This is a genomic window from uncultured Porphyromonas sp. (genome assembly GCF_938046015.1).
Classification (GTDB): Bacteria; Bacteroidota; Bacteroidia; order Bacteroidales; family Porphyromonadaceae; genus Porphyromonas.
This window is the reverse complement of the sequence record NZ_CALIXW010000044.1, coordinates 1-115,343: the sequence shown is the minus strand read 5'-3', so window position 1 is coordinate 115,343 and position 115,343 is coordinate 1. Positions and strand designations below refer to the sequence as shown.

The window sequence follows — 115,343 nt, the reverse complement described above, 5'->3', positions numbered from 1 at the left end:
TGCAGGCGCCGGGGCGCAGACCGACCTCCCAGCCCATACGCTCCTCAGCGCGGCTGATGCCGAAGCCCCCATCAATGTAGAGGTTGAAGGGCTCGCGGTGCATGTAGTAGTAGCGACCGAAGGGGCGAAGGCTCCAGGCCTGCTCCTTCATGCTGTCGTTACGCTCGTAGTGGAAGCCTGCGACCAGACCCACGCCGAAGGTGTCGTTGAAGAGGTAGCCGACCTCGGGGGCAAAGCTGAAGCTGAGCTTCTTCCCCTCGTTTGCTGCCCAAGCCGAGAGGCTACCGCCGAGGATGACGCGTCCCTTGTGATCCCCATCCTCATGGTGGTGTGCCTGCTGAGGGAAGGGCTGCTGAGCATGTGCCTTGGGGCTGCCTAGTAGGAGGGTAGCGCCGAGGCTAAGGAGGCCGAGTGTACGGGTAACACTTGTCTTCATAGTTTAGGGTTTTGAGTTTAGAGATAATGTTTGTCTCCGCAAAGGTACACAATCTCTTGGGCTTAGCCCAGCCCCGCCTCCGTCCTGCCTCTACTCGAGACCCACGCCGACATGGGGCTAAGGAATCAGTTGTGTCGAGGGACGCAGCGAGCGTACAGGCGCATCCCAGCTCGCTGACTGATATCCCTCGTGCCGCTCACTGACGTCCCCCAGCCTCTCCACTGACATCCCTCGAGAGGCTGACTGATATCTCTCAGGATGCCTCCGCCTATGAGGTGCGCGCCCCTGCGCCTTCGCCTTCGCCCTCTTTCCTAGGATAGGGTAGCGCTTATCCTAGGCCTGCGACCCTGGGCGCCAAGGAGGTGGGGCGCCAGCGGATAGGATTATTATGGCTACCTTTGCGAGACAATCTAGTGGGCTTCACTGCGTGAGCATAGCCCTACAGACTAACTATTTAGATTGCCGATACACCTATGGACGCAAGTAACCAAAACCGCATCCCGACCCCCGAGTCCTTCACCAAGCAGCACGATAGGGCTCTCTTGCTCGTGACCTTCGGCAGCACGCTGCCGGGGCCGCACGCTACCTTTGAGCGCCTCAAGGCGAGCTTTGCCGAGCACTTCCCCGACCGAGATATCTTCCTCGCCTTCACCTCCAAGTTCTGCATCCGCAAGTGGGCCGAGCGCTCTGGTGAGCAGTACTACACCACGGACAAGTGGCTGGCGGCCATCGGTGCTGCAGGCTACCGCCAGGTGAGCATCCAGAGCCTGCACGTCATCCCTGGGCTGGAGTACTCCTTCATCGAGGATAGGTACATCCCCCAGTTCCACCGCAACTACCCCGAGATCCCCACTACGGTAGGGGTGCCCCTCCTCTGGAGCAGTCACGACATCGCTCGGGTAGGGGACTGCCTCTACAGCCTCTTCGAGGAGCGCCTAGATCGGGGCGAAGCGGTCGTCCTGATGGGCCATGGTAATCATACGGACAAGTATCCCGAGGCCAATGGGCGCTACGACCGTCTGGCTGAGTACCTGCAGACGCGCTCGCCCCGCTTCTTCGTCGGGACGGTGGACTACGGCTCGCTGCTCTTAGAGCACGTGGCCGAGCAGATCGCCGCTACCTGCCCCCCAGGCTGTGTCATCAACTTCATGGCGCTGATGAGCGTGGCGGGGGATCACGCGCAGAACGATATGGTGGGCGACTACGACCCCGAGGAGCCGCTCGAGGAGCAGAGCTGGCGCGTACGCTTCAGCCAGCTGGGCTACACCATCGAGGATAGCAATTGCCATCTCAAGGGGCTGGGGGACTTCGCCTCCATCCGTCAGATTTGGATCGATCACCTCGTAGAGGCCGAGCGCCAGCAGCACCAGCACTAGTCTTCCCTCTCAGCCTTAGCCTATGCTTAGACGTATCTATCTACTGGCGCTGGCTGCAGTCCTCGCACTGCATCCAGCCTCGGCCATGCATATTATGGAGGGCTTCCTGCCGCTGAGGTGGTGCCTCCTGTGGCTCCTCGTCTCGCTGCCCTTTGTCGTCCTCAGCTACCGCTACGTAGCGCGGCAGATCAAGGCTACGCCCCGCATGCGCAGCACCTTCGCCCTCTCGGCCGCCTTTGTCTTCATCCTCTCGGCGCTCAAGATGCCCTCTGTCGCGGGGAGCAGCTCACACCTGACGGGGACGACCTTCGGCACGCTCGCCGTCGGGCCTATGGCACTGCCGCTGGTGGGGACGATCGTTCTGCTCTTCCAAGCGCTGCTGCTGGCTCATGGCGGTATCAGTACCCTCGGGGCAAATATCTTCTCCCTCTCGATCGCGGGGCCCTTCGTCGCCTACGCCCTCTACCGCGGCCTCGGTCGTCTAGGGCTCGGGCAGCGCCTCACCATCTTCGTCGCTACCTTCTGTGGCTCGATGGCGACCTATATCGCTACCTCCTTCCAGCTCGCCCTAGCCTATCCCGATCCCGTCGGGGGCATCCTCGGGGCGGCGTGGAAGTTCCTCGGCATCTTCGCCATCACGCAGGTCCCGCTCTCCATCCTCGAGGGGGTGATGACGGTGCTGGTCATCGGCCTCCTAGCTCAGAGTGGTCAGTCGCTACTCCTAGAGCAGGTGCCCACGCAGCCTAAGGGCACGCGTGTACGCCGTCCACAGCTGATCCTCCTCGGGATCCTCGGGCTCGTCTGCCTGGCGCTGCCGATCCTGACGAACTTCTTCGATATTGGCACGGGCACGGACGACCAGGCTGGGGCGATGATCGGGCAGATCGCCCCTCACTTCCAGGAGCAGCCCTTCTGGGAGGGCTTCGACCCCGGGGAGGGAGAGGCTTACCTCTTCGCCCTGCAGGTGGCTATCGGCATCGCGCTCTTCGTCTGGGGGCTGAGGAAGTACCTACATAGTCGTAAGCAGGAGGGGGCCTAGCACAGCTACATGAGTCATACACGCTTCTGCTCTTGGCGTCCCAGCCTGAGGCTAGAGCAAGCACTCCTCATCGGGGCGCTTGCTCTCGTCGTGCTGACGCTCTACCTCGAGCACTGGGGGTTACGTTGCCTCCTCCTAGCGGGCTACCTCGTGGCCCTCTATACCTGCTACCGTGGCTCGCTGCTGCAGCTGACGCGGCGCCTCGTGCTTCTGCTGCTGGTCCTCCTGCTCTCCATCCTTCCCATCGCCCTAGAGCGCGGGGATGCGAGCACGCTCTACTGGGACTGGGGCGGCTGGGGGATAGGCTATGCGGGGCTCAGGCAAGCGCTCAGCACGGGGCTGCGTAGCTTTAGCTCCGCCCTCATCCTACTTGTGCTCCTACAGCTCCTGCCCCTCTACCGCCTCTATAGTGTGCTGCGTAGCCTCGGCGTGCCGCAGCTCTTCATCGAGCTGGTCGAGCTGACCTACCGCTACATCTTCGTCCTCGAGGAGACGACGACGCAGATACGGCGCGCACAGCTCAGTCGCCTCGGCTATCAGGGCGGGCTCTCCGCGCAGATCGCCGACAGCACGCTGCTCCTCTCCCGCACCTTCATCCTCTCGCAGGTAGAGGCCGACAAGCTCTACCTAGGCCTGCAGAGCCGAGGCTATGAGGATGAGCCCGCAGCGCCCCCCGCCCCCTCTACGACGCCGCTTGTGCTCGAGCTGCGCGGGCTCGGCTACCGCTATGAGGAGGCCGAGGAGGCACTCAAGAGCCTCGACCTAGAGGTCAAGCGAGGGGCGAGTATCGCCCTCTTGGGGCATAATGGCGCGGGTAAGTCCACGCTCTTCCTCCTGCTCTCGGGACTCCTCGAGGGCTGGTCGGGCGAGCTTCTCCTAGAGGGGCAGCTCGTCCCATCCAAGGAACGCAGCCTCCTGCGCCGACGCATTGCCCTCGTGCTGCAGAACTCCAACTACCAGCTCTTCACCCCCTCCGTGGAGGACGAGCTGCGCTACGGCCTGCGCAAGCTAGGCCTCACCGAAGCTGCTCTCGAGCAGCGCCTTGAGGAGCTCCTAGAGCGCTACGAGCTCCGTCCGCTTCGTCACCGTGCCCCGCACGAGCTCAGCGAGGGTCAGCGCAAGTGGCTCGCACTCGTCGCAGTCCTCTCGACCGATCCCGAGGTCATCCTCCTGGACGAGCCGACGGCCGCCCTCGACGCGGTCTATACACGCCGTGTCCTCGGGCTCCTCGAGGAGCTGAGAGCCGCGGGCAAGACCCTCATCGTCTCCACGCACGACATGGAGCTCGCCTATCAGCTGGCCGAGGAGGTCATCCTCCTCGAGCGCGGCGAGCTACGTACGCACCGCGGGGCCTCGGCCTTCTGGCAGGACGAGCCGCTTCTACGGCAGGTAGGGCTCGCCCAGCCCTGGGCCTTCAAGGCAGCGCAGTCCGCTCCGCGCCCCGCTACCTTTGTCACTGAGTGCGAGCGCAAGGACAGTGAGTACAGCCTGCCCGTATTCCTGCACGCCCCGTCTTATCCTATCTTGGTCGTCGGGGGAGGCAAGGGGGCTTGGCGCAAGGCTCAGAGTCTCCTGGAGCGCCGCATCCCGCTGCGCATCCTTGCCCCGAGCCTCTGCCCTGAGCTGGCAGAGGCCGTCGCCGCGGGGCTATGCCACTGGGAGGAAGGGCGCTACCGAGGGATCGAAGACCTCGGAGGGGCGCAGCTCGTCCTCCTAGCCCTCGGCGATCGAGCGCGTGAGGCGGAGCTGGCACGCGAGCTGGAGGCAGCGGGCAGGCTCTACGCCTGCCTCAGCGATCCGCTCCTCGGATCCGTGCAGCTGGGCGCTACCCTGCAGCGCGAGGGGCTGACCCTCAGCCTGCGTAGCGACTACCGCCTGCCCGAGCTGACGCAGGCGCTCAAGGCGCACTGGGGCGCGCAGCTCCCCGAGGGCCTCGCTACCGAGCTCCAGCAGCTCAGCCAGCTACGCCGCGCCGCACACCGTGTAGAGGAGGGGGAGGCTGCTGCCGAGGCCCGAGCGGCCTACGAGGCTCGTAAAGAGAAACTATTCGCACAGCTAAGGCTACGATGATAGGCTTAATCAGTATCAACCACAAGACCGCCTCGCTCTCGCGCCGTGAGCAGTTCGCCTTCTCGCCCGAGGAGGCGCGCTACCTCATCGACGAGTGGCGGCGGGCGGGCTATATACGCGGGGGACTCGTCCTCTCGACCTGCAATCGCCTCGAGGTCTACTACGACTGCGACGAGGCCATCACACGTGAGCATGAGGAGCGGCTGATCCGCAGCCTCTATGACTTCAAGCGGGTACGCACCCGCGGGGACGAGGGGATCTTCGTCACCCAGCAGCACGAGGCGGCGATCCGCCACCTCTTCCGCCTCTCCTCGGGCCTCGAGTCCATGGTACAGGGCGAGACACAGATCCTCGGGCAGCTCAAGGATGCCTTCCGCCGCGCCAAGGACCAGGAGCAGACGACCTCCTTCCTGACGCGCCTCATGCATAAGGCCTTCGAGACGGCCAAGGGGGTGCGCTCGCAGTACCTCGTCTCGGCGACGCCCATCTCGGCAGGGGCTGCCGCCGTGGACTTCCTCGCCAGGAGGGATCCTGACTACCTGCAGCGCCCCATCCTCATCCTAGGGGCGGGGCAGATGGCCGAGGTCATCACCGAGCGCCTGCAGCAGCTCGGGGCGGTCCACATACACCTCTACAATAGGACGAAGGAGCGTGGGGAGGTCTTCGCGCGGCGCCATGGCCTGGAGCGTCTCTTCTCGGGGGATCAGCTCCGAGAGGCCCTGGCGGGGGCTGCGGTGACCTTCGTCGCGACCTCCTCCCAGAGTCCTATCGTCACGGAGGAGCTCCTCGGAGAGAGCTCGGGACGACGTACCTTCTTCGACATGGCCGTCCCGCGTAATGTCGACCCCGCCGTTGACGAAGATCACTCCATTAGGCTCTACACCATTGACGATCTACGTGGGGCACAGCTCCTAGAGGCGCAGGCCCCCGAGGCGGCCGCTGCCCTCGCTTCCTATATAGATACGATGATCACCGAGTACATCTCCTGGTGCGAAGCCTCCGAGGTGCGTAAGGTCATCGGTCGCATCCAGGAGACCTCGCAGCTGCTCCTTACGCGTGAGCTCAGCCGCCTGCCCAGCGAGCTCCCTGAGGAGCATCGCCAGCTCGTCGCCCACTGGGACGAGCACCTGCGCATCACCTATACTACGGCCATCGTCTCCGCCCTGCGCGAGCTCAGCGAAGAGGCAGGCCACAGCCGCTACGCCTCGGCACTACATCACATCTTTACCCATATACAGGACAAGCTCCATGACGAAGCCTAGAGCACTCATCCTCGGTACACGCGGCAGCCAGCTCGCCCTACGGCAGAGCATGATGGTGCGTGAGGCCCTCCTCGCACAGCACCCCGAGCTGGAGATCGAGCTACGGGTCATCAAGACTAAGGGCGACCGTCTCCAGCAGCTCGCCCTTGACGCCTCGGGCGACAAGGGACTCTTCACCAAGGAGCTGGAGCACGCCCTTCGCTCGGGAGAGATCGACCTGGCGGTACATAGCCTCAAGGATCTGCCCGTCGTCCCAGCCGAGGGCACCTGCATCGGGGCTATCCTACCCCGAGCTGTGACGGTGGACAGCCTGATCGGGGCGCCTTCGCTCGAAGCACTCCCCGAAGGCGCCCTCATCGGGACCTCGAGCCGTCGCCGCACCTACCAGCTGACCGTACACTACCCCCAGCTACGTACGGCGGCCATACGCGGCAACATAGATACGCGCCTGGCGAAGCTCGAGTCTGGACAGTACGATGCTATTCTCCTGGCGGAGGCTGGCCTTAGTCGCCTTGGCCTCGAGGTAGCACGTCAGCCCATCCCCGAGGAGCTCATCGTGCCCGCACCAGGGCAGGCCGCGATCGCCGTGCACGTCAGGCAGTCCGACGAGCGTCTGCTGCAGCTCCTTCGATCCATCCACGATACGGTGACGGCAGAGGAGGTCGGCCTCGAGCGCCGACTGCTCCAGGCGCTGGGCGGAGGCTGCGCGCTGCCGCTGGGCTGCGTCTGTCATATCACGGGCGAGGAGGCGGAGCTGCGCGTCTTCTTTGCCAGTGAGGATGGCCAGCAGCACTACAGCGAGCGCCGTGTCCTGCCCCGCAGCGAGGCCGAGAGCTATGTGCTGGAGCTCGCCGAGCGACTCAAAAAGGACTTTGCCCTATGAAGAAGACCCAAGTACACCTAGTGGGCGCGGGCCCTGGCGACCCGCGTCTCTTGACCCGCCGCGCCTATGAGCTGCTGAGCCGCGCCGATATCGTCGTCTACGACGCCCTCGTCTCGCCCGAGATCCTCGCCCTCATCCCCGAGCGCGCAGAGCGTATCCCCGCGGGGAAGCGTGCCGCGGGGCACTCCATGCACCAGCGTGAGATCAACGCCCTGCTGGTGGAGCTGGCCGAGCAGCGTGGTGGCTGTATCGTGCGCCTCAAGGGGGGGGATCCCTTCGTCTTCGGCCGCGGGGGAGAGGAGATGCTCGCCCTACGCAGTGCGGGCATCCCCTACGAGATCGTCCCTGGGATCAGCTCGGGACTGGCAGCGCCTGCCTACTTCGATATCCCTATTACTCATAGAGGGCTGAGCCAAGCCTTCACCTGCATCACCGCCTATACAGAGGATGAGGGCCTGCCCGAGCTGGACTGGACGAGTCTGGCGAAGCTCCCTGGGACGCTCGTCTTCTACATGGGGATGCGTCAGGTGGCGAAGATCTCCGCGGCACTCCTCGGGGCGGGCATGTCCGCCGAGCGTTCCGCGGCTATCCTCAGCAAGGGCACCAGCCCCGCGCAGCAGCTACGCTCCGAGACGCTGGGAGCCTTTGCTGCCTCGACGGAGGACTATAGCGCCCTCGCTCCGGGGCTCTTCATCGTGGGCGAAGTCCTTAGCCTCGCTGAGGGGCGACAGCCTAAGCCGCTGGAGGGCAAGCGTATCATCGTGACGCGCGCCCAGCAGCAGGCCTCTGGTCTGGCCGATGGCCTTCGAGCTCAGGGGGCTGAGGTGCGTCTGCTGCCGAGCATAGAGATCGTCGAGCGCACGGAGGCATGTCCCCAGCTGGAGGCAGCGCTCTCGGATCTGTCGCGCTATGACTGGCTGCTCTTGACCTCGCCCAACGCGGTGCAGTACTTCTTTGCTGCGCTGGAGCGCACGGGACGCGATGCCCGCACGCTGGCTGGCCTACGGCTGGCCGTCGTCGGGCCGATGACGGCTGAGACGCTAGGCCGTCACGGGCTGCGTGCCGACTTCATGCCGAGCGTCTATACGGCTCAGGGCTTCGCTGCGGACTTCCTCGCGGCCTATCCTGAGGCTGAGGGACGCAGGCGGCTGCTCTTCCCTTGCTCGGAGCTGGCGCAGTACGAGCTCAGCACGAGCCTTGAGGCTGCGGGCAGTCAAGTAGAGCGTGTGGAGCTGTATTCCAATCATCCCATCGCCTACCGCCCCGAGGAGCTGCAGCGCTGCTTCGCGGGCGCCGACTGGCTGACGGCCTGCTCCTCCTCCTCCATTGATCACCTCTACAGCCTGCTGGAGGCCCAGGGGCAGACGGCACTCCTCAGGGAGGTGCGCCTGGCGGTCCTCGGGCCGCAGACGGCTGCGAAGGCGGAGCGCCTGGGGCTCACGACGAGCCTCATCGCCCCCGAGGCGACCATCCCCTCGCTCGTCGAGGCGCTCTGTAAGGCTTCGTCAGCCGACCAAGCCGAGGACTTAGACTAAGGCTTCACTTACCCGCCCTCCTCGTGTGGGCTCTGCTGAGGGATAGCAGTCAGGACGCTGACTGCTATCCCTCAGCTTCTTTATGGACGTCCCTCAGCCTCGTGACTGATATCCTTCAGCGAGGCCTCCACGAGGAGGGTATGACGCTTCGTCTTAGGGAGGCCTCGGCAAGGCTCTGCTTGCCCTGCTCCTTGGCTTGTCGGCTCAGGCATTCCTCTTGGGCTTAAAACTCTTTTACGTACTTTTGTGCCGTCAATAAACTTGTTTAATGTGCCCTCTATGAGACGATTACTTTACCTCTTGATAGTCCTCCTGGCGCCCGTCCAGATGTATGCTCAGATGCTCTTCTCCGAGAATCTGACGATGAGTATCGATAGCAGCAAGACGCTACAAGGGACGATCCTGCCCGTCCTCAACTTCCAGACAGAGAAGGAGAACGTCCTTACGCTAAAGAATACCGCCAATATCAACCTGCTGATCCGACGCAGCCGTGTGCTCAATCTGATCAATAAGCTGGAGTTCTCCACTTACGGCGATCGCATCCTCGTCAGTGGTGGGCATGTGCATGCCGAGTACCGCTATCTGCTGGATCGCGCCTTTGAGCTCTATCCCTACATGGAGTCTCAGTGGGCCGCTAGCCGTGGGATGGACTTCAAGTTCTCCACTGGGCTGCAGTCGCGCTATCGCTTGGTCAATAGCGCGAGCTGCCTGATGTTCGCTACGCTGGGCCTCTTCTACGAGTACGAGGAGTGGAAGCATCCAGCTCCTGCGCCTCATGCTGCGGGCTATGCCTATAGCAATAGGATCAAGAGCCACCTCTAGCTGAGCCTGCGGCATCACCTAGGCGAGCACTGGGAGCTGATGGCCTCGGCGATCCATCAGGCAGCACCTGATAGCTACCTCAAGCAGGCGCGCTTCGGGGGCGCTGTCGACCTCAGATACCGCATTACCCCAGCCATCGGGTTGCGGGGTACCTATCGCCTGATCTATGATACCGCCCCTATCGTACCCATACGGAAGGACTATACGACGGTCGATGCAGGTATTGATCTGACCTTCTAGTGGCTTGCTTGACGCCCTCCGAGGTAAGGGATGAGCGCCGTTCTTCGGCTAGCTTAAGGAAGCTCCCCCTACTTTGTGTCCATAGCTCAGTACCTTTTAGGCGCTGGGCTATACTTTTTCAAGCATATTGCCTATATTTGTATAGATAGCATAACTAAGTACGCGCAGCATATGAACCTCCAGCAACTCGAGTACATCCAGGCACTAGATAAGTACCGTCACTTCGGTAAGGCAGCCGATGCCTGTAAGGTCACGCAGCCTACCCTCAGCACGATGATACAGAAGCTGGAGGATGAGCTCGGGGTGAAGATCTTCGACCGCAGCCATCAGCCCATCGTACCGACCCCCGTGGGACGACGTATCCTCGATCAGGCTGGGGTCATCCTCATGCAGGCAGCCCAGATGCATCAGGTGATCCGTGAGGAGGCCGAGGCTGTGACGGGCACGCTGCGCCTGGCGGTGCTCCCGACCATCGCGCCCTATCTGCTGCCTCGTATCATGCCCCTTCTGGAGCAGGAGGTGCCCGAGCTCAAAATCACCTTCGTCGAGATGAAGACCAGCGAGTGTATCGAGGCACTGACGCTCGGAGAGGTGGACATGGCGCTGATCGCCTCGCGTCCTGGGGTAGAGCAGCTGACCGAGCACATCCTCTACTACGAGGAGTTCATGGGCTATGTGCCGAGGAGCTCGGAGCTCTTCGATCAGGAGCATATACGCAGCTCGGAGCTCGTGGGGAAGCGCCATCTATGGCTGCTGGACGAGGGGCATTGCTTCCGCGACCAGCTGACGAAGTTCTGCCACCTCAAGTACGACCCCAGCCAGCAGCTCAACTATAGCCGCGGTAGCCTCGAGACCTTCATGCACTTCGTCGAGCAGGGGCAGGGCGTGACCTTCATCCCTGAGCTTGCTGTAGAGCAGCTGGACCCTGCGCGCCACGAGCTGGTGCGCAGCTTTGCGCTCCCTCGCCCGACGCGTGGGGTGAGGCTGGTGACGCACCGCGAGTTCGTCCGCCATCGCCTCGTCTCCGCCATCGAGGACATCATCACGCGCTCCGTACCGCAGGCGATGCTGCGCCTGCGCTCGGGGCAGGACTTAGTTTAGCGTCTTGGCTGCGGTCCTTTATGAGATCCGTAGCCTCGGTATTGCATTACTTTTCTTTCACTATAAAAATCGATCAGCTATGCTTAAGGATAAGCAATCACCATTGACCCGCATCGGGATTTTCTATGACGGCAACTACTTCTGGCACGTCAGTACCTTTTATTACCAGCATCACGAGCGTAAGAGCCGCCTAAGTGTGCGGGGCCTGCACCGCTTCATCCGCGAGCAAGTCGCTCGGGAGGAGGGGACGACAGAGCAGCGCTGCAAGATCGTAGACGCCCATTATTTCCGTGGCCGACTCAGCGCCAGCGAGGCAGCCAAGGCCTCGGGCGACGTCCTCTACTACGAGCGCCTCTTTGACGACGTCCTCAATAGCGAAGGCATCCTGATGCACCACCTACCCCTGTCGCGCAATGCTAAGGGGAAGAAGAAGGAGAAGGGCGTGGATGTCCTCTTCGCGCTCGAGACCTACGAGCGTGCCCTGAAGGATGAGCTGGACGTCGTCGTCCTCGTAGCTGCCGACGGGGACTACATCCCGCTGGTGCGCAAGCTGCACACCCTCGGGATACGCGTCATGGTCATCGGCTGGGAACTGGAGCACCTCGGTGAGGGCAAGAAGGATGCGACGACCTACACCTCCTCGGATCTCCTCGACGAGGCTACCTATCCCATCCTGATGAACAACATCATCGATCGCCGCGGCCACCACAATGACATCCGAGTCAACGACCTCTTCGTCTCTAAGGGTGCCCCCGAGGATCGTCCGCAGCGCGAGTCGCGCAGCAAGTCCAGCTACCATGCTCCGCAGGCACGCCAGGTGACGGAGTCGGAGAGTAAGGAGCTGGAGGCGCAGGCCGAGCAGCAGCAGGGTGAGGCTCTGAGCCAGCCCCAGCTAGAGAGCGAGGCTACGGAGCAGACCGAGCTCCTCGTGACGCTAGAGCAGCAGGGCGAAGAGCCCCAGCAGCTGGATACCGAGCTGCAGCCTACGGATACTGAGGCTGCGGAAGCGCCCCTCACCGAAGAGCAGCCTGAGCAGCAGGAGCCTGTCGAGCTCGCCGAGGAGTTCTTCGAGCCCAAGGAACCCGAACTTCCGCTGAGCAGCAGCGTGCAGGAGGAGGCCAAGGGCCTACTACCCACAGAGCTCAAGGTCCTAGGTAAGATCGAGCTCCCCGAGGAGAAGACCGAGCCTCAGGAGCCCGCTGCCGAGTCCCTGCCAGGCTATGCCGAGGGGACGATCCAGGCGCTGAAGAAGGGCTTCGGCTTCATCGATGTCGGGGTAGGGGAGAATGCTTTCTTCCACTACAAGAGTCTTGTGCCCGGCCTGCGCTTCGATCAGCTCATCGAGGGCGACCGTGTGGAGGCTGAGCTCCACCGCTCTGAGGAGGGTAAGCTCGTGGCGAGCAACGTGGCGCTCATCCTCGACTAGAGGCGCCCGCCACACCCGCCCCGCAGGCGACAGCGAGCCTACTACGAGTAAAGGGAAGTCCCCAGGGAGAAGCATCCCGTGCTTCTCCCTGGGGACTTCCCTTTATTGCTCTGCTCCTCGCGAGGTGATTGCGGGCGGGGCTTCTCCGCCTAGTGTCGCTGGGCTAACGGTAGATGAGGCGGTGGAATTGGCTTGTGTCGAAGAGCTCCACAGCGACCTCGTACAGCCCCTCTGTCGTGATCTGCCCGAGGCGCTCCTGCAGCTCGGCGTCCTCGACGTAGCGGTGCAGGTGGAGGAAGCTCTTGCCCATGGCGAGGAAGCTCTGCTCTCTGCTCTCGGCGCTGATGAGCAGCTGCCCGCGCAGCTGACGCAGGGCGGCAGCGAGCTCCTGCTTGCTCAGAGGCTGCTGGCGCATACGCTCCAGCTCCGCTAGCACGAGCTCTATAGCCTCGGCCTCGGCACGGTGTGAAGAGCCGAAGTACACGGTGAAGAGCCCCGTGTCGCTATAGGGCGTATAGTTGCACTCGACATGGTAGACGAGGCCGCGGCGCTCGCGTAGCTCCATGTTGAGCCGTGCGTTCATGCCGTTGCCCCCGAGGATATTCGCCAGTAGGCTCAGCTCGAGACGGCGCGGATGGTAGAGGGAGTAGGCGCTGCGGCCGATGAGGACGTGGCTCTGGGAGGTCTGCTTGCGGCGGATGACCGTCCGTGGGCTGAGCTCGGGGAGCGGCTGGGCTTGCTCGGGACTATTGCGGTAGGGCAGCGCCGTGTCTGGGTAGGCAGCCTCAGCAAAGGCCGTGAGCTCCTCCATCGTGAAGGCCCCTTGAGCGAAGAGCACCATGCGCTCGGGGCGGTAGTAGCGGGCGAAGAAGCTGCGCTGCTGCTCGGTGGTGAGCCGCCCGACCGAGCGCTCCGTCCCGAGGATAGCGTGCCCGAGGGGATGGCCGTGGAAGACCTGGTCCTCGAACTCGTCGAAGATCAGTTCGCTCGGACTATCCTCGTAGGAGTGTAGTTCGTCGATGATGACCTCGCGTTCCTTGACCCACTCCTCGTCGGGGAAGCGGCTGTGGCGAGCGATGTCCAGCAGCACCTGTAGGCTACGCTGGCGGTAGGCCGAGGGGAAGAGGGCGTAGAGCATCGTCTCCTCCTTGGTCGTGTAGGCATTGAGCTCTGCACCCACCGCCTCCATGCGCTGGATGATCTGCGTGGCCGAGCGTAGGCGCGTGCCTTTGAAGAGCATGTGCTCTATGCCGTGCGCCAGGCCGTGCTGCAGACGGGACTCGTGGCGGCTGCCGACGGCGATACCTATCCCGAGGTAGCTGACGGGGCTATCCTCGGCGGCAAGGATGATACGTAGCCCTGAGGCTAGGGTCTTAGTCTGATACTTCATCTGTGCGTCTTGTGGGGAGCTGCTGCCCCCAATGCAGACAGCCTCCCGTGGGCTCCCTAGAGAGCGCTCGGGGCCGTGGGGCCCGAGGCGCGGGGGAGTTGCGGGAGGCTGTCTGTACGGCTCAGCGAGTTGCTGAGTGGGCTTGTCGTGGCACTCGGCTAGTGGTGTCGAGCGCAGCTAATGGCTGCTTGGAGCACAGGTCGGAGGACTACTTCTTGTCCTTGGGGACCTCGAGGCGGCCTGCCTCGCTGCTGGTGGCGATGCGCTCGTAGTAGTCCTTGTCGTAGCCTGGGAAGGAGGGCATGACGATCTGACCGTAGCCGTTCTCCTCGAACTTACCGTCCTTCTCCTTCTTCACGTTACCGTCCATATACTTGACCAGAAGGTACTCGCCGAGCTTCTTCCAGCGCTCCGTCGCACCATTGGCCGTCTTGGCGCAGACCTCGGTGAGGTAGCTGATGGCCTGCTGAGGATTGGCCTTCAGCAGCTCCAGCGCCTTGGCATCCGTCGTCTTGACCAGCTCGTCGAAGCTGTTCTCCAGCTGCTGCTGCACGGGGCGGATATCGGCGATCATGGGCTCATACTTGTGGTAGGCCATGTTCGCGACCCAGTTGTGTATCCAGAAGGCACTCGTCCAGCTGAACTCCGTCATGCTGCCGTTGCCACGGCGATAGCACTCGGGGATGCTGGTGATGGAGGCGTACATAGGCGTCAGGACGGCGGTATTGGCATCGTCCACGCCGAACCACAGGATACCGCCGACAGCGTCGGGCAGCCAGCTACGCAGCTGTGCGATCAGGACGAAGCCCGTCTGCTGCGTGGCGATCGCACGCTCGTTGACGTACTCGCGCCCATCGACGTTGAAGGTCATAGGACGCCAGCGGTAGGGCACGCGGTAGGCACCAGCCCCAGGGTCCTGCGTCATGGAGAGCGGCGTATCCTCGTAGTGATTGCGCATCCCCTTGCGTACGTCGGCCAGCGTCACCTTGCGGTCAGGGATGATGTACAGAGGCATGGGCTCCTCGTTGACGTCGCCCTTGACGAGCTTGGTGTACTTGTCCATGCCCTTGTCGAACTCGCGGAAGAAGCTCCACACACGAGCCTCGCAGGCGCGCAGCCCACTGAAGTCGTAAGGGTTATAGGCCTTCTGGAAGTCGAAGTCCTTATCCTTGCCCTTGAACCAGCCGTACTCGCGAGCGAGGTTGACGACGTCCTTCTCGTACATGCAGTTCTCCTTGTCGCCGAAGGGGATCTTGTGGATGCGGGCCTGATTGGCGTGCGCGCTGATGGCGTCATCGGGGATGCGGATAGCTACCCAGGTGGCGCCCTTCTTCTTGGGGCCCTTGCCGATCATCTCCAGCACCCAGACCTCGTTCTTGTCCGCGATAGTGAAGGATTCGCCCGAGCTGTAGTAGCCGTAGTCTCGTACCAGACCCGTCATGACGCGGATGGCCTCGCGGGCAGACTGGCTACGCTGTAGGGCGATGTAGATCAGGCTGCCGTAGTCCATGATGCCCTTGGGGTCGGAGAGCTCCTTGCGCCCGCCCCAGGTGCTCTCGGTGATGGCCACCTGGTGCTCGTTCATATTGCCTACGACATTGTAGGTGATGGGTGCCTGGGGGATGAAGCCGAGGGGCTTGCCCGTGTCCCACTCGCGTACCTCAAGCATGAGCCCCTTGCCCCAGCTCTTGGCAGGGTAGTGGACGAGGTCGCCATAGAGGGTGTGCGAGTCAGCGGAGTAGCTGACCATGACGGAGCCGTCGGCAGAGGCCTTCTTGCCGACAATCAGGTCGGAGCAGGCTGCGGCGCGCTCGGGCGTGAGTGCTGCCAGCGTCAGCGCACAGGCCCCGAGGATAGCATATTTTCTCATCGGTCTAAAGTATTAGGTGTGTGAGCGTGTTGTCTAATGCACTTATAAAGATAGGGAAAATGCTAAGAACGTCCTCCCCGAAGCGCCTCAGCGGGCTAAGGCGTAGCGGGTGCTCAGCTCGCTGAGGGCAGCGATGAGGAGCTCGCTCTGCTCGGGGCGCTGCGTGGCGATACGCAGCGTCGGGCGCTGGTAGCCGAAGTTGGTGCAGTCCCGGACTAACAGTCCGTACTCTAGGGCGAGGTGCTCCTTGAGCTCTGTGGCTGAGAGGAGGCGCCCTTCGTCCCAGAGCTCCAGCTCGAGGAGGAAGAAGTGGGTGGCCGTCTCCCCAACGCGCAGGCCTGGGAGGGCAGCGAGGGCGGAGCGTAGCCGTGCAGTCTCTGCCCACAGGGTGCTGCGGTCGAGCAGCTCGGGGAAGCCTTCGCCGACGATCCACTGCCCCGCCTGGAGCGCCATAGCCCCAACGCCCCAGGGCTGGCGGTAGCGCGCCAGAGCGGCGATCTCCTCCGTCTGTCCCATCAGGTAGCCGAGTCGTAGGCCAGGCATGGCGAAGCGCTTGGTCAGCGAGGCGATGAAGAGCACGTTAGGATAGCGGGCGAGGATGACCTGCGGCTCGGGGAGCTCGGCCTCGGTGAAGTAGCTGTAGGAGCTGTCGAGGACGAAGAGCAGCGTGGGGTGGGCGGCGAAGAGCTGCTCGAGCCGTTCGAGCGGATAGACCTCGCCCGTGGGGTTATTCGGGTTGCAGAGCCAGTAGATGCCGCTGGCCTTCTGAGGGGGCTCCAGCGTCTCGAGGCGCTCCAGCTCCAGCCCGTAGAGCTGGGAGGCATCGGCATACTCGCTGAAGGTCGGGCTGGGGGGAAGGTAAGCACGTGCCCCACGATGCGCCTGAGCTACGAGATAGATGGCCTCGGTTGCTCCGCTGGTGACCAGCAGCTCGCCCTCGGTGAGGCTATGATGGTCGGCCAAGGCCTTGCCTAGGCTCTGTGCCCTAGGCTCGGGGTAGCTGCCGATGCAGTCGATATGCTCAGCTAGATAGCGCCTCAGGGGCGTCGGGTCGGTGAGGCTGGTGACATTGGAGCTGAAATTAGCCTTGATCCCCGTGTAGCGGTAGAGGTCGTCACCGTGTCCGTCTGTCATCGTCCGAGTATTTGGTAGATACGCTCGAGGTCTACGTGCTGGCGCAGGTGAGCGGCCAGTCGATCGTACTGCTCCTGCTTGAAGGCCTCGTAGTCAAGGGGCTGAGCGCCCGTGGCGATACGCTCGGCGAAGGGGGCGAGCAGGCGCTCGATGAAGACGGCATTATCTAGGATGCCGTGGAGGTAGGTGCCCATGCAGTGCTGGCTAGTCATGCAGCCCTCCTCGCGGCCGTCGGCCATGCGCACCAAGGGCTGAGCCTCGGCCTCGGGCTCGCGTGTGGTGCGTCCCATGTGGATCTCGTAGCCCGTGCAAGGCGTCTCGTCCCCGATGAGGGTGAAGTGCGCCTGGGTCGTGACCTTGTCCCCCGCCATCTCGGTACGTATCGGCAGCAGTCCCAGCCCAGGGAGTCGCACGATGTCGCCCTCCACGCCCTCGGGGTCGGAGACCTCCAGCCCAAGGATCTGGTAGCCGCCGCAGATGCCGAGGATGGTCTTGCCTGCGCGGTGGGTGCGGATGATGGCCTGCGCCACACCGTTGCGACGCAGCTCGTAGAGGTCGGCCAGCGTACTCTTGCTCCCCGGGACGATGATGATGTCGGCCTCCTGCAGCTCCTCTACATTATTGGTGTAGAAGAGGTGCACGCGCTCGTCCTGCTCTAGACGGGCGAAGTCGGTATAGTTCGAGATGTAGCGCAGCAGGACGACGGCGATATTGACCTTGCCCTGCTGGGCCTGTAGGGCGCGCTTGGAGAGGGCTACGGAGTCCTCCTCCTCGATATGGACGTCCGTCAGGTAGGGGACGATCCCGAGGACGGGCAGCCCGCAGAGCTCCTCGATCAGGCGACGCCCCTCCTCGAAGAGGCGGATGTCGCCGCGGAACTTATTGATGATCACCCCCGACAGCAGTGCTCGGTGCTCGGGCCGCTGCAGCATCACTGAGCCATAGACCGAGGCGAAGACCCCCCCGCGGTCGATGTCGGCCACGAGGATCGTCCGCGCCCCAGCGTGCTGCGCCATAGGCATATTCACCAGATCCGAGTCGCGGAGGTTGAGCTCGGAGATGCTCCCAGCGCCCTCGAGGACTATAGGATTGTAGCGTGCGGCTAGGCGGTCATAGGCAGCGCAGACCTCTTGTCGGAGGTGTCCACGCCCTACGGTGCGGAAGTACTGGTAGGCATCCTTGTTCCCTATGGGGCGGCCGTGGAGGACGACCTGGGAGGTCTTGTCGGAGCTGGGCTTGAGCAGCAGGGGGTTCATATCCGTATGGCAGGGGATGCCCGCAGCCTCAGCCTGCACGGCCTGCGCCCGCCCCAGCTCCAGCCCCTCGGGGGTGACGTAGGAGTTGAGGGCCATGTTCTGCGCCTTGAAGGGAGCGGGGTGATAGCCATCCTGGAGGAAGATACGGCAGAAGCCTGCCGCCAGCACGCTCTTGCCGACGTCGCTCCCCGTGCCGACGAGCATTAGGGGGGCTAGGGGGCGCTGCTCAGTCATGGGCGGGCTTCTTCTTACGCTTGTAGCTGAAGGCCTGCCAGCGCTCCTCGGGCCAGTTCTGCTGCTGCATCTCCCACTTGGCGAGGACGAAGAGCCAGTCACTCATGCGATTGACCCAGGGGATGAGCCCCTCGGGCAGCGGGTCCTCACGGTCGAGCGTCCAGAGGCGACGCTCTGCGCGGCGTGCTACGGTACGCGCCAGCTGCATCTGAGCTGAGAGGGGTGTGCCGCCTGGGAGGATGAAGAAGCCGTTCTCACTGAGCTCGCTCATCAGGCGGGCAGTCTCCTCCTCGAGGGCGCTCAGCCAAGCGAGGTCGAAGTTATTGGGGTTCTCGGCTCGGCGCTCGCTGCGGGTGGCCACGAGGCTCATGGCCTGCATGATCTGCATCTGCACCTGGCCGATGAAGCTGTGACGGGGATCCTCGAGGGCGAGGTAGGAGCGTATGAGCCCGAGGTGGGCATTGAGTTCGTCGAGGGTGCCATTAGCCTCGATACGTATATTATCCTTAGGGATGCGTTCGCCACCGAAGATACCTGTCGTACCTTGGTCGCCAGTTTTGGTTACTATTCGTGCCATGAAGGGCAAGGTTTAAGTTAGGTAAAGCGTTGCTGGTACAAAGGTACGGCTTTCCCCCCACGCGCCTTGCCTTAGAGCCCCTTGGTAGCTTGGGGGGAATGTCCCTCTAGAGGAAGACTGTCCGCGGAGCTAGCTCTCGGGGGGCTGATGGATATCCCTCAGCCTCCTGACGGGCGTCCCTCAGCCTCGTGAGGGATAGCCCCCAGTGCCTTGACTGATATCCCTCAGCACAGCTCTCCCTACAGGCAGCGCCCCGCGCTAGGTCTAGCCTCGGGAAGTTGGGAAGAGCGGGAGGGGTAGGGAGCGAGCTAAGGAAACATCCTGCTGCTTCCCCGCGAGAAGGGGGAGCTAAATTTGCTCCGAAGGCGCTCCAGTAGCGTCGTGGAGGCTGCCCTTAGCCCAGTGCCAGGGTATTTTGAGCGTCTTGATAATATCGCTATCTTTGCAGCGAAGTCAATGGAAGGCCCTCTCGGGGCGTCCATTCCTCAGGTCCTATAGCTCAGTCGGTTAGAGCACCTGACTCATAATCAGGGAGTCCTTGGTTCAAGCCCAAGTGGGACCACGCTCCATACAGACACACAGATAGTAGCAGGGACGAGCGCGCCGACGCTCGTCCCTGCTCTTTTTATATTCCTGCCCCGCCTTGGGGCGTGGTGTCGTGCCGTAGCCTAGCGGCGTGCACGTATTGAGAAGCTCGCTGAGTCCAGCTGCCCAGGGAAGGGGGGATTGTCCTTGCGTAGCGAGAGCTCGAGAGCCTTGATCCGCGGGAAGCGATCGAAGAGTGCCGAGGCGATCCTGCCCACGACATACTCCAGCAGCAGTGAGGGCTGGGCCATCTCCTCGGCGATCACCTCGTAGAGCTCGGCGTAGCTGATGGTCTCGCTGAGGGTGTCGTGCTGCATCGCCGCCGACACCTCGGCCTCGACGCGGCACTCTAGGGTGAAGTAGTTGCCCACCTCGCGCTCCTGCGGGGCGACGCCGTGGTAGGCGTAGAAGCGCATACGCTCCAGCCCGATGATCATCTGATCGACTTGCATACGTGTATGGGGTCTTAGTAGCTTGGTATAAGGATAGGGGAGAGTAAGCGAAGAGCATCGCAGGCTAGGAGCTAGGCTCCTCGGGATCCTGCGATGCTCTTCGTATAGGGGGCTGCCTAGGCGAGGCTAGAGGCCAGGCCAGAGGCTGAGGATGGCGGGCGAACTGGGGCTCTCGCGCTCTACCTCGGCCTCAACGCCGTCGGGTAGGCGGTGGAAGAAGTTGAGCCCCGTACGCCGCTCCAGCTCCTCGATCGAGATCGCGAGGCTGCGGAAGGCTGGGCTATTGCTGTACTTCTTGTGCTCGACCCAGAGCCCGATGGCGTGGTAGGTCGAGCCCTGCTGGCGGAGCAGCGCTACCCAGTAGTACTTGGGGATGAGTAGCACATTATTGGCCTTGTAGGACTCTACTTGGTCGGGGCGTATTGTACCGCCCTTGACGACATAGAGCACATCCCGCAGCTTGCTATTGCGCCCCCAGCCTCGTACCAGCTCCTCGATCTTGCTCCAATAGCTTTGGTTGAAGCCTGCGCCTATTTGTGGGCTCATATTGGAGTAGTAGAAGGTCTGTCGGTTAGCCTCACGGCTGGACACTCGGTCCTCCGAGGCCACGAGGTGGCCGCGGTCGTAGCCACTGCCTCTGAAGAGGTGCGCCGTTGAGAACTCGGCTGGGATACGTGGGTCCCAGGCCCAGGCGTCATCCCCGCTGCGGCTGACGGCCTTGCGGGAGCTCTGCTCGTCGAAGGAGAAGGCGACCCAGCGCGCGTGGCGTAGCTGGGTGTCGTACTCTAGGGAGTAGTTGACGCGCCCCTCGGCGTAGTGGGTGACGAAGTAGTTCTCCGCGCCCTTGCTCAGCGCGGGGAGCTCCAGCAGGGTAGGGTCGCCGAGGATGTGGATCCCCGTCGTGCCCCCGGGCTGCGTCGTCTGGGCCTGCTGTACCAGTTGCAGCGTGTCGGCCTCTCCCGCAGCGCGTACGATGAGCAGGGCCGTGCGCTCTGCCCCCGCGTTGCTCTGGGTGGAGACACTGATCCCGAGGCCATTGGGATTGGCCTCGCCCGTAGTCTGGGAGAGGCTCACCCAGCTGCGGGCGCTCTCGGGCTGGAGCTCGAGGCGCCAGGCGGCGGGGCTCTGCAGATGGGCGAAGAAGCTGGAGGCCTCCGACCCTAGGAGCTTGGTGCGTAGGTGCGTGGAGGCGAGGCTGAGCTGCGGAGCAGAGGCTGCGCGGTCACGAGGCTTATCCTGGCGCTCGGTCGTACAGCCCGCGAGTACGCCCCCCAGCACGAGGCTGAGGGGGAGTAGCCCTAGGAGGTGGCGTAGCGTCTTCATTGCTTAGTAAGAGCTTCCTGATTACTTAGTGCAGCGCTGAGCGTCGAATCGGATGTCGCTGAGGCTACGAGGCCAGAGGTTGAACTCCTTGACCTCGCCTGTCTTGGTCGTGCGGAAGGAGCGGCTGAGGATACCGACGATAGTGCCTGCCTTGTCGCTCGTCGTCTCGCCCTTGAAGGAGGCCTTGCCCGAGATGGCTAGGCTCAGACCACTGATGCCAGTGGGCAGGCTCGTGGCGCAGTCCTCGATGCGGGTGGCGAAGTAGCTGGGGATGGAGCCTTTATTGTTGGGCTTATTGGGGTTCAGCGCCTTGCCATGCTGGCTGAATTGCACGCCACTGAGCTCTACGAGGATATTGTCGTAGGAGCCTGCATAGACTTCGGCGAGGGTTAGCTTCTTGGGGCGGATCTGCTGCGTGCGGCCTGTGTCCTCGAGGACAGCCTCTGCGCCCGTGTCCTTGGCGAACTCGAGCTGCAGGGAGCCATTATAGAGGCCGATGCTCGCACCCTTAGCCTTGACCTTATATACCGTCCCAGCCTTGAGGCTCGCGGGGAGGTCCTTCCCTAGGCGTACGATGATCCCCTGGTCGCCACTCTGTAGTGTGAGGTTCAGCGCCGTGCTGTTGCCCTCGCTGAGCTGCGTGATGAGGGTGGCCTCGAAGCTGATGTCCTCGGTGATCTGGTGCTTGGTGCTGGTGGCGGGGTACTTGGCGATGAAGTCCTTGAGGCTAAGCGCCTGCTGCGTCCCCTGCCCAGGATCGGGCGTAGGAGTGGGCTTAGGCTGGGTGCTCGACTCGCTGCAGCGCTTGCCCGTGAGCCCAGCGAGGTCGGCTGCCCTGCGGGGCCAGAGGTTGTAGGCCTTCTTGGGCTGCTCGGCAGGCGTCTGGTTCTTGAGCGTATTGATCTGTAGGATCCCTACGACGCGGCCGTTGCCTTCGGGGCTCGCCTGCGAGCGCAGCGCCTCGGGAGCATAGCCCGAGATGGCGACGGATAGCCCGTCGACGGCCTGGGGTAGCTCGGTGACGCAGTCGCTGAGGTGGTGGTAGTAGCTCGCTGGCGCGCGTGTGCCGCTAGGCTTATTGGGGTTCAGCGCCTTGCCTGTAGCGGCGAACTGTACACCGTCTACGGCTACGAGGATGTTGTCATATTTGCCCGAGTAGATATCGGAGAGGCTGAGCTTGACGGGCTCGACGGTCTCGAGGCTCTCGCTGGCAGTGACTGCGGAGGCGTCGGTGACGGCGCTGAGGTCGAGCTGCAACGAGCCGCCGTTGAAGCGCTGCACCTTACCACCCTTAGCCTTGACGACGAAGACGGTACCAGGCTTCCATGCCTTGTTGGCCGGCTTGGCCAGGCGCACCGTGATGCCCTGGGTGCCTGCCTGCAGGACGATGTTGCGGTTGTTGGTCAGATTGTTGGCCTCGATGTCCGAGACGAGGGCAGCCTTGAGGCTCACGTCCTCGCTCACGGTGACTTCGCTGCCCGTGTCGTACTTCTTGATGAAGGCGGCGAGGCCCGCGGCATCGGACTTGATGGTCTCGCTGCTCGTGCCGCTGCCCGTCTGCGTGATGGTATAGAGCTCGGACTTGCCGCCCAGCTGTAGGGCGACCTGAGCGGAGCGGTTGGCGCCCGTATTGGGCAGCACCTGGATCTTGATCTCTACGCTGCCCGCACCGCCTGCGCTGGGGCTGATGTTGATCCAGTCGGCGGTGGTGACGGCCTTCCAGGAGCGGTTGCTCGTCAGCTGGAGGCTAGCCGTACCGCCAGCCTCGGGGATGGCGAAGGTCTTATCCTGAGCCTTAGGAGCGGTGATGCTGTACTCAGGCTTGGTGTAGGCGTCGTCGTTGTCCTTACAGGAGGAGATCCCAAGGGCAAGGCAAAGGCTGGCTGCGGCGAGGAGCGTCCAGCGACTGTACTTATGCTTAGTCATTAGTTCGAGGTGATGAATGAAGGCTGGGAACTAGAAGCGAGCGTCGGTAAGCTGGACATCCTGCTCGCGGAGGATGATGAGCTGGGGTGTGGTGCGGAAGTAGCTCAGGATACCCGTCACCGAGCCCGAGCCCTTGGGCAGCTGCTTGCCAGCGAAGCGGGCATAGCTACTGGTGCGTACGACGAGCTGCGCCCCCGTGCGGTCGGTCAGCGTACGATTGACCTGTGCGAGCGTAGCGCGCTGCTCGGGGGAGGCGTAGGTCTGCCCTAGCTCCGAGGCGGCGAACTGTACGTCCTTGATGCGGACCAGTGTCCCAGCATAGCTCGTGCTGAGCTCGGATAGGCTCAGCGTACGAGGCTGCAGCTCGCTGCGCCCGACGATGAAGAGATGCTGCTGGACGAACTTCTCAGGGAGGAAGGCCGTCTCGTAGCGCGCGTCCGTACTGCGGTAGCCGAGGCCTATCTGCCCGCCATAGGCGCCGAGCTGTAGGTCCTGGCACAGCAGACGTACACGGGCTCCCTGTGGATAGATGGTGCTGAGGTTGCCGAGGGCAAACTTCAACTCCATGCCGCCCGTGGAGTCCTGGATGTAGCAGCTGCGGTAGACGTTGCCCTCGGTATCGTCCGAGGCGACGATGGCCTCGACGACGATGGGGCGCTGGAGGGTCAGCCCGCCCTGCGTGTAGAGCTCCTTGAGCTGCGCGATGGTGTGCGTCGGGCGTGGGAGCTCGTCCGCGCTGCGCTCGGTGGCAAAGCTCGGCGGGTCGGGCTCGTTGTACTTCGTGCAGCTCACAGCCCCCACGAGGAGCAGTCCCATGAGCGGTAGGCTATATAGATGATGAAGCGTCATGTCGGTAGGATGCTATTAGAACTGGAGCGTGGTGTTGAGGAAGAAGGTCGTCCCATAGACGTAGCTGAGCTTCGGGTCGAAGGGGCGGAAGGGGATCTGCTGGCCACTCTCGTCGCGCTGGGTGCGGACGCGCAGCTGCTCGAAGCCCCCGCTGGGGAGCTGCTTGTTGTTCAGCACGTTGCTCACCGAGAGGTTGAAGCGCAGGAAGGTGCCGTACTTGATCCGCCACGAGTAGCTAGCGAAGAGGTCGACGGTAAAGCCATCACGTAGGCGCTCGGGGTGGATGTAGCCCTGGTCGAGGGCGGCACGAGCTCGGTCGGTACGCAGCGCGGGAGCCATGCTGACGTAGTTGCGCCCGAAGTAGTTGGCGTTGATCCCGAAGTTGGCATACCAGGGGGCATAGTAGGTGAGCCCTACGGTGGCTGCCGTCTGTGGCGTGCCGCCGACCTGTAGCCCCTTCCAGTAGATGACGTCACGGTCTACGATCTTCTCCGAGTTGTCGATGGTCTGCACGTAGCTGGGGTTGCTGGCGTACTGGTACTGGCCGAGGGCGAGGGCGGCATTGGCCGTCAGCGTGGGACTGAGCTTAGCCTCGAGCCCGAGCTCCATCCCGAGGTGGCGCGTGTCGATGCCGGTGAGGATGTAGTTGGAGAAGGAGGCCTGGCTGTCGTCGTAGAAGTTCATCGCCTGCGTGTGGTCAGCGATCTGCGCGTAGAAGCCCGTTAGGCGTCCGCGCAGCCAGGGCAGGCGTACCTGATAGCTGGCCTCAGCGCTGAGGATACGCTCGGACTGGGGGTTCTCCACGTAGCTATTGCGTGTGCGGGGCGAGATGAAGACGTTGCGGAAGGTCGGTGCCTGCTCCACGTAGGCGAGGTTGGCCTGCAGGTAGTGGTGCCCGTTGAGCTTGTATATTGCTCCTGCCTTGGCCGTGAGGTCATTGAACTTCACACGGTCGGAGAGACCGTAGGAGTTGTCGGGGAAGAGCCCGCGGCGCTGCTTCCCGTCACGCTGCATCGCCGTGTGGGTATAGCCCAGAGCACCGTAGACATCCAGCTTGCTCAGCTTATAGGTGGCCTGCCCCCAGGCTACAAAGCGACTCGTCTGCGCCTCGTAGTCGTGCCCGAAGCGATCCCCCCGCTGCACGATGCGGTCGGGGTGATTGAGGTCGACCTGGCTCTTGGAGGCGTCACCGCCGAAGTCGCGCTCGGCGAACTTGTCCACGTCGTAGACGAAGTCCGCCCCGAGGAGATCCCCCACGACGGCGAAGTTCTCCGTGCGGTTGTGTCGGTAGCTGAGGCCGCCGTTGAGCTCCAGCTGCTTGAGCGGCTGCCAAGCCATCGTGCTGGCCCAGGCGAACTCTCGCTGATCGGTGTGCCTATCCTCTACCATGTACAGAGCACGGCGTCCAGTGGCCAATGCCTCACCTGCGGCATTGCGCACGGTCGTCATATTCCCCCTATTGATAGCATACATACGATCCCAGTCGATATAGCGTGTATTGGGATCGCTGTGCCAGAGCTCGGCATAGCGTGCGGCGGCCTCGGGGTCTTGGCTCCCTGGGGTCGCCATGCGTGTGAAGTAGGAGGGGAGGTAGCGGTAGTAGTCGGGTCGTGGGTCGGGAGCGTTGTACCAGTTGAGGGCGCTGTAGCTGTTGTAGCCGAAGCGATAGCTCATCGTGGTCGAGATCTGCAGGCGACGCTGCAGGTCGTTGAAGTAATGGCTGAGCTGCACGATGGGCTCGTGGCTGTCGCGGACGCGGGCATTGCGCCATGCTCCTGCCTGGCGGCCAATGTTGGGGTTGTAGAAGTTCGATCCTGCCAGATCGTAGGCCTCCTGGGTGGAAGCGCTGGCTACCCCGCGTCGGGTGGGAGCACCGAGGGCCATCAGGCTGATGTGGTTCGACTCGTCCAGGCGCTTCTCTATCCCGAGGAAGTAGCTCCACGCGTCGTAGAACTGCCCGCGTACATAGCTGTACTGTCCGTCTCCCGAGCGGCGTACGACGCTCGCCAGGAGCGACCAGCCGCGCTTATTCTCCCCTGTCGACCAAGTGAAGGCAAAGCGGTTGGAATAGGTGCGGTTGCTATTGGAGTAGGTGAGGCGGCGCTGCGCCCCGAGCTGAGAGGGGCGTATCGTCACGTTGTTTGTGATGCCCACGCTGCCTATGCCCGAGACGATGGGCTCGAAGGACTGCGAGGTCTGCTGTAGGCGGGTGACATCGTTGAGCCCACCCCACAGCGACCAAGCGGAGTAGCCGCTATTGAGGTCGTTCATCTCCACGCCATTGAGCATCTGGCTGCTGTAGGGGCTGTCGTAGCCGCGGGCTCTGAAGCGCGCCGTGCTGAAGACATAGCTGGAGGCCGAGAGGAAGGGATCCTTCGAGGAGGTCAGCAGGGCGACACGGTCGCTGCCGCTGACCGCATCGTCGCTATCATCAGCTATCAGGAGCTCGTCGTAGCGCTCGGGCGTGGAGGGTAGAGGTACCAGCTCCAGTAGAGGTAGTGCCTTGCCCAGGCTGTGGATATAGACGAGCTGCTTGGCCTCGTAGCCTGGGGCCGTGACCGTCAGGGTATAGCGTCCCTCGGGGAGCTGGGGTAGCTGATAGAGACCCCGTGCGTCGACTACGATCAGGCGTGTCGTAGGCCCGTGGAGGCTGATTCGTGCCCCAGGGACAGATAGCCCGCTCTTGCTGTCCCGTACGAGGGCGCCGCTGCTGCTATTCTGCGCTACAGCCCCTAGGCTGAGACAGCTGGCTAGGGCGAGGACAGTAATCGTTTTGTTCATAGGATGGCTCTAGGTAAAGGCGGCACGGCGGACGGCCTCCGAGGAGGCTGCTGCGGTACGCGGCATAGTCTCGTTGCGCGCCTCGCCGTACGATAATTATTACTTTTGCATCTTAAAGGTAGGCATTCTCAAGCAATTCATCAAAGTAAGAGTAAGACCCCATGGTACGCAAACTCACACCGCTCCTGCTCGCGCTGCTCCTGCTGGCGCCAGCGCTATCGGCTCAGCGTCAGATACGTCTGACGGTAGCCTTCTACAATCTAGAGAACCTCTTCGACACCATTGACGGGGAGAATAACGACGCTGACTTCCTCCCCGACGGCTCCAATCAGTGGACCATGGAGAAGTATCAGCAGAAGCTCCACAACATGGCCTACGCCATCAGCCAGATCGGCGGGCAGCGTGGCCCCGATATCATCGGCCTGGCGGAGATCGAGAATAGGGGCGTCCTCGAGGACCTGCTGCGTCAGCCCGAGCTGCGGGATGCGGGCTACCAGATCGTGCACTTCGACTCGCCCGATAAGCGTGGGATCGACTGCGCGCTCTTCTACCGCAGCTCAGTCTTCCAGATGACCTCCGCCGAGCCTCACCCCGTGACGCTGGTGGGCGAGGAGCATATCAAGACGCGTGATGTGCTCGAGGTGACAGGTAAGCTCTTGGGGGAGCCCGTGAGCATCCTCGTCGGGCACTGGCCGAGCCGTGTCGGGGGCGAGCAGGCCTCGCTGCGTCGTCGTATGCAGGCTGCCAAGGTCATGCGCTCGGTCACAGACTCCCTGCTGCAGCTGAATCCCCAGACCAAGGTCATCCTCATGGGTGACTTCAACGACGACCCTACCTCCCCTAGCGTGGTGGAGGGACTGCGGAGCAAGAACAGCACCGAGGGCCTGCAGCCAGGCGAACTCTTCAACCCACTGGCCAAGCACTACCTCTCTGGGCGCGGCACGCTGGCCTACCGTGATGTGTGGAACCTCTTCGATAACATCATCGTCAGCCAAGGCCTGCTGACCAGCCCCGCCGATAGTCTACACCTACTGAAGGATGCTAAGACGGGCGACTATGGGCATATCTTCGACGCCGACTTCCTGATTCAGAAGACGGGTCACTTCAAGGGCTACCCCTTCCGCACCTTCTCCTCGGGTCGCTTCCAGGGAGGCTACAGCGACCACTTCCCCACTTACATCTATCTGACGCGTACGGTGAAGTAAAGACCGCGCAGCCGCTAGTACCCGTATTCGAGGGCTAGTCGCAGAGCCAAGCAGCCCCGCTCCGAGGACCAGCATACGGTCCTCGGGGCGGGGCTGTCTCTTTTGTCCTAGCTGCTTCGCTGCTTGGCCACGGCCTCGCCGACTGCGCTCCTCAGCTAGCTTGGGCTGAGGGGCTATTGGGCTGAGCTAGTAGGGGAGGAGCTCGGGACACTTGCTCCTCACTGGGGGCGTAGCAGGCGACGGGCAAGGCGATAGCCTGGGCTGGCCGCTTGTGAGGGATATCCCTCAGCGCTGTGACTGATAGCCCTCAGCCGTCTGACGGACGTCCCTCACGGGGCTGATGGATACCCCTCAGAAGGGCTCCCTTCTAGGCGCGCACTTCGCTGGAGCTTAGCCGTTCGCTCCTTCAACTTATAGGCTGCGTAGGGGGCAAGGTGGGGAGGCGTCGAGCCGCGGACTAGGGCCTAGTGTCGTCCGCTTCGCGGGGCAGCGCAGCGCTTTTAGCTCCTTTCCTTATCTTTGCCCGAGCCCCTTAGGGGGCTGATCCCCAAGTAAAGAATAAGTTTATGTACGATATAGCAGCGATACGTCAGGAGTTTCCCATCCTGAGCCAAGAGGTCTACGGCAAGCCCTTGGTCTATCTAGATAATGCCGCCACGACGCAGAAGCCGCGCTGCGTCCTCGAGGCCATAGAGCGCGCCTATACCTCGGCCAATGCCAACGTGCACCGCGGCGTGCACTACCTCAGTCAGATAGCCACCGAGCACCACGAGGCGGCACGCCGTCGCGTGGCGGACTTCGTCGGTGCGCCCAGCGCTGAGGGCCTGATCTTCACCCGTGGCACGACCGAGGCGATCAACCTCGTGGCCTACTGCGTCGGCGAGCGCTACATCCAGCCCGGCGATGAGATCCTCGTCTCGACGATGGAGCACCATGCCAATATCGTGCCCTGGCAGCTGATGTGTGCACGGCGCGGGGCGGAGCTGCGCGTCGTGCCGCTGACCCCCGAGGGCGAGCTGGATATGGAGGCCTACCGCGCCCTGCTCAGCGAGCGCACGCGTCTGGTAGCTCTCGCGCATGTGAGCAATGTCCTCGGTACGGTCAATCCCGTGGCGGAGTGCGTACGCCTAGCCCACGAGGCTGGGGCGCTGGTCCTGCTGGACGGCGCGCAGGCTGTGGCACACACCTCTGTGGATGTCGCGGCGCTCGGGGCAGACTTCTACGCCTTCAGTGCGCACAAGGTCTACGGGCCTACGGGCATAGGGGCGCTCTACGGGCGGCCCGAGCTGCTGGATGAGCTGCCGCCCTATATGGGAGGCGGCGAGATGATCGAGCGGGTGAGCTGGGAGCGCACGACCTACAACGTGCTGCCCTTCAAGTTCGAGGCCGGCACGCCCGACTACGTCGGCTCGACGGCCTTCGCTGCTGCGCTGGACTTCGTCACGGCCCTCGGGCTGGACGAGATCGCCGCCCATGAGGAGGAGCTGCTGCACTACGCTACGGAGCGCCTCAGGGCGGAGTTCGACGACAGCTACATCCTCGGCACTGCGCGGGAGAAGGGAGGTATCCTCTCCTTCGGCATCGGGCAGATCCATCCCTTCGACCTCGGCACGCTGCTGGATCGCCTCGGTATCGCCATACGCACGGGGCATCACTGCGCCGAGCCGCTGCTCCGCAGTATGGGTCATGAGGCCGTGGCACGCGCCTCCTTCGCCCTCTACAATACGCGTGAGGAGGTCGATCGCTTCTTCGAGGCGCTCCATCGGGTCGTACCCATGCTCCGCTAAGGGCTATGGTTGACCGAGGCAAGGAGCGCCAGGCGCTCCGCGCGCACTTCTCCCCGCTGGGGCTCATGGAGTGCGGCTGCGATGAGGCGGGGCGGGGCTGCCTGGCTGGGCCCGTAGTGGCCGCCGCGGTGATCCTGCCCGATAGCTTCGCCCACCCACTGCTCAACGACTCCAAGCAGCTCACCGAGGCGCAGCGCGAGCTCCTTCGCCCCATCATCGAGGCTGAGGCGCTGAGCTGGGGCATAGGTCTCTGCAGCCCCGAGGAGATCGACCAGCTGAACATCCTGCAGGCCTCCATCACGGCTATGCACCGAGCTGTGGACCAGCTCGTGCTGAGCCCCGAGCTGCTGCTCATCGACGGCAACCGCTTCCGTCCCTATCCTGGGATCCCGCACGAGTGCATCGTCAAGGGCGACGCCACCTACCGCAGCATCGCTGCCGCCTCGATCCTCGCGAAGACGGAGCGCGATCGGCTGATGCTGGAGCTAGCACAGCTGTACCCTGGCTATGGCTTCGCCGAGCATAAGGGCTACCCGACGCCGCAGCATCGTGCCGCCCTCGCTGAGCTTGGCCCGAGCCCCGTGCATCGCCTCAGCTTCCGCCTGCTCTAGCCTTGGGCTCTTCCACTGCTAGCACCTCGTCCGCTGCACCTCGCCCCTAGGGACTAGCCCTAGTTCCCCCTTCCCCCTTGAGCCTCTGTGTCCTACCAATCGTAGGCCCTGGCTCCGTGGCACGCGGATTAGAGCTATATTTGTATAAGTAACGATACCCAGGGCAGGGCTACGAGTGCCTGCCCCTACTCAAGATCTATATGCATAGCGACAGTCTAGTCATCATACCCACCTACAATGAGCGTGAGAACATAGCGCAGATGATCGATACGGTCTTTGCCCTGCCTCAGGCTTTTCATCTCCTCGTCGTCGACGACGGTTCGCCTGACGGCACTGCCGCCATCGTACGCGAGAAGCAAGCCGAATACCCCGAGGCGCTGCATCTGCTGGAGCGCTCGGGCAAGCAAGGTCTCGGTACCGCCTATATCGCGGGCTTCCGCTGGGCGCTGGAGCGCGACTACGCCTACATCATCGAGATGGACTGCGACTTCAGCCATCCGCCGATCAAGCTGCTGGAGCTACGTACAGCCTGCCACGAGCGCGGGGCGGACGTGGCGGTCGGCTCGCGCTACGTGCCTGGCGGCGCAGTGAAGAACTGGCCCCTAGACCGCATCCTGATGAGCCGCGGAGCCTCGCTCTACGTGCGCCTCATCATGGGCATGCCCGTCATGGACCCCACGGCGGGCTTCGTCTGCTACCGCCGCGAGGTGCTGGAGACGATGGAGCTCGGCGAGGTGCACTTCAAGGGCTACGCCTTCCAGATCGAGATGAAGTACACGGCCTACTGCCTCGGCTATAAGATCACGGAGGTGCCCATTACCTTCGAGGACCGCGTGCTGGGCACGTCGAAGATGAATACCTCGATCTTCAAGGAGGCCTTCGTCGGCGTCGTCAAGCTCCGCTACTGGCACAGCCGGGGTATCTTCCCCCAGCGTCGCCGCTGAACCTCGAGGCGCTACGCTAGCGCTCTATCCCTAGGTCTACCCTACACTCTGCCCTATGAAGAAGTTTGCCTCCCTCCTCGCCCTCACGCTCCTGCCCCAGCTGGGGCTAGCGCAGCAGCTGACGAGTGCCGATGAGCTGCAGCGCCTAGTGGCCATGCCGCTCAAGAATATCTTCGTCGAGTACCCCAATAAGACGAGCCACATCCAACTCGACAGCACGGAGCTCTGTCTATCGCCGCGGGATCTGCATCCCGCCTTCTACGGCAGCTTCGACTGGCACAGCTCGGTGCACAGCCACTGGATGCTGGTGGAGGTCCTGGCCACGCAGCCCCAGCTTGGCCTGCGTCGTGAGATCATCGCCGCTCTGGATGCGAACCTGACAGCGGAGAAGATGCGCGGTGAGGCCGCTTACTTCGACCGCAAGCTCGCGGGCACCTTCGAGCGCACCTACGGCTGGGCCTGGCTGCTGCAGCTCTCGCGCCAGCTGCACCTGCTCACACGCTCGGAGGACGCCGAGCTCAGGGACAAGGCCAAGGGCTGGAGTCAGGCGGTAGACATTCTCGCCGATAAGATCGTCGCCAAGTGGAAGGCCTACCTGCCGAAGATGCATTACCCCAATCGTATCGGCACGCACTCCAACTCCGCCTTCGCCCTAGGCTTCGCCCTAGGCTTCGCCCTCGACTACGCCCGTGAGCGAGGAGACCGAGATTTCGAGACCGCCCTCGTCGCCAAGGCCCGGGAGCTCTACCTGGGGGACAAGCGCATCCCAGCGCACCTAGAGCCCAACGCCACGGACTTCATCTCCCCTGCGCTGATGACGGCCGACCTCATGACGCGCGTCCTCGAGCCTGGGGAATATCGCCGCTGGCTGAGCCGCTACTTCACCGCCGAGGGGCTGGACCGCCTCTGCCAGCCGCTGGTGATCACAGACCTGACAGACTACACGATCGTCCACCTCGTTGGGCTCTCCTTCACCCGCGCCTGGACGATGGCGCGTGTGGCGCGTGCCCTGCCTCAGCGTGACAAACTGCGTCAGCGACTGGAGCGTATGGCCCCGACCTTCTACCGCCAGGGGATGGAGCAGATCTTCGCCTCGGGCTACGGCGGTGACCACTGGCTGGCGAGCTTCGCCCGCTATGCCGACGAGGTGCTCCAGGGCAAGCAGTAGCCTCTCGACATCCTTAGTCTGGACGCAAACTCCCCCTTAGGTGAAGCACTCCCTATACCAGCGCGCCCAGCGTCTCCTCGAGAGCTGGCTACGAGGCGGAGGCCTATGGATCAATAGGCATAGCTACATACGCATCGCGCTGATCATCTCCTCCGTCCTCTTCTCCGTCCTCTCGCTCTTCGTCTCCGATCGGCTCGTGGCCAAGATCGCCCTCGAGGAGCATGAGAAGCTGGAGATGTGGACCAACGCCGTGCGCGCCACCAACTCCTACGACCAGGATATGACGATGACCTACCTCTATCGTATCCTGGAGGCTAATACCGCCATCCCCATCATCGTCACCGACCGTGATGGCGTCATCATCAGCTACAACAATATCGACCTGCCCGACGAGGGGGCAGAGCGCTACCTACAGCGCGAGCTGGCCCGCATGCGCGGCGGCTATCCCCCCATCGTTATCTCCGAGACGGCTTCCCCGCAGTACGTCTACTATTCGGATAGCAATGGGCTGCGCTACCTGACGATCTTCCCCTACATTCAGCTGGGGGGCTTCGTCCTCTTCCTGCTGGTGGCACTCGTGGCCATCATCTCCCTCAAGCGCTCCGATCAGAACCGCCTCTGGGAAGGGCTCTCCCGTGAGACGGCGCACCAGCTCGGTACGCCCATCTCCTCCCTCATGGCCTGGAAGGAGTACCTCGAGAGCATGGGCACCGAGCCCATGGTCACCGAGGAGATGGGCAAGGACATCGAGCGCCTCGGCATCATCGCCGACCGCTTCCAGAAGATCGGCTCGGCGACCAAGCTGCAGACCCTGGACCTGCATGAGGTGCTGCTGCGCGCCCTGCACTACATGCAGCCACGTATCTCGCGCAAGGTCGAGCTCGTCCCGCCCGAAGCGCCCGAGGAACCTATCCTCGTCTCACTCAGTGAGCCGCTGATCGCTTGGGTCTTCGAGAATCTGATCAAGAACGCTGTCGACGCCATGCAGGGCAAGGGGACGATCAGCTTCGCTTATCAGCTGGGCTCGGACCGCGTCTTTGTCGACATCACCGATACGGGCAAGGGGATCCCTAAGGGCGAGCTGCGCCGTATCTTCCGCCCTGGGGTGACGACCCGCCAGCGTGGCTGGGGGCTCGGCCTTTCGCTGGCGCTGCGCATCATAGAGGAGTACCACAAGGGGCGTATCTACGTCCTGCGCTCCACGCCTGGCGTTGGCACGACCTTCCGCATCGAGCTGGATCGCCTCCCCAGCTAAAGCCCATCACCATTCCCCTTAATTATATGGCCGAAGAACTCAAGCTAAGCGGCACCGATCGCCGTACGCGCTACGAAGAGCTCTACCCGCAGCTCGCCGCGCTCCTCTCTAGTGAGCCGCTACTCCTCCCGAACCTTGCGAACTTTGCCGCCGCCCTACGTCAGACCTTCGGCTTCTTCTGGGTAGGCTTCTACCTCGTCGAGGGGGAGGAGCTCATCCTAGGCCCCTTCCAGGGAGACATCGCCTGCACGCGCATACGCCGTGGCCGTGGTGTCTGCGGCACGGCTTGGGCGGAGGATAGGACACTCGCCGTCCCTGACGTCGAGGCTTTCCCTGGGCATATCGCCTGCAGCTCGGCCTCTCGTAGCGAGATTGTCGTCCCCGTGCACGACGCCTCGGGCCGTGTCGTCGCCGTCCTCGATATCGACAGCGACGAGCTGGAGGACTTCACTGCGGAGCTCGATGCCCCCGCCCTGGAGCGCTACGTGGCGCTTCTTAGTCCGCTCTTCCCCCCTGTGCGATGACGCTTAGCCTACATCCTCGGGAGCTTACGAGCCCGCAGCACCTTCATTGGAGACTACCCAGCTCCAAGAGCCTCACGGCACGGCGCCTTCTGCTCCATGCGTTGGAGGAGGGTGGGGCGCTGCTACCCCTCGAGCTCGACGCCGATACGCCCGAGGATATACGCGTACTCGTCTCGGCCCTCGAGGCGCATCGCCGCGGAGAACCCGTCATCCATGTAGGCGCCTCGGGTACGGCTATGCGCTTCCTGACGGCCTACCTTGCGGCGACGACACACTACCCGCTACGCCTCGAGGGCGCGGACCGACAGCACGAGCGCCCGATCGCGCCGCTGGTCACGGCCCTCCGTGGAGCGGGTGCAGACATCAGCTACCTCGAGGCGGAGGGCTTCCCGCCCCTTGTGATCGCTCCCTCGCGGCTGGAGGGCGAGCTGCTGGAGCTGGACGCCTCCTCTAGTTCGCAGTATCTTAGTGCTCTCTTGCTCCTCTCCCCTCGACTAAGCCCAGGCTACTGTATCGAGCTGGGGGATAAGCCGCTTGCCTCAGCTCCCTATGCGGCGATGACCCTGCAGCTCCTTGGGGAGGTGGGCTATCGCTGGCAGCAGGAGGGGACGCGTTACCACTACCTTGGTAAAGACCAGAGGAGCAAAGTCCAGCCGCTCCGAGATGAAGCGGACTGGAGTGCTGCCTCCTATGCCTATGTCCTGACGAAGCTCCTCCCCTTGGGTTCGAGCTGCTTCCTCAGCAGGCTGCGCTATCCCTCTCTGCAGGGAGATAGTGAGGCGCTGCTGGGTCGCTTTGCCCTCCTCGGTGTGCGGAGTGAGGTGCAGGAAGAGGGCATCCTGCTGCGGCACGAGGCTGCTCCGAGCATAGGGGAAATGCGTTGGGAGTTCAACAGCTGCCCTGACCTTGTCCCGAGCTTCGCTGTCCTCGGCTGTGCCCTTGGCCTCCCCTTCCACTTTACTGGCGTTGCCCATCTACGGCTCAAGGAGTCCGACCGCCTCACGGCCCTCGTGACCGAACTAGCGAAGCTCGGCTACGGCCTCGAGCTAGGCGTAGATCATCTCAGTTACGCGGGGCGACCGACGAAGCTCACGGCGGGTGATCCCCTGCCTACGCTGGCTACCTATCGCGATCACCGCATGGCTATGGCGCTGGCGTTGCTGGCGCTGAAGCATCCCGGGCTGCAGATCGCGGACACAGAGGTCGTGGCTAAGAGCTTCCCCAGCTACTGGCAGCAGCTCGATTCCGTCCTGCAGCTGCGCTAGCTGTGTTCCCTAAGGCTGCCGTAGTCACTGCTAGCCCAGCCCTGCCTCATCCTTAGACAGCGCGAGGTGACGAAGCTATGCCAGCGAAGCTCAAGGATAAGGGAGGGGCTGCTGAGGGATATCAGTTAGCCCCGTGAGGGACGTCAGTCAGCTCCGTGAGGGCTATCAGTCAGGAGGCTGAGGGATGCCCCTCGCGAGGCTGGCCTTAGCCTTTCCTCTTGCTGCGACGCCCTTCCTTTGCTCTATTAAGCAAGCGCGCCCCCAGTCCTTGAGGCTGGGGGCGCGCTTCTCTTTGTCATGGAAGGCTGCTTGTCCGTCTGGAGGAAGGCTAGGCGCTAGGGAAACGAGCGGAGTAGTAGCGCCTACTAAAAAGACTCAGCCCAAGCACTGCCCGCCACTAAGGCGAGGAGTACTTGGGCTGATGAGGTGTGGGGCTCGGTCGTGACCGAAGCTCGAGGCGGCGCGGCTTAGAAGCCGAAGCGACCGCCGCCAGGCATCTTGGGGAGCTTAGGCATCTTGGGCATCTTGCCGCCCTTGAAGCCCTGCAGGCTCTTCATCATCTTGCGCGTCTGGGTGAACTGCGTGAGAAGCTTGTTGACGTCCTGCACCGAGGTGCCGCTCCCCGCAGCGATACGCTTGCGGCGGTGCCCGTCGAGGATGTGGGGCTTGGTGCGCTCCTCGGGCGTCATCGAGTAGATGATGGCCTCGATACTCTTGAAGGCATCGTCCTTGATGTCGATATCCTTGAGGGCCTTGCCTACGCCAGGGATCATGGCCGCGAGGTCCTTGATGTTGCCCATCTTCTTGATCTGCTGGATCTGGGCTAGGAAGTCGTTGAAGTCGAACTGATCCTTGGCGATGCGCTCCTCCAGACGTCGTGCCTCGCGCTCGTCGTAGATCTGCTGTGCGCGCTCTACGAGCGAGACGATATCACCCATGCCGAGGATGCGGTCGGCCATACGCTCGGGGTGGAAGACATCCAGCGCGTCCATCTTCTCGCCCATCCCGACGAACTTGATGGGCTTATCGACGACGGTACGGATGGAGAGGGCAGCCCCGCCACGTGTGTCCCCGTCGAGCTTGGTGAGGACGACGCCGTCGAAGTTGAGACGGTCGTTGAAGGCCTTGGCTGTGTTCACTGCGTCCTGCCCCGTCATCGAGTCGACGACGAAGAGCGTCTCGCTGGGGCGTACGGCCTCCTTGATCGCCTGGATCTCGCGCATCATCTCCTCGTCTACTGCGAGGCGACCCGCGGTGTCGATGATCACGACATTGCAGCCCTGACTCATGGCCTCAGCGATCCCTCGGCGAGCGATCGCCACGGGGTCCTTGCTCTCGAGGTCGTAGTAGACGGGGACGCCGATCTGCTCCGCCAGCACGCGCAGCTGCTCGATCGCAGCAGGGCGGTAGACGTCGGCCGCCACGAGGAGCGGCTTCTTGGCCTGCTTCGTCTTCAGCAGGGTGGCCAGCTTACCTGAGAAGGTCGTTTTCCCCGAGCCTTGTAGACCCGACATGAGGATGATGGCGGGGGAGCCCTCGAGGCGGATCTCGCTGGCGGCACCACCCATCAGCTTGGCGAGCTCGTCGTGGACGATCTTCACCATCAGTTCGCCTGGGCGGACGGCGGTCAGGACGTCCTGGCCGAGGGCCTTCTCCTTGACGTCCTCGGTGAACTTCTTGGCGACGTTGTAGTTGACGTCGGCCTCGAGGAGGGCGCGTCGTACGTCCTTGAGGGTCTCGGCGACGTTGAGCTCGGTGATCTTGCCCTCACCCTTGAGGAGCTTGAAGGAGCGCTCTAGGCGCTCACTCAGGTTCTCAAACATATCTATCTCTTATTAAGGGGATCCGTGATGACACTAGCGCACGAGCCTATTGGTCGTGCTGTCGGGGAATACTACTGCGGGCTGGAAGGTCTTGGCCTCCTCGGCGTCCATCCAGGCGTAGGCCATGATGATGACGACATCGCCAGGCTGTACGAGGCGTGCTGCTGCTCCATTGAGGCAGACGACGCCCGAGCCACGCTCGCCACGGATGACGTAGGTCTCCAGGCGTGCGCCATTGTTGTTGTTGACGATCTGCACCTTCTCGCCTGGGATCAGGTTAGCCGCCTCGAGGAGCTCCTCGTCAATGGTGATGCTCCCTATATAGTTAAGGTTGGCTTCGGTGACGGTGACTCGGTGTATCTTGGACTTGAGTAGTTCGATGAGCATAATTCAAATTAGAGTTCTTTGATCCACGCGCGGCGGGTCTTGTGGTGCTTGCGCTCGAAATAGTTCCACTGCATCTGTACGGCGGCGTTAGTCTCTAGCTCGGGGTTGCTCTCGGCGTACTTGACCCCATTCTTGTGGAAGATGGGGATGAGGTCATCGAAGAGCAGGGCGTTGACGCCCTTATTCTGGTACTCTGGGATGACGCCGATGAGGTAGAGGTCGACGATAGGGTTCTTCATCTTCAGGGCGCGCAGTAGGTGTATCCAGCCGAAGGGGAAGAGGCTGCCCTTAGCCTTCTGCAGCGCACGGCTGAGGTTGGGCAGCGTGATGCCGAAGCCTACGACCTTGTCGTCCTCCTCGCGGACGATGACCGTGACGAAGTCGTAGCGCAGCATCGGGATATACATACGTACGTAGTAGTCGATCTGGTCACGGGAGAGCTCGGAGACGCCGTAGAGGACGGAGTAGGCTTGGTTCAGCGTGTCGAAGATACGGTGTGCGTAGGGCATGATCTCCGCCTGGTTCTTGAACTTGAGCACCTTGAGGCCGTACTTCTTACGCACGAGCTCGGCGATGCGCTGGTGCTTCTCGGGGATGGCGTCGGGGATGATGATCTTGAACTCGTGCCAGTCCTGATCCTTGACGAAGCCCATACGTACCATGTGCTTGGGGTAGTAGGCGTAGTTGTAGATCGTGGCCATGGTTCCGAGCTGGTCAAAGCCCTCGATGAGCATCCCTTCGTGGTCGAGATCAGAGAAGCCCATGGGACCCTGCAGCATCTCCTTACCGCGAGCGCGGGCCCAGTCCGATACGGCCTTGAAGAGGGCATCGACGACCTCAGCGTCGTTGATGAAGTCGACGAAGCCGAAGCGGGCATTGTTCTGATTCCACGTCTCGTTGGCGCGGTGGTTGATGATCCCTGCGATACGACCGACGATCTTGCCCTCGCGATAGGCGAGGAAGTAGGCCGCCTCGCAGAACTTGAATGCGGGGTTGCGGGCGGGGTCGAGCGTCAGCAGCTCATCCTCGATGAGCCCGGGGACGTGGTAGGGATTGCCACGATATAGCTGGAGGTTGAAGCGCACGAACTTGCGCATATCAGACTTCTCCGTGATCTGTCGTATCTCAACTGACATAGTGTATTGCTAGCTGGGCGCCCACCTGGGGCAGACGCGGATATCCTTCTATTGAGCGACAAAGATACGGCAAAAGGGGCGATGCCCCGCTGCCGCTCACTCGTCCATGACCAGGTTGTCGATGATGAAGCCCTGACGCTCGGGGGTATTCTTACCCATGTAGAACATCAAGAGGTTGCTCAGATTGTCCTCCTTGCGTAGACGTATGGGGTCGAGCTTGATATTCTCCTCCGTGATCCAGTCCTTGAACTGCTCGGGCGAGATCTCCCCGAGTCCCTTAAATCGGGTGACGAGGGCGCGCGGGCCGAGCTGGCGTAGGGCCTCCTGCTTCTGTGCCTCGTTGTAGCAGTAGATGTTGGTCACCTCGGGCTCCTGGCTGGGCTGCTCCTCACCCGCCTTCTTGCGGCTGCGTCCCTTCTTCTTAGCTGAGGCGCTGGCGGCGTGCATGAAGTTGTCGGACTTGCGCTGCTCCTTGGGGAGGAAGACGCGGAAGAGCGGCGTCTCGAGGATGAAGACATGCCCGCGGCGTACCAGCTCTGGGAAGAACTGGAGGAAGAAGGTGATCAGCAACAGACGTATGTGCATCCCGTCGTCGTCGGCATCGGTGGCGATGATCACGCGATTGTAGCGTAGGCCGTCGAGGCCGTCCTCGATGTTGAGCGCCGCCTGCAGAAGGTTGAACTCCTCGTTCTCATACACGACCTTCTTGCCGAGTCCATAGCTGTTCAGCGGCTTCCCACGGAGACTGAAGACGGCCTGATAGTTCGGGTCGCGGCAGGTTGTGATGGAGCCGCTGGCGGAGTCCCCCTCGGTGATGAAGATGCTGGTGCGCTCGGGGTCCTTGGCCTTGGGGTCGTTGAGGTGGACGGTGCAGTCGCGGAGCTTCTTGTTGTGCAGGCTGGCCTTCTTGGCTCGCTCGCGGGCGATCTTCGCCACGCCGCTGAGGCTCTTGCGCTCACGCTCGCTCTCCTGGATCTTCTGCTGCATGACGGCCGCCGTGTCCTCGGGGTGCATGTGCAGGTAGTTGTCCAGCTCCTTGCCGAGGAAGTCGTTGAGGAACTTCTGTATGCTCCGCCCGTCGGGCTCCATGTCCTTGGAGCCGAGCTTGGTCTTGGTCTGGCTCTCGAAGACGGGCTCCTCGATCTTGATGCTGATGGCGGCACTCATGCCGTAGCGGATGTCTCGGTAGTCGTAGTTCTTGCCGAAGAAGTCCTTGATGACGCGGGCTACGGCCTCCTTGAAGGCCGAGAGGTGCGTACCGCCCTGCGTGGTGTTCTGCCCGTTAACGAAGCTGTAGAAGTCCTCGCCCACCTGCGCCGTGTGCGTCAGCACGATCTCGACGTCGTCGTCCTTGAGATGAATGATGGGGTAGAGGGCCTCCTCGGTGAGGTTCTCCTCGAGGAGGTCTGCTAGGCCACGCTTGGATAGGTAGCGGCGCTTATTATATAGGAGGGTAAGCCCGGCGTTGAGGAAGGCATAGTTCTTCACCATGGCCTCGACGTACTCGTCCTTGTAGGCATAGCCCTTGAAAAGCTCGGCGTCGGGGCGGAAGGTGACCTGTGTCCCTGAGGGCTCATCACTCGGTACGGCCTCGGTCTCCTCTAGGAGACGCGCGTGGGAGTAGCGTACGGTCTTGGTCAGGCCGTCACGCCAGACGGTGATCTCGCAGTGGATGGAGAGGGCATTGACGGCCTTGATCCCTACGCCGTTGAGCCCGACGGACTTCTTGAAGGCCTTGGAGTCGATCTTACCCCCAGTGTTCATCTTGCTCGTGGCGTCGATGAGCTTGCCTAGGGGGATGCCGCGGCCGTAGTCGCGCACGGTCACCAGCCCGTCCTGGATGCTGATCTCGATACGCTTCCCCGCACCCATGACGTATTCGTCGATGGAGTTGTCGAGGACCTCCTTGAGGAGCACGTAGATCCCATCATCGGCATGCGAGCCATCGCCCAGCTTGCCTATGTACATCCCTGGACGGCGGCGGATATGCTCGTCCCACTCTAGGGTCTTTATGTCGCTGTCGCTATAGCCCACGGTCGTCCCCGCGGCCAGTAGCTCCGTGTCCTTGGTCTCCTTCATCGTGGCTTAGCGGCGGTAGCGCTTGGTGAGGTCCTCGAAGGCGTCGATACGGCGGTCACGTAGGAAGGGCCACCAGCGGCGTACGCGCTCGCTACGGCTGAGGTCGACCTCGACGACGGCGATGGCCTCCTCCTGCCCGAGCTCTGTGACCAGCTCGCCCTGAGGCCCCGTGACGAAGCTGCGTCCCCAGAACTGTATGCCGCCTGTCTGCCCCGAGGGATCTGCCTCGTGCCCCACGCGATTGACTGTGATGACGGGCAGTCCATTAGCTACGGCGTGCCCGCGCTGTACGAGCTGCCAGGCATCACTCTGACGCTGCTGCTCGCTGGCGACATCGCTGCTCTCCCAGCCGATGGCGGTGGGGTAGATGAGCAGCTCGGCACCTGCCAGAGCCATCAGACGCGCTGCCTCGGGGTACCACTGATCCCAGCAGACCAGCACCCCGAGGGTGCCGACGGAGGTCTCTATGGGCTCGAAGCCGAGGTCGCCAGGGGTGAAGTAGAACTTCTCGTAGTAGGCGGGGTCGTCGGGGATGTGCATCTTGCGGTACTTCCCAGCGATGGAGCCGTCACGCTCCAATACGACGGAGGTATTGTGGTAGAGGCCTGCGGCACGACGCTCGAAGAGCGAGAGAACGAGCACGATCCCCAGCTCGCGCGCTAGGGCGCCGTACTCCTCGGTGCTGGGCCCAGGGATGGGCTCTGCCTGGTCGAAGACGTGGACGTCCTCCGTCTGGCAGAAGTAAAGGCCGTTGTGCAGCTCCTGCAGGACGACGAGCTCGGCGCCCTGGGCTGCGGCCTGACGGATGGAGGCCTGTAGGCGCTCCTTATTCTGCGCGTGATCCGCGCTATTGGCCTGCTGGATGATGCCGACCTTCAGCGTGCGTGCTTCCTGTGCCATGCTTAGTTTTCGCTCCATTTATTCTTGTTGATAAAGCCCTTGGGGAACTGCATCGTAGCGCAGTGTAGGCTACCGTGCTGGTAGATGAGGGCGCGGCAGTTCACCCCTACGATCGTATGCTCGGGCAGGGCGCGGCGCAGAGCCTCCAGTGCGGGCTCGTCGGTGGGCTCGCCGTAGGTAGGCACGAGGAGCGCCTTGCCAGCGAAGAGGAAGTTGGCGTAGGTCGCTGGTAGACGCTGCCCCTCCTCGTCATAGATAGCAGGGGGTAGGGGAAGCTCCACGAGCTCGTAGGGCTGCCCCGCTGGGGTACGCAGCGCCTCCAGCTCCTCACGCATACGACGCAGCGCATGGTAGTGGCTGTCGTGGCCGTCACTGCAGCCTACATAGGCGATCTGGGTAGGGGAGAGGAAGCGGGCTAGGGTGTCGATATGACCATCGGTGTCGTCCCCCTCCAGCTCGCCGTTCTCCAGCGCGATGAGGCGCTCTCCACCGAGTAGGCTCATGAGGTAGTCGCGCAGGACGGCCTCGTCGAGGCCCGAGTTGCGGTTGGGCTCGTAGAGGACGCTCTCCGTGGTCATCAGGGTGCCCTCGCCGTCGGTCTCTATGCCTCCGCCCTCGAAGGTCACGCTCAGCGCATTGCTGTAGCCGACCTCAGGACGGAAGACGCGCGCCAGGTAGAGGGCGCGGCTGATGAGGTTGTCCTTATTGGCGGCGAACTTCATCCCCCAGCCATTGAAGGTAAAGTCAAGGATGCGTGGGTGGCGCTTGCCCTCCTCGTCCTCTACATATAGGGAGAGGGGCGCGTAGTCGCGGCACCAGGTATCGTTGTTCTCCGCCTCCATGAGGAAGAGCTGATGAGGACGACCCTCGGGGGCGACGAGCGCACGTACACGCTCGGGGTCACGCGCTAGGATGAGCACATCGACCCAGTCGAGGAGCGTGCGGGCTATATCGGTATAGCAGCGCTCTACCTCGGGGAGCATGTAGGCCCAGTCCATGTCGTCGTTGGGCCAGGTGAGGAGCACGAGGTCTAGCTCGGCCCACTCGGGGATGAAGTGAATCTTGGCAGGCATCTATTCTGCTTAGTGCTGTAATGCTTGTACTTGGTGAACAAAGTCGTCCCACAGCTCGGGGACGGCGCTCTCGCTGCGTCTGTCCTCGCCTCGGAGGGCGGCAGCCCGCAGCTGGGTGGCCGAGAGGCTGGAGCGCGGGGCATCCTGGCAGAGGATGGGCACGCGGGCGCCCTCGGGCAGCTCGGGCATCAGGAGGGGCTCCTGGCCTCGGGGGTAGACGTAGAGCTGGGTCGAGCGGAGGAGCTCCTCCCAGTGGTACCAGCGGGAGATCCCCTCGAGGTTGTCACCGCCGATGAGCAGAGAGAAGTCCAGCTCGGGGTGTCGCTGGCGTAGCGCCTCTATGGTGCGCAGGGTGTAGTGCGGAGCCCCTAGCTCGGCCTCGATGCAGCAGAGCCGTATGCGCTCCTCGGCCGCTAGAGCGCGCTCGATGTAGGCGGCGCGCCAGTCGAAGGGGAGCAGCGTGCCCGCCTCCTTGTGTGGGTTGAGGGGGCTGAGCACCAGCCAGAGCTCGTCACAGCCTAGGCGCTCCAGCGCGTAGTGGGCGAGCTGGAGGTGGGTCTGGTGGAGCGGGTTGAAGGAGCCGAAGTAGAGGCATACCCACCGAGGCTGAGGCTGTCGCTGCGGCACGAGGGTAGGGCTAGATCAGTCCTAGGGTACGCTGCGCCAGGTCGATCTCCTCGGGCTCGCCCGTGTGCTTGCCATCGACGTCGCTGAGCTTGACACAGGGGTGCCACTTGTCCTTCTCCGTCATCTTGCACTTCCACAGCTTCATGACGATGTTCATCGGCTGTATGCCCGCGCCGACGTCATTGGAGAAGTTCGTCCCGATGCCGAAGCTGGTGCCGATGCGGCCCTTGCAGTGCTTGGCGATCTCGATGGCACGCTCGGCGTCGAGGCTGTCGGAGAAGATGATGTACTTGATCTGCGGGTCGACGCGCAGCTCGCGGTAACGGGCGATGACCTTATCGGCGAAGAGCAGCGGGTCGCCGCTGTCGTGGCGCAGGCTCGTGAAGAGCATCGCGTGCTTCTTGCTGAAGTTCTGCATGAAGACATCCGTCGTATAGGTGTCGGTCAGCACCGTACCCAGGTCGCCATCGTAGACATTGATCCAGTCCTCCATGGCCATGTAGTTGGCCATCTTGTAGCCGAACATCGCACCGTGGAACTGTACCCACTCGTGGGGGTGGGTCCCCGAGACGCGCAGCCCGTGCTTGTAGGCGAAGTACACGTTGCTCGTACCGTAGAAGTTCGTCCCCGAGTATTCCTTGAGGAGGCGTGTCACACGGTCCTCGATGTCGGAGCTGAAGCGGCGGCGCATGCCGAACATTGAGAAGGTGATGCCCTCCTCCTTGAGGCGCTGCGCCTTGGCGATGATGCTCTGCTCAGCATAGGCTAGGTCGGGCTCTACGCCCAGTACCTTGTAGTAGAGCTCGCTCACGAGGGCGAGGATGGGGGTCTCCCAGAGGGTCACGCGGTAGAGCAGACCCTCGGCTACGATGCTGAGTTGCCCCTCCTCATCCTGGCTGATGTGGACCTCGTCGGGGTCAAAGCGGAAGCCGCGGACGAAGTCTATATAGGTAGGGGGAAGGTAAGGAAGCTCGCGGGCGAGGAACTGTGCCTCGTCGCGCGTCAGCTGTAGCTGGGCCATCTGCTGCAGCTCCTCGTGCAGCAGCTCGGCGAAGCCCTCAGGGTAGCGGGTCTTCGCGCGGTCGATGAAGCGGAATTGCCCGTAGGCTCTGGGGTAGAGCTTGGAGTAGGCGTAGCTCGTGGTGAACTTATATAGGTCGGTATCGAGGATGCTACGGATGATCGCCATATCGTGTCTATTGGGTGGAGTATGGGTAAATCTAATTTGAGCACAAAGGTACGCAAAAGGCCGCAGCCGTGCGGCTTGTCTCCCTGTCGGGTGCTTGGCTGGCGCCTCCCGATGACCTAGAGGAAGCGCCCGTCTGCCCCCCTTCGCCCCTTTGCCCGCTGCAGACCAGGGGCTCGCCCCGCCTTGCTCGGGGGCTTCCTCACTGGTATCAGTCAGCACCCTCAGGGACGTCTCTCAGCTCCGTGAGGGATATCCCTCAGCCCCCTTATGGATATCCCTCATACGCCCGCCCCATTCAGAAGCAGCTCCGTGCGCAGAGACTGCGGGTAGCTCTAAGGCAGGACTTCTGATACAGCTCCCCTAGCGTGAGCCCAGCGCTCAGGCAAGGATAAGCGGCTGCGCAAGCCCCAGCGGGGCGACCCCTTCAAAGCCCAGGGGGAGGGAATGCTGTAAGCGTGACGGAACCCTGGGTCACGCGTCCCCATACTTAGAGAGCCCTACCGGGGCGACCCTCAAGGCAAGGTAAGATCGTAGGCAAAGCGGTGCTACTCAGCGCTACGAACGTTTTGAGGGTCGCCCCTGTAGGGCTCTCTACCTATTTACCTAGACTACCCAGGGTTTGGTCGCCCTTGCAGGGCTGCGCACCCTGGGCTTTGAAGGGGTTGCCCCGATGGGGCTTGTCCCTCTTGTCAGAGCAAGGCTAATACAAGCCCAACTCATTCAGTACGGTCTACCCCTTCGTGAAGCGTAGAAGGCTCTATCCCTTTGTTGGCTTTGGAGTATGTGCCGCATCAGCGGCGGTAGGGAGGTGGGGGCACTTTGTCTACCTTATATAAGGGGGGCTATCGGGCTGGGTTGAGGAGCTCGGTCAAAGGCTGGGGTGAGGGCTGGACGGGCTAGGGACTCTGTGCAGCGCTTAGGGGCTGAGGGAGCAGGACGAGGGGTGGGCGATTGCACGTTTCAGGGGTATGTGCGCAATTTTACCTACCTTTGCAATTGGACGCTAAGCTATATCGGAGCGCCATTCGTATCACAGCACAGTATCATTACAGACCTCACTCAAGGAGGGTACATTCAGTTCAGGCATGTCGACTGTCGTTAAGACCAAGGACCTTATGATCGAAGTCGCAAGACAGCTCTTCGCTCGTGTTGGCTTCACCAATACGACGATGAACGATATTGCCGACGCCTCGAACAAGGGTCGCCGCACGCTCTACACCTACTTCCGCAACAAGGACGAGATCTTCCACGCCGTCATCGAGCGCGAGCTCGATCGCCTGTGGCATGACCTTGAGCTGGTGCGTCGCCTGACCCTGAGCCCCGAGGAGAAGATCATGACGATGATGCTGACCCACCTCTATAAGATGAAGGACCTGGTGCTGCGCAACGGCTCGCTCCGCGCTGAGTTCTTCCGCGACATCGAGCTCGTGGAGCAGGTGCGTAGCGACTTCGACCGCAAGGAGGTGCAGCAGTTCGAGGATATCCTCGACGCAGGTAATAGGGTAGGGATCCTGCAGATCCCCAATGCGCGCCTCATGGCCTACCTGCTGCAGAATATGGTCAAGGGTATGGAAGTACCCTTCATCAGCGGGGCCTATCGCACCTATGGTACGATCGAGGAGATACGCGCTGTGGTGCGTCACCTCCTGCTCCACGGGCTCGACCCGCGTCACGAGCTCCAGCCTGCTAGCTCCACAGCACTAGATAACAATCCGTAATACATCATATCCTATGAATCTACTCAAAGACAAGGTGGCCATCGTCACCGGGGCCGGTCGCGGTATCGGTCGTGCCATAGCACTGAAGTACGCCCAGGAGGGTGCCAATGTCGTCATCACTGACCTCAAGATCGACGAGACCGTAGAGGCCTTCATCGAGGAGCTCAAGGGCCTCGGCGTCAAGGCTAAGGCCTATGCCTCCAACGCTGCCAACTTCGACGACGCGCACAAGCTGGTCGAGGAGGTGCTCGCTGACTTCGGCCGTGTCGACGTACTGGTCAATAACGCAGGGATCACGCGCGACGGCCTGATGATGCGTATGACCGAGGAGCAGTGGGACCTGGTGATCAACGTCAACCTCAAGTCTGCCTTCAACCTCATCCACGCCGTCACGCCCGTCATGCTCAAGCAGAAGGCCGGTAGCATCATCAACATGGCCTCCGTCGTTGGGGTCTCGGGCAACGCGGGGCAGACGAACTACTCCGCCTCCAAGGCTGGTATGATCGGTCTGGCGAAGAGCATTGCCAAGGAGCTCGGCTCGCGCGGGGTGCGTGCCAACTCGATCGCTCCAGGCTTCATCATCACCGACATGACGCACGCTCTCAGCGATGAGGTACGCAAGCAGTGGGAGGCTCAGATCCCCCTCCGTCGTGGCGGTACGCCCGAGGATGTGGCCAATGTGGCTACCTTCCTCGCCAGCGATCTCTCCTCCTACGTCACGGGGCAGACGATCCATGTCTGCGGTGGGATGAACATGTAGGCCGCTTGGCTTAGCTTCCCTCCAAGGAAAAGACACAAGGCCCCCGACTGCAACGCTGCAGTCGGGGGCCTTGTGCATTGGTCTCGCTCAGTGCCTGTGTTGCTGCGCCCCTAGGGTGGGACGCCGCGCTCCCTATGCAGCGGATGCGGGGCTTCCTAATGAGGGGAGGTCGAGGTGCCTATTGCTGGAGCAGTGCTGCCCCTAGCTCTAGGCTGCTGGGTTGAGCTAACTCGGAGCGCTGCTGACCCTTTAGGAGGGGCTGTTCTCTGTGTAGTCACTTAGTACACTGCGTCTTTGCTGTCAGTGTATCATTGTGTTGATATAATGATTACCTTTGCTGTGTGATTAGTAAGTGACACACTTAACGCAAACAAAAGATATGATACACGTACAAGGATTAGAGTTCGGCTACACTCGTAGCCGCAAGGTCTTCCGAGGGCTGGGACTCGAGCTCGGGCAGGGCTCGATCATGGGGCTGCTGGGACGCAACGGAGAGGGCAAGACGACGCTGCTCAAGCTCCTCACCGGTCAGCTGCTCCGGCAGTCGGGTCAGCTGGAGGTGCTCGGGTATGACCCCAAGCGCCGTCAGGTCTCCTTCCTGCAGCAGGTCTACCTCCTGCCCGAGGAGGTCGCCGTGCCCTCGATCAGCATCGCCAAGTTCTTCGAGGTCAACGGTGCCTTCTACCCCAGCTATGATGCAGCGCTGGGGCGCGAACTGCTGCAGATCTTCTCCCTCAGCCCTGAGATGAACCTCAAGAAGATCTCGCAGGGGCAGAAGAAGAAGGCGCTGATCGCCTTTGCCCTAGCACTGCGCGTGCCCCTGCTGCTGATGGACGAGCCGACCAATGGGCTGGACATCCCGTCCAAGAGCGAATTCCGCCGCGTCCTCGCCCAGTACACCAGCGAGGAGCAGACGATCATCATCAGCACGCATCAGGTGCGTGACCTGGAGCAGATCATCGATAGCGTCCTGGTGCTGGAGCAGGGAGCGATCATCTGCCAGGCTACGGTCAGCGAGATCGCCTCGCGCCTGCGCTTTGCCCCCGTTCAGCCAGGCGAGACGAGCCAGCCACTCTATACCGAGCAGTCTCCACTGGGCCTACTGGGTGTCTTCGCTCGTGGCGCGGATGAGGAGGCTGAGGACTTCAGCATGGAGCTCTTCTTCAACGCGCTGCTCGCGGCACGTCCTGCCGTGCTCTCCGCCCTCCAGTCCCAGGATCTCACCAAGTAAGTAGCTACGACAATGAATACCTCTTCTCTACACAGCTCGGTCTGTGGGCGCATCTATCTACAGACTCGCCAGAGCATTTACGACACGCTCTCGACCTTCCTCCTCTTCCAGCTGATCATGGCGATCATCTTCATCGCCATCCCGCTGCTGCTCCGTATCGCGACCTCTGGCTTCGACCTAGGGGCGGCCTTTCAGAGTTTCGCCTGGGGCTATGGTGATGGTAGCCTGCTCTTCTTCTATGTCATGGGCTTAGGCCTCTTCAGTCTGGTCTGGGTCAATCGTGTGGTGCACCAGGTACAGCCCACGGCCTACACGCAGATCCCTTCCAGTGCCTTCGAGAAGCTCTGCTCGATGGCTCTGGTGATCCTCTGCTACACGCTCGTCACCTGCCTGGCGGTACTACTGCTGACAGGGCTGCTGCAGCTCTATTATCAGCCCGCGGAGGGCTACATCTTCCTCGGCTCTCTAGGGCTAGAGCGTACCCTTGTAGGACTATATAATGCGCTGCCTGGGCTCCTCTTCATCGCCTTCCTCTCGGCACTCTGTATGATGTACTTCCACAATGTCTTTGTAGGCTTCGCCGTGCTGGGGCTGATCCTCGTCCTGCTCTTCTCGGGGGTGATTATGTATGGGTTCATGGCTATCCATATGTCCTATGTCACGCCGGAGGAATTTGTCCGAAGCTGGGAGCACGATATGCTCGTGCAGCGCATCGTCTTCTCCCTCCTAGACCTCGGCCTCGTGGCTGGGCTCTACTACCGCCTGCGCACCTTGCAGATCAAGTAAATCTAAGGATGAACATGACTAAGAACATAGGCTTCGGCTACATCATCGAGCTGGTGGCTGAGCGCATCCTCGACGGCGAGTACACCGAGGGCCAGCGTATCCCCTCGGTGCGTGAGATGGCCGTGTTGATGCAGGTCGCCCCCAATACCGTGGTGCACGCCTACGAGCGCCTCGGGGCTCAGGGGCTGATCCATACGCAGCGTGGGATCGGCTTCTTCGTCTCCCCAGGAGCGCTGGAGCTGGTGCGCCAGCAGCGTCGTCGTCTCTTCCACGAGGAGACAATCCCACGCCTCAAGCGCATCGTCGCCCAGCTCGGCATCACAGATGAAGAGCTGCGGCAGGAGCTCGGGCTCTAGCCCTACCTTGCCCCTCGACTCATCTAGATGTGGATTGGTAAGCTTAGCGCCAGCATCCTCTGGGGAACGTTATACAACGCCCTCGGGGGAGCTGGCGCTGGCTCTTGGGCTCGCCCTCGTCCCGAGCGTCGCGGGCTGGCCTCCCTGCGCTCTAGGCGAGGCAGCGGGCTGGGGCTAAGGGCTAAAATGACTATCTTTGCACCTACAGACTAGCCCTACCCGAGTGTAGGGCCCCTTTAACTAGACAAGACAGAATATGAGTATGACTGTTGCGCCCAATAAGTTCGTGTCCCTCGGCTACGAACTCTATGTAGGCAACTCCGAGGAACGCGTCCTCATGGAGGAGACGAGCCCCGAACGCCCCTTGACCTATATCCAGGGTATGGGGATGATGCTACCCGAGTTTGAGAAGCATATCTTCGGCCTCAAGGCGGGGGATAAGTTCGACTTCACCCTCACCAGTGAGCAGGCCTACGGCCCTCGCGTGGATGAGGCGGTGCATGAGCTGGCCAAGGAGATGTTCCTCACGCCTGAGGGCGAGCTGGACGCCAATGTACAGGAGGGCGCTACGCTGCCACTCTATACGCCTGATGGCGAGATGATCCGCGGTAGCGTCCTGGAGATCCGTGAGGACATCGTCGTCATGGACTTCAACCACCCTCTAGCGGGCGAGGAGCTCCACTTCATCGGCGAGGTCTACGATGTCCATGAGGCTACGCCCGAGGAGATCGAGGCCTTCTTCGGAGGTCATGATGGTGGCTGCGGTTGCGGCTGTGGTCATGACGACGAAGGGCATGAGCACAAGGAGCACGGCGGCTGCGGTGGTGGCTGTGGCTGCCACTAAGCATACATTGAAATGATAGGACGGATGCCTTGGGAGGAAGACCTCCCCTAGGGCATCCGTCGCTATGTACACAGGAGTGCGTGAATAGTATAGGTAGACTGATCCGACTGACGACCTTCGGCGAGTCGCACGGAGAGGCTGTAGGGGGTGTCCTCGATGGTTTCCCCTCGGGACTTCGTATCGACGAGGAGCTGCTGCAGCGTAGGCTCGCCCAGCGGCGAGGCGGCCAGCGCGGGACGACCCCGCGAGCCGAGGCCGATGAGCTGCGCTTCCTCTCAGGGCTCTATGAGGGACGCACGACGGGTACGCCGCTTGCCTTCGTCATCACCAACGCCGATGTGCGTAGCCGCGACTACGAGGCGCTGGCCGAGCTCTACCGCCCTGGGCACGCCGACTACACCTACGAGTCGAAGTACGGCCTGCGCGATCCCCGTGGCGGCGGACGTGCCTCAGCGCGTGAGACGGTCGTACGTGTCACTGCAGGTGCTCTCTGTGAGCAGTGGCTCGCCAGCCGTGGGGTAGGGATCTACGCCTACCTTAGCGCTGTGGGGGGCGTCGAGCTCCCCGAGACTGAGCCGCCTCGTAGCCTCAGTGAGGCGGAGCGCCTGCAGCTCTCCCAGCAGCTCTCGGGCTCCTTCCCCTGCCCTGACCCCGACTACGCCGAGGCGATGCTCACCGAGATCGAGGCCGCGCGTGCGGCACGCGATAGCGTCGGGGGCGTCGTCAGCTGCCGCATCACGGGCCTACCCGTGGGGCTTGGGGAGCCGCTCTACGACAAGTGCAGCGCGCGCCTAGCGTCGGCGATGATGAGCATCAATGCCGCCAAGGGCTTCGAGATCGGCGGCGGCTTCGCGCTGGCTGCAGCTCGTGGCTCTGCGGTACGGGACGAGTTTGTCCCCAGCTCCGAGGGTATCGCCACACGGACCAATCACTCGGGCGGTCTCCTCGGAGGTATCACTACGGGCGAGGACCTCACGCTGCGCATCGCTTTCAAGCCCACCTCCTCCATCAGTCAGCCACAGCAGACGGTGACCCGCTCGGGGCAGCCCACGAGCTTCACCCTAGAGGGGCGCCACGATCCCTGTGTGGCGCTGCGTGCGGTGCCTGTCGTCGCGGCTATGGCTGCGCTGACTCTGGCTGATCTCTACCTCGAATACCTCGGACGCCAGGCTGCGCGTCCCCTACATATATAGATAGTCCATGCCCAGCTTAGCTGCCAAGGAAAGCATACTCGGTACCCTCGTCACCTACATCGGCGTAGGGATAGGCTTCGTGACGACCTTCTTCATCCTGGCCAAGTACCTTACGCCCGAGGAGATCGGGCTGACACGCCTCCTGCCCGAGCTGGCGACCCAGCTCTCGGGCCTAGGACTCCTCGGGATGACCTATTCGCTGAGTCGTTACTTCCCTTTCTTCAAGGACAGCCCGACCAATCCCTACCGCGCTGAGGATGGGCCCAACCACGGCTTCTTCTACTACGTCACCGTGGTAGGCCTGGTGGGTGCCGCTGTGATGAGCCTCCTCTACGTGCTGCTGCGTCAGCCGCTGGTGGGGCTCTATAGCACCAATAGCCCGCTGCTCATTGACTTCTACTACGCCGTCATCCCCCTCACGCTCTTCACGATGGGCTGGACACTGCTGGAGCTCTACACCTACCAGCTGCTGCGTGTGGCCGTACCTAAGGGGATCAAGGAGGTGCTGCTGCGCGTCCTCCAGCTGGCCTGCTACCTGGCCTACGCCTTTGGCTACATCGACTTCACGACGATGATGTGGGGCTTCATCGGGAGCTTCGGCGTCTGCATGCTCGCCAGCGGGGCTTACCTCGGGCGCATCACGCCCCTGAGCCTAAGGCACAATTCCGCCTACGTCTCCCCCGAGATGCGTCGCGGCTTCTATCGCTACTCGGCGCTCTATACGCTGACCTCGATCGGGATCACGCTCTCGGGGCGTATGGACCTCTTCATGGTTGCCTTCATCGATAAGGGGGGGCTCTCCTCGGCAGGGGTCTATACGATGGCCTTCTATATGGTCTCCATCATCGAGATCCCGATGCGGGCTATCCTCAGCGTCGCCGCGCCTAAGATCGCCGAGGCAGCCAAGGAGGGCGATAAGCAGCGCGTCGAGGATGTGTACCGCCTCGTGGGCTTCTACCAGCTGCTCTCTGGCCTCCTGATCTTCATCATGATCTGGGTGAACATAGACAGCATCTTCGCCATCATGCCCAACGGGGAGCAGTTCGCTGGCGGCAAGTGGATCTTCTTCTTCCTCGGGCTGGCGAAGCTCGTGGAGCTAACCCTGACCTGCAGCCATACGGTGGTGAGCACCTCGCGCTACTACTACTGGAATGTCTACTACACCATCAGTGTGCTGGTGATGTCCTTCGTCTCGACCATCTACCTCATCCCGCACTTCGGTACGATGGGCGCGGCGTTGGCGATGCTCCTGACCAATCTCGTCAGCTACGGCCTACAGCAGGGCCTCGTGAGCCTCAAGATCGGGGTGCATCCCTTCAGCCTCCGTATGCTCTACACGCTGCCCATCGCCTTCCTCGCCTGGGGGGCGGATAGCCTCCTGCCGCGTATGAGCTCGGTCTGGGCGGATCTTTTCGTGCGCTCGGCCCTCATCGGGCTGCTACTCCTGCTGTGCCTCCTCGTGATGCGCATCACCCCCGAGCTGATGAGTATGCTGGAGGGGAGACTCCCTGCCAAGTTCCGCCGCTAGGCCTGTCCCATCATCCTTACCTCCCTTCGCTATGCCTAGTCCAAATCCTCAGCGTCCACTCAAGGTCCTGCTCCTGTGTACTGCAGAGCAGGGTGGGGGAGCTGCCGAGGCTTGCCGTAGGCTCCTCGAGGGGCTCTCTTCCATAGGGCTGGAGGCGCGGCTCTTGGTGCTGCATGGTGGTGAGGGGGATGCAGCAGCCGTTCGCTCCGTCCTCGATGGAAGCGGGGCGCGCATTTGGGCGAAGGTTGCTTTCGTTCTGGAGCGAGCGGAGATCTACCTACGTAATGGACGCGACCGCGGACGCCTCTTCCGCGTCTCGACGGCGCGCTGGGGCTTCGATGTGAGCCGCCATCCCTGGGTGCAATGGGCGGATGTGCTGCACCTGCACTGGATCAATCAGGGCTTCCTCTCGCTGCGTGGACTCCAGCGCCTCAGCCTCCTCGGTAAGCCCGTCTTTGCCACGCTGCACGATCTGTGGATGGCGACGGGCATCTGCCACCTGCCGCTGGAGCTCTCGGCTTCGGGGGCTGAGCTCTGTCCCCGCTACCGTGAGGGCTGCGGCTACTGCCCGTTGCTCTCCAGCCGCTCAGAGCATGACCTCTCTCGTCAGATCTGGCAGCGCAAGGTCTTCCTCAGTTCCCCTGCCTTCCACTATATAGCAGTGAGCACGGCGGAGGCAGCGCTCTTCGGTGAGAGCCCGCTGATGCGCTCGGCGCGCCCTGCCCTTGTCCTCCCCAATCCCATAGACCTAGAGCTCTTCTCCCCGCAGACGGCCGAGGCCATGCCCGTGCCCAGCTGGCACGAGGCGGGACGCTACTACCTCACCCTCGTAGCCGCGCGGCTGGATGATGTGGTGAAGGGTCCCGAACTGCTGAAGGCCATAGCGCGTGCCTTCCGAGCCCAGTCCCCCGAGTTCGCCGCACGCACGACCCTTGTCCTCGTCGGGGAGACCAAGCGGCAGGGCTACTTTGATGACCTTGCCCTCAGCCACATCAGCCTAGGGCGGGTCAGCGATCGCCGCGAACTCGCAGCGATCTACGCGCACAGCGACGCCGTACTCTCGACGAGTGTCTACGAGACCTTCGGGCAGACGCTCTCCGAGGCGCTCGCGGTGGGTACGCCTGTCCTTAGCTTCCGCTGTGGTGGCCCCGAGGACATCATTGAGGACGGGCGTACGGGCTACCTTATTGAGGCCTTTGATCCCAAGCAATACGCGGCGCGCCTCATCGAGCTGCTGGAGCGTCGGGGGCAGGGCCGCTTTGACCGAGAGGCTTGCCGCAGCTCCGTGCAGCGCTTCAGCGCCGACCGTATTGCCTCCGAGCTTGCCCGCCTCTACGCTGCCGCACTCCAGCCTACACCTTAGCTCCAGGCTATACCTTAGTATATATGACTCCACGTATCACGATCATCACCATCTGCTACAATGCCGCCTCTTGCATTGAGCGCACGCTCCGCAGCGTCGCGGCGCAGACCTACCCCCATATAGAGTACCTCATCATCGACGGCGCCTCCAAGGACGCGACCCTACAGCTCGTGGCAGAGCTGGCCCCTCAGGCGAAGGTCTATAGTGAGCCCGACAAGGGGATCTACGACGCGATGAATAAGGGCCGAGCTCGAGCCACGGGGGACTACCTGTGGTACCTCAATGCCGGCGACGCCCTACCAAGTGCCGACACGGTAGCTGAGCTCGTAGCGGCCAGCTGCGCCGACTCCCTCCCCGACATCATCTACGGCGACACGCGCCTCATCGATAGCGAGGACAGAGACTTGGGGCTGCGCCGCCTCCGTCCACCGCGGGAGCTCGGCTGGCAGAGCTTCGAGCGAGGGATGCTAGTCTGTCATCAAGCCTTCATCGTGAGGCGAAGCCTCGCGCCTGAGTACGACCTACGCTACCGCTTCTCGGCCGATGTCGACTGGTGCATACGAGCTATGAAGGAGGCGCGCAGCTACTACTTCTACCCCGAGGTCATAGCCCTCTACCTCAATGAGGGGACGACGACGGCCAACCACCGCGCCTCGCTCCTGGAGCGCTTCGACGTGATGCGCCGCCACTACGGTCTAGGGCGCACGCTGCTGCGACACCTCTCCTTCGTCCTGCAGCGCCAGCGCTAGCAGCTCGCTCTAAGAGCCTTAGCGCGGCCTATGTGGTTCTTTAGGAATTCTCCCTTACATTTGCACCAAGAACTAGATATACACCTATCAACACGATCAACAATGGAATACAGAATTGAGAAGGACACCCTAGGCGAGGTCCAGGTGCCTGCTGACAAGCTCTGGGGCGCACAGACCGAGCGCTCACGCAACAACTTCAAGATCGGTCCCGCGGCCTCCATGCCTCTGGACGTAGTGCGTGGCTTCGCTTACCTCAAGAAGGGCGCAGCCTATGCCAACCATGAGCTCGGGGTACTCTCCCTCGAGAAGCGCGACCTCATCGCCGCTGTCTGTGACGAGATCCTCGCTGGTAAGCTCGACGATCAGTTCCCTCTGGTCATCTGGCAGACGGGCTCGGGGACGCAGAGCAATATGAACGTCAACGAAGTCATCGCTAACCGAGCGCACCAGCTCGCTGGGAAGAAGATCGGCGAGGGTGAGAAGACGCTCCTCCCTAACGACGACGTCAACAAGAGCCAGTCCTCCAACGACACCTTCCCCACAGGCATGCACATCGCCTGCTATAAGAAGGTCGTCGAGGTCACGCTCCCAGGTCTGCGCCAGCTGCACAAGGCACTGGATGCAAAGGCTAAGGAGATGGCCGACGTAGTGAAGATCGGTCGTACGCACCTCATGGACGCTACGCCTCTGACACTGGGGCAGGAGTTCAGCGGCTACGCTGCACAGCTCGAGCACGGCATCAAGGCCATCGAGAACACGCTGCCTCACCTGGCGGAGCTCGCTCTCGGCGGTACGGCTGTAGGTACGGGACTCAATACGCCTAAGGGCTACGATGTCGTGGTAGCACGCCACATCGCCGACTTCACGGGGCTGCCCTTCGTGACGGCTCAGAACAAGTTCGAGGCGCTGGCTGCCCACGACGCTATTGTCGAGACCCACGGCGCCCTGAAGCAGGTGGCTGTCTCGCTGAACAAGATCGCCAACGATATCCGCCTCCTCGCCTCTGGCCCTCGTAGCGGTATCGGTGAGATCATCATCCCTGCCAACGAACCCGGCTCCTCCATCATGCCTGGTAAGGTGAACCCCACGCAGGCTGAGGCTATGACGATGGTCTGTGCTCAGGTTGTAGGGAATGACACGACGATCTCGGTGGCAGGCATGCAGGGCCACTTCGAGCTCAACGTCTTCAAGCCTGTCATGGCTGCAAACTTCCTCCAGAGCGCCGAGCTGCTCGGGGATGCAGCCGTCTCCTTCGATATCCACTGCGTCTCGGGTATCGAGCCTAACCACCCCCGCATCCAGGAGCTGCTCAATAAGTCCCTGATGCTTGTGACGGCGCTGAATACGCACATCGGCTACTACAAGGCCGCTGAGATCGCCAACGCCGCGCACCGCAACGGCACGACGCTCAAGGAAGAGGCGCTGCGCCTCGGCTACGTCTCCGCTGAGGACTTCGACAAGTGGGTACGCCCCGAGGATATGGTACACCCCCTCGACTAAGCGTATCGCTCCCCTCTAAAGGCATCGCCCCCACACTCCGCATACTGGAGTGTGGGGGCGATTTGCTTTGTGCCCTGCTGAGGGACTGCCTAGGGGTGGCAGCCTAGGAGGGGAGGAGGGGAGCGGCGGGCTATTTGTTCCTCAGTCCATTGAGGTAGGCGGAGGCAGCCATAGCCTTCTTGGCTGGGGGCTGGAGTGTCTTGATGACGAGGTGCCCCGAGGCTGTGGCGACCTCCAGGCGCTGCTTGGGGCCGATGACGATGCTTCCCGGTGCCAGGGGCGTGGCGGGCAGCTCGCTCTCGGGGAGTACCTCCGTCTCATGGATCTTGAAGGTGAGGGGCTCATGCCCCTCGATGCTGAGCGTACACCAGGCGCCTGGGTGGGGGGTGAGGCCGCGGACTTGATTGTGTAGCTCGCGGGCCGTGCGCGTCCAGCGGAGCTCGGTATTCTCCTTGTCTAGCTTGGGTGCTGCGCTAGGGGCCTCGTCGTGCTCCTCCTGCGCCTGCCCCTTGGGCTCCTCGTCCTGGAGGAAGAGGTCTACTGTCTGACGGAGCGTCTCGGCGCCGAGGTGCATGAGGCGCTCATAGACCGTGCCCGTGGTATCTTCGGGGGCGATGGGGGTGCGTGCCTGCAGGAGGATGTTGCCCGTATCGAGCTCGTGCTTGAGGCGGAAGGTGGTGACGCCCGTCTCCGTGTCGCCATTGATCACTGCCCAGTGTATGGGGGCGGCACCTCGGTAGCGGGGGAGGAGGGAGCCGTGGAGGTTGATCGTGCCGAAGCGGGGGAGCGACCAGACGACCTCGGGTAGCATGCGGAAGGCGACGACGATCCCGAGGTCGGGGGTGAGCTCACGGAGGCGGCCGACGAAGGTCTCATCCTTGAGCCGTACGGGCTGCAGCACCTCGAGGCCTACACTCTGGGCGTAGGTCTTGATCTTGCTCTGCTGTAGCTTCTGCCCGCGGCCCGCAGGCTTGTCGGGCATCGTGACGACGGCCACGATGTGGTAGCCGCTCTCGACGAGCAGCTGGAGCGAGGGTAGGGCGAAGTCTGCCGTCGCCATATAGACGATACGTAGTTGATCCTTAGTCATAGGGGAGCGATTGCGTTAGACGGAGACAAAAGTACGGCCTTTCGGCTGAAAACGACTTAGCCTACCACGCTCCACGAGGGAGGGTGGTAGGCTAAGTGTCTTAAGAGGCTAGGCTTAGAGCAGCTCCTGCGAGCGGCGGATGAAGCGCGCCAGTGCCTCGCCCTTCAGCAGGCCACTGCCTAGGAGCGCCAGGTCTACGAGCTGCCCCACGAGTGCAGTCTCCTGCCCGAAGCGCTGGAGCTCGCTGTTGATCTTGCCCTCGAGCTCGGCTTGCTTGTAGCTCAGGCTCTCGAGCTCCTCACGCTCGGCTGCCGTGACCTCGTCGGCCTTCTTGGCATTCTGTACGGTGCGGGCTGCCTCGACGAGCTCGGTCTGTGCCTTCAGCTCCTCACGCAGCGTCCCGAGCTTGGGCTCGACGCTCGTCTGCTCCTCACTCAGGAGGCGCTTGATGAGGGCGTGGTCGCTGTTGAGGACGACGTTGTAGCCCTCGGGGAGCTCGCCGTAGAAGTTCATCCCTGGCTGGAGGCGTGCCATCTCCTGCATGCGGCGCATGAATTCGCCCTGCGTGATGAGTACGGCATCGGCGTCCTCACCTAGGGCCTCGAAGGTCACGTGGTAGTTACGCTTCTCCTCGCGGGGGAGGCGTGCCTGGAAGATCTGGCTGAGGGCCTGCTGCTCCTCAGAGGAGAGGGAGACCTCACGCTGCTCGTCCTTGGCGATGAGCTTGTCGATGGAGTCGGAGTCGACGCGTACGAAGCGGGTCTTCTCCAGCTTCTGCTCGAGCTGCGAGATGGCGTGTACATCCAGCGGGCCGTCCATCAGGAGGACAGAGTAGCCCTTGGCGGTGGCGCGCTCGATGGCACTGTACTGCGTCTCCTTGTCATTGGCGTAGAGCCATACCAGCTGCCCGTCCTTGTCCGTTTGGCTGGACTCGGTGAGCGTGCGGTACTCCTCGATGGTGTAGAGCTTGCCCTCGAGGTCGGTCAGGAGGTTGAACTTAGCAGCGCGCTCGTAGAACTTCTCGTCGGAGAGCATCCCATACTGGACGAAGACCTTGAGGCTCTCCCACTTCTCCTCGAAGAGGCTACGCTCGTTGCGGAAGAGTTCGTCCAGCTTGTCGGCGACCTTCTTGGCGATGTGGTTGGAGATCTTCTTGACCTGGGCGTCGCTCTGCAGGTAGGAGCGGGATACGTTCAGCGGGATGTCGGGGGAGTCCAGTACGCCGTGCAGCAGGGTGAGGTACTCGGGGACGATGCCCTCGACCTCCTCGGTGACGAAGACCTGGTTGGCGTAGAGCTGGATCTTATTACGCTGCAGCTCCATCTGGTTCTTGACCTTGGGGAAGTAGAGGATCCCTGTGAGGTTGAAGGGGTAGTCTACGTTGAGGTGGATCCAGAAGAGGGGCTCCTCCATCGTCTGTGGGTAGAGCTGATGGTAGAAGGCGATGTAGTCCTCCTTCGTCAGTTCGCTGGGCTTCTTGGTCCAGGCGGGGTGGATGTCGTTGATCTGATTGTCCTGGTCGGTATCCACGTAGGCGCCGTCCTTCCACTCCTGCTTCTTGCCGAAGATGATGGGGATGGGGAGGAACTTGCAGTACTTATTGAGTAGGGCTGTCAGTCTGTCCTTGCTGAGGAACTCCTCGCTCTCGCTGTCGATATGTAGGATGATGTCCGTACCGCGCTCACTGCGGCTGCCGGGCTCGAGGATGTACTCGGGGTTGCCCTCGCAGCTCCAGTGGACGGCCTCAGCGCCTTCCTTGTAGGACTTCGTCTGTATCTCTACGCGGCTGGAGACCATGAAGGAGGAGTAGAAGCCCAGCCCGAAGTGGCCGATGATGGCTACCTTGTCATCCTTGTACTTGTCGAGGAACTCCTCGGCGCCTGAGAAGGCGATCTGATTGATGTACTTCTCTACCTCCTCGGCTGTCATCCCTATCCCGCTGTCGCTGATGGTGATGGTCTTGGCCTCGGGATCGAAGCTCACGCGTACCTGGAGCTCCCCGAGCTCCCCCTTGTACTCGCCTGCGCTGGCCAGCGCGCGGAGCTTCTGGCTGGCGTCCACAGCGTTGGATACCAGCTCACGGAGGAAGATGTCGTGTTCGCTGTAGAGGAACTTCTTGATGACGGGGAAGATGTTCTCGCTCGTCACTCCGATTTTTCCTTGCTTGCTCATAGATCTATCAATGGATGTATGTCGTTGATTACTTAGTTGCAGTTCTCTAGGCAAAGGGAGTGCCAGGACGGGTAGCGTGACAGAATGGCACAGAGTCCTGTCGCGATGCTGCTCCCTCTGGTCTCGGGGCGTGTGCTAGCCCACGGCTCGGAGAGGTGCGCTGCGGCAGCGAGCAGCGGGGCTCCTGAGGGCTCGTGGGGCTTAGAGGACGCTGTCCCCTTAGATCCCTCTAGCTCTGGGGGTGGCTGACTGATATCCCTCAAGGCTGCTGACTGATACCCCTCGGCTCGCTGATGGACGTCCCTCAGCTCGCTGACTGATACCAGTTAGCTGCCTCAGGGATAGGTCAGAGGAGCGGGGCCCTTTGCTGGGGGTGCTTGCCCCCCTCGAGGAGGCCTCCCGCCGAGCCTATATACTCGGGGCGCGCAGCCCCTCGGCTGGCTTGACTTGCATTATCTTAATTCGTAACTTAGCGGGAGAATATTACACAGCTGCTGAGCACTGCTGCCCTACCTCTAGATGGTAGGGGAGAGGCGCTGGGCACTATACGAACAAGAACCGAATGAGTTACCTCAAGTTTGACCGCCGACTGATGGCTAACTTGGATGAGTCCACGCAGCGTGAGTACATCCGTACGAATCGAAAGGGCGCCTACTGTTGCTCCAGTATCGTCGGCTGTAATACCCGCAAATACCATGGTGTGCTCGTCGTCCCTATCCCTACACTTAGTCCCAATAATCACGTACTCCTCTCCAGCCTAGACCTGACGATCGTGCAGCACGGGGTGCCCTTCAATGTCGGGATCCACGAGTATGAGGGCGATGTCTTCAGCCCCAAGGGACACAAGTATATCCGTGAGTACAATGTCGACGTCGTATCCTCGACGACCTACCGCGTCGGTGGGGTCGTGCTGCGCAAGGAGTTCATCTTCTGCCACTACGTCAATAGGGCGCTCATTCGCTACACCCTCCTAGAGGCGCACAGCCAGACGACGCTCCGCCTGAGTCCCTTCCTTGCCTTCCGCGACGTGAAGATGCTGACGCACCGCAATGATCAGCTCGATGGTAGCTATCAGGAGGCGACGTCTGGCGTCAGCTTCTGCCTCTATCCAGGCTACCCGAGACTCTATCTGCAGCTATCCAAGCAGGGACGCTTCGTCGCCGACGCGCACTGGAATGAGCGCATCGAGTACATCAAGGAGCGCGAGCGCGGCTACGAGTACACCGAGGATCTCTACGTGCCGGGATACTTCGAGCTCGATATCGAGCTCGGCGAGTCCATCTACTTCTCGGCAGGCCTCGATGAGGCGGATCCGCGTAGCTTCGCCCAGCTCTTCGACGAGGAGCTGGCGATGCGTACCGTGCGCGAGGATTTCCGTAGCTGCCTGCTCAACTCGGCACTACAGTTCTACTACCGCCCCGACGCGACCCACGGCTACCTGCTGGCGGGCTACCCTTGGTTCGGGGTGCGTGCCCGTGACCTCTTCGTCGCCCTCCCGGGCTGCTCTATCTATGCCGACGCCCCCGAGCGCTACTATAGGATCATGGATACGGCTATCCCCGAGCTGCGCAACTTCATGAGCCAGGTCAGCATCTCCGAGGAGATACGCGGGATCAACGAGCCCGACGTAGGCCTCTGGGCGGTGTGGGCGCTGCAGCAGTATGCTGCCTGGTCGAGCCCTGCCGATATGGTCAGCCGCTATGGGGACTTCCTCGATGAGCTGATTCACTACTATCTGCGCAATGTGCACCCCAATCTCCGCATCGACGAGACGGGGCTCTGCTACATCCTCGGCGATGGCAAGCCGCTCTCCTGGATGGATGCCAAGATCGACGGGCAGGCCGTCGTACGCCGTGAGGGCTACCTCGTGGAGGTCAACGCCCTGTGGTATAATGCCCTCTGCTTCTACCGCGAGGTGCTGCCTAGCAGGTGGACGCCCGAGCTCGAGGAGCTGGTAGGGCGGGTGCAGACGAGCTTCTGCCGCACCTTCATCAATGAGCATGGCTACCTCTTCGACTACGTCCTGCCTCATCATCCTCAGGACTGGAGCGTGCGGCCGAACATGATCTTCGCCGCCTCGCTGCCGTACTCCCCGCTACCTAAGTCTACACGCCGCTCCGTCGTCGAGATCATCACCCGTGAGCTACGCACGCCCAAGGGGCTGCGCAGCCTCAGCCCCAAGAGCGAGGGCTACCAGCCGCAGTGCCACGGCACCCAGCTGCAGCGTGAGCGCGCCTACTACAACGGCTCGGTATGGCCGTGGCTGCTCGGGGCTTACTTCGAGGCCTACCTCAAGCTCTACGGCCGTGGCGCCTTCTCCTTCATCGAGCGTACGCTCATCGGGATGGAGGAGGAGCTGCAGGAGCACGGCGTAGGGACGATCAGCGAGCTCTTCGACGGCAATCCGCCCTTCAAGGGCAGAGGCGCTATCTCCTTCGCTATGAGCGTCGGGGAGATCCTGCGCTCGCTGCATCTGCTCCAGCAGGCCCAGGCGGCATACGACACACAGACACTCCCCATGATACGATACGAATGAGAGCATTGATGTTCGGCTGGGAGTTCCCCCCTCACATCCTCGGGGGACTCGGCACAGCTAGCTATGGACTGACGAAGGGGATGGCCGCGCAGGGCGATATGGATATTACCTTCGTCATCCCCCGCCCCTCGGGTGATGAGGATACGAGCTTCCTGCGCATTATCGGCGCAGGGGATACACCCGTCGTGTGGCGCGATGTGAGCTACGACTACGTACGCGAGCGCCTGGCGGGCAAGATGACGCCCGAGCTCTACTACCAGCTGCGGGATCATATCTATGCGGACTTCTCGCACTACGGGACCAATGACTTGGGCTGCTTCGAGTTCTCGGGCAAGTACCTGGACAACCTCCTGGAGGAGATCAATAACTACAGCATCGTGGCGGGCGTCATCGCCCGCAGCGAGAGCTACGATGTCATCCACTCGCACGACTGGCTGACCTATCCCGCGGGGATCCATGCCAAGCAGATCACGGGCAAGCCGCTGGTGGTGCACGTCCACGCTACCGACTTCGACCGCAGCCGCGGAAATGTCAACCCCACGGTCTTCGGCATCGAGATGGACGGGATGAACCATGCCGACCACATCATCACCGTGAGCGAGCTGACGCGCCGTACCGTCATCGAGAAGTATCATCAGGATCCTGCCAAGGTGACGACGGTGCACAATGCCGTCACGCCCCTCTCGCCCGCTATCCTCGCCCTACCCGACAAGCGAGGCGTCAAGGACAAGGTCGTGACCTTCCTCGGGCGTATCACGATGCAGAAGGGCTGTGAGTACTTCGTCGAGGCTGCGGCTAAGGTGCTGGAGCGGACGCAGGGCGTGCGCTTCATCATGGCCGGCAGTGGCGATATGATGGATGCGATGATACGTCTGGCGGCGCAGCGCAACATCGCCGACCGCTTCCACTTTACGGGCTTCATGAAGGGCCAGCAGGTCTACGAGGTCTTCAAGGCCAGCGACGTCTACGTCATGCCCTCGGTCTCCGAGCCCTTCGGGATCTCCCCGCTGGAGGCCATGCAGTGCGGCGTCCCCTCCATCATCTCCTATCAGTCGGGCTGCGCCGAGATCCTCGACTACGCCATCAAGGTAGACTACTGGGACATCGACGCCATGGCCGACGCCATCTATGCCCTGATCACTTACCCCGAGATGCATGCCTTCCTCAAGGAGGAGGGGCTGCGCGAGGTGAACAGCATCACCTGGGAGGCCGCCGGGCGCAAGGTACGCGCCATCTACGACCGCTACGTACGCTAAACTCTGACACACGCTATACACTAGAGCTATGAAGAAGATTTGCCTTTGCTTCCAGATACACCAGCCCATCCGACTTCGTCGCTACCGCTTCTTCGATATCGGGAATGTCCATTACTACAGTGATGACTACCTCAATGAGGAGGTCTTCGATCGTATCACCGATAGCTGCTACTTCCCTGCGAACCGCATGCTGCTGGAGCTGCTCAAGACCTACCCCGACTTCCACGTCAGCTTCTCGATCTCAGGGCTAGCGCTGGAGCAGATGGAGTACCGCAAGCCTGAGCTCCTCGAGAGCTTCAGGGAGCTCGTGGCTACGGGGCGTGTGGAGTTCGTCGCAGAGACCTATGCGCACTCTATATCCTCGCTCTACGATCCCGTAGAGTTCCGCAACCAGGTGCGCATGCAGCAGACCAAGCTGCGCGAGCTCTTCGGCGTCGCCCCCTCCCGTGTCTTCTGCAATAGCGAGCTGATCTATTCGGATGAGATCGCCCTAGAGCTCGCCTCCCTAGGCTATGAGGGCGTCATCACCGAGGGCGCCAAGCACGTCCTGGGGTGGAAGAGCCCTAACTACCTCTACGGCTCGGCCGTCTCGCCCGAGACCAAGCTGCTGCTGCGCAACGCTGGTCTGAGCGAGCTGGTGACGAACCACTTCTCCAACTACAGCTCTCACGAATACCCCGTCACGGCAGACAAGCTCCTGGGGCGTGTGCAGCACCTCCCCGAGGGTGAGGACTTCACCCTCCTCTATATGAACTATGAGGTCCTTGGGGAGATGAATCGTGCAGAGACGGGGATCTTCGAGTTCTTCCGTGCCCTGCCCAAGCTCGCCGCAGACTACGGCGTGACCTTCGCTACCCCTTCGCAGCTCCTGGATAGCCAGCGCCCAGTGGGGCTGATCTCCGTAGCCTATCCGATTAGCTGGGCTGGTGAGGAGAAGAGTACCAACGAATGGAACGGCAATATCCTTCAGCAGGGGGTGATCGAGAAACTCCGTCAGTGGGGCGAGCGTGTCCACGCCCTCGAGGACCGCAGCCTCTTGATGGACTGGCTCTGTCTACAGAGTGCCGACCACTTCTACTACATGAATACGATCAACTGGGGGGGGCATCCCTACAGCCCCTACAGCTCGCCCTACGATGCCTTCAATAACTATATGAACGTCCTGAGCGACCTACTCCTCCGCGTCGAGGAGCAGGCGCCCAGTAGTATCGAGACAGAGGAGCTGAACTCCTACCAGCAGATGATCCACGCACAGCAGGAGCGCATCGCCGAGCTTGAGGCCGAGGTCAAGCACCTCGAGGGCCTAGTCAAGCAATGAGCTCGCGCCACTAGAGTCGGCTCCAAACAAAAGGGCCTAGCCCTGCGTTGTAGCTATGTAGACATCTAGTGGACACTTCACCATCAGTAGATAGAAGGGAACGCTATGAGACAACTCAAGATATCGAAGTCCATCACCAATCGCGAGAGTGCCTCGCTCGACCGCTACCTGCAGGAGATAGGTCGCGAGGAGCTCATCAGCATAGAGGAGGAGGTAGAGCTCGCCCAGGCGATCAAGCGGGGCGACCGTCGAGCCCTGGATAAGATGACCCGAGCCAATCTGCGCTTCGTCGTCTCCGTCGCCAAGCAGTACCAGAACCAAGGCCTCAGTCTCCCCGACCTCATCAATGAGGGGAACCTCGGGCTGATCAAGGCTGCCGAGAAGTTCGACGAGACGCGCGGCTTCAAGTTCATCTCCTACGCCGTCTGGTGGATACGCCAGGCGATCCTCCAGGCGCTGGCCGAGCAGGCGCGTATCGTACGCCTGCCCCTCAATCAGGTCGGGACGCTCAACAAGATCTCCAAGGCCTTGGCTAAGTTCGAGCAGGAGAACGAGCGTCGCCCCTCAGCCGAGGAGCTGGCGAAGGAGCTGAACCTCCCCGAGGACAAGATCACCGAGACGCTCAAGGTCGCAGGGCGGCATATCTCCGTCGACGCCCCTTTTGTCGAGGGAGAGGAGAATAGCCTCCTGGACGTACTGACCAGTGACGATACGCCCTCGACGGATAGCGTACTGCTCGATGAGTCGCTCAGCAGCGAGATCAACCAGGTGCTGACGAACCTCACCGAGCGTGAGGCCGAGATCGTCAAGTGCTTCTTCGGCATCTGTGGCTACCCCGAGATGACGCTCGATGAGATAGGGATGAAGTACGACCTGACGCGTGAGCGCGTGCGTCAGATCAAGGAGAAGGCCATACGCAAGCTGCGCAACGACATACACTGCGCCTCCCTCAAGCCCTACCTCGGCTAGCCCCTCCCTAGCCCGCTTCCCCTCGTCTACGCTCATGGCTACGCAGTCCCGACTGCGTGGTCATGAGCGCTCGTGTAGATCCTCTAGGCACCGATAGATAATTACAGAGATGACAAAGCGACAAGCACATCATTGGCTCGGCTGGCTACAGCGCTGCGGGATGCTCCCGCGCCGCCTCGTCCGGCATACCGAGGCCGAGGATCTACTCAAGAGCCTCTACGAGCAGCAGCATCAGCCCGCTGGGGCGCAGGCCAGCTCTAGCCCCATCCTGCGTCACGGCCCCGAGCTCTCGGAGCTGCTCCAGCAGTTGCGGCAGGAGGGCTATCTCGCTGCCGATTCCTTCGCCCTCACCGAGCGTGGAGAGCAGCGTGCCCTCGAGCTCATCCGTGCCCACCGCCTCTACGAGCTGTATCTGGCGGAGCACTCGGGCTACACGCCGAGCGAATGGCACCGCCTAGCGCATACCAAGGAGCACCAGCTCAGCTCCTCCGAGCACCAGCGTATCGCCTCGCTCCTAGGCAACCCCCTCTACGACCCGCATGGCGACCCCATCCCTACGGCAGAGGGAGTACAGGCTGAGCTGCCCGAGGCGCTTCCCCTAGAGGCCCTGCAGTCGGGCTCCTGGTACTACGTCCTCCACATCGAGGATGACCTCGTGGAGGCCTATCATTACCTTACGGATCTGGGGCTGACGCGCGACTCCATCTTCCAGCTGCAGACGCTGGAGTCGGGAATCTGTCGCCTCTACTACGAGGGGGAGGCCTATGAGCTCCCCGCACAGTTCCTCAGCTCGCTCCACCTACGTCTGGCCACCCCGCAGGAGCTCAAGGAGAGTCATGCCGCCGAGGTGCGGCGTCTCTCGACACTCGCTCCCGATGAGTCCAGCACCGTGCTTGGACTCTCGCCCTCTTGCCGCGGGCCCATGCGCCGCCGTCTGATGGACCTCGGCTTCGTACGCGGCAGCCACATCAGCGTCGAGATGCGCAGTCCGCTGGGCAATCCTACGGCCTACATCGTACGCGGGGCCGCCATCGCTCTACGCCGTGACCAAGCCCGCTATATCCTTATCCAAGACCCCAAGCTATGCCTTCAAGAATAAGTCCTGATACCTCCTGTACCTCTGCCTCCGCGCAGGCAGCTGCCCTGCAGCGTCGTGGGGAGCACCTCGCCGAGACGCACTATACCATAGCTCTGGCGGGGAACCCCAATACGGGTAAGAGCACCGTATTCAACGCGCTCACGGGGCTCAAGCAGCACACGGGCAACTGGCCCGGCAAGACGGTCGGCAAGGCCGAGGGAGCCTTCGTCTACGCTGGCGAGGGCTACAAGATCGTAGACCTCCCAGGCACCTACTCCCTCTCCTCGACGAGCGAGGACGAGGAGATCGCCCGCAACTTCATCCTCTTCGACCGTCCCGACGTCACGGTCATCGTTGCCGATGCCACCCGCCTGGAGCGTAACATGAACCTTCTGCTGCAGGTGCTGCAGATCACGGATAAGGTCGTCCTCTGCGTGAACCTCCTTGATGAGGCGCGCCGTAATAAGATCGAGATCAACCTCCAGGCGCTCTCCCGCCGCCTCGGCATCCCCGTCGTAGGGGCCAGTGCCCGCTCGGGCAAGGGCATCCCCGAGCTGCTCGTACAGATACGCGCCGTAGCGCTTGGTGAGTACGTCTGCCGTCCCTACCGAGGGCAGAGCCTGCCGGAGCACACGGCGCAGCTCGTCGCGAAGCTCCAGGCCAAGGTAGAGGAGCTCTATCCCGAGGTTGCTAACAGCTGGTGGATCGCCACGCGCCTTATCGAGGACGACCCCTCGATCACCGCGCGCTTCGATGCCCCTGAGCTCCTCGAGCTGGCGCGTCAGGTGCACCTCGAGATCGGGGAGAACTTCCACGACCAGTGGACGGAGTCGATCTATGCCGACGCCTACCGCATTTGCTCGGAGGTCGTGCTGCAGGCCCATGTCGAGGGACGCCTACCGCTGGACGTGCGGCTCGACCGCATCCTCACCTCGCGCCGTTGGGGCTTCCCCATCATGCTGCTCCTCCTCGGGGTGATCTTCTGGCTCACCATCGTCGGGTCGAACTATCCCTCCTCGCTCCTGAGTGACCTTTTGGTGGGGAAGGTGCACCCGCTCTTCCGCTCGGCGCTAGTCACGCTCGGTAGCCCCTGGTGGCTCACGGGACTGCTGGCGGACGGTATCTATCTCACTACGGCCTGGGTCGTGTCGGTGATGCTGCCGCCGATGGCGATCTTCTTCCCGCTCTTCACCTTACTGGAGGACTTCGGCTATCTGCCGCGTGTGGCCTTCAACCTCGATGAGCTCTTCCGTCGTAGTGGGGCGCATGGTAAGCAAGCGCTGACGATGAGCATGGGCTTCGGCTGCAATGCTGCGGGCGTCGTCTCCACGCGTATCATCGACAGCGAGCGCGAGCGCCTCATCGCCATCATCACCAATAACTTCTCGCTCTGCAATGGGCGCTGGCCTACCATCATCCTCCTGTCCTCGCTCTTCATCGGGGCGGCCGTGCCGCCTGCCTATGCGGGGCTGGCAAGCATCGGCGCGGTGCTAGCGATCGTGCTGCTGGGCGTGCTGGTCATGTTTGGTGCCTCCTGGGCGCTCTCCCATACGGTGCTGCACGGGGAGGTCTCTACCTTCCACCTCGAGCTGCCGCCCTATAGGCCGCCGCAGTTCTGGCGCACGCTCTACACCTCCTTCATCGACCGCACGCTGATCGTCCTCTGGCGTGCCCTGGTCTTCGCAGCCCCTGCGGGGGCCTTCATCTGGCTCTCGTGCAATGTACATATCGGGGGAGCTAGCGTCGCCGCACACCTCATCCAGCTGCTGGACTACCCAGGGATGTTGATGGGGCTCAATGGCGTCATCCTCCTGGCCTACCTCCTGGCGATCCCTGCCAACGAGGTCGTCATACCCACAGTGCTCATGCTCACGACGCTGGTGCTGGGCGGTGGTGATCCTGCTGGAGCGGGCGTCCTGATGGAGGGAGGCGATGCCGAGACCTTCGCCCTCCTGCAGCAAGGAGGCTGGACGCTGATGACGGGCGTCTGCCTTATGCTCTTCTGCCTGCTGCATCACCCCTGTAGCACGACGATCTACACGATCTATAAGGAGACAGGCAGCCTGCGCTGGACGCTACTCTCCGTCTTCCTCCCCCTTGGTCTCGGGATCCTCGTGACCATGATCACGGCGGGCATCTGGCGTCTTGTCGCTTAGCTCGCGCAACATTCTTCGCCCTGTGTCTGTTAGCCTCTTTGGTGGCTATAGCGCAGGGCGATCCTTTTCTCTGACCTCACCCTGCTGAAGACCAACAAGCTATTAGAATCAATGAAGGATAAGATCATCGTAGCCATCGACGGCTACAGCTCCTGTGGCAAGAGCTCCATGGCACGCACGCTGGCCGAGGCCATCGGCTATATCTATGTAGACACGGGGGCCATGTACCGCGGCGTCACCCTCTGGGCCATACGTAAGGGCTTCATCGAGAATGGCCTCATCGACGCCTCGTCGCTGGAGCGTTCGCTGGGTGACCTCGAGCTGGCCTTCCGCCTGGCGGAGCAGAGTCCCCGCCCCGAGCTCTACCTCAATGGCGAGCGTGTCGAGCAGGCCATCCGCTCTATGGAGGTCGCCTCGCAGGTGAGCCCTGTGGCCGCCCTCGGCTTCGTGCGCAGCTTCCTGACCGCACAGCAGCAGGAGATGGGGCGGCATAAGGGCATCGTCATGGATGGCCGTGACATCGGTACGGCCGTCTTCCCTGATGCCGAACTCAAGGTTTTCGTCACGGCCGATCCCCAGGTGCGTGCGGAGCGTCGTCTGGCAGAGCTGCGCAGCAAGGGTGACCATATCATCACCATGGAGGAGGTGCTGGCGAACCTGCAGGAGCGTGACTATATCGACACCCACCGCGAGGTGGCACCGCTCATCCAGGCGCCCGATGCACTGGTACTGGACAACTCCCACCTTACCATCCCCGAGCAGGACGCCCTGCTACATTCCTATTACCAGGCTGCGCTTGCCCGTAGAGGGTAGTCGCTGCCTACATCATCCCATCAACATCTAGATATGACCTACCCCACGATAGAGATAGACCAGCAGTCGGGCTTTTGCTTCGGCGTCATCAACGCTGTCAAGCATGCCGAGCAGCAGCTCGAGAAGGACAAGAAGGAGCTCTACTGCCTCGGCGACATCGTCCACAACAGCCAGGAGGTCGACCGCCTGCAGGCCAAGGGCATGCAGACGATCGACTACGACACCTTCCGCCAGCTAGAGGGCAAGCGCGTCCTCTTCCGTGCGCATGGGGAGGCGCCTGCGATCTATCAGATGGCACGCGAGCGCAATATCGAGCTCGTCGATGCCACCTGCCCTGTGGTGCTGGCGCTGCAGAAGAAGGTGCGCAAGAAGTTCGTCGAGCTGGATCCCATCGGGGGCCAGATCGTCATCTATGGCAAGAAGGGACACGCTGAGGTTAATGGCCTGGTCGGGCAGACGGAGGGCAAGGCCATCATCGTGCAGTACCCCGAGGATGTCGAGCAGATCGACTTCGCGCGTCACGTGGCGCTCTTCTCCCAGACGACGCAGTCGCTGACGGGCTTCCTCGAGCTGATCGACACGCTGCGCGATCGTATGCAGGAGGGGGCTCGCTTCGAGTATCAGGACTCGATCTGTCGCCAGGTGTCCAATCGTATGCCGCATATCCAGGACTTCGCCTCGCAGCACGAGCTAGTCTTCTTCGTCGCTGGGGCGAAGAGCTCCAATGGTAAGGTGCTCTTCAGCTACTGCCTCAAGGGCAACGAGCGCAGCATCTTCGTCTCCTCTCCCGACGAGCTGACGGCTGATATGCTACAGCCTCTGCCCACCAGCATCGGCATCTGTGGTGCCACCTCCACACCTATGTGGCAGATGGAGGAGGTAGCAGCACGCATACGCGAGCTCCTCGGTATGCCTAGCTCCACCACGCAGGCATGACGCTCCTAGAGCAGCGTCTCGAGGACTATATCCTAGCGCATACGACGCCCGAGAGCGAGCTGCGGCAGCGGCTCGCCCGACAGGCGCATGTGCAGCTCCTCAGGGCGCGCATGCTCTCGGGACAGCTGCAGGGAGGCCTCTTGCAGATGCTCTGTCGCATGAAGGGCGCTTGCTATGTCCTCGAGCTCGGTACCTATACGGGCTATGCGGCGCACTGCATGGCCGAGGTGCTACCCCCTGATGGAGAGGTGCACACCATAGAGTCGGACGATGAGATGGAGGACTTCATCCGCGGCTTCATCGCTGAGGCGCCCTGGGGTGAGCGGATTAAGCTGCACCTGGGCGATGCCCTCGAGCTGCTGCCCGAGCTGGTGGAGCGCTACGCCTTCGACCTCGTCTACATCGATGCCAACAAGCGCCAGTACCTCGACTACTACGAGCTCATCCTGCCACACCTACCTAGTGGTGCTATCATCCTAGCCGATAATACGCTCTGGGATGGCAAGGTCATCGCCGACCCACTGCCGACGGATGCCCAGACGCAGAGCATCCTGTCCTTCAACCGCCACGTGCAGGAGGATCCGCGCGTGGAGAACCTCATCCTCCCCCTACGTGATGGGCTGAGCATCATCTACAAGAAGTAGCGCCTTCCCCTCACCGAGCCCCAAGCAGCACGCCCCGCTAAGCATCTAGGCTTAGCGGGGCGTGCTGCTTGGGGCTTTTGCTTAGGTGGGCTAGGCTAGGGGAGGCCTTAGACCAAGGCGCCCAGCTCGGTGCGTCCCGTCAGCGAGCGGTGCATGGCGGTGGCGGCGCGGCGTCCGTCGCCCATGGCAAGGATCACAGTCGCGGGTCCGCGTACGATGTCACCCCCAGCATAGATCGTGGGGATGGAGCTGCGCTGCTCCTCATCGACGACGATGGTCCCCGAGCGGGAGACTGAGAGCTCGGGCAGCGACTGCGGTACGAGCGGGCTGGCGGAGTAGCCTATGCTCACGATGACCTCATCGACCTCGAGCTCCACGATGGCGCCCTCTATGGGCTGGGGGCTGCGGCGTCCACTCGCATCGGGCTCGCCGAGCTGCATCTGCTGCAGGCGCATGCGGGCGACGTGCCCCGAGTCGTCGGCGAGGTAGGCGATGGGATTGTGCAGCGTCAGGAAGCGTGTCCCCTCCTCCTCGGCATGGTGGAGCTCCTCGGCACGGGCGGGCATCTCCTCACGGCTGCGGCGGTAGACGATCATCACCTCCGCGGCACCGAGGCGCAGAGCGGAGCGTACGGCATCGATGGCGGTATTCCCCGCTCCGATGATGGCCACGCGCTTGCCTGCATAGCCTCGCTTCTCCTCGGCGATCTCCTCGGGGCTCATCATGTTCAGGCGCGCCAGATAGTCGCTGGCGGAGTGGATGCCCTTGAGGTCTTCGCCTGGGACGTGCATGAAGTTGGGCACGCCAGCGCCCGTAGCGACGAAGATCCCTGCGAAGCCCTCTTCCTGGAGCTGCTGCACGGTGACGTCCTGCCCGACATAGGTGCTAGTGACGAAGTGCACGCCCAGCTGGCGGAGCTTCGCCAGCTCGTGCTCGATAATGTTATTGGGCAGGACGAACTCTGGGATCCCGTAGCGTAGGACTCCCCCCAGCTCTTCGGCGCCCTCGTAGACCGTCACCTCATAGCCCCACTTGGCCATATCGGTGGCGAAGGAGATTCCCGCGGGCCCGCTGCCGATGACGGCGACACGTAGGCCATTGGGGGGCATAGGCGGGGCTAAGGGCTTAGCCTCCTCGGGGTGCAGGCGCTCGTAGTCGGCGACGAAGCGCTCGAGGTTGCCGATGGAGACGGCAGGCTTCTTGAGACTCAGCGTGTAGATGCACTGGCTCTCGCACTGCTTCTCCTGCGGGCAGACACGCCCACAGACGGCGGGCAGGCTGCTGGTCTCGCGGATGATCCCTAGGGCGTCGACGAACTCCCCCCGCTCGATGAGCTTGATGAAGGAGGGGATATGGATCCCCACGGGGCAGCCCGAGACGCAGCCTGGGTTAGGGCAGTCGAGGCAGCGACGTGCCTCCTCCATGGCCAGCTCGGCCGTATAGCCTAGAGCGACCTCGTGGTGGAAGGAGCTGAGCCGCTCCCCGAGGCCGAGCGTCGGCATAGGGGTGCGGGGTGCGGTGATACGTTCTTTATTGGGACTCGCCTTGCGTAGCTCGGCACGCCAGGGCTGGGCGCGGCGCTCCTTGATCAATTCTTCTCTTGTCATAGTGGGCTGATGCTACTTAGCTCCTCGGCGGGATGGGCTGTGCCAGCTCGCTAGGCCGCCCCTCTCGGGCAGAGCGTAGCGTAGGGGGAGGCGCGCTGGGCCTGCTGAGCCTAGCGTACAGGGAAGTCCCCTCGAGATCTATCGGTAGAATGCGCGATCTACAGAGCTGCATCAAGGTGTATACCATCTAAGTGCTTCGGAGTAGCAAGAACAAATATAAGTAAAGCCGAGCAATCCCCCGAAGCTACCCGCAGCCTAGGCGCGCGGAGCTGCTCCTAGGAGGGAGCCTGCTGACGGATATCCCTCAGCCCGCCGATGGATATCAGTCAGGAGGCTGAGGGGCGTCAGTGGCAGCGCTGAGGGATATCGGTCACGGAGCTTGAGGACTAGGGGGATAGGGTATAGGGGCTGCAGCTCCGCGAGCTGAGTAGCTGCTGGAGCTCCTCTCTGGGGCTCCTTGCTCCGGCTCGCGGCCTAGGAATTGTATGATTCCTCGTATCTTTGGCGTTAAGGAATCAAAGGGGTAGGGGAGACGCCGAGGGCGCTCTGCCCGCCCCGACACTTAGTTAAGCTACCAGTATGAAGCAGTTCATCAGACTTCTCCCACTAGCCTTGGTACTCGGGCTTAGCTCCTGCGGCATCGCGGCGATGCTCGAGCCGCAGCGTGGGATCGAGCGTATAGAGCGTGGTATGAGCCGCGAGCAAGTCACGCAGGTTATGGGACGCCCCGACACCCGCAGCCTCGCCGCGGATGGTAGCGAGCTGTGGGAGTATCGCCGCAGTGATGTAGGGGGCGCGATCTATGTCACGCAGATCACCTTCTACGAGGGGCGAGTCACGCGTATGGACAACCACAGGGAGGTCGATCGCTTCCCCGATCGCACGCCCTATCCGAGCCGTCCCCAGCAGGGTGGTGGCTACCCTGGCAGCGGCTATCCCGAGGGAACTTATCCCGGGGGAGGATACCCAAGGGGAGGCTACGAGGCCGAGCAGGAGCGCCGTGCGGAGGAGGCCTTCTCGCAGTTCATCCGCGATATTCAGAGTAAGCCCTTCGACGAGGATAAGTTCCGCCTCATTCGGGATGTAGCGCAGCGCAACTACTTCACTACAGAGCAGACCATACGCGTCCTGAGACTCTTCTCCTGGGATGACGAAAAGTTTAAGGTACTTAGGATCCTAGCCCCACGCATACGTGATAGCTTCAATGCTCATCGGATCATCGACCTCTTCACCTGGGACGATGATAAGGCTCGTGCACGCAAGATCCTTCAGTCCTGCCCTCCATCAGTTCCGATTCCTCCTGGGGGCGGCTATGGACGGGAGGGATCACAGCGAGCAGAGGAGGGCTTCGATGAGTTCATCCGCGATATCCAGCGCAAGCCCTTCGACGAGGATAAGTTCCGTCTCATTCGGGATGTAGCGCAGCGCAACTACTTCACCACAGAGCAGACCATACGCGTTCTGAGCCTCTTCTCCTGGGACGATGAGAAGTTTAAGGTACTTACGATCCTAGCTCCACGCATACGTGATAGCTTTAATGCTCATCGGATTGTCGACCTCTTCACCTGGGACGATGATAAGGCTCGTGCACGCAAGATCCTTAAGTCCTGCCCTCCATCAGTTCCGATTCCTCCTGGGGGCGACTATGGACGGGAGGAGGCGCAGCGTGCGGAGGAGGCCTTCGCCGAATTCATCCGCGATATCCAGCGCAAGCCCTTCAAGGAAGATAAGATCCGCTTCATTCAGGACGCCGCGCGTCGCAATTACTTCACCACGGATCAGGCTGCACGTGTGCTGAAGCTCTTCACCTGGGACGACGACAAGCTCACGGTGCTGGAGGCCTTGGCTCCGCGCCTGCGTGATGCCTTCAACGCCCATCAGCTCGTCGACCTCTTCACCTTCTCCAGCGCTAAGGAGCGCGCGCGTCAGATCCTCGGCTATCGTAGCCGATAGGAGCACCGCGCCCTAGCCCATCACTACATCATGCTCAAGATTAAGCAATTCACCTTCGGACCCGTACAAGAGAATACCTACGTCCTCTACGATGAGGCGAGCCGTGAGGCCGCTATCGTCGACCCAGGCTGCATGCGTCACTCAGAGGAGGACCAGCTCAAGGACTTCATCGAGGAGCAGGGCCTCGAGCCCAAGCTCCTGCTGTGCACCCATCAGCACTTTGACCACGTGTGGGGCGCTGCCTATGTGCTGCGTACCTGGCCTGGGCTCGCAGCCTACGCCAATCGTATAGACTTCGAGAAGCTCCCGCTGCCCTCCGACCAGCTCAAGGGCTACGGCATCCCACTGCCGCTGGAGGACGTCCCAGAGAGCCGCTATACGCTCGTCGAGCAGGACGATACGATCCAGTTCAGGGGGGAGACGCTACGTGTGCTCTTCGTGCCAGGGCATGCCCCAGGGCATATCGCCTTCTACGCGGCTGACTCGGGGATTCTGCTCTCCGGGGATACGCTGCTGCTCGGCACGATAGGCCGCACGGACTTCTGGTACGGCGACTATGACCAGCTGCTGGCTGCCATCAAGGCGCAGTACATGCCACTACCTGATGAGACCATCGTTTTCAGTGGACATGGCCCCGAGACGACGATCGGGCACGAACGCCGTCATAATAGCTTCCTCCGCTAGGATAGACGGGCGAATATTCGTATCTTTGCAGCGCTGTCACTAGGGGCTCTCTCCTAGTCGCGCATGGCTCAGTAGCTTAGTTGAATAGAGCGTCAGATTCCGGTTCTGAAGGTCGAGGGTTTGAGTCCCTCCTGAGTCACCGAGATTGCCTGCCGAGGCTCCGATGAGGAGCGGCAAGTACCCTAAGTAAAAGGCTATCCCCCTCCCAAGCTGCCCGAGGCAGGCTGGGAGGGGGATAGCCTTTTATATTTGCGCTGCTCGCTGGGCGAGCTCGCGAGGTCTTAGCCCTTAGTGCGGGTGTAGCCGAGGGAGGGGAGGAGGCTGCGGAGCTTGGTACGCTGGTCGCCCTGGATGAGGATCTCGCCGTCCTTAGCCGAGCCACCGACACCACAGCGCTGGCGTAGGAGACGGCCGAGCTCAGCAAGGTCTTCCTCGCGCCCGACAAAGCCCGTGATGAGCGTCACCTCCTTGCCGCCGCGCTGCTTCTTGCTCAGGCTGATGCGCAGCTCTTGGCGTGCAGGCTCGAGTGTATCGGGCTCCTCGACCTGCTCGGTCGTGTATTCGAAGTCGGGGTTCGTGCTGTAGAGCACGCCCAGTCGGTCTTTCCAGTCAGCCATACCTAGACGATGGGATCAAGGACGAAGCCCTCGGGGAGGAAGGCCGAGACGTCGGCCCCGTAGTGGAGGAGCTCGCGGACGACGGAGGAGCTGATATGGGTCAGGCGCTGCGAGGCGGGCAATAGGACGGTCTCCATATCGGCGATATGGCGGTTGAGGTCGGCCAGCGTGCGCTCGTACTCCATATCGGTGCTACTGCGTACGCCCCTCAGCAGGACGTGCGCTCCGAGCTCCTGAGCGAGCGTCACCGTCAGCCCCGTATATACGACGATACGGACGCGGGGCTGGTCAGCATAGTAGCGGCTGATCTGCTGCTGGCGCTGCTCGGCGGTGTAGAGGTTGCGCTTGGCTTCGTTCGTCCCGATGGCGACGATGACCTCATCGAATAGAGCGAGGCCGCGGCTGACGATATCGGCATGACCCCGTGTGAAGGGGTCGAAGGAGCCAGCGTAGAGGGCTATGCGCTTCATAGGACTAGGCGTGGGGGAGACCCGTGCGTAGGTCGATGATCTCCTCGGGGGCAGGCGTGAGGTTCTCGACGCCTGTCTCCGTGACGAGGTAGCTATTCTCTATCCCTACGGCGCCGACCCCAGGGAGGACGAACTTCGGCTCGAAGGCAATGACCATCCCAGGCTCTAGGACGTCGCGGCTGCGTGGAGTGAGCACGGGCAGCTCATTGATCTGAAGTCCAATCCCATGCCCGACGAACTGTGCCTGCAGCTCCGTCCCCATGAAGTAGTCCGCAGCACCTGCGGCCGTGACACGCTCCAGCGAGCGCGTGTAGAGCTCGGCGCAGGAGCTGCCTGGGCCTGCTGTCTGCATGACCTCACGGTGCAGCTGGAGGCTCAGCTCGTGCAGGCGGTAGGCCTCGGCAGGAAGCTGGCCGACGGAATAGGTACGCGTCAGGTCAGAGTAATAGACGCCGTAGTTGCCCGCCATGTCGACCATCACCGCGGTGCCTTCGGTGAGGGGCGTCCCGTTAGCCCCTAGAGGCAGCGCCGTAGTCCCAGCACCTCCGAGGGCGAAGTCATAGGGCGAGGCGGTGCCCGCATTGTCCCCTGCCAGCAGGCTGCCCATGAAGATCTCCATCGCCGAGCCGAAGCAGCGGAAGAGCCCCACCGATCCATGCTGGCGCATCACACGCTCCAGCTCGATCTGCAGGTCTCTGTCCGTCATCCCCTCACGATAGACCTTCGGGACTTCGCGGTAGACCTCGACGTGTCGCGCTGCGCACTGGCGAAGCTGCTCGAGCTCTAGGGGCGTCTTGACCATGCGGGCACGGCGCAGCAGCGGCGTGGCGTTGATAATCTCTGCTCCCTCGAAGATGCGCGCCATGCGCTGTACGTCGCTATAGCTCTGCTCGTCCTGCTCGAGGGCGACGCGCCGAAGGGGCTTGAGGTCGAGCCACTCGGGGAGCTGCTCGATCTTGCGGATGTGGTGGAGCTGGCTGGTCTCAGGCTGTGTCTGCGGGCGGCGTACGAAGTAGTGCGCCTCACCCTGCTGAAGTAGTACTGCTAGCCCAGCGAAGACCTGGCCGTAGACATAGAGTAGGGCGACATTGGAGCTAAGCACGAGGGCGTCGATGCCTGCCTCCTGCATGTAGCTCTGGAGGCGCTGCTGGCGTAGCAGATAGTCGGGGTGGAGCATGGGATGGTGAACCTAGGGAGGGGTAAAGGGGCGGCGGGGCTAGAAGGGTACTTGGCCGCCAGGGAAGTTATTATCTGGGGCGAGCGGGTCGAAGGCTGGGGCAGACGGTGCTGCTGCCGCTGGTGCTGCCGTGAGGCTACGACCAGAGAGCGAGGTCGTCGGGCGGGTGGCATCGGCCTCAGCACCTGGCTGCAGGTCCTCCAGAGGGGAGAAGCGGGCGTAGTCGGACTTGAAGGCGAGGCGTACCTCACCGACGGGCCCGTTACGATGCTTGGCGATGATGAACTCGCCGACGCCCTTGAGCGACTCGCCCGTCTCGCTGTCTACGGTGATCTTGTAGTACTCGGGGCGGTGGATGAAGCACACGATGTCGGCGTCCTGTTCGATCGCCCCCGACTCACGGAGGTCAGAGAGCTGCGGGCGCTTGCTATTAGCGTCGCCGCCCTGCTGGCGGTTCTCCACGCCGCGGTTGAGCTGGGAGAGGGCGATGATGGGTATGTTCAGCTCCTTGGCCAGCATCTTCAGTGAGCGCGATATGGTACTGACCTCCTGCTCACGGTTGCCGAAGCTCATCCCGCTGGCATTCATCAGCTGGAGGTAGTCGATGATGATCAGCTTGACCTGATGCTGGCTCACGAGGCGACGCGCCTTGGTGCGCAGCTCGAAGACCGAGAGCGAGGGCGTGTCGTTGATGTAGAGTGGCGCAGCCTCGAGCCCTGCCATGCGGTTATTCAGTCGTGCCCATTCGACGTCGTCTAGACGTCCGCTCTTGATCTTCTGCCCATCGATCTCGCAGACGTTGGACAGGAAGCGCTTGACGAGCTGCACGGAGCTCATCTCGAGGTTGAAGAGCGCTACGGGGATCCCTTGGTCTACGGCCATGTAGCGCGCCATAGAGACGACGAAGGCCGTCTTACCCATGGCAGGACGCGCCGCGATGATGATGAGGTCGGAGTTCTGCCAGCCTGAGGTCATCTCGTCGATCTTGGGGAAGCCCGTCGAGAGCCCGCTGATCCCCTCCGTCCTATTGGCCGCGATCTGGATCTCCTCGATGGCGTTCTTGACCAGCGGACGTATGGGCTCGAAGTCTCCCTTCTTCTCGTCGCGCGACAGCTCGAAGAGGCTAGCCTCGGCGCGCTGTACCTGCTCCTTGACCGCCACGACGTCGTCGAAGGCATCCTTGAGCGTCTGGGAGGCCATGCCGATGAGGCTACGGCTGAGGGCCTTGTCCGCGAGGATCTCGGCATGCGCCTCGAGGCTCGAGGTCGAGAGCATCTTGGTCGAGAGCCCCGCGATGAAGGCCTGGCCGCCGACCTCCTCCAGTACCTCCATGCGGCGCAGCTCCTCGATGACGGTCAGCATATCTATGGGCTTCTGCTCCATAGCTAGCTGCGTCATGGCCGTATATACGAGCTCGTGAGTGTGCAGGTAGAAGGTCTCGGGGCGGAGTAGCTCGCTGACGCGCGGGTAGGCGTCCTTCTCGAGGAGGAGCGCCCCGAGGACAGCCTCCTCGATGGCTAGGTCCTGGGGCGGGATACGCCCGTCGAGCTCGAGCGGCGCCACTGTGGTGGGGCGCTTCCGAGCTACCTTGGGCTGGCTGGGTGCTGGCATCTTAGCTGGTGCTTTATCTGATCCTTAGTCGAGCTTGAGGACAGCGAGGAAGGCCTTCTGTGGCACCTCGACGGTACCGATCTGCTTCATGCGCTTTTTCCCTTCCTTCTGCTTCTCCAGGAGCTTACGCTTACGGGAGACGTCACCGCCGTAGCACTTGGCCGTCACGTCCTTACGCACGGCCTTGATGGTCTCGCGGGCGATGACCTTGGCGCCGATGGCTGCCTGGATGGCGATGTCGAACTGCTGGCGCGGGATGAGCTCCTTGAGCTTCTCACACATGCGGCGCCCGAAGGCCACGCTATTATCCACGTGTGTCAGCGTCGAGAGGGCATCCACGGGGTCGCCGTTGAGCAGGATGTCGAGCTTCACTAGGCGGGAGGGGCGGAAGTCGCTGATGTGGTAGTCGAAGGAGGCATAGCCCTTGGAGACGCTCTTCAGCTTGTCGTAGAAGTCGATGACGATCTCCCCGAGCGGCAGGTCGAAGAAGATCTCGATGCGGTCGCCCGAGATGTACTCCTGCTTGATCAGCTGCCCGCGCTTGCCGAGGCAGAGCGTCATGATGGGCCCGATGTAGGCTGTGTTCGTGATGACCGAGGCGCGGATGTAGGGCTCCTCGATATGGTCTATGGTCGTGATGTCGGGTAGGCCCGAGGGGTTGTGCACCTCGTGCACGCCGCCCTTCTTATCGTAGACCTTATAGGACACGTTGGGCACCGTGGTGATGACATTCATCCCGAACTCGCGGTCGAGGCGCTCCTGGATGATCTCCATGTGTAGGAGACCGAGAAAGCCACAGCGGAAGCCGAAGCCTAGCGCTATGGAGCTCTCGGGCTGGAAGGTCAGTGAGGCGTCGTTGAGCTGCAGCTTCTCCAGCGAGGCGCGCAGGTTCTCGAAGTCCTCACTCTCGATGGGGTAGAGCCCTGCAAAGACCATAGGCTTGACCTCCTCGAAGCCCGCGATGGCCTCGCTCGCGCCGCCCGTGACGTGCGTGATGGTATCCCCGACCTTGACCTCCTTACTGGTCTTGATGCCCGAGATGATGTAGCCTACGTCGCCCGTGCTGACGACAGAGCGCGGCTCCATGTCGAGGCGGAGTACCCCGATCTCATCGGCGTCGTACTCCTTGCCCGTGGCGATGAACTTGACGTGGTCGCCCTTGCGGATGGAGCCATTGACGACCTTGAAGTAGGCGATGATCCCGCGGAAGGGATTGAAGACCGAGTCGAAGATCAAGCACTGCAGCGGTCCCTCGGGGTCGCCAACGGGTGCTGGGACGCGCTCCACGATCGCGCGGAGGATATCCTCGACGCCGAGGCCCGTCTTGCCGCTGGCGCGTATGATCTCCTCACGCTTGCAGCCGAGGAGCTCGATGATCTGGTCCTCGACCTCCTCGGGCATAGCGCTGGGGAGGTCTACCTTATTTATTATAGGGATGATCTCGAGGTCGTGCTCGAGTGCCATATAGAGGTTGGAGATGGTCTGTGCCTGGATGCCCTGAGCTGCATCGACGATGAGTAGCGCACCCTCACAGGCGGCGATGGAGCGGGAGACCTCGTAGGAGAAGTCCACGTGCCCTGGGGTGTCGATGAGGTTGAGGACATAGTCCTGCCCGTCCAGGCAGTAGTTCATCTGGATGGCGTGGCTCTTGATGGTGATCCCGCGCTCGCGCTCGAGATCCATATTATCAAGCACCTGGTCCTGTAGGTCCTTGCCCGAGACGGTCTGCGTCATCTCTAGGAGGCGGTCTGCCAGCGTGCTCTTCCCATGATCAATATGGGCTATGATACAAAAGTTGCGTATATGCTTCATCTTGGCTGCAAAGATACGACTAAGATACGAGCTGTAGCGTGGCGCGCTGCGGGGGAGGCCTTGGGGGCTGCGCTGGTCCTCGTGCCGCTTCGCTCGGGAGGAGCTGCGCCTGGATGCCCTTCTGCCTTGTGAGGCACTCCCTGCCCCCTTGCCCAGTGCTCCTCCCGAGCTGCTGCCTAGGCTCTCTGCTTGGTCGCTTGGAGCTCCCCCTTAGGTCTCGCTGAGCTCCGAGCAGTGGCTTAGGGCGAAATATGATATAATATTCTGGGAAAAGTAATATTACTTTCCGCCGAATATATATAATAATTGCTGAGAAGTAATATAACTTTTCCCGAAAAGTAATATAAAAATCCTCGGTCTCCCTTATCCTTCAGCTCGGCAAGGCTTCGCAGAGCCCGCGCCTCCCCTTAGCTCGGACGGGCGCCAAGCTAAGGCCACAGGAGCTCTAAGTCTAGGGGAGTGAAGCCCTTGTCCGGATGCCTTTAGCAAGGTCGCTCCAAAGCCCCTAGCGCCGTGGGAGCGAGCCCTCCCTAAGCCAAGGAACGGGACGCACTGCTTCTTGGGTAAAAAAAACGTACCTTTGGGTACATTAACATACCTAAGTGTACAAGCATCATGAACTTCGACATAGCGATTATTGGCGGTGGACCAGCAGGCTATAATGCTGCGGCTCAGGCCTCAGATCAGGGTCTTCAGGTTGTCCTCTTCGAGCGTGCTACGCTGGGGGGCGTCTGTCTCAACGAAGGCTGTATCCCCACCAAGAGCCTCCTGCACGCAGCGCACCTCTACCACGATGTAGCCTCTAGTGCTGCCCTCGGGATAGAGCTCGAGGGCTCAGTGAAGGCCGACTATAGCCGCATCGCGGCCCACAAGGACGAGGTCGTCAAGACCCTCACCTCGGGCGTAGCCTACAAAATGAAGCAGCATGGGGTGACGGTCGTCCCCGCCTCCGCACGCCTCGAGGGGCGGGAGGGGGAGCTGATCCGTGTCGCCACCGATACGGAGACCTACCTAGTGCGCTACGTCCTGCTCGCTACGGGGAGCGAGACCGTCATCCCACCCATCCCGGGTCTGGATGGCGTCAGCTACTGGACGAGCCGTGAGGCACTGGCTGCGACCGAACTCCCGAAGGACATCGCCATCATCGGTGGCGGCGTCATCGGCATGGAGTTCGCTGATGTCTATGCTAGCCTAGGGGTGCCCGTGACCGTCATCGAGATGGCACCCGAGATCCTCGGGGCTATGGACAAGGAGACCTCAGGGACGCTGCGCAAGCTCTTCAAGAAGCGCGGGGTGAAGTTCCACCTCGAGAGCAAGGTCGTAGAGGTATCGCCTGAGGGCGTCACCATCGAGACAAAGAAGGGCGAGCGGGAGCTCATCGCCGCCAGCCAGATCCTGCTGAGCGTAGGTCGCCGACCGCTTAGCGCAGGCCTCGGCCTCGAGAGCCTAGCGATCCAGCAGAATCGCGCTGCCGTCGTCGTCAATGAGTACATGCAGACCTCGCACCCTCAGGTCTACGCCGTGGGTGACCTCACGGGCTTCTCCCTGCTGGCACATACCGCCATCCGTGAGGGGGAGGTAGCCATCGAGCATATCGTCTCGGGGGCGGGTCATCCTATGCGCTACGATGCCATCCCAGGCGTTGTATATACGCATCCCGAGCTGGCAGGGGTCGGCGCCACCGAGGAGCAGCTGCAGGCTGAGGGGCGCTACTACCGCACGCTCAAGCTCCCCATGGCCTACGCTGGTCGCTATGTCGTAGAGCAGGGACAGGCACCTGGCCTGTGCAAGGTGCTGGTGGATGAGAATGAGCGCATCCTTGGCTGCCACATCCTCGGCACGCCTGCCAGCGAACTGATCCTCCTGGCGGGCATCGCCATCGCCGACGGTACGAGCGTCGAGGACTTCCGCCGCCACGTCTTCCCGCATCCTACGGTCGGGGAGATTCTGCACGAGGTGCTGCTCTCCTAGGGCGCGGCCTTCGGCCACTTCATTCAAGCAAACAACACACGCAAGACAATAGAACTAAGCTATGCCTACATTCGACATCAAGATCCCCAAGACTGGGGAGAGCGTCACCGAGTGTACCATCACCGTCATCCATGCCAAGGTCGGGGACCTCGTCCAGGAGGATGACGAACTCTTTGAGGTCACCTCGGCAAAGACCGCTGCCTCCGTCCCCTCGCCCGTGGCAGGGAAGGTCGTGCAGATCAATTATACGGAGGGCGAGACGGTCCCCGTGGGGCAGGTGCTCCTAGTCATCGATACCGCAGCTGGTGCTACCGCAGAGCCCGCAGCGGCTCCTGCCGCCGCAGCTAGCCCCGCTCCAGAAGCGAGCGTGCAGCCCTCAGCGAGCCCCGTCGTCGAGCAGACGCTCACCAAGGGGAGCATCGAGCGCTGGTATTCGCCCGTTGTCCTGGAGCTGGCGAAGAAGGCCAAGGTAAGTCAGGACGAGCTCGACAAGATCTCGGGGACGGGCTTCGGCGGGCGCGTCAGCAAGGCCGATATCACCCGCTACATCGAGCAGCAGAAGGGCGCTCCCGCTCCGCAGCCCCGTGCCGCGCAGCCCGCGGCAGCTGCTGCAGCGCCTGCACGCCCCGCCGTCAGCGCTCCTGCCGTCAGCGTAGGGCCCGAGGACAAGGTCATCCCCATGGATCCCATCCGTCGCATCATCGCCGATCGTATGGTGCAGTCCGTGCAGGTAGCGCCCCATGTGACGAGCTTCATCAAGGTCGACATCACGAACCTCGTGAAGTGGCGTGAGGCACACAAGGACGAGTTCAAGCAGCGTGAGGGCGTGGCTCTGACCTATATGACGCCCTTCATCGAGGCTGTGGCCAAGGCGCTCAAGGACTTCCCCCGCATCAACGCCGCCGTCGATGGCTACAACATCATCGAGCGCAAGCACATCCATGTGGGTATGGCCGTAGCACTGCCTGATGGCAACCTCGTAGTGCCCGTGGTGCGTGATGCAGACAAGCTGAGCCGCTCCGGTATCGCCGAGCAGGTGAGCCTCCTTGCGGCCAAGAGCCGCCAGGGCAAGCTGAGCCCAGACGAGATGACGGGCAGCACCTTCACCATCTCCAACTATGGCGCCTCGCACACGCTCTTCGGTACGCCCATCATCAACCAGCCCGAGGTGGCCATCCTCGGCATTGGGGCGATCGAGAAGGAGCCCAGCATCCTCGAGACCGAGGCAGGCGATGTCATCGCTATCCGCCACAAGATTTATCTCTCCCTGTCCTTTGACCATCGTATCATCGATGGTATGCTAGGCGGTGCCTTCCTACACGCCATAGCACAGCACCTCGAGGACTGGAAGCAAGACTAGAGCCCTATGAACGCAGTAAAGAAAAGATACGGGATCAAGAAGACGGACAAGGAGACCCTCCGTCGCTGGTACTACCTCCTCTACCTAGGACGTCTATTGGATGAGAAGGCCCCTAGCTATCTCCTCCAGTCCATCGGCTGGCAGTTCCACGCCTCCAACGCAGGGCACGATGGGATCCAGCTGGCCATAGGGCAGACCTTCCAGCGGGGTAAGGACCACCTCTTCCTCTACTACCGAGACCTCACCGCTGCCCTCTCGGCAGGGATGACGGCTGAGGAGATGATCCTCAATGGTATCTCCAAGGCGACCGACCCCACCAGTGGGGGCCGCCACATGTCCGACCACTACGCCAAGGTAGAGTGGGGCATACACAACATCTCCTCCTGCGTCGCGGCGCACGACTCCCAGGCTGTGGGTCTGGCGCGTGCCCTGGACTACTACAAGGTCGACGGCTGTGCCATCGCCTCCCATGGGGAGTCCTCGGCCTCTGAGGGCTACGTCTACGAGGCGATCAACGGCGCCGCCCGAGAGCGTCTGCCCGTGATTTTCGTCCTGCAGAGCAATGGCTACGGCATCTCCGTACCTACGCATGAGCAGACGGCGAACCCACGCGTAGGGCAGAACTACGCTGGCATCCGTCACCTCAAGGTACTCTTCTGCGACGGTAAGGACGTCTTCGACTCCATGAACACCATGGCGGCAGCGCGCGAATACGCCGTAGAGCATCGTACGCCTGTCGTCGTCACCGCCTCCTGCGTACGCATCGGGGCGCACTCCAATTCGGATAAGCACACCCTCTACCGCGATCAGGAGGAGCTCGACCGAGCTAAGGCGGCCGACCCGCTGCCTAAGTTCCGCCGCATGCTGCTCCGCTACGAGCGCTTTACCGAGGAGGAGCTCCAGCAGATCGAGGCCGAGGCGCGCGAGGAGCTCAAGGTAGCCAATCGCAAAGCCCTGCAGGCGCCCGACCCCACGAGTGACACCGTCATGGACTACGTCATTGGCGAGGCTTACCCAGGCGACAAGTACGGCTCAGGGATCCCCGACGGCACGGGTGAGGAGCTGACGCTGGTGCAGGCGATCAATAAGACGCTCAAGCAGGAGTTCCGTCACAACCCCGATACCTTCATCTGGGGGCAGGACGTGGCGAATAAGGACAAGGGCGGTGTCTTCAATGTGACCAAGGGGATGCTGCAGGAGTTCGGGCACAAGCGTGTCTTCAACGCCCCGATCGCGGAGGACTACATCGTCGGTACGGCTAACGGGATGAGCCGCTTTAGCGACAAGATCCGCGTGGTCATCGAGGGGGCAGAGTTCGCTGACTACTTCTGGCCAGCGATGGAGCAGTTCGTCAACTGCACGCACGAGTACTGGCGCAGCAATGGGCAGTTCTCTCCCAACATCACCATCCGCCTGGCCTCTGGGGGCTACATCCAGGGCGGGCTCTACCACTCGCAGAATATCGAGGCGGTGCTGACCACCTTCCCTGGGGCGCGTGTCGTCTACCCCTGCTTTGCCGATGACGCCGCAGGACTGCTACGTACAGCGATGCGCTCGCGTGGGGTGACGGTCTTCATGGAGCCCAAGGGACAGTACAACAATACTGAGGCTGCAGCCGTCATCCCCGAGGACTTCGAGGTGCCCTTCGGTAAGGCACGTATCCGCCGTGAGGGCTCGGACATCACGCTCGTCACCTACGGTAATACGCTGCTCCTATCGCTCCACGTGGCCGAGCAGATCCAGCGTGACCTGGGTAAGAGCGTAGAGGTAATCGACCTACGCTCCCTCTCGCCCTGGGATGAGGAGACGGTCTACGCCTCCATCAAGAAGACCTCCAAGGTGCTGATCGTCCACGAGGACCGCGTCTTCGGCGGCTTTGGTGCTGAGCTGGCGGCCTCGATCGCCAAGAAGGCCTTCCGTGACCTAGATGCGCCCGTATATCGTGTCGGGTCACTGGGCACGCCCGTGGGCTTCCACAAGTGCTTCGAGCTGACGACGCTCCCCAGCGAGGAGAAGATCTACGCCGCAGCCAAGGAGCTTATCGAGTACTAAACCAATAAACTAGAGTATATGAAGACTGTAGCACTGGTGTACAGCCAGCACACAGCACAGACCGCTGAGCTCGGGGAGCGCATCGCTGCCGCCTGGGGCTCGGAGGTGGTCTACCTCGACCCTGATACGACGCGCCTCGAGGACTGGATGAAGTACGAGCTCTTCATCCTCGGCACGCCGACCTACTTCGACGGCGAGCTGCCCGACAGCTGGGATGAGTTCCTCCCCGAGCTGGAGGATGCCGACCTCTCGGGGCGGAAGGTAGCCGTCTATGGCCTCGGCGATCAGCAGCACTATCCCGTGAGCTTCGCTGATGGTGTAGGGCTCCTCGCCTCCTATATGGAGGAGCTGGGGGCTACGATCGTCGGGAAGACCTCAACCGAGGGCTATAGCTACGAGCATTCGGTAGCTGAGCGCGATGGTCGCTTCCTTGGCCTCGTGCTGGATCCTACGAATCAGCCCGAGCTGACCGACCAGCGCCTTGCCGCTTGGCTGGAGCAGCTCAAGGTCGCCTTCGCAGGCTAAGCCCTAGCTAGCTAAATAAGAGCGCGGCACGGAGATCTTGGTCTCCGTGCCGCGCTGCTTTTGGGGGGGGCAAGGTCTGCCTTGGCCGAGCCGTCGGGCAGCTCGGGGCGGGCTTTACTGGGGGAAGCGCTGATGTATGCTCTCCAGTAGAGCTTCGCGGAAGTCGGGGTGGGCGATACTGATCAGTGCCAGGGCACGCTCGCGCAGCGTCAGCCCCTGCAGGCGCACCGCACCGTACTCTGTGGCGATGTAGTCCACCTCGTTGCGTCCCGAGGTGACGGTGGCGCCAGCGCTGAGCGTGGGGACGATGCGGGAGACTGTCCCGCCCTTGGCTGTCGAGGTGAAGGCTAGGATGGAGCGCCCGTTCTTCGCACGGCGGACACCGCGGAGGTAGTCCACCTGCCCGCCCGTACCGCTGAACTGATCCTGCCCTATGGCCTCACTGGCTACCTGTCCGCAGAGGTCGATCTCGAGGCAGGAGTTGATGGAGACGAAGTTCTCATTCTGCCCGATGATGTAGGGATCATTGGTGTAGTCCACGGGGTAGAGCTCGATGTCGGGGTGCTGATGGACGAAGTCGTAGAGCTCGCGCGAGCCCATGACGATGGAGCTGACGACCTTGCGGGGGTGTAGCGTCTTGCGTGCGCCCGTGATCACCCCGCGGCGCATCATGTGCATCACTCCGTCGGTGAACATCTCGGTGTGTAGCCCTAGGTCCTTGCGGTCCCCCAGGCACTGCAGTACGGCGTCGGGGATGGCGCCTATCCCGATCTGCAGGGTGTCACCATCATGGATGAGTGCGGCACAGACCTCGCCTATGCGCCGCTCTACCTCCCCGATCTCAGGCTGTGGGATCTCGGTGAGCGGGCGGTCGACGGGGATGATGTAGTCGAGCTCGGTGACGTGTACGAGGTTGTCCCCCGCGATGAAGGGCATCTGCTCGTTGACCTCGGCGATGATGACCTTGGCCTCCTCGATGGCAGCCTTGGTATAGTCGCAGGAGACGCCCAGCGAGCAGTAGCCCTCGGCGTTGGGCGGGCTAAGCTGTACGGCGGCGATGTCTACGGGATAGAGCCCCTCGCGGAAGAGGCGAGGCACCTCATGGAAGTGGCAGGGGACGAAGTCAGCCCGTCCCTCGCGCACTACGGGGCGGCTGTGCTTGTCCAGGAAGTTAAGCCGGCCGCGCGCATGCCCCCCCATCTCCGGGCGTAGGTGCCAGGGGGTAGCGAAGTAGAGCATGTGGAAGATCGTAAGGTCGCGGAAGTGCTCGCGCTCGAGGAAGAGCGCCTCAGCAATAGATTCGGGGGCTGCTACGGCGTGGCCGAAGACGAGGTGGGCGCCGTCGTGGACGGCTGCGCGGACGGCAGCACGAGCTGTCGTCGTGTGTGTAGTGTAGTAGGACTTCCAGTCCAAGGAGTCATGCTTGAGCTGTCTCATCGTGCCTTTATGTTGGTACACAAATATACATATTCTGCGCAAGAAATTATCTGCCCGAAGTGACTCCCTGCGATGGGCCTAGCGTCTCCGCTTTCGGAGGCTAAGCGCGAGGGGCTCCTACCGTGCTAGTGCGGTAGGAGCCCCTCGTATAGTGTGCTTGGCGTAAGAGCCTTAGAGCTGGCGGACGAGTTCGCTGAAGATACGTCCCATACGCTCGGAGGCCGCGTTGGCAGCGCGGATGACGTCCTCGCCGTCGTTGACGAAGTCGTCGTCGAAGTGCCAGCCCTCGTTGGTGATGACCGACATCCCGAAGACGCGGATGTCTGCATGGCGGGCTACGATCACCTCGGGTACAGTGCTCATCCCGATGGCATCGCCACCGACCTGACTCCAGAAGGTATATTCGGCTGGCGTCTCATAGGAGGGCCCCGTCAGCCCGACGTAGACCCCTTCGTGCGTGGGGATGCCGAGCTCCTGGGTGATGGCCTTAGCCTTGGTGATGAACTCGCGGTCGTAGGCGCGCGTCATGTCGGGGAAGCGGGGGCCAAACATCTCTGCGTTGGGCCCGATCAGTGGGTTGGGTAGGTTGTTGATGTGATCGCGGATGATCATCAGGTCTCCGACGCGGAAGTTCTTGTTGATCCCGCCAGCAGCATTCGATACCAGAAGGTTCTCGATGCCGAGGAGCTTCATCACGCGGATGGGGAAGGTCACCTGCTCCATGGGGTAGCCTTCGTAGTAGTGGAAGCGTCCCTGCATGCACAGCACGGGTACGCCAGAGAGCGTCCCTGCGATGAGGTTCCCCTTATGCCCGATGGCGGTAGAGTGGGGGAAGTGAGGGATCTGGCTGTAGGGGATGACGGTAGGCTGCTGGAGCATCTCGCCGAGCTTACCCAGGCCACTGCCGAGGATGATAGCGGTCTTGATGTCCTTAGGGAGGCGTGAGGCTAGGTAGTTGGCTGCCTCGTGGTAGTGGTTGTCAAGCATATCGTTCTAATGTGTCTCTTGCTGTGAGTTACTTCGGCTGCTGGGGCTGCCTCTTACAGACCCCAAGGCCGTAGCAAATATACTAAATCCCCCACTTACCTGCACTTACCCTGACGCTTCGGCTCGCCGCTCCTTAGCCTCGCCCCCTAGAAGATGTGTCCTTCGCCCGAGCTCTTCCCTCTAGCTCAGCCTAGGGAGAGGCGAAGTCGCAGCCCCGGTTGGGCAGGGCTAAGGCGGGCTGCGTAGCGGGCTGTGGTGGCTTAGCCTAAGTCCTTCAGCGAAGGGCAAGAAGTGGCGGAGCGAGCTGGTAGCCTCGTCTAGCCGCTCTGAGGGACATCCCTCAGCTGGCTGACTGATATCCCTCAGCCCCTTGATGGACGTCCCTCAGCGCGCCCACTGATATCCCTTAGGAGGCCTCAGAGCTAACTCTCGAGCTTTGTGCTCTAGTCGCCCCGCGCTTCAAGGGCTCCTTCGTCGTATCGCTCGGGCGCTGGAGCGTCCCCCCGAACGGCCAAAAGCCGTATCTTTGCGGAAAGACTTATTAAGCAGTATTCTAATGATGGGAGTAAGCAGCACCAAGGAACAGGAAGATAAGCAGCTCGCACTCGACCGACGCTATCTGCGTATGGCTAAGATCTGGGCGGAGAACTCCTACTGCGAGCGCCGCAAGGTCGGCGCCCTGATCGTCAAGGATAAGAGCATCATCTCGGACGGCTACAACGGCACGCCCGTGGGATTCGAGAACGTCTGTGAGGATGAGGCTGGACTGACCAAGCACTATGTGCTCCATGCCGAGGCCAACGCTATTACCAAGCTCGCCAGCAGTACTCAGAGCAGCATAGGTGCTACCGTCTACGTCACCGATGCCCCCTGTATCGAGTGCGCCAAGCTCATCATCCAGAGCCATATCGTCCGTGTCGTCTACAGCATAGAGTACCGTCTGCGTGACGGGATCGATCTGCTGGAGCGTGCGGGTATCCAGGTGGACTATATCCCGCTCGAGGACGAGGCCTAGGTCTCCCCGCCCGAGGACACACACGACCGATAAATAATACACCGTATATATAAGGGTATGCAAGAATTCAAGGAAGCAAACACCCAGCCCTCCCAGCCCGAGGCTCCAACCCCCAAGTCCAAGGGGGGACGCCTCCTGCGCTGGCTCGCCTACATCACGATCATCTGCCTCCTCTTCCTCGGGGGCATCTTCACGGGAGTGTACCTAGGTCTAGGTCGCTCCTCCGCTGGCCTCGGTAAGCTCGGGACGATCTACGGGCTCATAGAGCGCTACTATGTCGATTCGGTAGACTTCGATAGCCTGCAGGAGCAGGCCCTTCCTCTCATCCTCTCCCAGCTCGACCCGCACTCGGTCTATCTCAATGCGGAGGCCAATCGCCAGGAGACGGAGGGACTCGAGGGCTCCTTCGCAGGGATAGGGGTGCAGTTCAATACACTGCTAGATACCGTCGTCGTCGTCCGTGTCATCGAGGGAGGGCCGAGTGAGCGTGCTGGCCTGCAGCCTGGGGATCGCATCCTCAAGGCGGGTAGCACTAATCTCGTCAAGGACTCCATCACCACCGAGGAGATCATGAAGGCGCTGAAGGGCCCTGAGGACACCGTCGTGCGCCTGCTCATCAAGCGCGGGGCGAAGACCTTCGAGAGCGCTGTCGTGCGCGGTGCGGTGCCCGTCTCGAGCGTCGATGCCGCCTATATGATACGTCCGCACGTGCTCTACGTGCGACTCAATAAGTGGGGGGCACAGACACCTCAGGAGTTCCAGCAGGCTTGGGCAGATCACTCAGCCCAGGGGATAGAGCGTATCTTGATCGACCTTAGAGATAACGGCGGGGGCTACCTGCAGGCAGCTACGACGCTGCTCAGCGAGTTCCTCGACAAGGGCAATCTCCTCGTCTACAACCAAGGGGCGCATTACCCACGTGAGAACTTCACCAGCCCACGCACAGGGCGTCTGCGTCAGACACCCGTGACGGTGCTCGTGAATGAGAATAGCGCCAGCGCCAGCGAGATCTTCTCTGGCGCGATGCAGGACCTAGACCGCGCCCTCATTGTAGGGCGTCGCACCTTCGGCAAGGGGCTCGTCCAGGTGCCCTTCACCCTCTCGGATAGCAGCGTGCTGCGCCTGACTGTAGCTCGCTACTACACCCCCTCGGGGCGTAGCATACAGAAGAGCTATGCCAAGGGACTGGAGGCCTACGCCGAGGACATCGAGGAGCGCTACCTACATGGCGAGCTCTTCTCGGCCGACAGCGTCTCGCGTCCCGATACGACGCGCTACTATACCCGCATGGGACGCGTCGTCTATGGCGGCGGCGGGATCACGCCCGATATCTTCGTCCCCCGCGATAGCACGGGGCTCAATGCCTACTACGTGCGGCTGATGCGCTCGGGGACGCTGATGCGCTTCGCCTTTAGCTACGCCGACACACACCGCACGGAGCTCCTGGCGTACAAGACCGCTAGCGCCCTCGACAAGCACCTGCAGAGCATAGGTGACCAGCTGGTCTCCAGCTACGCCGTCTATGCGCAGCGCTACGGCGTACCCCAGCGTCCTGGGATGCTGCTGGAGTGCGCACCGCTCCTACGGCGTGATCTCATCGCGCTCATCGCAGACCTCATCGGCGGGGACAGGAACCTCTTCTATGAGCTGCGCAACGAGCGTGATCCCGAGGTGATCAAGGCGCTGGAGATCCTCGAGTCGCCCGACTGGAAGCCGAAGAAGAGCTAAGCACCGCACCCGCCATATCATGGAGTCGAAGCAAGAGCTACGTCAGAGACTACGTGCAGCCAGCAGGCTACTCACCGCTGAGGAGCGTGAGCGCTGGAGCGCAAGTATCGTCAAGCAACTCGCACAGCACCCCCGCTGGCAGGCCGCTCGGCGTGTGGGGCTGTATCGTGCGCTGCCTGACGAGCCCGACCTGAGCCCGCTGATGGCCCGATCGGGCAAGGAGCTCTACCTCCCGCGCGTCGTCTCCGATACGGAGCTCGTGTTCCTTCCCTACAGCCCAGGAATGGAGCTGGAGCGCTCGCGGCACTTCGGTCTCGAGGAGCCCGAGCTAGAGGGTGCGCAGCCCATAGCCCCCGAGGAGCTCGAGCTCCTGATCATCCCAGCCCTGTCCTTCGACCGCGAGGGATACCGCCTCGGCCGCGGGAAGGGCTACTACGACCGCTACCTCAGTCAGACGGGTGCCTATCGCATCGGGGTCAGCTACGGCATAGAGCGCGTAGACCGACTCCCCCGCGAGGATTGGGATCTTCCGATGAACGAATTGATTTACCCCTAACGCATCCTTATAGATACATGCTGCGACGCACTACCCTTAGGCTCGGCTCTCGCCTCTACAGCCTCGACACTCCGCTCGTGATGGGGATCATCAACGTGACTCCCGACTCCTTCTACGCGGGGAGTCGTGTCGGGGGGGAGGAGGCGCTGCATGCGCGCATCCAGCAGCTCATTGCCGAGGGGGCCAGTATCGCCGATGTCGGAGCCTATAGCTCGCGTTCAGGGGCAGCCGAGGTGAGCCCCGAGGAAGAGTGCCAGCGGCTGGAACTCGTCCTCAGCATCCTACGGCGAGACTATCCCGAGCTACCCGTATCACTCGATACCTTCCGTGCCGACATCGCACGCTGGGCCGTCGAGGAGCATGGCGTGGCCTGCATCAATGATATCTCCGGTGGGGTACTCGACCCCGCTATGTACCGCACGGTGGCCGAGCTACAGGTAGCCTACATCCTGATGCACATGCGCGGGACACCGCAGGACATGATGCAGCAGACGGACTACGCGGACGTCACGCTGGAGGTCCTCGACTACTTCATCCAGCGCGTCGGGGAGCTGACGGCGCTGGGGCTACACGACCTGATCCTCGACCCAGGCTTCGGCTTCAGCAAGACGCTGGAGCAGAACTTCGAGCTTATGGAACGCCTCGGGGAGCTGCACCGCCTCCTGCCTCAGCCCCTACTGGTAGGCGTCTCGCGCAAGAGTATGATCTATCGTAGCCTCGGGATTGCCCCCGAGGAGGCACTCAATGGGACTACGGTACTCCATACCCTAGCCCTAGAGCGAGGCGCCTCCATCCTGCGTGTCCACGATGTGGCGGCGGCTGTCGAGGCCGTGCGTCTGTGGCAGCAGCTCCAGCCCTACAAGCGCACTGACGAGGCGCTCCACTACTATGAGCGGCGCGACTCTGCGATACCCCATGGAGCGGCCGAGCCTCGCTAGCGTGCTCCCTTCATCCTACTAGCTCATCTCGACGGATTATATGCTTGCCTGGCTACAGATCTCGATCAAGGATATCATCGATATCCTCATGTTGGCGACCTGCCTCTACTACGCCTATGTGACCCTGCGCTACTCGGGCTCGCGCTCCCTCTTCTCGGGGATCATCGCCTTCGTCGTCCTTTGGCTGCTGATCTCCCAGGTGCTTCAGATGCGCCTCATGGGGGCACTCCTTGACAAGTTTGCCAACATCGGCGTGCTGCTCCTGGTGATCATCTTCCAGGAGGAGATACGCAAGATCCTCGTTACCATAGGCTCGGCCCAGCGCTGGCGTCGCCTACGCCGCCTGCTGCGTGTAGGGCAGGAGGAGCAGTCTGAGGCCGAGTACATCGCCCCGATCGTCCTAGCGTGTATGAATATGGCGCGTAAGAAGACGGGGGCACTCATCGCCGTGCAGGGCTCTATGGACCTCTCGTCCTACCAGCACGCGGGGGAGCGCTTCACTGCCAGCGTCAATGCCCGACTCATCGAGAACATCTTCTTCAAGAATAGCCCTATGCATGACGGGGCGATGATCATTGCCGGGGGGAAGATCTGTGCCGCGGGCTGCATCCTGCCCGTAGCGAGCAACCCCGACCTCAATAAGGACCTGGGGCTTCGTCACCGCTCGGCCCTTGGGCTGGCGCAGAAGACCGATGCCAAGGTCATCATCATCAGCGAGGAGCGCGGTACGATCTCTCTGGCCTATAGCGGGGAGATTCTCGTAGACATCACCCCAGAGGAGCTGCGCCAGCTGCTCACCCAAGAATAGCCGTCCTCATGCTCCGACAGACCTTCCTCCGTACGCGCTGCCTCCTTGCCCTGCTCTCGCTCGGGCTCTGCCTACTAGCCACCCCAAGCCTACTAGCACAGACCCCTGGCTACCAGTATGCCGCCTACACGTCGGGCTACAATGCGCTAGCCGACACCGTCACGCGCTTCCCCTCGCTGACCAAGCGTATACAGACGCCTCGCCTGACGACACGCATCTTCGCCGCTCCAGAGCATGGGTCGGTGGAGCTGACCAATGGCGGCACCTATCTCATCTCAGGGGGGAATGTCATCGGGGGCTTCTACTACCGTAGCTCCCAGGCTCAGAGCACGCGTCTCAGGGCCACCGACCAGGCCAATAGCGTGCAGGAGATCTCGCGGGTTTGGCTCTATGGCAAGCAGCTGCGAGCCTCGACCGAACTCACGCAGCTCGATATCATGGACCTCTCAGGCCGTAAGCTCCTCTCCGCCCGCGGTAGCCGTGAGGTACCCCTACAGCTGCCCGCAGGCGTCTATCTCCTGCGTGCGATCTTCCCCACACAGACCCTCGTCTGCCGCCTCACGGTACGCTAATCTCTATGATCCTATGCTAGCGACGAAAGGACCCCACCATCGAGCGCTCCTCCTGGGGCTGCTCCTGCTGCTGCCGCTTCTGCTGGCCTCCCGAGCTGAGGCTCAGTGGCGCCCCGATATCCTAGAGAGCTATAGCTGCCTCACCATAGACCAAGGTCGAGACTACTCTGGCCCCGTCACGGCGACGCTCGTACGGCGCGATACGCTCCTCGAGGCGCCGCGTGCCCTGCTGTACGTCCATGGGTACAACGATTACTTCTTCCAGTCCGCCCTAGGCGACAGCATCACGCGCCACGGCTATGCCTTCTATGCCCTCGACCTGCGCAAGTATGGGCGTAGCCTCTCCAGCGGGCAGGACCCCTTCGAGGTGCACCACCTGAGGGAGTACTACGCCGACCTTAGCAAGGCCATCCAGCAGATCAAGGCGGGGGGAGCTCGGGAGCTCGTCCTCATGGCGCACTCTACGGGCGGCCTCATCACCAGCCTCTACCTAGAGGACACGCATAATAGCGACAGCGTCCAGGCACTGGTGCTCAATAGTCCCTTCCTTGACTTCAACTTCAGCAAGGTACAGGAGCGGCTCGTCATCCCCATGCTCGATGGGATAGGCCGGGTAAGCCCGCGCACCATCGTCGCTGGGATCTCGGAGGAGCCCGACCTCTACGCGCAGAGCCTCCTGAAGCGCTACCACGGGCTGTGGGACTATAATACGGAGTGGAAGAAGGCTAAGGGGCACACCATTCGTCTCGAGTGGCTGCGTGCCATACGACGCGGCCATCAGCAGGTGCAGCGCGGCCTCAACCTGCGTATACCCATTCTGCTGATGAGCTCCGACAGCTCCATCCGTGCTCGTGGCGCCTGGCAGCCCGCCTACGGACGTGCTGATCTTGTCCTCGACGTAGACGACATCCAGCACTACGGCCTCATGCTCGGGGATAAGGTGCAGCCCGTCCGCATCGTAGGCGGACTGCACGATCTCTTCCTCTCGAGCGATAGCGCGGCCTATGCGGAGGCCTATCGTCAGCTCTTCCGCTTCCTCGACCAACTTCCCCCACAGCACTAAGTAATGCCCTATCCCGATAGCTTCGACATACGCAATCAAGAGGTGCTCCCGCAGGAGGAGCAAGATATAGACAAGGCGCTACGCCCGCTGTCCTTCGCTAGCTTCAGCGGTCAGGACAAGGCCGTGGAGAATCTGAAGGTCTTCGTCCAAGCCGCCAAGCTGCGCTCCGACGCACTCGACCACGTCCTGCTGTATGGCCCTCCAGGGCTGGGCAAGACGACCCTCTCACACATCATCGCCTCGGAGCTTGGGGTCGGCATCAAGGTCACCTCGGGCCCAGTGCTCGATAAGCCCGGGGATCTCGCGGGGCTCTTGACCTCCCTCGAGCCCAACGATGTACTCTTCATCGACGAGATCCATCGCCTCAGTCCCGTCGTGGAGGAGTACCTCTACTCCGCGATGGAGGACTATCGCATCGATATCATGCTGGACAAGGGTCCCAGTGCCCGCTCCATACAGATAGACCTCAATCCCTTCACGCTCGTCGGGGCTACGACGCGTAGCGGCCTCTTGACGGCGCCCCTGCGTGCCCGCTTCGGCATCAACCTCCACCTGGAGTACTACGATGTCCAGACGCTGGCGGGGATCGTCCTCCGCTCGGCCGAGCTCCTCGGCAGTCCCTGCGATACGAGCGCTGCCGTTGAGGTGGCCTCACGTAGCCGCGGGACGCCGCGTATCGCCAATGCCTTGCTGCGCCGCGTCCGTGACTTCGCCCAGGTCAAGGGCGATGGACGCATTGACCAGGTCATCGCCAGCTATGCCCTCGAGGCACTGAATATCGACCGCTACGGCCTGGACTATATAGACAACAAGCTACTGGGTGTCATCATCGACAAGTTCGCGGGCGGTCCCGTCGGGCTGAGCACCATCGCTACGGCCCTCGGCGAGGACTCGGGGACGATCGAGGAGGTCTACGAGCCCTTCCTCATCAAGGAGGGCTTCATCAAGCGCACGCCCCGCGGCCGTGAGGCGACGGACCTCGCCTACAGCCACCTCGGGCGCACGCCGCGAGTGCGACCAGCCAGCATCTTCTTCGACGAGGAGTAGTAGCGCCATTACCTATCTCAAGGACACACAGCTATGGGTACCTTCAAGTCTCTGGTCAAGGACACCGCGCTCTATGGGCTGAGCAGTATGTTCGGCCGTTTCCTCAACTGGCTGCTGACCTATGTCTACGTACGCGTGATGCAGCCGGAGGAGTTCGGGCAGATGACCAACCTCTATGCCTGGACGGCGCTCCTAATGATCCTCCTGACCTACGGGATGGAGACGGCTTTCTTCCGCTTTGCCAATAAGCACGAACGCCCTGGGGATGTCTACGTCACGACCCTTACGGCTCTGGGGACTAGCTCCAGCCTTTTCGTGCTGCTGGGCTGGCTCTTCCTCGACCCTTTGGCAGCGGTGCTGCAGGTCGAGGGGCAGCGCCAACTGCTGAGCCTGCTGCTCCTGATCGTCGCCTCGGACGCCTTCATGGCGATCCCGCTGGGCTACCTGCGCTACGAGCAGCGGCCGTGGCGCTTCACGATCATTCGCCTGAGCTTCGTCTTCTTCACCATCTTGGCGACCCTCTTTGCCTTCTATGGCCTGCCCTGGCTCTCGGGGCATTACCCGCAGCTCGGCCTAGGCCTAGACCCACGCCAGGCGGCGCTGCCCATCATCCTAGGGATAAATCTCCTAGGGAATATCCTACAGCTGGTGATGCTGCTCCCCACGCTGCGCAAGGCGCGGGGGCGGCTGGACCTCGGGCTGCTGGGGCAGATGCTTCGCTATGCCCTGCCGATGCTGCTGCTGGGGCTGGCGGGTAACTTCAATAACCAGGCCGACAAGGTACTCTTTCCCCTGCTCTTTGACGACGTGCACTACGCCCACACGCAGCTGGGGATCTACGGCGCCTGCTACAAGCTCGCTGTCGTGATGGTGCTCTTCACCCAAGCTTTCCGCTACGCCTATGACCCCTTCGTCTTCGCCGAGACCAAGAAGGGGGACGAGGCGGCGCGTCGTGCCTACTCCTCGGCGATGACCTACTATGTGCTCTTCACCCTCTTCATCTTCCTCGGGGTGATGAGCTATATCGACGTGCTGAAGTTCCTCATCAAGCCTGCCTACTACCCAGGGCTCGTCGTCGTACCCTGGATCATGATGGGGCAGCTGATGTTCGGTGTCTACTTCAATCTCTCCCTCTGGTACAAGGTTACCGACCGTACCTACTGGGGGACGATCCTCTCGGTGCTGGGCTGTGCGCTCACGGTCGCTATGATCGTCCTGCTCGCCCCGCGCTACGGCTTCATGGCCTGCGCCTGGGCCTCCGTGGTCGCCAATGGCGCCGTCATGGTCGCCTCCTACTTCCTCGGGCAGCGCTACTACCCCGTGCGCTATCAGCTGGCGAAGCTCCTCGGCTACAGCCTCCTCTGTATGGCGCTCTATGCCCTCGAGCTCGGCCTCACGCAGCTGCTGCCCGAGGCCGTCTATCTACGCCTTGGGGCCAATAGCGTGCTGCTGCTCCTCTTCGTCCTTGTGGTCGGCTACTACGAGCTGCCTCGGGAGCAGCTGGCGAAGCTCAGACGCCGCTTCTCCTAGTCTCTAGGCCCGAGGGCCTACCCTTACAATCACAGCATTATCCCAACTATAGTTACTATGGCTTATATACAGAAGGTACGAGGCTTCGAGCCTCAGATCGGCGAAGGCTGCTTCCTCGCCGTCAACGCCACCATCGTCGGTGATGTCGTCCTCGGTGAGGGCTGCAGCGTGTGGTTCAACGCCGTGCTCCGCGGCGACGTCAATTCGATCCGCATCGGGCGCAACGTCAATATCCAGGACGGCACCGTCGTGCACACGCTCTATCAGAAGTCTACCATAGAGATCGGCGACAACGTGTCGGTCGGGCACAACGTCACGCTCCACGGCTGCAAGATCGAGAACCTCGCGCTCATCGGCATGGGCTCCGTAGTCATGGACCACGCCGTCGTCGGCGAGGGCGCTATCGTCGCGGCAGGCTCTGTCGTCCTAGCCAACACCATCATTGAGCCCTACACGCTCTGGGCTGGGACCCCTGCCAAGTTCATCAAGAAGGTCTCCCCTGAGCAGAGCAAGGAGCTCAATGAACGCATTGCCAACAACTACCAGATGTACGCCTCGTGGTTCGACCAGGAGGAGAATGCCGCCCCGCGCTAAGTCTACCCCTCTCATACGATACTACTATGCAGCTTAAACTAAGTCTGGTGCTGGCCCTCGGACTCACCTCCGCCCTCAGCACCTCCCTCTCGGCGCAGTCCACCAAGGACGGTGCTATCACGCCACGTATCCTGGAGTCCCTACGCAAGAGTGAGTCCAAGAGCCCCAGTGAGCAGGCGCTACACAACGCCATCGCGCTGCAGGGCATGAAGGACTTCTTCGTCAACCCGAAGCGTCCCCGCGAGCTGGAGGACAAGTTCAGCATCGAGGTCAAGAGCCAGGGCATCACGGACCAGAAGCAGAGCGGTCGCTGCTGGCTCTTCACGGGACTGAATGTGCTACGTGCCCAGCTGATGGCGCGTGAGCAGTCGGGCAAGTTCTTCTTTTCGCAGAACTATGGCTTCTTCTGGGACCAGCTTGAGAAGGCCAACCTCTTCCTCGAGGGCATCATCGAGACCCGCAAGGCGAGCGATGAGGACAAGAAGGTCGAGTGGCTCTTCAAGCACCCGCTCAGCGACGGCGGTCAGTTCACGGGGATCTCGGATATCCTCACCAAGTACGGCGTCGTACCTGCGGAGATCATGCCCGAGACGGCCTCGAGTAATGACACCCGCCTGATGGGGCAGATAATCACCCGCACCCTGCGTCAGACGGGGATGGCCCTGCGTAAGGCCGCAGCTAAGGGCGAGAGCCTCGTGCAGCTGCGCCAGCGTAAGGAGACTTGCCTCAAGCAGGTCTACCGCATCCTGAGCCTGAATCTGGGCGAGCCCCCTACGAGCTTCAGCTACACGCTGCGCAACGCTAAGGGGGAGGCGATTTCTACCGATACCTACACACCGCAGAGCTTCTACCAGCGCTTCGTCGGTGCCGACCTCAAGGATCAGTTCGTCATGCTGATGAATGACCCCTCGCGTCCCTACTACAAGACCTACGAGATCGACTTCGACCGTCACAGCTACGACGGGCGCAACTGGACCTACGTCAATCTCCCTATGGAGGAGATTAAGCAGATGGCGATTGCCTCGCTCAAGGACAATACGATGATGTACTACTCCTGCGATGTAGGCCGTGAGCTCGACCGCTCTAAGGGCATCGCTGCGCTCAATAACTACGACTACGCCTCCCTCCTGGGCTACGACTTCACGATGGACAAGGCCGAGCGCATCAAGAGCTTCGACAGCGGCTCGACACACGCCATGACGCTCAAGGCCGTAGACCTGGATGCCTCGGGCAAGCCTACTAAGTGGAAGGTCGAGAACAGCTGGGGAGAGCAGTCGGGCGTCAAGGGTCATATCATCATGACAGACGGGTGGTTCGACGCCTATACCTTCCGTCTTGTGGTGAACAAAAAGTATGCGACGGCCAAGGTACTGGAGCTGCTGAAGACCAAGCCCGTACAGCTCCCCGCTTGGGACCCTATGTTCGCACCTGATGCACCCTAGGCTCTAGGTTAGGCTTCGGCTTGACCTAGCACGAACCTCGCTCTAAGCACTGCGCCCCCATGCTCCTCGAGGAGCATGGGGGCGCGGCTTTATGGTCGGGGAGGATCGGGGCTAGGCGCCGACAGCCTGCTTGGCTGGGGAGAGGCTCGATCGGTAGAGCTTGAGGTCGCGCTGTATGGTCATCAGCATGGAGGAGGTGAGCCAGACGTTTTGGCCTAGGCCTCGTATGCGCTCTAGGCGGGTGATGGCGAGCAAGGCCAGCTGATAGAGCTGCTCGCTGAGGCTCCCCGTGATCTTGAGCTGTGCCAGGGCCGAGGCGATGATCATGCGGTCAGTGCTGCGTAGCTCCTTGAGGCTAGGGTGTGCCTCGGCACTCGCTGCAGCGTCGATACGGCGTAGCTCCTCCACGCTCTCGCCGTGGGGAGGGTAGTAGGCAAGGGAATGGAGCTTGCGCAGGACGTGGGCGGGGAAGTCCCTAAGGTCGGCCTTAGGACGGCGGCGCAGTACCTCCTCCATCTCCCACAGGGCATCGCTGCCCTCATCGCTGCCGAAGGGGACACTGCGCTCGGTATTGGAGTAGTAGAAGGGGGAGGTAAAATACTTGCGATAGAGGGGGTGGCTCGTCAAGGGGTGGAGCCCCATCGTGTCGTCGTCATAGTAGTAGATGTCCATGGGGTCGAACTCTGGGTAGTCGCTGTAGCCCTTGTCCTGTCTGTCTTGGCTCAGCTTCGCAGCCTCCTTGAGACAGTGGTCTTCGCTAGGGAAGCGATACATCTCGTAGTGACCAGAGGAACCCTTCTTCCCCCAGTTGACCATGAGGTCCACCCCCATGGTCTCTATTCGCCAGAATTTGTCGGCACGGCTATCCTGCAGTTGCATTGCCTTTTTCATCGTCTCTTCATAGCTTTACAGCATGCACCTCCTAGGGGCTGCCTGTAGTGTTCGTGTATGGCCCTAGCGTGTCTTCACGACTCGCTATGTGACAAATATACATAATCTTATATAATTCAGTCCCCGCACTCCTTTCCCTTGTTCCCCAGCCCCTTATGCTTGCTCAGGAGTGTCTCCCCTAGGGGTCTGTCTCCTCCCTAGGAGGACTTCCCGAGCTGCTCCCTAGACTGGGGCGCGCTGAGGGATATCCCTCCGCCTAGCTCAGAGATATCAGTCAGCGTCCTGAGAGATAGCCCTGAGGCAGCTGACTGATATCAGTGAAGCCCCCTAGAGCTTAACCCTCCTAAGCGCTCCTCTCGAAGGGCTGCAGCAGGCTTCCCCTAGGTAGGGAGGCTACAAAAACAAGCTCCCCGAGGATACGCAGTCGTATCCTCGGGGAGCTGATGCCACTGGGGCAGTATCGCGTCTAGGCTGTGGCGCTAGAAGCTGAGCTTGACGCCGAAGTAACCCGAGCGAGGGGTCGTGGGGCCGTAGATATAGGCGCTGTCACGATTGGGACCGAAGTCGTAGTCGCTCTGGAAGGAGTTGAAGAGGTTGCTGACGCCCGTGTAGAGCTGCACCTTGCTCTTGAAGAGGCGGAGGTCGTAGCTGATCTTCATCCCTAGGTCGAAGAAGGACTGGGAGCGGGTCAGCTCGTTCCAGTCTACGTCTACCTTCTTGGGGTCAGTGCCGTCCATGATGGGCTTGCCCTGAGCGTCGGTGAGGGCGAGCTGGTAGCCCTCGATGCGCTGGCCTGAGGTGATCGCCTGGCGGTCGGTGACGGCAGAGTTCTGCCCCCACTTGACAGCGTGCGGGACGTACATCGAACCCGTGAAGGTCCCTGTCAGCGCTATGTTGAGCGGCTTGATGGGGTTGATGCCGATGGTGAAGTAGCCGTAGGCAGAGGGGGTGCGCATGATCTCCTTGCTGGTCATCGAGACCGTCTGCACCTCGCCATCCTGTGCGACGGGGTCGAAGGACGATCCATCGGCCTTAGGGACGTAGCTCAGGTAGGCGGCGTCGGAGATGTCCTCCTTGACCTTGCTACGTACGCCCCATTCCTGCGCGACGTCGTACTTATTGCTCGTCAGCGTCAGTCCGCCCTGGAGTGAGAGCCAGCTGTAGCTGAGCTTCCCCTCGAGGTTCACCCCGAGGATCTTGGCTCCCGAGGCTACCTGACGGCCCTGGTCATCGATGCCATAGTTGTGGCGCGTGAAGTAGGTGATGCCATCGCGCGTACCCGTCTTATAGTTCGTGAAGACGTCCAGCAGGCGCGTGTAGAAGCCCTCGACGAGGATGTTGAGGTGCGTCTGGCCGATGCGGAAGTACATGTCGTTGCTCAGGCTGAAGGAGTGCGAGACCTCGGGACGGAGGTCATCAGCGTTCACCACCTTCTGTGCCTCACCATTGACGACCCCTACGTGTAGATCCTCGTCGAAGACCTGAGGAGCGCGGAAGCCCTTGGCGTAGGTGGCACGTAGGTTGATATTCTTCGTGGGGTTGAAGCGTAGGGTAGCGCGTGGGCTGAAGATCGCCTTCTTAACGGCAGAGTTTTCATCCAGACGCGTGCCGAGGAGGATGCTCCAGCGGTCGTTCTTCCACTCGAGCTGAGCGAACTGGCTGGCGTTCTTGATCACCTGATGGAGGGCGGGGGAGAGGGCAATGGGATTGGAGGAGGGGTCGTAGCCATCAGCATTGCTCTTCTCCGTCGTCCAGCCACGCAGCGGCATCTCGTCGTGCAGTCTGTCGTAGCTGTATTCGACCCCAGCCAGCAGCTGGGCGGGCATGAAGAAGAGGCGCTCAAAGTCGTGGGTGTACTGCCCCCCGACGACGGCCGTGAGCCCGCGCGTCACCCCGTAGTTGGTACCGTAGTCCGAGCTGTGGATAGGGTAGCCGAGGCGCCCTGCAGGGACGGTCTTGCCCCCGACGAGTACCTCATTGCCGGCCTTATCCTTAGCCTTGGGCTCACCGATACCCCCGTAGTAGCTATTTCGGGTAATGTGCTGGCCGGAGGCGTAGAGCTGGAAGTGGCTCTTGAGGTCGGAGGTGAAGGCGTCGAACTTGAGGTTGGCACTGTAGACCGAGTGGCGTACGGACTCTGCCACGCCTGCCACGTGCTCGGGCCAGTCGATGTGGTCACCGCCACGACGTGCCTCTGCGAAGGTGTGCAGCTCGGCAGTCACGCGCGTTAGGTCACTGGGGCGGATGTAGCCACGCGCCCCGAGGGAGCGGGAGTCGAGGCGTCCTAGCTCGCTGTAGCCGTCGCCATTGATGTCGTGCTCCTTGCGGTAGCGTGCCTGTGAGAAGAGCATTGCCCCGGCACGACCGTCAGTACTGACGAGCGAGCCGTTAAAGGAGAGGTTGTTGTCCAGGCTCTTGAAGCCCGAGAAGCCAGCACTCTCGTTGAAGCTGAAGCTATTGCTGGAGGGATCCTTGGTGATGACATTGATCACCCCTGCGATGGCGGAGGAGCCGAAGAGTGCCGAGCCCCCACCGCGGACGACCTCTACGCGGTCGATCATGTTGGCAGGGATCTGCTCGAGCCCATAGACGCCAGCCAGCGCGCTCATGACGGGGCGGCTGTCGATCAGGATCTGTGAGTAGCGGCCGTCGAGCCCGTTGATGCGTACCTGGTTGAAGCCGCAGTTCTGGCAGTTATTCTCCACGCGCACCCCAGGCTGGAAGATGAGTCCCTGCGCTAGGTTGTTGGCGTTGGCGTTCTCGAAGAGCTTCGTGTCTAGCACCGTGACGAGCGTCGGAGCGAGGCGGCGCAGGGTGGCCTGGCGGTTGGAGGAGACGACGACCTCGTCGAGCTTTACGTTGTCCTCCTCTGCGTCGAAGTTCACCTCGAGGGTCTTCCCTGGCTGTACGGTGACGCTACGCTCCTGGCTGAGGTAGCCGAGGCCGCGCATGACGAGCGTGAGGTGCTTCTGCTTGAGGTTTTTCAGGAAATAGTGCCCTGTGGCATCGGTAGCTGTGCCGTAGGTGCTGCCCTTGATGGCAATCGTGATACCTGCTAGGTGCTCGCCCGTTTTGGCATCGACCACGTGCCCTATGACGTTGGCGTCACTAGGGTGCTTGCTCTGTGCCCGGAGCTCGGCTGGCAGCCCCACGGAGAGGAGGGCTAGGCCTAGCAGCAGTAATAGCGAATAGATCTTTCGCATAGAGGATGAATAAGATAGAGTGTTAATACTAGGGGCTCTATAGCGCGGTAAAAGTAGTGATAATTAGCTCCTCACACTCCGTAATGAGGGCCAAAATACTTAGCTCTAGGTAGGCTGCGGGACCAATATACCTAGATGAGTGGAGGGCGCTTGGCCTCCTTCACCCCCTATAGGGGGTGTCGCCTGGCTTAAGAGGCGGGGAGGAGACTAGGGACGCTTAGTGCTCCGCCCCTCTGCTCCCCTGCAAATGCAAAGCGCCCCTCCGCCTAGGCTAGGGCCTAGAGGGAGGGGCTGAGGAAGGGGGAAGGAGCGCGCTGAGCTAAGGCTTGAGCCAAAGCATAGCTCCGATGAGGAGGGCCAGGAGGAAGACATTGCGCGCCGTCCGAGCAAGCACGCTGTTGAGCTCCGCCCCGCGACTCGTCTGGAGCGCACGATGCGTCTGGCTGAAGAGGAGCACGTAGGGCAGCAGCAGGAGCATGCCCCAGAAGGAGTAGATAGGATAGAGGAGCCCCATCGAGAGCAGTCCGCAGGTGAGGTAGAGCCTAGGGGCAAAGTCCTGTCCCATGCGTACGATGAGGGTGCGCTTGCCTGCCTTGCTGTCCTCGGCGACGTCTCTGTAGTTGTTCACGACGAGGATGTTGACGCTGCTGAGACCTATGGCCGTGGCCAGCTGCCAGAGCGTCTGGTCGAGCACATAGCCGCGTAGGATGTAGAAGCTCGTCACCGTGGGCACCCAGCCGAAGAAGACGAGGACGGCAGCATCCCCCCAGCCGTGGTAGGATAGGGGGTAGGGCCCGCCCGAATAGGCGAAGACCCCAAGCACGACGGCGAGCCCGACGAGTAGCAGCCACCAGGAGCTCAGAGCGATGAGCCAGAGGCCACTGGAGAGGAGCACAGCGAGGCTCAGGTAGAGGGCTATGCGTACCTCCCGCTCGCTGATGAGCCCGCGGGAGAGGGGCCGCAGGGGGCCCTTGCGCTCGTCTGTATCCGCCCCTTTGCGGTGGTCGATGAGGTCGTTGGCGATGTTACTGGCTATCTGAGCCGCGACCGCTACCACGAGGAGGAGCAGTGTGCGTAGGACATCGATAGCGCCGAGTGAGGCTGCGTAGAAGATAGCTACAAGCACTGAGCTCAGGCCAGAGAAGAGCGTCTTGGGTCGCGTGAGGCCGATCCATAGGCTCAGCTTGGACGGTGCGGAGGCGGACTGCTGCATGGCCTAGCCTGGACAAGCAGCCCCGAAGAGCTGGCGGCTAAGGGCGAGCAGCGTGCGGCGCTTATCGGCAGCCGAGACCAGCAGCGAGAGGTTGTAGTCGCTACCGCCGTAGGAGATCATCCGCACGGGGATCTCCTCGAGGGCCTTGAGGATCTGTGCCTCGAAGCCGATGTTCTCCCACTCCATGTCCCCCACGACGCAGATGATGGTCAGCTCACGCTCCTCCTCGACCGTCCCGAGCTGCTCCAGCCCTCGGCGCACCTCGCTGGGGAGCTGGCTGCGCTCGATGGTCAGCGAGATCGAGGTCTCGGTGGAGGCGATCATGTCGATGGGGATGCAGTGGTGCTCGAAGACGGAGAAGACCTTGCCGATGAAGCTCCAGTGCGAGAGCTGATGGCTGCTGCGGATGCGCACCATGGTGATGTTGTCCTTGGCGCTGACGGCCTTGATCATGTCCTTGTCCGTATCCATGGAGATGAGCGTCCCTGGGGCACTCGGCTCCATCGTATTCAGCAGGCGCACGGGGATGCCGTGGCGCTTGGCGGGCTGGATGCAGGTGGGGTGGAGGATCTTGGCCCCGAAGTAAGCGAGCTCGGAGGCCTCCTCGAAGTGCAGGCGACGTACTGGGCGCGTAGCGTCGACGTAGCGTGGGTCATTGTTGTGCATGCCGTCGATGTCCGTCCAGATCTGGATCTCGTCGGCGTGCAGCACCGAGCCCACCAGAGTTGCGGTGTAGTCGCTCCCTCCGCGCTGCAGGTTGTCGATGTCGCCGAAGGCATTGCGGCAGATGTAGCCCTCGGTGATGAAGAGGCGTGTCCCCTCGGGGGCGCGGCTGATGAGCTCCTCGAGGTGCGTGCGTATGTAGCCCTCGTCGGGCTCGGCCTGCTTGTCGGTGCGCATGTACTCCAGGGCGGGCAAGCCGATGGCCTGTACGCCGCGGTCGGCGAGGTGACGCAGCATCATCGCGGTGCTCAGGAGCTCGCCGCGCGCCAGTATCTTCTTCTCGTCGAAGAGGGTGAAGCTCTCGGCGTAGCACATCTGCTCGAGGAAGAAGAAGGTCTCATTGACCAGCGTCCAGGCCTTGTCGTAGCTCTGTGGATTGGGGAAGAGCAGGCGGGTCTCGGCCTCGTACTTATGCTTGAGCTTGGTGAGGATGGTCAGTGCCTCGTGTTGGTGATGGGCCATGAGTTGGTGACCGATCTCTACGAGGGCGTTCGTCGTCCCTGCCATGGCGGAGAGGACCACGATCTTTACTTCGTCCGTAGCCGTGATGAGGTCAGCTACATGGGCTATACGCTCGGCGGAGGCCACAGAGGTACCTCCGAACTTCATTACTTTCACCAGCGATGTCTTTATGAGGGGGATTAGGGGAATGGGCGCTACTCGTGCTCTGCCAGATGGATGCAGCGTGCGGGGAAGCGCTCGAGGACAAGGCGATTGTGCGTGGCCATGATGACGGCTGTACCCCGCTCGGCAGCTAGGCGCTGCAGGAGCTCTACGATGGCCAGACCACTGGCGCTATCGAGGTTGCCCGTAGGCTCGTCGGCTAGGATCAGCTCGGGGTGCCCGATCAGGGCACGTGCGATAGCTACACGCTGCTGCTCACCGCCTGAGAGCTCGTGGGGGTACTTGTAGTTCTTCAGCTCAAGGCCTACCTCACGCAGCGCCTCCTCGATGCGGCGGGCACGCTCGGCAGGGGGCTTGACGCCGTAGGCGCGGAGCACGATGTCGAGGTTGCCCTGCACGGTCATGTCGGGCAGTAGCTGGAAGTTCTGGTAGACGATGCCGAGGCGCTGACGTAGCTGGGGGAGCTGTCGGCGCTTGATCCGAGTGAGCTCGTAGTCGAGTACACGCGCCGAGCCCTTAGCTATGGGCAGCTCGGCGGTGATGGTCTTCAGGAGCGTGCTCTTACCCGCGCCTACTGGGCCTACGAGGTATACGAACTCGCCCGCGCTGAGCTCTAGGTCGAAGTCCTCGAAGAGGATGTGCTCACGTCTCGCTATCTGTACTCCCTGGTAGCTCAGGATCGTTTCTTCTGACGCCATGTCCTTATTCTAGTTGTCTTATCAGTCGCACAAAGATACGCAAAGCCCTGCACCTAGCCTTGGTTCAGCTCCTTGTGCTCAGGGTAGTAGCCGTACTCGTAGCGCGTGGTGCGACGGCGTCGGTACCAGGCTAAGGCATAGGCCAGCGCCCAGACGAGGAGGCAGAGCCCGAAGCTCAGCCACCAGCTGCCGCGCTCTGGCTGCTGCATCCCCTCGGCGCGCGGGTAGGTGAAGAAGGCAAAGCCCCCTAGGTAGAGGAGGATCAGGAGGTAGCTCAGATGGATGCGTCTCATAGCTCGGGGGAGGAATTGCTAAGTCTTTGCTTGAGCTCCAGGAGCTCCTCGAGGTAGTGGCGGGAGCTCGAGAGGCGGGGCACTTTGTGCTGCCCGCCGAGCTTGCCCTGCTCCTCGAGCCAGCGGTGGAAGAGCCCCGCGGGGGCGGGCTCGAGCTGTAGGGGCAGGAGCGTCATGTCCTCGTAGCGCTTGGCATCGTAATCGGAGTTCGCCCGTCGCAGCTCCTCGTCGAGGATACGTGCGTAGGCGGCGAGGTCGCTGGGGGGCTGGACGAACTCAATCAGCCAGTCGTGGTAGCCCTTGCCCTCATCGAGGAGGAAGTGCGGCGCCACCGTGTACTCGGCGACCTGCACGCCCGTACGCTCCGTCGTCCGCGCTATGGCCGTATCGGTATTGGTGACCATCAGCTCCTCGCCGAAGGCATTGATAAAGTGCTTGGTACGTCCCGTGATGACGATACGATAAGGGGCGGTCGAGGTGAAGCGCACCGTATCCCCGATGAGGTAGCGATAGAGTCCCCCGAGGGTCGTGATGACGAGGGCGTAGTCTCTATCCTGCTCTACCTCCCACAGCGGGATCGCCCGTACGTGTTCTGCGACAGAGCCCTCGGCGCTGTACTCCAGCTCGTCCATGGGGATGAACTCGTAGAATACGCCGTAGTCAAGCATCAGCAGCATGCCACTCTCGCTCGGGTCGTCCTGTATGGCGAAGAAGCCTTCGCTGGCGTTGTAGGTCTCCTCGTAGCGCATCCGTGGAGAGGGGATGAGCTCGTGGTAGATACTGCGATAGGGGCTGAAGCTGATCCCTCCGTGGAAGAAGACCTCCAGCTGGGGCCATAGCTCACTGATGTCGCCCGCGCCCGTGTACTCCAGTAGCTGACGTAGCAGCACGAGCATCCAGGAGGGGACGCCCGAGAGGCTCCCGACGGGTGCCTGGGCGACCTCGCGCACGATGGCGCTCATCTTGGCATTCCACTCGCTCATCAGCAGCGTCTCGCGCCTCGGGACGCGCAGCCAGTTGCCCAGCAGGGGCATGTGCTCCACGAGGATGGCGCTGAGGTCGCCCACGGAGGCTTGGCTGCCGAGGCTCATCGGGCTGTGGCTGCCGCCGAGGACGAGCCCCTTGGTGGAGAAAAAGCGGCTGTCGGGGTAGTTCCTCAGGTAGATCCATAGGGCGTCACTGCCGCCGCGGTAGTGGCAATCCTGTAGGTGCAGGTAGGGTACGGGGATATACTTGCTGCGGTCGCTGGTCGTGCCACTTGACTTGGCATACCAGCGGCAGCCTCCGGGGATGAGGACATTGCGCTCACCTTGGATCATACGCTCGATGTCGCCCTTGACGGCGTCGTACTCCACGAGCGGGAGGCGCTGGGCAAAGTCTCTATAGTCGGTAGCTCGGCCTAGGTCATAGCGCTCGCCGAGCTCAGTGCCACGCGCTCGGCTGAGGATGTGGCGCAGCTGGGCGCGCTGTAGGTCCTCTGCCTCGGCGGTGTAGCGCTCGATCTTGCGCAGGCGCAGCTTGGCTGCCTGATAAACGAGTTGTGTCTTGAAGTCCATAGTTAGCTCTCGGGGTGGCTGTACCTCCTAGGCGATCACCCCGCTGGAGCAAAGATACAAGTAATCTGCCGCCCCTGCGCTTGGTCGCTCGTCTGTCTGCTCGATGGACGCTCAGGGAAGGTGCCCGCTTTACCCTGCCTTTACGCAAAGCGAAGGGGCGGGTAAGCCTCGTCAGCGTACAGATATAGGGGGCGGGAGTGTGAGGGATATCAGTCCGGGCGCTGAGGGCCGGCAGTGACGAGGGTGAGGGGTATCAGTCAAGAGGCTGAGGGATATCCCTCAGCGTGCTGGGTCAGGGCTGTCGCCTTGCTGCGGCGCCTTGCGGTTTGTGCCGGGAGCGCTTGTGGGCTGGCTGCACAGCTTTTGGGCTAGCGCGCTCTTCGCTAGGAGACAAAAGAATACCGCCTAAGCCTGCCGTAGAGGCAGACTTAGGCGGTAGCGAGGGCTTGGGCTGAGAGGCCTTACTTCAACCCTATACGGAAGATGCTTCTAGTCGAACGTCGCTAAGTCTCCAGCAAGGATTCCGCAGAAAAGGAAGAATAGGATGAAGCTCAGCAGTGCCAGTACCACGGTACGGATGAGGAGGCAGAGGACGAGGCCCATCCACGAGGCTCGGCAGGTGATCGCGATCGCGTCATCTACGTCCCGAGGTAGGATGGCGCGGTCGTTCTCCCCGATGTAGGGCTTGTCGATCAGTTCTCCGTGGTACTCGTGTGGGCCTCCGAAGCGCAGACCTAGGGCAAAGGCTAGGGCGGCCTCGGGGTAGCCCGAATTGGGGCTCAGGTGGCGCTTCCCGTGGCGCCACACCTTAGGCAGCAGCGCTAGATCGCCCGAGGCCAGGAGCATCAGCAGCATCGTCAGGCGAGCGGGCAGGAGGTTCACCAGGTCGTCGAGCTTGGCCGAGAAGTAGCCGTAGGCGCGGTAGCGGCTGGTGAGATAGCCGACCATAGAGTCCTGCGTGTTGATCATCTTGTAGCTGAGGATACCGGGCAGTCCGAGGAAGGCCCACGAGAGCATGGGCGCGATGACTCCGTCACTGAGGTTCTCCGCGAGGGTCTCGAGGGCGGCCTTGCGTACCTCTTGGTCACTGAGCTGCGAGGTATCGCGCCCGACGATACGCGCTACCTGCCTTCGTCCTTCCTCTAGTCCCTGGTCGGCTGCAGTGAAGACCGCCTTGACCTCCCGCTCTAGGGTGCGCCCAGCTAGCATATAGAAGCAGAGGGCGATGTACAGTAGGTAGGGGACAATGGAGAAGGCAAGGAAGACCGCCATTCCCGAGAGGAGGGAGCCTAGGGCGAAGACCAGGAGGACGAGCAGCCCATTATACAGCGCCCCTTTGAGACGGCGGTGCGCACCTTGGTTGAAGCGCCTTTCGCCCCAGGCGATCCAGCGCCCGAAGGTGATGATCGGGTGTGGGACCCCCTCGGGATCCCCTAGCTTGCGGTCGAGGAGAAAGGCGAGGAACATGGGCAGTACCCCAAGGAAGATAGGGATCCAGAAGAAGGGATAGAGGTCCTTATCAAAGAGGATCCCGAAGAACTCACCAGTGACTAGGAACTCGGCGAGCTCAGAGAAGATACTGGCCATACGCTAGCGCTGGGAGAGGAAGTCGTGGGGGTAGGTGTAGCGGATGTTCCCCTCGTCGTCGATCAGGAGCAGGGAGAGCTCGGAGTCTGGGACCAGACGGCTCGAGGCCTCGTAGCAGGCGTCGACGATGCGCAGCATGAGGCGGTCGAGGTCCTCGGGACTGAGTCCGTTCCACAGCTCACGGGCCAGCGTGAGGCCATCAATAAGGCTGTGCGCCGCCTCGCTACAGCCTGCCTCCGTGGCCATGCGGTGGATGAACTCCTTATTCATCACGACCTTGCGGCTGTGGGTGTCCATGTTGCCCTCGGCGAGCTTTACCGCCTTGCCCAGCATGATGCCCATGTAGACCTTGGGGACGGAGAGGGTGGAGAGCTTCTCGAGGGTCTCCCCGATGAAGTTGCCGTACTGGATGAAGGACTGGAAGGGCAGCTCGGGGAAGGCTCCCTTGAGGTACTTCTCGCTCTTGGCACCCGAGTTGATCACGACGGTATCAGCCCCTAGAGCCAGCGCCACATCTACCTGACGGACGATGGAGGCGATGAAGGCCTCCGAGGAGAAGGGCTTGACGACGCCCGAGGTGCCGACGATGGAGATACCGTCGAGGATGCCCAGACGGGGGTTGAAGGTCTTGCCGGCGAGCTCGCGCCCCGCAGGGATGCTGATAGTGATATCTACCCCGCCCTCGGGGTAGGCACGGCGTACGACGGCCTCCATCATGCTGCGCGGCACGCGGTTGATGGCAGGGCCGCCGATCTCTAGACCTAGCCCAGGCAGGGTGACGCGCCCTACGCCCTCGCCCTGCAGGAAGCGTATGCCGCTGGGCTCCTCGGTCAGTACGACCTCGGAGTAGATCTCCGCTAGATGAGTGACGTCAGGGTCATCGCCCGAGTACTTACGGGCACGAGCTCGGTAGCCGCGCTCTGTGGGCTCGACGAGCTCGATGGGGAGCTCGACCTCCTCCCCTGAGGGCAGGATGATCGTAGCCTGCTCTAGCGCCTCTCCGTCATGGAGCAGGGCGTGCAGAGCCGCCATTGTGGCTGCCGTGGCTGTACTCCCAGTGGTGAAGCCCGTCTTGAGCGGGAAGAAGTCTGGGGCAAGGCGCTGCACAGCCTTGCGCAGTCCTACGGGGCCGTAGACATACTGGTAGTGCTCGGGCAGTGCCGGGCGGGTGATCATATATACGGGGACGCCCGCAGCGAGGGCAGGGGCTATCTTCTCCTCGAAGAAGCCACTCTCTCCGCTCTCCTTGGTGATGACGGCGTCGGGCTGTATGCGGTCGAAGAGCTCCTGGTCCTCCCCTGGCTGGAAGTAGACGATATGGTCGAAGGGGAAGCCCGCCGCCTCTGCCTTCTCCCGCGAGTCCTCACGGTCGAGGATGCGGAAGTAGCTCTCGTGGCGCGACCAGAAGGGCTTCAGGGGAGCGATGGTATTGACTCCCGTCAGTGCAAGGAGGCGATGGCAGGGCTGCGCCTCGAGCTTGGCGATCATCTCCTCATAGCTGGCGCACTCGATGACCTGCCCCGTACGCTCGCTGTAGCGTCGCTCGTAGCGGATGACAGGGATACCGAGCTCGGCCGTCACCTCACCGATCGTCTTGTGGAGGACGGCAGCGAAGGGGTGCGCTGCGTCTATGACGAGCTGTATCTCCTGCTCGGTGATGAACTGGCGCATTACCTCATGCGTCATCGCGCCCGAGACACGCTTGCCGTGCACCATCTCGAGCTCCTGGAAGGCTCCCTTAGTAGAGTAGTAGTAGTCTTTGCCCGACTCGTCGAGGACGCCACATACAATGCGTCCCTCTGTCGTGCCACCGAAGATAAGTATCATTATAGTTATAGCCTGCTGCTTGCTTGATAGAGTTAAGTCTTGGTCTCGAAGATCCGGGCACAAAGGTAGCACATTCTCCTAGCCTCTTCCAATGGGGATGCTCGCGAGCCTCAATAAGGTAGTGGGTCCAGTCCTTGCTTCAAGGGGAGAAAGGCTCCCCAAGGATGGGCGCTCGCCCTCAATTGCTTTCTCCCGAGTCTTTCCCTATAGCCTCAGAAGGGTAGGGTAAAGCCTGCGCCCTGCCGCTGCTCTCTGTGTGGGGCGGGCCAAGCATAGTCCCAGCACTCCTATATATAATGGGACTCGCCCCCCTAAGGATGAACCTCAGGGGGGCGAGTAGTTAGCTTACTAGGAGCGAGCTCTTAGGAGAGCTTTTCCTTCAGAGCAGCCAGAGCATCGAGGTCACCGAGGGTGGCCTTCTCCGTAGCGGCGTTGGTTGCTGCTACAGCTGCGCTAGCATCCTGATGGCGCTGCTGACGCTCAGCACGCTCGGCGCGTTCGCTGGCACGAGCTTCAGCCTTAGCTTCGTCTTCAAAGGTGCGGCTGTGCGAGACGATGATGCGGCGTGCATCCTTGTTGAACTCGATGACCTTGAAGGGAAGGACTTCGCCCTTGACCGCCTGCGTACCATCGGCCTTGACCAGGTGCTTAGGCGTAGCGAAGGCTTCGATACCCTCGGGCAGAGCGATGACAGCTCCCTTCTCGACGATCTCGCTGACCGTACCTTCGTGGATGCTGCCTACGCGGAAGTTAGCTTCGAAGGCATTCCAAGGGTTCTCCTCGATCTGCTTGTGGCCGAGCGAGAGACGACGGTTCTCCTTGTCGATCTCCAGGACGATGATGTCCAGGGGAGCGCCGACCTCGGTGAACTCATTGGGGTGCTTGACCTTCTTGGTCCAGGAGAGGTCAGAGATGTGCACGAGGCCATCAATGCCTTCCTCGATCTCTACGAAGACACCGAAGTTGGTGAAGTTACGGACACGTGCCGTGTGGCGCGAGCCGATGGGGAAGCGCTTGTCGATGTTCTCCCATGGGTCTTCCTTGAGCTGCTTGAGGCCGAGGCTCATCTTGCGCTCTTCGCGGTCGAGGCTGAGGATGACAGCTTCTACCTCTTCGCCTACCTTCAGGACATCCTGAGCGGAGCGGACATGCTGGGTCCAGGACATCTCGGAGATGTGCACGAGCCCTTCGACGCCGGGTGCGACTTCGATGAAGGCACCGTACTCAGCGAGGACGACGACCTTACCCTTGATCTTGTCACCCACCTTGAGATTAGGATCGAGCGAATCCCAGGGATGTGGCTGGAGCTGCTTGATACCAAGGGCAATGCGCTTCTTGGCTTCGTCGAACTCGAGGATGACCACATTGAGCTTCTGGTCGAGCGATACGACTTCGCTGGGGTGCTGTACGCGGCCCCAAGAGAGGTCCGTGATGTGTACCAGACCATCGATACCACCGAGGTCGATGAAGGCCCCGTAGGTGGTGATGTTCTTGACGACCCCTTCGAGGACCTGGCCCTTCTCGAGCTTGCTGATGATCTCAGCCTTCTGGGCCTCGAGCTCAGCCTCGATGAGGATCTTGTGCGATACGACGACGTTCTTGAAGTCCTGGTTGATCTTGACGATCTTGAACTCCA

General features: G+C 61.9%; 92 protein-coding genes, 2 tRNA genes and 1 pseudogene (1 of these 95 running past the window's edge). 56 read left to right on the top strand and 39 right to left on the bottom strand.

Features of this window, described 5'->3' with window-relative positions; all coding sequences use genetic code 11:
• Positions 1 to 436, bottom strand: the 5' portion of a protein-coding gene (locus tag Q0248_RS06025; RefSeq protein ID WP_299320730.1) for a hypothetical protein. Its footprint begins 158 nt before the window's first position; the window shows 436 of its 594 coding nt (coding positions 1–436); the start codon lies at positions 434 to 436; its stop codon lies beyond the left edge, outside the window.
• A 473-nt stretch (positions 437 to 909) separates the two neighbouring features.
• On the opposite strand from Q0248_RS06025, the gene Q0248_RS06020 reads away from it, so the two are divergent.
• The 9 genes and pseudogenes from Q0248_RS06020 to Q0248_RS05980 all read left to right on the top strand — a co-directional run bounded on the left by Q0248_RS06020 (position 910) and on the right by Q0248_RS05980 (position 12,190).
• Complete coding sequence (locus Q0248_RS06020; protein ID WP_299320728.1) at positions 910 to 1,812, top strand: sirohydrochlorin cobaltochelatase; 903 nt, start codon at positions 910 to 912, stop codon at positions 1,810 to 1,812.
• Positions 1,813 to 1,834: 22 nt separating this feature from the next.
• Positions 1,835 to 2,851 (top strand): energy-coupling factor ABC transporter permease, encoded by a 1,017-nt coding sequence (locus tag Q0248_RS06015; RefSeq protein ID WP_299320726.1) that lies wholly within the window; start codon positions 1,835 to 1,837, stop codon positions 2,849 to 2,851.
• A gap of 9 nt (positions 2,852 to 2,860) precedes the next feature.
• Positions 2,861 to 4,921: an ATP-binding cassette domain-containing protein gene (locus Q0248_RS06010; protein ID WP_299320725.1), complete on the top strand. Its 2,061-nt coding sequence runs from the start codon at positions 2,861 to 2,863 to the stop codon at positions 4,919 to 4,921.
• Positions 4,918 to 6,183: a glutamyl-tRNA reductase gene (gene hemA / locus Q0248_RS06005; protein ID WP_299320723.1), complete on the top strand. Its 1,266-nt coding sequence runs from the start codon at positions 4,918 to 4,920 to the stop codon at positions 6,181 to 6,183. The genes Q0248_RS06010 and hemA overlap by 4 nt, the downstream gene beginning before the upstream one ends.
• Positions 6,170 to 7,066: a hydroxymethylbilane synthase gene (hemC, locus tag Q0248_RS06000; protein WP_299320722.1), complete on the top strand. Its 897-nt coding sequence runs from the start codon at positions 6,170 to 6,172 to the stop codon at positions 7,064 to 7,066. The genes hemA and hemC overlap by 14 nt, the downstream gene beginning before the upstream one ends.
• Positions 7,063 to 8,601, top strand: a complete 1,539-nt coding sequence (gene cobA, locus Q0248_RS05995) for a uroporphyrinogen-III C-methyltransferase (RefSeq protein WP_299320720.1) — start codon at positions 7,063 to 7,065, stop codon at positions 8,599 to 8,601. Before hemC ends, cobA begins: the two co-directional genes overlap by 4 nt.
• Before the next feature lie 279 nt (positions 8,602 to 8,880).
• Positions 8,881 to 9,663 (top strand): annotated as a pseudogene (locus Q0248_RS05990) (hypothetical protein).
• 171 nt (positions 9,664 to 9,834) lie between these two features.
• Positions 9,835 to 10,764: a hydrogen peroxide-inducible genes activator gene (locus tag Q0248_RS05985; protein WP_299320719.1), complete on the top strand. Its 930-nt coding sequence runs from the start codon at positions 9,835 to 9,837 to the stop codon at positions 10,762 to 10,764.
• A 79-nt stretch (positions 10,765 to 10,843) separates the two neighbouring features.
• The gene (locus Q0248_RS05980; protein ID WP_299320717.1) at positions 10,844 to 12,190 is read left to right on the top strand and encodes an NYN domain-containing protein; all 1,347 of its coding nucleotides are present in this window, start codon (positions 10,844 to 10,846) and stop codon (positions 12,188 to 12,190) included.
• Positions 12,191 to 12,353: 163 nt separating this feature from the next.
• On the opposite strand, the gene Q0248_RS05975 is transcribed toward Q0248_RS05980, so the two are convergent.
• From Q0248_RS05975 to Q0248_RS05955, 5 genes are all read right to left on the bottom strand, one after another.
• The gene (locus Q0248_RS05975) at positions 12,354 to 13,580 is read right to left on the bottom strand and encodes a pitrilysin family protein (protein ID WP_299320711.1); all 1,227 of its coding nucleotides are present in this window, start codon (positions 13,578 to 13,580) and stop codon (positions 12,354 to 12,356) included.
• Between the two features lie 208 nt (positions 13,581 to 13,788).
• A complete protein-coding gene (locus tag Q0248_RS05970; RefSeq protein WP_299320709.1) occupies positions 13,789 to 15,450 on the bottom strand; it encodes a C69 family dipeptidase in 1,662 nt (553 codons plus the stop codon).
• 87 nt (positions 15,451 to 15,537) lie between these two features.
• Positions 15,538 to 16,584 (bottom strand): aminotransferase class I/II-fold pyridoxal phosphate-dependent enzyme, encoded by a 1,047-nt coding sequence (locus Q0248_RS05965; protein WP_299320708.1) that lies wholly within the window; start codon positions 16,582 to 16,584, stop codon positions 15,538 to 15,540.
• Positions 16,581 to 18,074 (bottom strand): cobyric acid synthase, encoded by a 1,494-nt coding sequence (locus tag Q0248_RS05960; RefSeq protein ID WP_299320706.1) that lies wholly within the window; start codon positions 18,072 to 18,074, stop codon positions 16,581 to 16,583. Before Q0248_RS05960 ends, Q0248_RS05965 begins: the two co-directional genes overlap by 4 nt.
• Positions 18,067 to 18,651: a cob(I)yrinic acid a,c-diamide adenosyltransferase gene (locus Q0248_RS05955; protein WP_299320705.1), complete on the bottom strand. Its 585-nt coding sequence runs from the start codon at positions 18,649 to 18,651 to the stop codon at positions 18,067 to 18,069. The genes Q0248_RS05960 and Q0248_RS05955 overlap by 8 nt, the downstream gene beginning before the upstream one ends.
• A 488-nt stretch (positions 18,652 to 19,139) precedes the next feature.
• Between Q0248_RS05955 and Q0248_RS05950 the strand changes: the two genes are divergently transcribed.
• A tRNA-Ile gene (locus Q0248_RS05950) sits at positions 19,140 to 19,213 on the top strand.
• Between the two features lie 106 nt (positions 19,214 to 19,319).
• Here the strand turns inward: Q0248_RS05950 and folB are convergent.
• The 5 genes from folB to Q0248_RS05925 all read right to left on the bottom strand — a co-directional run bounded on the left by folB (position 19,320) and on the right by Q0248_RS05925 (position 26,567).
• Positions 19,320 to 19,688 (bottom strand): dihydroneopterin aldolase, encoded by a 369-nt coding sequence (folB, locus tag Q0248_RS05945; protein ID WP_299320704.1) that lies wholly within the window; start codon positions 19,686 to 19,688, stop codon positions 19,320 to 19,322.
• 126 nt (positions 19,689 to 19,814) lie between these two features.
• Positions 19,815 to 21,011 carry a DNA/RNA non-specific endonuclease gene (locus tag Q0248_RS05940; protein ID WP_299320702.1) on the bottom strand — a complete coding sequence of 399 codons (1,197 nt, stop codon included), beginning with the start codon at positions 21,009 to 21,011 and terminating at the stop codon, positions 19,815 to 19,817.
• 21 nt (positions 21,012 to 21,032) lie between these two features.
• Positions 21,033 to 22,937, bottom strand: coding sequence for a DUF5689 domain-containing protein (locus tag Q0248_RS05935; protein WP_299320700.1), 1,905 nt, complete (start codon positions 22,935 to 22,937; stop codon positions 21,033 to 21,035).
• A 30-nt stretch (positions 22,938 to 22,967) separates the two neighbouring features.
• Positions 22,968 to 23,786: a DUF5689 domain-containing protein gene (locus Q0248_RS05930; protein WP_299320699.1), complete on the bottom strand. Its 819-nt coding sequence runs from the start codon at positions 23,784 to 23,786 to the stop codon at positions 22,968 to 22,970.
• A gap of 15 nt (positions 23,787 to 23,801) precedes the next feature.
• On the bottom strand, positions 23,802 to 26,567 hold the full coding sequence (locus Q0248_RS05925) for a carboxypeptidase regulatory-like domain-containing protein (protein ID WP_299320697.1): 2,766 nt from the start codon (positions 26,565 to 26,567) through the stop codon (positions 23,802 to 23,804).
• Between the two features lie 161 nt (positions 26,568 to 26,728).
• Here Q0248_RS05925 and Q0248_RS05920 point away from each other — a divergent pair, with 161 nt between their 5' ends.
• The 8 genes from Q0248_RS05920 to Q0248_RS05885 all read left to right on the top strand — a co-directional run bounded on the left by Q0248_RS05920 (position 26,729) and on the right by Q0248_RS05885 (position 35,326).
• Positions 26,729 to 27,772 (top strand): endonuclease/exonuclease/phosphatase family protein, encoded by a 1,044-nt coding sequence (locus Q0248_RS05920; protein WP_299320696.1) that lies wholly within the window; start codon positions 26,729 to 26,731, stop codon positions 27,770 to 27,772.
• A 566-nt stretch (positions 27,773 to 28,338) separates the two neighbouring features.
• Positions 28,339 to 29,559: a cysteine desulfurase gene (locus Q0248_RS05915; RefSeq protein ID WP_299320695.1), complete on the top strand. Its 1,221-nt coding sequence runs from the start codon at positions 28,339 to 28,341 to the stop codon at positions 29,557 to 29,559.
• 5 nt (positions 29,560 to 29,564) lie between these two features.
• The gene (locus Q0248_RS05910) at positions 29,565 to 30,170 is read left to right on the top strand and encodes a ribonuclease HII (protein ID WP_299320694.1); all 606 of its coding nucleotides are present in this window, start codon (positions 29,565 to 29,567) and stop codon (positions 30,168 to 30,170) included.
• A gap of 200 nt (positions 30,171 to 30,370) precedes the next feature.
• The gene (locus tag Q0248_RS05905) at positions 30,371 to 31,114 is read left to right on the top strand and encodes a polyprenol monophosphomannose synthase (RefSeq protein WP_299320692.1); all 744 of its coding nucleotides are present in this window, start codon (positions 30,371 to 30,373) and stop codon (positions 31,112 to 31,114) included.
• 55 nt (positions 31,115 to 31,169) lie between these two features.
• Positions 31,170 to 32,282 (top strand): DUF2891 domain-containing protein, encoded by a 1,113-nt coding sequence (locus tag Q0248_RS05900; protein WP_299320691.1) that lies wholly within the window; start codon positions 31,170 to 31,172, stop codon positions 32,280 to 32,282.
• Positions 32,283 to 32,322: 40 nt separating this feature from the next.
• The gene (locus Q0248_RS05895) at positions 32,323 to 33,537 is read left to right on the top strand and encodes an ATP-binding protein (protein ID WP_299320689.1); all 1,215 of its coding nucleotides are present in this window, start codon (positions 32,323 to 32,325) and stop codon (positions 33,535 to 33,537) included.
• Between the two features lie 26 nt (positions 33,538 to 33,563).
• Complete coding sequence (locus tag Q0248_RS05890; protein ID WP_299320687.1) at positions 33,564 to 34,061, top strand: GAF domain-containing protein; 498 nt, start codon at positions 33,564 to 33,566, stop codon at positions 34,059 to 34,061.
• Positions 34,058 to 35,326, top strand: a complete 1,269-nt coding sequence (locus Q0248_RS05885; protein WP_299320686.1) for a 3-phosphoshikimate 1-carboxyvinyltransferase — start codon at positions 34,058 to 34,060, stop codon at positions 35,324 to 35,326. Before Q0248_RS05890 ends, Q0248_RS05885 begins: the two co-directional genes overlap by 4 nt.
• Before the next feature lie 467 nt (positions 35,327 to 35,793).
• On the opposite strand, the gene ffh is transcribed toward Q0248_RS05885, so the two are convergent.
• The 8 genes from ffh to pncB form a co-directional block, all read right to left on the bottom strand.
• Positions 35,794 to 37,149 (bottom strand): signal recognition particle protein, encoded by a 1,356-nt coding sequence (gene ffh, locus Q0248_RS05880; protein WP_299320684.1) that lies wholly within the window; start codon positions 37,147 to 37,149, stop codon positions 35,794 to 35,796.
• A gap of 33 nt (positions 37,150 to 37,182) precedes the next feature.
• Positions 37,183 to 37,536 (bottom strand): aspartate 1-decarboxylase, encoded by a 354-nt coding sequence (panD, locus tag Q0248_RS05875; RefSeq protein WP_299320683.1) that lies wholly within the window; start codon positions 37,534 to 37,536, stop codon positions 37,183 to 37,185.
• An 8-nt stretch (positions 37,537 to 37,544) separates the two neighbouring features.
• Positions 37,545 to 38,672, bottom strand: a complete 1,128-nt coding sequence (locus Q0248_RS05870) for a GNAT family N-acetyltransferase (RefSeq protein WP_299320681.1) — start codon at positions 38,670 to 38,672, stop codon at positions 37,545 to 37,547.
• Between the two features lie 96 nt (positions 38,673 to 38,768).
• Entirely contained in the window at positions 38,769 to 40,751 is a 1,983-nt protein-coding gene (locus Q0248_RS05865; protein WP_299320680.1) for a DNA topoisomerase IV subunit B, read from the bottom strand.
• Positions 40,752 to 40,757: 6 nt separating this feature from the next.
• Positions 40,758 to 41,630 (bottom strand): carbon-nitrogen hydrolase, encoded by an 873-nt coding sequence (locus Q0248_RS05860; RefSeq protein ID WP_299320755.1) that lies wholly within the window; start codon positions 41,628 to 41,630, stop codon positions 40,758 to 40,760.
• A 23-nt stretch (positions 41,631 to 41,653) separates the two neighbouring features.
• The gene (locus Q0248_RS05855) at positions 41,654 to 42,724 is read right to left on the bottom strand and encodes an agmatine deiminase family protein (RefSeq protein ID WP_299320678.1); all 1,071 of its coding nucleotides are present in this window, start codon (positions 42,722 to 42,724) and stop codon (positions 41,654 to 41,656) included.
• A 9-nt stretch (positions 42,725 to 42,733) separates the two neighbouring features.
• Positions 42,734 to 43,351, bottom strand: coding sequence for a nicotinate (nicotinamide) nucleotide adenylyltransferase (nadD, locus tag Q0248_RS05850; RefSeq protein WP_299320677.1), 618 nt, complete (start codon positions 43,349 to 43,351; stop codon positions 42,734 to 42,736).
• A gap of 10 nt (positions 43,352 to 43,361) precedes the next feature.
• Complete coding sequence (gene pncB / locus Q0248_RS05845; RefSeq protein ID WP_299320675.1) at positions 43,362 to 44,540, bottom strand: nicotinate phosphoribosyltransferase; 1,179 nt, start codon at positions 44,538 to 44,540, stop codon at positions 43,362 to 43,364.
• A gap of 1,115 nt (positions 44,541 to 45,655) precedes the next feature.
• Here pncB and Q0248_RS05840 point away from each other — a divergent pair.
• The 11 genes from Q0248_RS05840 to fumC all read left to right on the top strand — a co-directional run bounded on the left by Q0248_RS05840 (position 45,656) and on the right by fumC (position 56,568).
• Positions 45,656 to 46,258 (top strand): TetR/AcrR family transcriptional regulator, encoded by a 603-nt coding sequence (locus Q0248_RS05840; protein WP_299320674.1) that lies wholly within the window; start codon positions 45,656 to 45,658, stop codon positions 46,256 to 46,258.
• 13 nt (positions 46,259 to 46,271) lie between these two features.
• Positions 46,272 to 47,018, top strand: coding sequence for a 3-oxoacyl-[acyl-carrier-protein] reductase (fabG, locus tag Q0248_RS05835; RefSeq protein WP_299320672.1), 747 nt, complete (start codon positions 46,272 to 46,274; stop codon positions 47,016 to 47,018).
• 379 nt (positions 47,019 to 47,397) lie between these two features.
• Complete coding sequence (locus tag Q0248_RS05830) at positions 47,398 to 48,249, top strand: ABC transporter ATP-binding protein (protein WP_299320670.1); 852 nt, start codon at positions 47,398 to 47,400, stop codon at positions 48,247 to 48,249.
• Positions 48,250 to 48,261: 12 nt separating this feature from the next.
• Positions 48,262 to 49,035 carry a hypothetical protein gene (locus tag Q0248_RS05825; protein WP_299320669.1) on the top strand — a complete coding sequence of 258 codons (774 nt, stop codon included), beginning with the start codon at positions 48,262 to 48,264 and terminating at the stop codon, positions 49,033 to 49,035.
• An 8-nt stretch (positions 49,036 to 49,043) separates the two neighbouring features.
• Positions 49,044 to 49,391 carry a GntR family transcriptional regulator gene (locus tag Q0248_RS05820; protein ID WP_299320667.1) on the top strand — a complete coding sequence of 116 codons (348 nt, stop codon included), beginning with the start codon at positions 49,044 to 49,046 and terminating at the stop codon, positions 49,389 to 49,391.
• 262 nt (positions 49,392 to 49,653) lie between these two features.
• Positions 49,654 to 50,235: an FKBP-type peptidyl-prolyl cis-trans isomerase gene (locus Q0248_RS05815; RefSeq protein WP_299320754.1), complete on the top strand. Its 582-nt coding sequence runs from the start codon at positions 49,654 to 49,656 to the stop codon at positions 50,233 to 50,235.
• A gap of 80 nt (positions 50,236 to 50,315) precedes the next feature.
• Complete coding sequence (gene aroC / locus Q0248_RS05810) at positions 50,316 to 51,428, top strand: chorismate synthase (protein WP_299320666.1); 1,113 nt, start codon at positions 50,316 to 50,318, stop codon at positions 51,426 to 51,428.
• A 7-nt stretch (positions 51,429 to 51,435) separates the two neighbouring features.
• Positions 51,436 to 52,956 carry a lipopolysaccharide biosynthesis protein gene (locus Q0248_RS05805; RefSeq protein ID WP_299320664.1) on the top strand — a complete coding sequence of 507 codons (1,521 nt, stop codon included), beginning with the start codon at positions 51,436 to 51,438 and terminating at the stop codon, positions 52,954 to 52,956.
• 31 nt (positions 52,957 to 52,987) lie between these two features.
• Positions 52,988 to 54,319 (top strand): glycosyltransferase, encoded by a 1,332-nt coding sequence (locus tag Q0248_RS05800; RefSeq protein ID WP_299320663.1) that lies wholly within the window; start codon positions 52,988 to 52,990, stop codon positions 54,317 to 54,319.
• Positions 54,320 to 54,342: 23 nt separating this feature from the next.
• Positions 54,343 to 55,068, top strand: coding sequence for a glycosyltransferase family 2 protein (locus tag Q0248_RS05795; protein ID WP_299320661.1), 726 nt, complete (start codon positions 54,343 to 54,345; stop codon positions 55,066 to 55,068).
• Positions 55,069 to 55,170: 102 nt separating this feature from the next.
• Entirely contained in the window at positions 55,171 to 56,568 is a 1,398-nt protein-coding gene (gene fumC / locus Q0248_RS05790) for a class II fumarate hydratase (RefSeq protein ID WP_299320660.1), read from the top strand.
• 130 nt (positions 56,569 to 56,698) lie between these two features.
• Here fumC and fmt read toward each other — a convergent pair whose 3' ends face one another.
• Together fmt and htpG are read right to left on the bottom strand one after the other, a co-directional pair.
• Positions 56,699 to 57,658: a methionyl-tRNA formyltransferase gene (fmt, locus tag Q0248_RS05785; RefSeq protein WP_299320659.1), complete on the bottom strand. Its 960-nt coding sequence runs from the start codon at positions 57,656 to 57,658 to the stop codon at positions 56,699 to 56,701.
• A 114-nt stretch (positions 57,659 to 57,772) separates the two neighbouring features.
• Entirely contained in the window at positions 57,773 to 59,830 is a 2,058-nt protein-coding gene (gene htpG / locus Q0248_RS05780) for a molecular chaperone HtpG (protein ID WP_299320658.1), read from the bottom strand.
• 562 nt (positions 59,831 to 60,392) lie between these two features.
• On the opposite strand from htpG, the gene Q0248_RS05775 reads away from it, so the two are divergent.
• From Q0248_RS05775 to Q0248_RS05735, 9 genes are all read left to right on the top strand, one after another.
• Complete coding sequence (locus tag Q0248_RS05775) at positions 60,393 to 62,366, top strand: glycogen debranching enzyme N-terminal domain-containing protein (protein WP_299320657.1); 1,974 nt, start codon at positions 60,393 to 60,395, stop codon at positions 62,364 to 62,366.
• Positions 62,363 to 63,622: a glycosyltransferase family 4 protein gene (locus Q0248_RS05770; RefSeq protein WP_299320656.1), complete on the top strand. Its 1,260-nt coding sequence runs from the start codon at positions 62,363 to 62,365 to the stop codon at positions 63,620 to 63,622. Before Q0248_RS05775 ends, Q0248_RS05770 begins: the two co-directional genes overlap by 4 nt.
• A gap of 28 nt (positions 63,623 to 63,650) precedes the next feature.
• Positions 63,651 to 64,940, top strand: coding sequence for a glycoside hydrolase family 57 protein (locus Q0248_RS05765; RefSeq protein ID WP_299320654.1), 1,290 nt, complete (start codon positions 63,651 to 63,653; stop codon positions 64,938 to 64,940).
• A 105-nt stretch (positions 64,941 to 65,045) separates the two neighbouring features.
• Entirely contained in the window at positions 65,046 to 65,909 is an 864-nt protein-coding gene (locus Q0248_RS05760; RefSeq protein ID WP_211787933.1) for an RNA polymerase sigma factor RpoD/SigA, read from the top strand.
• 109 nt (positions 65,910 to 66,018) lie between these two features.
• A complete protein-coding gene (locus Q0248_RS05755) occupies positions 66,019 to 67,008 on the top strand; it encodes a metal-dependent transcriptional regulator (protein ID WP_299320651.1) in 990 nt (329 codons plus the stop codon).
• Positions 66,993 to 69,143, top strand: coding sequence for a ferrous iron transport protein B (feoB, locus tag Q0248_RS05750; protein ID WP_299320650.1), 2,151 nt, complete (start codon positions 66,993 to 66,995; stop codon positions 69,141 to 69,143). The genes Q0248_RS05755 and feoB overlap by 16 nt, the downstream gene beginning before the upstream one ends.
• A 111-nt stretch (positions 69,144 to 69,254) precedes the next feature.
• Complete coding sequence (gene cmk, locus Q0248_RS05745) at positions 69,255 to 69,956, top strand: (d)CMP kinase (RefSeq protein ID WP_299320648.1); 702 nt, start codon at positions 69,255 to 69,257, stop codon at positions 69,954 to 69,956.
• Positions 69,957 to 69,989: 33 nt separating this feature from the next.
• On the top strand, positions 69,990 to 70,892 hold the full coding sequence (locus Q0248_RS05740; protein ID WP_299320647.1) for a 4-hydroxy-3-methylbut-2-enyl diphosphate reductase: 903 nt from the start codon (positions 69,990 to 69,992) through the stop codon (positions 70,890 to 70,892).
• Entirely contained in the window at positions 70,889 to 71,536 is a 648-nt protein-coding gene (locus Q0248_RS05735) for a class I SAM-dependent methyltransferase (RefSeq protein WP_299320645.1), read from the top strand. The genes Q0248_RS05740 and Q0248_RS05735 overlap by 4 nt, the downstream gene beginning before the upstream one ends.
• Before the next feature lie 107 nt (positions 71,537 to 71,643).
• Here the strand turns inward: Q0248_RS05735 and gltA are convergent, their stop codons facing one another.
• Positions 71,644 to 73,143, bottom strand: coding sequence for an NADPH-dependent glutamate synthase (gltA, locus tag Q0248_RS05730; protein ID WP_299320644.1), 1,500 nt, complete (start codon positions 73,141 to 73,143; stop codon positions 71,644 to 71,646).
• Positions 73,144 to 73,722: 579 nt separating this feature from the next.
• Between gltA and Q0248_RS05725 the strand changes: the two genes are divergently transcribed.
• The 3 genes from Q0248_RS05725 to Q0248_RS05715 all read left to right on the top strand — a co-directional run bounded on the left by Q0248_RS05725 (position 73,723) and on the right by Q0248_RS05715 (position 75,919).
• Positions 73,723 to 75,096 (top strand): DUF4476 domain-containing protein, encoded by a 1,374-nt coding sequence (locus Q0248_RS05725; protein ID WP_299320642.1) that lies wholly within the window; start codon positions 73,723 to 73,725, stop codon positions 75,094 to 75,096.
• 30 nt (positions 75,097 to 75,126) lie between these two features.
• Positions 75,127 to 75,780 (top strand): MBL fold metallo-hydrolase, encoded by a 654-nt coding sequence (locus Q0248_RS05720; protein ID WP_299320641.1) that lies wholly within the window; start codon positions 75,127 to 75,129, stop codon positions 75,778 to 75,780.
• A 65-nt stretch (positions 75,781 to 75,845) separates the two neighbouring features.
• Positions 75,846 to 75,919, top strand: a tRNA-Arg gene (locus Q0248_RS05715).
• 142 nt (positions 75,920 to 76,061) lie between these two features.
• Here the strand turns inward: Q0248_RS05715 and Q0248_RS05710 are convergent.
• From Q0248_RS05710 to lepA, 5 genes are read right to left on the bottom strand one after another with little or no spacing between them, the layout of a single operon-like run.
• Positions 76,062 to 76,397 carry a translation initiation factor gene (locus Q0248_RS05710; RefSeq protein WP_299320639.1) on the bottom strand — a complete coding sequence of 112 codons (336 nt, stop codon included), beginning with the start codon at positions 76,395 to 76,397 and terminating at the stop codon, positions 76,062 to 76,064.
• 2 nt (positions 76,398 to 76,399) lie between these two features.
• A complete protein-coding gene (coaD, locus tag Q0248_RS05705) occupies positions 76,400 to 76,867 on the bottom strand; it encodes a pantetheine-phosphate adenylyltransferase (RefSeq protein ID WP_299320638.1) in 468 nt (155 codons plus the stop codon).
• 4 nt (positions 76,868 to 76,871) lie between these two features.
• Entirely contained in the window at positions 76,872 to 78,044 is a 1,173-nt protein-coding gene (locus Q0248_RS05700) for a Xaa-Pro peptidase family protein (RefSeq protein WP_299320636.1), read from the bottom strand.
• A gap of 39 nt (positions 78,045 to 78,083) precedes the next feature.
• The gene (gene dnaB / locus Q0248_RS05695) at positions 78,084 to 79,655 is read right to left on the bottom strand and encodes a replicative DNA helicase (RefSeq protein WP_299320635.1); all 1,572 of its coding nucleotides are present in this window, start codon (positions 79,653 to 79,655) and stop codon (positions 78,084 to 78,086) included.
• Between the two features lie 24 nt (positions 79,656 to 79,679).
• On the bottom strand, positions 79,680 to 81,467 hold the full coding sequence (gene lepA / locus Q0248_RS05690; protein ID WP_299320633.1) for a translation elongation factor 4: 1,788 nt from the start codon (positions 81,465 to 81,467) through the stop codon (positions 79,680 to 79,682).
• Positions 81,468 to 82,082: 615 nt separating this feature from the next.
• Between lepA and lpdA the strand changes: the two genes are divergently transcribed.
• The 4 genes from lpdA to Q0248_RS05670 all read left to right on the top strand — a co-directional run bounded on the left by lpdA (position 82,083) and on the right by Q0248_RS05670 (position 87,375).
• Positions 82,083 to 83,438, top strand: a complete 1,356-nt coding sequence (gene lpdA / locus Q0248_RS05685; RefSeq protein WP_299320632.1) for a dihydrolipoyl dehydrogenase — start codon at positions 82,083 to 82,085, stop codon at positions 83,436 to 83,438.
• Positions 83,439 to 83,499: 61 nt separating this feature from the next.
• Entirely contained in the window at positions 83,500 to 84,798 is a 1,299-nt protein-coding gene (locus Q0248_RS05680; RefSeq protein ID WP_299320630.1) for a dihydrolipoamide acetyltransferase family protein, read from the top strand.
• Between the two features lie 6 nt (positions 84,799 to 84,804).
• Positions 84,805 to 86,850, top strand: a complete 2,046-nt coding sequence (locus Q0248_RS05675; protein ID WP_299320629.1) for an alpha-ketoacid dehydrogenase subunit alpha/beta — start codon at positions 84,805 to 84,807, stop codon at positions 86,848 to 86,850.
• 18 nt (positions 86,851 to 86,868) lie between these two features.
• Entirely contained in the window at positions 86,869 to 87,375 is a 507-nt protein-coding gene (locus Q0248_RS05670) for a flavodoxin (protein WP_299320627.1), read from the top strand.
• A 114-nt stretch (positions 87,376 to 87,489) separates the two neighbouring features.
• Here the strand turns inward: Q0248_RS05670 and Q0248_RS05665 are convergent, their stop codons facing one another.
• Positions 87,490 to 88,812 carry an acetyl-CoA hydrolase/transferase C-terminal domain-containing protein gene (locus Q0248_RS05665; RefSeq protein ID WP_299320626.1) on the bottom strand — a complete coding sequence of 441 codons (1,323 nt, stop codon included), beginning with the start codon at positions 88,810 to 88,812 and terminating at the stop codon, positions 87,490 to 87,492.
• 171 nt (positions 88,813 to 88,983) lie between these two features.
• The gene (locus tag Q0248_RS05660) at positions 88,984 to 89,799 is read right to left on the bottom strand and encodes a purine nucleoside phosphorylase I, inosine and guanosine-specific (RefSeq protein ID WP_211789472.1); all 816 of its coding nucleotides are present in this window, start codon (positions 89,797 to 89,799) and stop codon (positions 88,984 to 88,986) included.
• A 559-nt stretch (positions 89,800 to 90,358) separates the two neighbouring features.
• Between Q0248_RS05660 and Q0248_RS05655 the strand changes: the two genes are divergently transcribed.
• From Q0248_RS05655 to Q0248_RS05605, 11 genes are read left to right on the top strand one after another with little or no spacing between them, the layout of a single operon-like run.
• Positions 90,359 to 90,814 (top strand): dCMP deaminase family protein, encoded by a 456-nt coding sequence (locus tag Q0248_RS05655; RefSeq protein ID WP_299320753.1) that lies wholly within the window; start codon positions 90,359 to 90,361, stop codon positions 90,812 to 90,814.
• A 57-nt stretch (positions 90,815 to 90,871) separates the two neighbouring features.
• Positions 90,872 to 92,542, top strand: coding sequence for a S41 family peptidase (locus Q0248_RS05650; protein WP_299320623.1), 1,671 nt, complete (start codon positions 90,872 to 90,874; stop codon positions 92,540 to 92,542).
• 19 nt (positions 92,543 to 92,561) lie between these two features.
• A complete protein-coding gene (locus Q0248_RS05645; protein WP_299320622.1) occupies positions 92,562 to 93,098 on the top strand; it encodes a 5-formyltetrahydrofolate cyclo-ligase in 537 nt (178 codons plus the stop codon).
• Positions 93,099 to 93,115: 17 nt separating this feature from the next.
• Complete coding sequence (gene folP, locus Q0248_RS05640; protein WP_299320620.1) at positions 93,116 to 94,036, top strand: dihydropteroate synthase; 921 nt, start codon at positions 93,116 to 93,118, stop codon at positions 94,034 to 94,036.
• A 40-nt stretch (positions 94,037 to 94,076) separates the two neighbouring features.
• Positions 94,077 to 94,844: a diadenylate cyclase gene (locus Q0248_RS05635; RefSeq protein ID WP_211789468.1), complete on the top strand. Its 768-nt coding sequence runs from the start codon at positions 94,077 to 94,079 to the stop codon at positions 94,842 to 94,844.
• Positions 94,845 to 94,852: 8 nt separating this feature from the next.
• Positions 94,853 to 95,416 (top strand): hypothetical protein, encoded by a 564-nt coding sequence (locus Q0248_RS05630; RefSeq protein WP_299320617.1) that lies wholly within the window; start codon positions 94,853 to 94,855, stop codon positions 95,414 to 95,416.
• 13 nt (positions 95,417 to 95,429) lie between these two features.
• Positions 95,430 to 96,479 carry an alpha/beta hydrolase gene (locus Q0248_RS05625; RefSeq protein WP_299320615.1) on the top strand — a complete coding sequence of 350 codons (1,050 nt, stop codon included), beginning with the start codon at positions 95,430 to 95,432 and terminating at the stop codon, positions 96,477 to 96,479.
• Positions 96,480 to 96,482: 3 nt separating this feature from the next.
• Positions 96,483 to 97,526, top strand: a complete 1,044-nt coding sequence (ruvB, locus tag Q0248_RS05620; protein ID WP_299320614.1) for a Holliday junction branch migration DNA helicase RuvB — start codon at positions 96,483 to 96,485, stop codon at positions 97,524 to 97,526.
• Between the two features lie 33 nt (positions 97,527 to 97,559).
• Positions 97,560 to 99,056, top strand: coding sequence for an oligosaccharide flippase family protein (locus Q0248_RS05615; protein ID WP_299320612.1), 1,497 nt, complete (start codon positions 97,560 to 97,562; stop codon positions 99,054 to 99,056).
• Positions 99,057 to 99,113: 57 nt separating this feature from the next.
• On the top strand, positions 99,114 to 99,650 hold the full coding sequence (locus tag Q0248_RS05610; RefSeq protein ID WP_299320610.1) for a gamma carbonic anhydrase family protein: 537 nt from the start codon (positions 99,114 to 99,116) through the stop codon (positions 99,648 to 99,650).
• A 26-nt stretch (positions 99,651 to 99,676) separates the two neighbouring features.
• A complete protein-coding gene (locus tag Q0248_RS05605; protein ID WP_299320609.1) occupies positions 99,677 to 101,092 on the top strand; it encodes a C1 family peptidase in 1,416 nt (471 codons plus the stop codon).
• Between the two features lie 111 nt (positions 101,093 to 101,203).
• Here Q0248_RS05605 and Q0248_RS05600 read toward each other — a convergent pair whose 3' ends face one another.
• From Q0248_RS05600 to Q0248_RS05555, 10 genes are all read right to left on the bottom strand, one after another.
• Positions 101,204 to 101,983 (bottom strand): WGR domain-containing protein, encoded by a 780-nt coding sequence (locus Q0248_RS05600; RefSeq protein WP_299320607.1) that lies wholly within the window; start codon positions 101,981 to 101,983, stop codon positions 101,204 to 101,206.
• 479 nt (positions 101,984 to 102,462) lie between these two features.
• Positions 102,463 to 105,186: a TonB-dependent receptor gene (locus Q0248_RS05595; RefSeq protein ID WP_299320605.1), complete on the bottom strand. Its 2,724-nt coding sequence runs from the start codon at positions 105,184 to 105,186 to the stop codon at positions 102,463 to 102,465.
• A 319-nt stretch (positions 105,187 to 105,505) separates the two neighbouring features.
• Positions 105,506 to 106,399: a 1,4-dihydroxy-2-naphthoate octaprenyltransferase gene (gene menA, locus Q0248_RS05590; RefSeq protein ID WP_299320603.1), complete on the bottom strand. Its 894-nt coding sequence runs from the start codon at positions 106,397 to 106,399 to the stop codon at positions 105,506 to 105,508.
• A 3-nt stretch (positions 106,400 to 106,402) separates the two neighbouring features.
• Complete coding sequence (locus tag Q0248_RS05585) at positions 106,403 to 107,740, bottom strand: aspartate kinase (RefSeq protein ID WP_299320602.1); 1,338 nt, start codon at positions 107,738 to 107,740, stop codon at positions 106,403 to 106,405.
• Positions 107,741 to 107,778: 38 nt separating this feature from the next.
• Positions 107,779 to 108,444, bottom strand: coding sequence for an ATP-binding cassette domain-containing protein (locus Q0248_RS05580; protein ID WP_299320600.1), 666 nt, complete (start codon positions 108,442 to 108,444; stop codon positions 107,779 to 107,781).
• 53 nt (positions 108,445 to 108,497) lie between these two features.
• A complete protein-coding gene (locus Q0248_RS05575; protein WP_211789457.1) occupies positions 108,498 to 108,737 on the bottom strand; it encodes a hypothetical protein in 240 nt (79 codons plus the stop codon).
• Positions 108,734 to 110,293, bottom strand: coding sequence for a GH3 auxin-responsive promoter family protein (locus tag Q0248_RS05570; protein ID WP_299320598.1), 1,560 nt, complete (start codon positions 110,291 to 110,293; stop codon positions 108,734 to 108,736). Before Q0248_RS05570 ends, Q0248_RS05575 begins: the two co-directional genes overlap by 4 nt.
• 489 nt (positions 110,294 to 110,782) lie before the next feature.
• Positions 110,783 to 111,787 carry an adenosylcobinamide-phosphate synthase CbiB gene (gene cbiB / locus Q0248_RS05565; protein ID WP_299320752.1) on the bottom strand — a complete coding sequence of 335 codons (1,005 nt, stop codon included), beginning with the start codon at positions 111,785 to 111,787 and terminating at the stop codon, positions 110,783 to 110,785.
• 96 nt (positions 111,788 to 111,883) lie between these two features.
• A complete protein-coding gene (gene cbiD / locus Q0248_RS05560; RefSeq protein ID WP_299320596.1) occupies positions 111,884 to 113,707 on the bottom strand; it encodes a cobalt-precorrin-5B (C(1))-methyltransferase CbiD in 1,824 nt (607 codons plus the stop codon).
• 362 nt (positions 113,708 to 114,069) lie between these two features.
• The coding region (locus Q0248_RS05555) for a S1 RNA-binding domain-containing protein (RefSeq protein WP_299320595.1) at positions 114,070 to 115,343 on the bottom strand (1,274 nt) is incomplete at its 5' end.

What these genes read in the sequence shown, in the direction of transcription:
- Q0248_RS06020 (WP_299320728.1), top strand. Translation starts at nt 910, where the DNA reads ATGGACGCAAGTAACCAAAACCGCATCCCGACCCCCGAGTCCTTCACC.
- Q0248_RS06015 (WP_299320726.1), top strand. Translation starts at nt 1,835, where the DNA reads ATGCTTAGACGTATCTATCTACTGGCGCTGGCTGCAGTCCTCGCACTG.
- Q0248_RS06010 (WP_299320725.1), top strand. Translation starts at nt 2,861, where the DNA reads ATGAGTCATACACGCTTCTGCTCTTGGCGTCCCAGCCTGAGGCTAGAG.
- hemA (WP_299320723.1), top strand. Translation starts at nt 4,918, where the DNA reads ATGATAGGCTTAATCAGTATCAACCACAAGACCGCCTCGCTCTCGCGC.
- hemC (WP_299320722.1), top strand. Translation starts at nt 6,170, where the DNA reads ATGACGAAGCCTAGAGCACTCATCCTCGGTACACGCGGCAGCCAGCTC.
- cobA (WP_299320720.1), top strand. Translation starts at nt 7,063, where the DNA reads ATGAAGAAGACCCAAGTACACCTAGTGGGCGCGGGCCCTGGCGACCCG.
- Q0248_RS05985 (WP_299320719.1), top strand. Translation starts at nt 9,835, where the DNA reads ATGAACCTCCAGCAACTCGAGTACATCCAGGCACTAGATAAGTACCGT.
- Q0248_RS05980 (WP_299320717.1), top strand. Translation starts at nt 10,844, where the DNA reads ATGCTTAAGGATAAGCAATCACCATTGACCCGCATCGGGATTTTCTAT.
- Q0248_RS05975 (WP_299320711.1), bottom strand. Translation starts at nt 13,580, where the DNA reads ATGAAGTATCAGACTAAGACCCTAGCCTCAGGGCTACGTATCATCCTT.
- Q0248_RS05970 (WP_299320709.1), bottom strand. Translation starts at nt 15,450, where the DNA reads ATGAGAAAATATGCTATCCTCGGGGCCTGTGCGCTGACGCTGGCAGCA.
- Q0248_RS05965 (WP_299320708.1), bottom strand. Translation starts at nt 16,584, where the DNA reads ATGACAGACGGACACGGTGACGACCTCTACCGCTACACGGGGATCAAG.
- Q0248_RS05960 (WP_299320706.1), bottom strand. Translation starts at nt 18,074, where the DNA reads ATGACTGAGCAGCGCCCCCTAGCCCCCCTAATGCTCGTCGGCACGGGG.
- Q0248_RS05955 (WP_299320705.1), bottom strand. Translation starts at nt 18,651, where the DNA reads ATGGCACGAATAGTAACCAAAACTGGCGACCAAGGTACGACAGGTATC.
- folB (WP_299320704.1), bottom strand. Translation starts at nt 19,688, where the DNA reads ATGCAAGTCGATCAGATGATCATCGGGCTGGAGCGTATGCGCTTCTAC.
- Q0248_RS05940 (WP_299320702.1), bottom strand. Translation starts at nt 21,011, where the DNA reads ATGAAGACGCTACGCCACCTCCTAGGGCTACTCCCCCTCAGCCTCGTG.
- Q0248_RS05935 (WP_299320700.1), bottom strand. Translation starts at nt 22,937, where the DNA reads ATGACTAAGCATAAGTACAGTCGCTGGACGCTCCTCGCCGCAGCCAGC.
- Q0248_RS05930 (WP_299320699.1), bottom strand. Translation starts at nt 23,786, where the DNA reads ATGACGCTTCATCATCTATATAGCCTACCGCTCATGGGACTGCTCCTC.
- Q0248_RS05925 (WP_299320697.1), bottom strand. Translation starts at nt 26,567, where the DNA reads ATGAACAAAACGATTACTGTCCTCGCCCTAGCCAGCTGTCTCAGCCTA.
- Q0248_RS05920 (WP_299320696.1), top strand. Translation starts at nt 26,729, where the DNA reads ATGGTACGCAAACTCACACCGCTCCTGCTCGCGCTGCTCCTGCTGGCG.
- Q0248_RS05915 (WP_299320695.1), top strand. Translation starts at nt 28,339, where the DNA reads ATGTACGATATAGCAGCGATACGTCAGGAGTTTCCCATCCTGAGCCAA.
- Q0248_RS05910 (WP_299320694.1), top strand. Translation starts at nt 29,565, where the DNA reads ATGGTTGACCGAGGCAAGGAGCGCCAGGCGCTCCGCGCGCACTTCTCC.
- Q0248_RS05905 (WP_299320692.1), top strand. Translation starts at nt 30,371, where the DNA reads ATGCATAGCGACAGTCTAGTCATCATACCCACCTACAATGAGCGTGAG.
- Q0248_RS05900 (WP_299320691.1), top strand. Translation starts at nt 31,170, where the DNA reads ATGAAGAAGTTTGCCTCCCTCCTCGCCCTCACGCTCCTGCCCCAGCTG.
- Q0248_RS05890 (WP_299320687.1), top strand. Translation starts at nt 33,564, where the DNA reads ATGGCCGAAGAACTCAAGCTAAGCGGCACCGATCGCCGTACGCGCTAC.
- Q0248_RS05885 (WP_299320686.1), top strand. Translation starts at nt 34,058, where the DNA reads ATGACGCTTAGCCTACATCCTCGGGAGCTTACGAGCCCGCAGCACCTT.
- ffh (WP_299320684.1), bottom strand. Translation starts at nt 37,149, where the DNA reads ATGTTTGAGAACCTGAGTGAGCGCCTAGAGCGCTCCTTCAAGCTCCTC.
- panD (WP_299320683.1), bottom strand. Translation starts at nt 37,536, where the DNA reads ATGCTCATCGAACTACTCAAGTCCAAGATACACCGAGTCACCGTCACC.
- Q0248_RS05870 (WP_299320681.1), bottom strand. Translation starts at nt 38,672, where the DNA reads ATGTCAGTTGAGATACGACAGATCACGGAGAAGTCTGATATGCGCAAG.
- Q0248_RS05865 (WP_299320680.1), bottom strand. Translation starts at nt 40,751, where the DNA reads ATGAAGGAGACCAAGGACACGGAGCTACTGGCCGCGGGGACGACCGTG.
- Q0248_RS05855 (WP_299320678.1), bottom strand. Translation starts at nt 42,724, where the DNA reads ATGCCTGCCAAGATTCACTTCATCCCCGAGTGGGCCGAGCTAGACCTC.
- pncB (WP_299320675.1), bottom strand. Translation starts at nt 44,540, where the DNA reads ATGGCGATCATCCGTAGCATCCTCGATACCGACCTATATAAGTTCACC.
- Q0248_RS05840 (WP_299320674.1), top strand. Translation starts at nt 45,656, where the DNA reads ATGATCGAAGTCGCAAGACAGCTCTTCGCTCGTGTTGGCTTCACCAAT.
- fabG (WP_299320672.1), top strand. Translation starts at nt 46,272, where the DNA reads ATGAATCTACTCAAAGACAAGGTGGCCATCGTCACCGGGGCCGGTCGC.
- Q0248_RS05830 (WP_299320670.1), top strand. Translation starts at nt 47,398, where the DNA reads ATGATACACGTACAAGGATTAGAGTTCGGCTACACTCGTAGCCGCAAG.
- Q0248_RS05825 (WP_299320669.1), top strand. Translation starts at nt 48,262, where the DNA reads ATGAATACCTCTTCTCTACACAGCTCGGTCTGTGGGCGCATCTATCTA.
- Q0248_RS05820 (WP_299320667.1), top strand. Translation starts at nt 49,044, where the DNA reads ATGAACATGACTAAGAACATAGGCTTCGGCTACATCATCGAGCTGGTG.
- Q0248_RS05815 (WP_299320754.1), top strand. Translation starts at nt 49,654, where the DNA reads ATGACTGTTGCGCCCAATAAGTTCGTGTCCCTCGGCTACGAACTCTAT.
- Q0248_RS05805 (WP_299320664.1), top strand. Translation starts at nt 51,436, where the DNA reads ATGCCCAGCTTAGCTGCCAAGGAAAGCATACTCGGTACCCTCGTCACC.
- Q0248_RS05800 (WP_299320663.1), top strand. Translation starts at nt 52,988, where the DNA reads ATGCCTAGTCCAAATCCTCAGCGTCCACTCAAGGTCCTGCTCCTGTGT.
- Q0248_RS05795 (WP_299320661.1), top strand. Translation starts at nt 54,343, where the DNA reads ATGACTCCACGTATCACGATCATCACCATCTGCTACAATGCCGCCTCT.
- fumC (WP_299320660.1), top strand. Translation starts at nt 55,171, where the DNA reads ATGGAATACAGAATTGAGAAGGACACCCTAGGCGAGGTCCAGGTGCCT.
- fmt (WP_299320659.1), bottom strand. Translation starts at nt 57,658, where the DNA reads ATGACTAAGGATCAACTACGTATCGTCTATATGGCGACGGCAGACTTC.
- htpG (WP_299320658.1), bottom strand. Translation starts at nt 59,830, where the DNA reads ATGAGCAAGCAAGGAAAAATCGGAGTGACGAGCGAGAACATCTTCCCC.
- Q0248_RS05775 (WP_299320657.1), top strand. Translation starts at nt 60,393, where the DNA reads ATGAGTTACCTCAAGTTTGACCGCCGACTGATGGCTAACTTGGATGAG.
- Q0248_RS05770 (WP_299320656.1), top strand. Translation starts at nt 62,363, where the DNA reads ATGAGAGCATTGATGTTCGGCTGGGAGTTCCCCCCTCACATCCTCGGG.
- Q0248_RS05765 (WP_299320654.1), top strand. Translation starts at nt 63,651, where the DNA reads ATGAAGAAGATTTGCCTTTGCTTCCAGATACACCAGCCCATCCGACTT.
- Q0248_RS05760 (WP_211787933.1), top strand. Translation starts at nt 65,046, where the DNA reads ATGAGACAACTCAAGATATCGAAGTCCATCACCAATCGCGAGAGTGCC.
- Q0248_RS05755 (WP_299320651.1), top strand. Translation starts at nt 66,019, where the DNA reads ATGACAAAGCGACAAGCACATCATTGGCTCGGCTGGCTACAGCGCTGC.
- feoB (WP_299320650.1), top strand. Translation starts at nt 66,993, where the DNA reads ATGCCTTCAAGAATAAGTCCTGATACCTCCTGTACCTCTGCCTCCGCG.
- cmk (WP_299320648.1), top strand. Translation starts at nt 69,255, where the DNA reads ATGAAGGATAAGATCATCGTAGCCATCGACGGCTACAGCTCCTGTGGC.
- Q0248_RS05740 (WP_299320647.1), top strand. Translation starts at nt 69,990, where the DNA reads ATGACCTACCCCACGATAGAGATAGACCAGCAGTCGGGCTTTTGCTTC.
- Q0248_RS05735 (WP_299320645.1), top strand. Translation starts at nt 70,889, where the DNA reads ATGACGCTCCTAGAGCAGCGTCTCGAGGACTATATCCTAGCGCATACG.
- gltA (WP_299320644.1), bottom strand. Translation starts at nt 73,143, where the DNA reads ATGACAAGAGAAGAATTGATCAAGGAGCGCCGCGCCCAGCCCTGGCGT.
- Q0248_RS05725 (WP_299320642.1), top strand. Translation starts at nt 73,723, where the DNA reads ATGAAGCAGTTCATCAGACTTCTCCCACTAGCCTTGGTACTCGGGCTT.
- Q0248_RS05720 (WP_299320641.1), top strand. Translation starts at nt 75,127, where the DNA reads ATGCTCAAGATTAAGCAATTCACCTTCGGACCCGTACAAGAGAATACC.
- Q0248_RS05710 (WP_299320639.1), bottom strand. Translation starts at nt 76,397, where the DNA reads ATGGCTGACTGGAAAGACCGACTGGGCGTGCTCTACAGCACGAACCCC.
- coaD (WP_299320638.1), bottom strand. Translation starts at nt 76,867, where the DNA reads ATGAAGCGCATAGCCCTCTACGCTGGCTCCTTCGACCCCTTCACACGG.
- Q0248_RS05700 (WP_299320636.1), bottom strand. Translation starts at nt 78,044, where the DNA reads ATGCTCCACCCCGACTATCTGCTACGCCAGCAGCGCCTCCAGAGCTAC.
- dnaB (WP_299320635.1), bottom strand. Translation starts at nt 79,655, where the DNA reads ATGCCAGCACCCAGCCAGCCCAAGGTAGCTCGGAAGCGCCCCACCACA.
- lepA (WP_299320633.1), bottom strand. Translation starts at nt 81,467, where the DNA reads ATGAAGCATATACGCAACTTTTGTATCATAGCCCATATTGATCATGGG.
- lpdA (WP_299320632.1), top strand. Translation starts at nt 82,083, where the DNA reads ATGAACTTCGACATAGCGATTATTGGCGGTGGACCAGCAGGCTATAAT.
- Q0248_RS05680 (WP_299320630.1), top strand. Translation starts at nt 83,500, where the DNA reads ATGCCTACATTCGACATCAAGATCCCCAAGACTGGGGAGAGCGTCACC.
- Q0248_RS05675 (WP_299320629.1), top strand. Translation starts at nt 84,805, where the DNA reads ATGAACGCAGTAAAGAAAAGATACGGGATCAAGAAGACGGACAAGGAG.
- Q0248_RS05670 (WP_299320627.1), top strand. Translation starts at nt 86,869, where the DNA reads ATGAAGACTGTAGCACTGGTGTACAGCCAGCACACAGCACAGACCGCT.
- Q0248_RS05665 (WP_299320626.1), bottom strand. Translation starts at nt 88,812, where the DNA reads ATGAGACAGCTCAAGCATGACTCCTTGGACTGGAAGTCCTACTACACT.
- Q0248_RS05660 (WP_211789472.1), bottom strand. Translation starts at nt 89,799, where the DNA reads ATGCTTGACAACCACTACCACGAGGCAGCCAACTACCTAGCCTCACGC.
- Q0248_RS05655 (WP_299320753.1), top strand. Translation starts at nt 90,359, where the DNA reads ATGGGAGTAAGCAGCACCAAGGAACAGGAAGATAAGCAGCTCGCACTC.
- Q0248_RS05650 (WP_299320623.1), top strand. Translation starts at nt 90,872, where the DNA reads ATGCAAGAATTCAAGGAAGCAAACACCCAGCCCTCCCAGCCCGAGGCT.
- Q0248_RS05645 (WP_299320622.1), top strand. Translation starts at nt 92,562, where the DNA reads ATGGAGTCGAAGCAAGAGCTACGTCAGAGACTACGTGCAGCCAGCAGG.
- folP (WP_299320620.1), top strand. Translation starts at nt 93,116, where the DNA reads ATGCTGCGACGCACTACCCTTAGGCTCGGCTCTCGCCTCTACAGCCTC.
- Q0248_RS05635 (WP_211789468.1), top strand. Translation starts at nt 94,077, where the DNA reads ATGCTTGCCTGGCTACAGATCTCGATCAAGGATATCATCGATATCCTC.
- Q0248_RS05630 (WP_299320617.1), top strand. Translation starts at nt 94,853, where the DNA reads ATGCTCCGACAGACCTTCCTCCGTACGCGCTGCCTCCTTGCCCTGCTC.
- Q0248_RS05625 (WP_299320615.1), top strand. Translation starts at nt 95,430, where the DNA reads ATGCTAGCGACGAAAGGACCCCACCATCGAGCGCTCCTCCTGGGGCTG.
- ruvB (WP_299320614.1), top strand. Translation starts at nt 96,483, where the DNA reads ATGCCCTATCCCGATAGCTTCGACATACGCAATCAAGAGGTGCTCCCG.
- Q0248_RS05615 (WP_299320612.1), top strand. Translation starts at nt 97,560, where the DNA reads ATGGGTACCTTCAAGTCTCTGGTCAAGGACACCGCGCTCTATGGGCTG.
- Q0248_RS05610 (WP_299320610.1), top strand. Translation starts at nt 99,114, where the DNA reads ATGGCTTATATACAGAAGGTACGAGGCTTCGAGCCTCAGATCGGCGAA.
- Q0248_RS05605 (WP_299320609.1), top strand. Translation starts at nt 99,677, where the DNA reads ATGCAGCTTAAACTAAGTCTGGTGCTGGCCCTCGGACTCACCTCCGCC.
- Q0248_RS05600 (WP_299320607.1), bottom strand. Translation starts at nt 101,983, where the DNA reads ATGAAAAAGGCAATGCAACTGCAGGATAGCCGTGCCGACAAATTCTGG.
- Q0248_RS05595 (WP_299320605.1), bottom strand. Translation starts at nt 105,186, where the DNA reads ATGCGAAAGATCTATTCGCTATTACTGCTGCTAGGCCTAGCCCTCCTC.
- menA (WP_299320603.1), bottom strand. Translation starts at nt 106,399, where the DNA reads ATGCAGCAGTCCGCCTCCGCACCGTCCAAGCTGAGCCTATGGATCGGC.
- Q0248_RS05580 (WP_299320600.1), bottom strand. Translation starts at nt 108,444, where the DNA reads ATGGCGTCAGAAGAAACGATCCTGAGCTACCAGGGAGTACAGATAGCG.
- Q0248_RS05575 (WP_211789457.1), bottom strand. Translation starts at nt 108,737, where the DNA reads ATGAGACGCATCCATCTGAGCTACCTCCTGATCCTCCTCTACCTAGGG.
- Q0248_RS05570 (WP_299320598.1), bottom strand. Translation starts at nt 110,293, where the DNA reads ATGGACTTCAAGACACAACTCGTTTATCAGGCAGCCAAGCTGCGCCTG.
- cbiD (WP_299320596.1), bottom strand. Translation starts at nt 113,707, where the DNA reads ATGATACTTATCTTCGGTGGCACGACAGAGGGACGCATTGTATGTGGC.